Below are 115,343 nucleotides of genomic sequence, written 5' to 3'. Positions count from 1 at the left end.
GACTTTCTCGCCTGTGGCTGTATCCACTACACCACTGTCTACTCCTGTGGCTTCAACCCCCAGGCTGTACGCTGTGCTACCTGCACCATCTGCACCGTAGTTCACACTAAACGCACTGGCAAAGTTTTCGCTATCATCTGTGGTCAGGAACGTTTCATCTACTTCTAACGCTGTACCTACCGTATTGGTGGTTACCACTGGCGCATCATCACGGAAGCCAACTTTGTCGCCCAGGTTGATGAACGCACTATGCACGTCACCATCTTTATCCGTCGCTGTTGCTGTCAGGGTCACGGTGTCTGTGGTCAGCGTGATCAGCTCATTCGGTGATGTTGCACCACCTGTTGGGTGAACCAGAGAACGAATCTGATCCAGACCCACTTCTGCGGTTGCACTATCTACACGGATTTCAAACGCTTTCAAACCTGTTGAACTTGCAGATCCGCCTACACCTACACGACCTACAACGATGCCGCCCTCAAGGTATAAATAAACACGCTGACCTGTGGCTGTATCCACTACACCACTGTCTACTCCTGTGGCTTTAACCCCCAGGCTGTACACCAGGGCATTGGTTGTCGCTGCTCCATCTGCGCCATAATTAACCGTAAACGCACTGGCAAAGTTTGCGCTATCATCTGTGGTCAATACGGTTTCATCTACCTCTAACGCTGTACTTACCGTATTGGTGGTTACCACTGGCGCATCATCACGGAAGCCGACTTTGTCGCCCAGGTTGATGAACCCACTATGCACGTCACCATCTTTATCCGTCGCTGTTGCTGTCAGGGTCACGGTGTCTGTGGTCAGCGTGATCAGCTCATTCGGTGACGCTGTACCACCTGTTGGGTGAACCAGAGAACGAATCTGATCCAGACCCACTTCTGCGGTTGCACTATCTACACGGATTTCAAACGCTTTCAAACCTGTTGAACTTGCAGATCCGCCTACACCTACACGACCTACAACGATGCCGCCCTCAAGGTATAAATAAACACGCTGACCTGTGGCTGTATCCACTACACCACTGTCTACTCCTGTGGCTTTAACCCCCAGGCTGTACGCTGTGCTACCTGCACCATCTGCACCGTAGTTCACACTAAACGCACTGGCAAAGTTTTCGCTATCATCTGTGGTCAGGAACGTTTCATCTACTTCTAACGCTGTACCTACCGTATTGGTGGTTACCACTGGCGCATCATCACGGAAGCCAACTTTGTCGCCCAGGTTGATGAACGCACTATGCACGTCACCATCTTTATCCGTCGCTGTTGCTGTCAGGGTCACGGTGTCTGTGGTCAGCGTGATCAGCTCATTCGGTGAGGCTGTACCACCTGTTGGGTGAACCAGAGAACGAATCTGATCCAGACCCACTTCTGCGGTTGCACTATCTACACGGATTTCAAACGCTTTCGCACCTGATGCGTCCGCTGAACCTGCATTACCCACACGTCCAACCACTACACCACTTTCAAGATACAGATAGACTTTCTCGCCTGTGGCTGTATCAACTACACCACTGTCTACTCCTGTGGCTTTAACCCCCAGGCTGTACACCAGGGCATTGGTTGTCGCTGCTCCATCTGCGCCATAATTAACCGTAAACGCACTGGCAAAGTTTGCGCTATCATCTGTGGTCAATACGGTTTCATCTACCTCTAACGCTGTACTTACCGTATTGGTGGTTACCACTGGCGCATCATCACGGAAGCCAACTTTGTCGCCCAGGTTGATGAACGCACTATGCACGTCACCATCTTTATCCGTCGCTGTTGCTGTCAGGGTCACGGTGTCTGTGGTCAGCGTGATCAGCTCATTCGGTGACGCTGTACCACCTGTTGGGTGAACCAGAGAACGAATCTGATCCAGACCCACTTCTGCGGTCGCACTATCTACACGGATTTCAAACGCTTTCGCACCTGATGCGTCCGCTGAACCTGCATTACCCACACGTCCAACCACTACACCACTTTCAAGATACAGATAGACTTTCTCGCCTGTGGCTGTATCAACTACACCACTGTCTACTCCTGTGGCTTCAACCCCCAGGCTGTACGCTGTGCTACCTGCACCATCTGCACCGTAGTTCACACTAAACGCACTGGCAAAGTTTTCGCTATCATCTGTGGTCAGGAACGTTTCATCTACTTCTAACGCTGTAATTACCGTATTGGTGGTTACCACTGGCGCATCATCACGGAAGCCAACTTTGTCGCCCAGGTTGATGAACGCACTATGCACGTCACCATCTTTATCCGTCGCTGTTGCTGTCAGGGTCACGGTGTCTGTGGTCAGCGTGATCAGCTCATTCGGTGACGCTGTACCACCTGTTGGGTGAACCAGAGAACGAATCTGATCCAGACCCACTTCTGCGGTTGCACTATCTACACGGATTTCAAACGCTTTCAAACCTGTTGAACTTGCAGATCCGCCTACACCTACACGACCTACAACGATGCCGCCCTCAAGGTATAAATAAACACGCTGACCTGTGGCTGTATCCACTACACCACTGTCTACTCCTGTGGCTTTAACCCCCAGGCTGTACGCTGTGCTACCTGCACCATCTGCACCGTAGTTCACACTAAACGCACTGGCAAAGTTTTCGCTATCATCTGTGGTCAGGAACGTTTCATCTACTTCTAACGCTGTAATTACCGTATTGGTGGTTACCACTGGCGCATCATCACGGAAGCCAACTTTGTCGCCCAGGTTGATGAACGCACTATGCACGTCACCATCTTTATCCGTCGCTGTTGCTGTCAGGGTCACGGTGTCTGTGGTCAGCGTGATCAGCTCATTCGGTGACGCTGTACCACCTGTTGGGTGAACCAGAGAACGAATCTGATCCAGACCCACTTCTGCGGTTGCACTATCTACACGGATTTCAAACGCTTTCAAACCTGTTGAACTTGCAGATCCGCCTACACCTACACGACCTACAACGATGCCGCCCTCAAGGTATAAATAAACACGCTGACCTGTGGCTGTATCCACTACACCACTGTCTACTCCTGTGGCTTTAACCCCCAGGCTGTACGCTGTGCTACCTGCACCATCTGCACCGTAGTTCACACTAAACGCACTGGCAAAGTTTTCGCTATCATCTGTGGTCAGGAACGTTTCATCTACTTCTAACGCTGTACCTACCGTATTGGTGGTTACCACTGGCGCATCATCACGGAAGCCAACTTTGTCGCCCAGGTTGATGAACGCACTATGCACGTCACCATCTTTATCCGTCGCTGTTGCTGTCAGGGTCACGGTGTCTGTGGTCAGCGTGATCAGCTCATTCGGTGAGGCTGTACCACCTGTTGGGTGAACCAGAGAACGAATCTGATCCAGACCCACTTCTGCGGTTGCACTATCTACACGGATTTCAAACGCTTTCAAACCTGTTGAACTTGCAGATCCGCCTACACCTACACGACCTACAACGATGCCGCCCTCAAGGTATAAATAAACACGCTGACCTGTGGCTGTATCCACTACACCACTGTCTACTCCTGTGGCTTTAACCCCCAGGCTGTACGCTGTGCTACCTGCACCATCTGCACCGTAGTTCACACTAAACGCACTGGCAAAGTTTTCGCTATCATCTGTGGTCAGGAACGTTTCATCTACTTCTAACGCTGTAATTACCGTATTGGTGGTTACCACTGGCGCATCATCACGGAAGCCAACTTTGTCGCCCAGGTTGATGAACGCACTATGCACGTCACCATCTTTATCCGTCGCTGTTGCTGTCAGGGTCACGGTGTCTGTGGTCAGCGTGATCAGCTCATTCGGTGACGCTGTACCACCTGTTGGGTGAACCAGAGAACGAATCTGATCCAGACCCACTTCTGCGGTCGCACTATCTACACGGATTTCAAACGCTTTCGCACCTGATGCGTCCGCTGAACCTGCATTACCCACACGTCCAACCACTACACCACTTTCAAGATACAGATAGACTTTCTCGCCTGTGGCTGTATCAACTACACCACTGTCTACTCCTGTGGCTTTAACCCCCAGGCTGTACGCTGTGCTACCTGCACCATCTGCACCGTAGTTCACACTAAACGCACTGGCAAAGTTTTCGCTATCATCTGTGGTCAGGAACGTTTCATCTACTTCTAACGCTGTACCTACCGTATTGGTGGTTACCACTGGCGCATCATCACGGAAGCCAACTTTGTCGCCCAGGTTGATGAACGCACTATGCACGTCACCATCTTTATCCGTCGCTGTTGCTGTCAGGGTCACGGTGTCTGTGGTCAGCGTGATCAGCTCATTCGGTGAGGCTGTACCACCTGTTGGGTGAACCAGAGAACGAATCTGATCCAGACCCACTTCTGCGGTTGCACTATCTACACGGATTTCAAACGCTTTCAAACCTGTTGAACTTGCAGATCCGCCTACACCTACACGACCTACAACGATGCCGCCCTCAAGGTATAAATAAACACGCTGACCTGTGGCTGTATCCACTACACCACTGTCTACTCCTGTGGCTTTAACCCCCAGGCTGTACACCAGGGCATTGGTTGTCGCTGCTCCATCTGCGCCATAATTAACCGTAAACGCACTGGCAAAGTTTGCGCTATCATCTGTGGTCAATACGGTTTCATCTACCTCTAACGCTGTACTTACCGTATTGGTGGTTACCACTGGCGCATCATCACGGAAGCCGACTTTGTCGCCCAGGTTGATGAACGCACTATGCACGTCACCATCTTTATCCGTCGCTGTTGCTGTCAGGGTCACGGTGTCTGTGGTCAGCGTGATCAGCTCATTCGGTGACGCTGTACCACCTGTTGGGTGAACCAAAGAACGAATCTGATCCAGACCCACTTCTGCGGTCGCACTATCTACACGGATTTCAAACGCTTTCGCACCTGATGCGTCCGCTGAACCTGCATTACCCACACGTCCAACCACTACACCACTTTCAAGATACAGATAGACTTTCTCGCCTGTGGCTGTATCAACTACACCACTGTCTACTCCTGTGGCTTTAACCCCCAGGCTGTACGCTGTGCTACCTGCACCATCTGCACCGTAGTTCACACTAAACGCACTGGCAAAGTTTTCGCTATCATCTGTGGTCAGGAACGTTTCATCTACTTCTAACGCTGTAATTACCGTATTGGTGGTTACCACTGGCGCATCATCACGGAAGCCAACTTTGTCGCCCAGGTTGATGAACGCACTATGCACGTCACCATCTTTATCCGTCGCTGTTGCTGTCAGGGTCACGGTGTCTGTGGTCAGCGTGATCAGCTCATTCGGTGACGCTGTACCACCTGTTGGGTGAACCAGAGAACGAATCTGATCCAGACCCACTTCTGCGGTTGCACTATCTACACGGATTTCAAACGCTTTCAAACCTGTTGAACTTGCAGATCCGCCTACACCTACACGACCTACAACGATGCCGCCCTCAAGGTATAAATAAACACGCTGACCTGTGGCTGTATCCACTACACCACTGTCTACTCCTGTGGCTTTAACCCCCAGGCTGTACGCTGTGCTACCTGCACCATCTGCACCGTAGTTCACACTAAACGCACTGGCAAAGTTTTCGCTATCATCTGTGGTCAGGAACGTTTCATCTACTTCTAACGCTGTACCTACCGTATTGGTGGTTACCACTGGCGCATCATCACGGAAGCCAACTTTGTCGCCCAGGTTGATGAACGCACTATGCACGTCACCATCTTTATCCGTCGCTGTTGCTGTCAGGGTCACGGTGTCTGTGGTCAGCGTGATCAGCTCATTCGGTGATGTTGCACCACCTGTTGGGTGAACCAGAGAACGAATCTGATCCAGACCCACTTCTGCGGTTGCACTATCTACACGGATTTCAAACGCTTTCAAACCTGTTGAACTTGCAGATCCGCCTACACCTACACGACCTACAACGATGCCGCCCTCAAGGTATAAATAAACACGCTGACCTGTGGCTGTATCCACTACACCACTGTCTACTCCTGTGGCTTTAACCCCCAGGCTGTACGCTGTGCTACCTGCACCATCTGCACCGTAGTTCACACTAAACGCACTGGCAAAGTTTTCGCTATCATCTGTGGTCAGGAACGTTTCATCTACTTCTAACGCTGTAATTACCGTATTGGTGGTTACCACTGGCGCATCATCACGGAAGCCAACTTTGTCGCCCAGGTTGATGAACGCACTATGCACGTCACCATCTTTATCCGTCGCTGTTGCTGTCAGGGTCACGGTGTCTGTGGTCAGCGTGATCAGCTCATTCGGTGACGCTGTACCACCTGTTGGGTGAACCAGAGAACGAATCTGATCCAGACCCACTTCTGCGGTCGCACTATCTACACGGATTTCAAACGCTTTCGCACCTGATGCGTCCGCTGAACCTGCATTACCCACACGTCCAACCACTACACCACTTTCAAGATACAGATAGACTTTCTCGCCTGTGGCTGTATCAACTACACCACTGTCTACTCCTGTGGCTTTAACCCCCAGGCTGTACGCTGTGCTACCTGCACCATCTGCACCGTAGTTCACACTAAACGCACTGGCAAAGTTTTCGCTATCATCTGTGGTCAGGAACGTTTCATCTACTTCTAACGCTGTACCTACCGTATTGGTGGTTACCACTGGCGCATCATCACGGAAGCCAACTTTGTCGCCCAGGTTGATGAACGCACTATGCACGTCACCATCTTTATCCGTCGCTGTTGCTGTCAGGGTCACGGTGTCTGTGGTCAGCGTGATCAGCTCATTCGGTGACGCTGTACCACCTGTTGGGTGAACCAGAGAACGAATCTGATCCAGACCCACTTCTGCGGTCGCACTATCTACACGGATTTCAAACGCTTTCGCACCTGATGCGTCCGCTGAACCTGCATTACCCACACGTCCAACCACTACACCACTTTCAAGATACAGATAGACTTTCTCGCCTGTGGCTGTATCAACTACACCACTGTCTACTCCTGTGGCTTCAACCCCCAGGCTGTACGCTGTGCTACCTGCACCATCTGCACCGTAGTTCACACTAAACGCACTGGCAAAGTTTTCGCTATCATCTGTGGTCAGGAACGTTTCATCTACTTCTAACGCTGTAATTACCGTATTGGTGGTTACCACTGGCGCATCATCACGGAAGCCAACTTTGTCGCCCAGGTTGATGAACGCACTATGCACGTCACCATCTTTATCCGTCGCTGTTGCTGTCAGGGTCACGGTGTCTGTGGTCAGCGTGATCAGCTCATTCGGTGACGCTGTACCACCTGTTGGGTGAACCAGAGAACGAATCTGATCCAGACCCACTTCTGCGGTTGCACTATCTACACGGATTTCAAACGCTTTCAAACCTGTTGAACTTGCAGATCCGCCTACACCTACACGACCTACAACGATGCCGCCCTCAAGGTATAAATAAACACGCTGACCTGTGGCTGTATCCACTACACCACTGTCTACTCCTGTGGCTTTAACCCCCAGGCTGTACGCTGTGCTACCTGCACCATCTGCACCGTAGTTCACACTAAACGCACTGGCAAAGTTTTCGCTATCATCTGTGGTCAGGAACGTTTCATCTACTTCTAACGCTGTACCTACCGTATTGGTGGTTACCACTGGCGCATCATCACGGAAGCCAACTTTGTCGCCCAGGTTGATGAACGCACTATGCACGTCACCATCTTTATCCGTCGCTGTTGCTGTCAGGGTCACGGTGTCTGTGGTCAGCGTGATCAGCTCATTCGGTGAGGCTGTACCACCTGTTGGGTGAACCAGAGAACGAATCTGATCCAGACCCACTTCTGCGGTTGCACTATCTACACGGATTTCAAACGCTTTCAAACCTGTTGAACTTGCAGATCCGCCTACACCTACACGACCTACAACGATGCCGCCCTCAAGGTATAAATAAACACGCTGACCTGTGGCTGTATCCACTACACCACTGTCTACTCCTGTGGCTTTAACCCCCAGGCTGTACACCAGGGCATTGGTTGTCGCTGCTCCATCTGCGCCATAATTAACCGTAAACGCACTGGCAAAGTTTGCGCTATCATCTGTGGTCAATACGGTTTCATCTACCTCTAACGCTGTACTTACCGTATTGGTGGTTACCACTGGCGCATCATCACGGAAGCCGACTTTGTCGCCCAGGTTGATGAACCCACTATGCACGTCACCATCTTTATCCGTCGCTGTTGCTGTCAGGGTCACGGTGTCTGTGGTCAGCGTGATCAGCTCATTCGGTGAGGCTGTACCACCTGTTGGGTGAACCAGAGAACGAATCTGATCCAGACCCACTTCTGCGGTTGCACTATCTACACGGATTTCAAACGCTTTCAAACCTGTTGAACTTGCAGATCCGCCTACACCTACACGACCTACAACGATGCCGCCCTCAAGGTATAAATAAACACGCTGACCTGTGGCTGTATCCACTACACCACTGTCTACTCCTGTGGCTTTAACCCCCAGGCTGTACGCTGTGCTACCTGCACCATCTGCACCGTAGTTCACACTAAACGCACTGGCAAAGTTTTCGCTATCATCTGTGGTCAATACGGTTTCATCTACCTCTAACGCTGTACTTACCGTATTGGTGGTTACCACTGGCGCATCATCACGGAAGCCAACTTTGTCGCCCAGGTTGATGAACGCACTATGCACGTCACCATCTTTATCCGTCGCTGTTGCTGTCAGGGTCACGGTGTCTGTGGTCAGCGTGATCAGCTCATTCGGTGATGTTGCACCACCTGTTGGGTGAACCAGAGAACGAATCTGATCCAGACCCACTTCTGCGGTTGCACTATCTACACGGATTTCAAACGCTTTCAAACCTGTTGAACTTGCAGATCCGCCTACACCTACACGACCTACAACGATGCCGCCCTCAAGGTATAAATAAACACGCTGACCTGTGGCTGTATCCACTACACCACTGTCTACTCCTGTGGCTTTAACCCCCAGGCTGTACGCTGTGCTACCTGCACCATCTGCACCGTAGTTCACACTAAACGCACTGGCAAAGTTTTCGCTATCATCTGTGGTCAGGAACGTTTCATCTACTTCTAACGCTGTACCTACCGTATTGGTGGTTACCACTGGCGCATCATCACGGAAGCCAACTTTGTCGCCCAGGTTGATGAACGCACTATGCACGTCACCATCTTTATCCGTCGCTGTTGCTGTCAGGGTCACGGTGTCTGTGGTCAGCGTGATCAGCTCATTCGGTGAGGCTGTACCACCTGTTGGGTGAACCAGAGAACGAATCTGATCCAGACCCACTTCTGCGGTTGCACTATCTACACGGATTTCAAACGCTTTCAAACCTGTTGAACTTGCAGATCCGCCTACACCTACACGACCTACAACGATGCCGCCCTCAAGGTATAAATAAACACGCTGACCTGTGGCTGTATCCACTACACCACTGTCTACTCCTGTGGCTTTAACCCCCAGGCTGTACACCAGGGCATTGGTTGTCGCTGCTCCATCTGCGCCATAATTAACCGTAAACGCACTGGCAAAGTTTGCGCTATCATCTGTGGTCAATACGGTTTCATCTACCTCTAACGCTGTACTTACCGTATTGGTGGTTACCACTGGCGCATCATCACGGAAACCCACTTTATCACCCAAGCTAATACTTGCAGAAGCAGTATCACCATCTCTGTCGGTCACAGTAGCCGTCAATGTCACTGCATTCGTCGTTAAGTTAATGAGTTCATTCGGTGAGCCAGTACCGCCTGTTGGGTGGGTTAACGCAAGGACTTGATCTAGTGTCACTTCTCCTGTGCCTGCATTTACGCTGATACGGAATGCTTCCGCACCACCTGCGTCTGCCACACCACCACTACCAACACGTCCTACGACACTGCCTGATTCCAGGAACAGATAGACACCTTGACCAGTGGCAACATCAACTACACCACTCGGTACACCAGCACCTGATATGCCCAAGCTATACACCGTAGTTCCCGCACCATCTGCACCATAATTGATATTAAATGCAGTGGAGAAGTTTTGGGTGTGGTCAGTTGCCAAGGTTGTTTCATCAACCTCCACATTAATGACAGCACCTGTGGTCACAATCGTTGGCGCATCATCTCGGAAACCCACTTTATCACCCAAGCTAATACTTGCAGAAGCAGTATCACCATCTCTGTCGGTCACAGTAGCCGTCAATGTCACTGCATTCGTCGTTAAGTTAATGAGTTCATTCGGTGAGCCAGTACCGCCTGTTGGGTGGGTTAACGCAAGGACTTGATCTAGTGTCACTTCTCCTGTGCCTGCATTTACGCTGATACGGAATGCTTCCGCACCCAATGGATCCGCAAAGCCTCCTGCGCCCACTAAGCCGACCACTTCACCTGTTACCAAGGCGTACAGATAAACTGCCTGACCTGTAGCAACGTCAATCACACCACTCACTGCACCAACACTTGATATGCCGAGGCTATAAACTAGCGCGTTGCTTAATGCTTGTCCATCTGCACCGTAGGTGTTGACGGTGAAGGCACTAGCAAAGTTTTCGCTGTCATTCGTGGTCAACACTGTTTCGTCAACTTCTAATACTGTGAGTACCGCGTTGGTGGTGACGCTTGGGCCGTCATCCAAGAAGCTTAAGGTGCCTTCAATATCAAGATCCGCACTGGCCGTGTCGCCATCTTTATCCGTCGCAGTCGCTGTCAACGTGATCGCGCTGCTGATCAATGCCGAGGCATCGTTGTGATCCGCAGTGTCCGCATGCACGATGGCGCGGCTTTGGTTCAAGGTCACGTCGGCATTGGTCGCATCCACACTAACGCGGAACGCTTCTGCACCCGCTGGGTCAGCAACACCTGCTGCGCCAACCAGTCCAATGATGTCGCCATTCACGTCTTGGAACAGGTAGATGTTTTCACCAGTTACGGTGTCAACCAGACCACTGTCGCTGCCGACGGTGGTGCTTAAGCTGTAGACCAAGCTATTGGTCACTGCGGCAGTGTCTGCACCAAACGCATGCGTGAACGCATCGCTGTAACTGGCTGTCGCATCAACGCCGTAAGCGGTTTCATCCACGGTCAATGTCGCAGCGGTGCTGCCAACGCTGACGCTTGGGCCGTCATCTTCAACAATAACATTCAGCGTCGACGCTGCTGTCGCACCATGGTTGTCGGTAACGCTGGTCGGAATGGTGAAGTCAAGGATGTCTTCTACGCTGTTATCCGCATGATCCACCGCACTATCTAAGGTGACGGTGTAGTCGCCTGTTGCGCTGTCTAAGACCACCGTGATGATGGTGAGTGCACCTGCTGTACCGGTGACAGTGTTGGTCGCGGTGTCCAATGTCCACACCACGGCTACGCCATTGGAGGTCAATACGTCGCTTGGAACACCTGTAAACGCATAGGTTAACACCGCGTCGCTGTCCACATCCGCACCAACTAGACTGCCATTAAAGGTTCGACTGTTGGTGAGGTCATCACCATTGCTATCGGCAAGTCCGCCGACTAAGCCTTCTTCAGAGACCCGCGCACTACCTGAGGTCAGCTCTGGTGCAGTATTTGTTATCGTAATGGTTTCAATTGCTTGACTAGTACCGCCATGACCATCGCTGATGGTGTATGGGAAGCTAACTTGACCCACAAATCCTGTATTTGGAGTAAAGGTGATGGTGCCATCAGCAGCAACAGTCACAACGCCATTGGTTACAGGAATGCTCTGTGCTGTACCTGGTGTCAGGGTGACGCCGTTAATGCTGGTAATGCTTAAGGCGTCATTTTCTGGATCGGTATCACCTTGTAGTGGATTGAGAACCACTGGGGTGTTGTGCGGCGTGGTGTAGTTATCATTCACCGCAGCAGGTGCAGTATTTGTTATCGTAATGGTTTCAATTGCTTGACTAGTACCGCCATGACCATCGCTGATGGTGTATGGGAAGCTAACTTGACCCACAAATCCTGTATTTGGAGTAAAGGTGATGGTGCCATCAGCAGCAACAGTCACAACGCCATTGGTTACAGGAATGCTCTGTGCTGTACCTGGTGTCAGGGTGACGCCGTTAATGCTGCTAATGCTTAAGGCGTCATTTTCTGGATCGGTATCACCTTGTAGTGGATTGAGAACCACTGGGGTGTTGTGCGGCGTGGTGTAGTTGTCATTCACCGCAGCAGGTGCAGTATTTGTTATCGTAATGGTTTCAATTGCTTGACTAGTACCGCCATGACCATCGCTGATGGTGTATGGGAAGCTAACTTGACCCACAAATCCTGTATTTGGAGTAAAGGTGATGGTGCCATCAGCAGCAACAGTCACAACGCCATTGGTTACAGGAATGCTCTGTGCTGTACCTGGTGTCAGGGTGACGCCGTTAATGCTGGTAATGCTTAAGGCGTCATTTTCTGGATCGGTATCACCTTGTAGTGGATTGAGAACCACTGGGGTGTTGTGCGGCGTGGTGTAGCTATCATTCACTGCAACAGGGGGGGTATTTCCTGTTAGTGTAGATACAGACAATGGCATCCAACTTCCACCGCCCAAACCATGTTCAAAAGGCTTAATAACTGATAAGGATGCTGGATATTCAATCCCTAAAGGTGGAATATTATCGACCACCCTATTCAGCATCAAAGGGTTAATGCCATCAGCTATAGAAGTTTCACCCACTCTAGCAATCTGGACAAAACGGTGGCCGCCTTGTGTTGCCTCAGGATCACCCTCAAAAGACTCTCCTGCAATTTCAACGTAATCTTTACCCTCTTTTTTGAATACGCGACCGTCGTCTAAGCGAACAACATCATTTTGTTGTTCAGATTCATTCATTTGCTGAAATGATTTTGCAAAATTTACAATTTTGTCGATATCTGAATTTGACTCGACCAGTAAGGAATTAAGACTGAAATTACCATCGTTATTGATTAAATCTTTGCCGTGTATTTCGACTACACGACCATTTGAAAGCTGCAATACGACATTGCTTTCTTCAGAAAGATGCAATACATCCTTTGCCTGAAGTTTCGCCCCTTTTTTTAGAATTAATTTTTTATTTGTATTGGAAAAGCGCCAAACATCACCGTCAACCGAGATTACTTTTACTGTTGTATTCATTTATAACTTTACCTCAATTTAAATGTTTAGCCATATCAATTATTTATGCCTATATGGCTAAATTTATTTAGCGCGGACACGAAATCATCCTAGTTTAGTTAATTAATATACAATATTAGTGTTACAGCCCATATACATTTACCTTCTTAAGTTGGCATTTTTTTAACTAAAATTGTTACAAAGGCGCATTTATTTAACTTTATTTAAACTATTGGTATTGTCATTTTGATAAATCGTTTTACCTTGGGATTAGCTACTATGTTGAGTCGTTTCTTAATTATTTGCTTGAGTAATATCTGTATTTTTTCAACTTATGCAAACGCACGAGAACCGCACAGTCTACTTAGTATTTCAACTAATGATCAGAACAATTTGGCATTGTTAAATCAACCCAGCACATGGTCTTTAGATAATCTAAATAAAGCTGAATGGTCAGACAATCTTGAAAAAGGCTATCTTCCTGTTTACGCAAAGTTACAAGTCCTGTTGAGTCGCCACTATTCATCCTCAGGGGCGATTGATGGTTCATTGGGCTTAAATACTGTTAAAGCGATTTCAGCTTTTCAAATTATGAAGGGTCTAAGTGGTGATGGAATCTTAGACGCAAATACTTGGCATCTTTTAAATGAAGATACAACCCAACCAACATTTATTGAATACACGATTACTGCACAAGACTTGAAGGGGCCTTATGCTCAATCTATTCCTGTAGATTATGCTGAACAATCAAAGATGCGAGGTTTGTATTACACCCGTGTGACTGAGATGCTGGGTGAAAAGTTTCATATGGATGAATTGTTTTTACAAAAAATAAATTCAGGTGCAACTTTTAATAAAGTTGGTGAAAAGATTATTGTGGCAAATGTGAAAAACACGTTGCCAAAAAATATAAAAATGATTATCGCGCACAAAGGCTCAAAACAATTATATTTGCTTGATCAACAAAATAAGATGATTGCTTCTTTTCCTGCAACCATTGGTAGTGAAGATAATCCCTCACCATCTGGCACTCATGTGATTGGGAGCATTGTGCCAAATCCACACTACAGCTATAACCCTAAGAATTTTATTCAAGGCAAAAATCTTAAGCCTCTTAGTTTACCGCCCGGACCGAATAATCCAGTTGGAAATATTTGGATTGGTTTATCTCGACCTTCTTTTGGAATTCATGGGACACCCAACCCCGCTTTAATTTCTAAAACAGCTTCGCATGGGTGTATTCGATTGACCAATTGGGACGCAAATAATTTATCTAAAATTGTTCGCAAAGGCATGACTGTCAGATTTTTGGAGTAGAAGCGGCTTTGTTGCACAAAGATTTGAAATGCAAAGCGCCCCTAATTGAGCCAAATTTAAGGCGTAACTTGGGTAAGTGGTCGACCTAATTCCGTAAATCTGTTAAGGACTGCTACACGTGCATGGATCTCATTCACTTGGCTATCAAAACTCCTTGCACTGAGTTTATCTCCTAATAATTTGATGCAATGCATCTTAGTTTCAACCAAACTTCGACGATGATAGCCTGACCATTTTTTCCATAGTGTCCTGCCTAAACGTTTAATTGTTCGAAGTAATTCATTTCGCTCTAGCGAGCTACTCTTTGTATCTTTCCATGGTTTCGCATATTTTCTAGGTGGAATCACCGCATGCGCTTGCCGATCTGCAATGACCTGACGGCATTGCTTGGTGTCATAAGCTCCATCGGTATAAACACAGTTAATCTGCTCATCTTGTGGAATCTGATTAAGTAAATCACCAAGCACCTGTGAATCACTGACATTATTGGTTGTAAGTTGAACTGCTCGTATTTGTAGGGTTTTAGCATCTATACCAATATGAAGTTTACGCCATTGTCGACGATATTCAGGTCCATGTTTCTTGCGTTTCCATTCGCCCTCACCTAGAAACTTCATGCCTGTAGAGTCCATGAGTAGATGCAGCCCATCGCTACTTTTTTGGTAGCTGATTACAATATCAATATGCTTTTGTCTTCTACAAAGCGTGGTGTAATCTGGAGCTATCCAATTTAATCCGCAAAGTTTAATCAGACTTTGCACAAAGCCAGTGACCATACGTAAAGACAGACGGAATAAGGATTTAATCATTAAGCAGCATTGGATGGCTGCGTCGGAGTAGGTTTGATTTCGCCCTTGTTTGCCTTTTGATGGCGCATACCATTGCGTAGCAGGATCAAACCAAATGGCAATATTTCCGCGACTCATGAGTGCTCGGTTATATGCGGGCCAATTGGTTGTGCGGTAGATTTTGTGTGTAGGCTTCTTCATTTGAAAATTATATCGCTGAAAAAGCCTTTACAGATAGGTTTGTGCAACAAAGCCCTAAAAAGATTAAAAACACTATATATAGTGAAATTTACAATTTAATAACACAATATAGGGTGCACAACCCTTGACTCTCCTATAAAAAATACGTGAATATTATAGCTTATTTTTCAGCCACTTGGCATAAATATGGGGAGACATCAGCATATGTCTATAAAAAAAAAGCTATTGAAAGTCATCGTGTATCTTCAAAAAACTTACAATTAATGTGTTATCCAAAATGTATGCATGCCTACCAAATCTGGATTGCTCTATTTTTTCAGCTTAATGAGAAACAGCAAAACTATCATTTGGATTTTACTTTTCAACAAAAAGTCGACATTCCTGTTCTGACAACAGACAAACCTGATCACTATTTTTTTAGTAGTCATTTCAGCTGGATCTATGCCTATTCTTACAACAAGAATAAAAATGAATTTAAGTTCAGAGCTTATGAAAAAAATAATTCCTACGAATTCACCATCCAGGCTTTAAGCGAAGTAAAGGCCTTACTGTGTTCCGGATTACACCACTCCATTCATGGCTTAGACATCATTGCAAATTGGCTAAATGAAGAATACTTAGCTGCACATCTTCAGGAAGTTTTAACTATCAATTATCTACGAGAATTATCAGGACTGTCTAAATCCAAAAGTCCAGTGAGTTCTATTTCAAATTATGCCGACCCACTGTCATTAGAAAAAATTCTGGCGGGAATTTAATCATGAACGAATATCGTTATTTAGAAGATACTCAAGAATTAAAGCTTGAGCTATTTCGAGACTTCTATCAAGCACTGGCGGAAGCAAAACTGGAAAATGATCAGGACTTCTTTAAGCTCAATGATTTCATCCGACCAACTGAAGTCGTTAAACTAATTAAAATTATGAATCAGCATCCTACTGATCTATCGATTAGTAAGTATCCATTAGCTCATTATCTCCTGGCGCTGATCAACACTCCATCAGCATATCAATCAAATGCACTGAAATGGGCCATTTTCAATACTCAATGCATTGAATTACTTGATAGCAAAGAACATGCAGCTACTGTAGCTAATCTTTGTAGACGTTTTCGTTTAGCCAGCAAAAAACAGGAATACCATTGGCTTTATAACTTATTACCACCTCTCCCTATTGAGTTGGAGGATCTTCTTAAGTTTTTAAATAAAGCTGAAACAGAGAATAGAGAGTTACTGAACCGTACCGGGTTTGTCGAAGACTTTTTATTTAAGTTAGGCCTTATAAATTACTGTGGTATATCTGTTTATCTTTACCACCCAACCAAACTAAGTATTCATTTTCGATCGCCTGCTTATACGCCCAGTCGGCAACCCGATGCGAACGTTGTAGATCGGTTAAAAAACCTAATTGAGAAATTTCCCGAACAATAGATTGATCATGTAGATAGTTCCGCTCCTGCCACTGTTGCAGAAATTGTTCTGACGCCAAATAATTACTTTTTTGTGAGTTGCACTTTTCATCCGCCAGGACAAAATTATGTCCGGTATCGGCAGGATATAATGACCATGGAATAAAATGATCCACGGCATATTTTGAATTTTTGAGACTTTTTCCACAGTAAAAACACTGGTATTGCTGTAAATCTATTAAGTAGTCCGCGACCCGCCCTAGTTGATTGCGACTTGGTGCAAACATGAATTCATCCAGGTCAGGTAATCCATCTAATACTACCAGGTTATGCTTATTCAACCGGACAAAATCAATCCAGCGCTTCTGGCAAAGCTCTTCAACAATTTCACTAAACTGCCTCAAACAATACATCACTTTGGGTAAAAGCTTGAGGGACTGTTTGGAGTCTTCAAGGCAATAGAGAAATTCTACCGTTTGACCATTCAGATTCTGCAAATATACTACCGGCATTTGCTTTACCGTTGTTGCCACTGTTCGCTTTAGCCTGTTCCAGTAAAGTACATCTGTTCTCAGTGCGGCCAAGGTCTTGAATTGTTGCTGTGCCTTTTGGATTTCACTGATGATTTTTGCTTGCTGTCCAGTGGATTGTTTAAGGAAAAAAGGTTCATATTGGTTAAACTGAAACGGTAGTGACTGTTTCCAGTACAGGTCAATAAATTTTTCAGCGATATCCTGATATTCCAAATGCAACGCAGCACCAGTATCTTGACCCTGTTCAATCGCTAGACGTGTGATGCTTATCAGCAAGGCAAACTTATAGGTCGAAGTAAACGTCCCTGACTGTAAAATCTGCTGAATGTGCTTTAAGAATTTTAGCTGTTCATGATGTGTTGGTATTTCAGCTGTACTAAACAACACGTCTAAGCCTGCATTTTTCTAATCAGGATATTTAACCACTCTTCTGTACTGTCTGGACGTTTATCTACAGTAATCCATTGCTGTAACAGTAAAGCCTGATCTATTTGTTTGAGTAAGTCGTAAGCTTGCTGCTCATTCAAGTCAGTAAAGCTGCGCCCTTCTTTCTCACGGTCTGAATCGCCATATTTAAAAGACATGTAACACACACCATTTGGCTTTAATGCTTTAAATAAGCGCCCCAACACTTCAGTCAGGCGATCTCTTTCACAGTGTAAAAGAGAAGCACAGGCCCAAATCCCATCATACTTAGCTACTTCATTCAGCTCATAAAAACTTTGCTGACGTACCTCGATGCCTGTCAGCTCTCTCGCCTTTTCAACCAGCTCGATAGAATAATCAATTGCCTCAACTTGATAGCCTTTTTTCTTAAATGCCAAAGTGTCCCGCCCCGAGCCACAGCCCAAATCCAGGATCAATGCCTGTTCCGGCAAATATCTTAGAAATGGTGTGTAAAGACTTTCCATCTCAACCTGATAGGTATTTTCAAAAAATGCTTGAGCATGTTGATTGTAATAATTTGATGTTTGATTCATTGTCTAAAAGCCAATATCTTATGTTAAAGAACATACTGATATTTCACTAGCTAAGTCAAATGATCAGTCCTATGAGAGGTGGATCAGGAAATTTGAACAACACTTATAAGTGATATTTTGCTCCCCAAATGATGTTATAAACATCAATATATGGAGTATTTTATGGCACGTAGACCAAGAAGAAATCATTCAAATGATTTTAAAGCTAAGGTAGCACTTGCTGCGATTAAAGCAGAAAAAACACTTGCTGAATTGAGTGCTGAATTTGATGTTCATCAAAACCAAATTATCGACTGGAAAAATCAACTGATTTCAGCTTCCTCGCAAGCTTTCGATCAATCAAAAGCTCCAACAGAACCACCCATCGATCTAAAAAAACTACATGCAAAAATCGGTGAGCAGGCATTAGAAATTGATTTTTTAGAAGGTGTGTTGAAGAAACTGGGCCGCTTCAACCACAAAAGTTAATCGATGACTCACTTCAGATTTCAGTATCTAAGCAAGCTCAGCTGCTGAAAGTCTCCCGTGGTTGTTATTACTATCGCCCAAAACCTGTGAGTGCATCAGATCTGAAGCTAATGCGGTGTATGGATGAGTTACATATGCAATACCCTTTTGCAGGTAGCCGGATGATGCGTGATTTGTTGAATCGTCAAGGACATCATATAGGACGACGTCATACACGTACTTTAATGAAGAAAATGGGCATTAATGCGTTATATTGCAAACCAAATTTAAGCCAGGCTAATCAAGCTCACCGCAAATATCCATATCTGCTCAAAGGATTGGCTATTCAGCGCAGTAATCAAGTGTGGTCTACGGATATAACGTATATCCCTATGGCAAAAGGCTTTGTTTATTTATGTGCTGTGATTGATTGGCATAGCCGCAAGGTACTTGCGCATAGAGTATCGATTAGTATGGAGGTTACATTTTGCATAGAAACATTAAATGAAGCTATTGAAAAATATGGTCGACCTGAAATATTTAATACAGACCAAGGCAGTCAGTTTACCAGTGATGCATTTATTGATGTATTGAAATCAAATGGCATTCAAATCAGTATGGATGGTAAAGGTCGATGGGTTGATAATGTGATGGTTGAACGATTATGGCGGAGCGTTAAATATGAAGAGGTGTATCTCAAAGCCTACAGCAATGTTTTGGATGCGAAGAAGCAATTAAACGCATATTTTGAATTTTATAATTTGAAACGACCTCATTCGAGTCTGGACAAAATGACTCCAGATGAGTTTTACTATGACCAGCTACCACAACAAAATAAGGTAGCTTAACTAGAGCAGAGTATCACTTATAAATAAGCTTTTAGTTGTTCAAACATGTGGGACCACCTCTTATGAATGAATCAAACTTTTATTTCACTGTATCCCGACAACTGAGATAGAAACCAAACTGGTTCTTGTAAATGGAAAAAATATGGGCTTCAGATTTCGCAAGAGTATTAAAATATTACCTGGATTAAAAATCAATCTGACGCATAAAGGCATCAGCAGTGCAAGCATTGGCAAGCCTGGTGCTTCTTTAAATATTGGTAAAAAAGGCGCCCGAACCAGCGTTGGTATTCCAGGCACAGGCCTATCCTATTCCAAGCACCAGCCCTATAAGAAGAGAGTTGGCAACCAAAAAAATCCTACTCAGGAACAGCAATCGTTCTATAGATCACATACTGAGCAACCCAAATCGAATGTCTGGATTTGGGTAATTTTTGGATTATTTTGTTTTATTGTCGGGGCTATTATTTTTTAGAATTAGTCGACCTTTGTACCCATAACATTTATTCCGCTAGGCAAAATTAAATTCACTCATTACTATGGACGAATGTTAAATACAATAAAGGCTGCCGCTGATGTCTGATCATGACAGTACTCTGGATTATGATGAAAATGATTTAATCGATTCTCCCTTGTCTCAAATTTTACAAGAGGATAATGAGCAAATTGAAATTCTAATTTATCGATTACCTGATAGTGACTGGACACTGGAAGTGGTGAGCCAAAGTGGTACTTCTACTGTATGGGATGAAACATTCCCGTCAGATCAGGAAGCTCTATCTGTCGCTTTAGATGGAATTAAAGCCGCAGGCGGTATTCAAGCCTTTTCCGAAATCAGTGACCTCGAAGCAAAGAAAAATATTTTTCCTGAATCCCTTACTCGCCATTAAAAATGAAGTTGCTGGCGTGGATCTGAATCATTATTTTCTGGATTCTTAGAACCTGTCGCGATGATAGGTTCACTTCAACCCAAACCCATCTAGGGTTGAAGGGTCAAAGTTTTCATCAAACATAAACTCATCTGCTCGCTCTTTTCTTAATGTCGCTAAGGCATAAAAGAAACATTTCTCACATAACTGCAATTCATATCTTTCCCCGTCATGCTTGGAACCATAGCCCCAATGCGCCGATAAAGTGCCAAACTCCAGTTTCGTTGATTGGTTGCATATATCACATACAACATCTGTAACGACTTCTACCTGTTTCTATTGTTTAATTTCCATATACGGCTCCCGATATCAATCATGTTAAATTTGTCTACATACTTATCAAAAATTGACTCCTGTTTGGTTTTAATTACCATTAAAAAAGATCAAATTTGAGCATTGTTATTGTAATAATCAACTATACTCATCCCTACTGTATTCATTGTAATCTGCTATGTGAACATCATAATAGAAACATGATATTTTTTGCCAACTCACAAATATAGCTAACTAATAGTGAGTATCTAATCGAGGAGGAAAATTTGAAACTTTCAATAATAAATAAACTTTAAAAACAAGGAAAAAATGATACCTCCTGCCATATTCAAAAACTCTAAATATACGTAAGTATTGCTGTATTATTTTTATTCAATAGCACACATGGATCTGACATCTGAACTACTTTTGAAGTTTCCAGCAACACAGATAAGTACTCTAAAAAATTTCAAAAAAAGAAGAATCACCATTCATCCACAAGCGTATGGTTTCAACTTATGCTACTTAAATATGTTTAAAAATCTCACTGCAGATTTAGATATTTCTAATCGCATAAAAGAACTCCATGTGTGGAAAACTTCAGAATTTGATGACTACTCCATTTTCAATAATATTAACTTATATCTTAGCTATTTAAAGCAAGATATTAATGAAGTCACTTTAATTATTCATCATCAACAATCTTTTTCAGAGGATGAGTTAGCATTTCTGATGGAGTTATGCAGTCGTGAATTTATTCAATTCATCAAATCTACAAAATTTGATATTCGTTCGTTAAATCCACGAAAAACATTGCATTTAATTAACACACATCTTTCACGTCAAACACTATTGACCCTTAACAAAGAATCATCTTTAAAGCCACATCATCAAATGAGTCTGGAACTGCTAGCACAACTACTTTCATGTTCTCGAAATCAACTGAATCAGCGTACTAAAAATATCAAACAACAGCGTACACATATTTTTAATGAATTATCACTCAACAGCAGATGTGTAAAAGAACTCGTTGATCACTCTGATAGTTGTATAAGTACAGAAAAAATTTGGAGATCATAGTGTCGAACGATCTAAACGAGCATATTGATTTGACAGTTATTTCACTGCAAAAAACACTAGAAAAACTGTTTGGTGATGAGCAATTTGAACGTACGCAACATATCAACTTTGTGCTTAAACTATTGTCTTCTCAACAGACTGACAATTTTCTGGTTGGTCTCAATCTCGATTACTTTGATATCGATATAAAGTTTGATTCGCAGCTGCCGACACCTCCGGTAATCCCTTTCACGAAAAAAGTTAAGATTAGTGATTTATCCATTACGTCATACATCAATTCAATTGCGCAATTACCTGCATCACACACGCATGCAAAAAATTGGAATATTCTAGTTTTAAAAGCGGCAATTTATTTAATTGCTCTTCCTGAGCTTAAACCAGAGCTTTTTAAACAAGCACACACAGAACACTTCAATACCGTAAAGCGCTTATTCCAGCGCTTTAGGACTGCAAATAAAAATTTAGATACTGAAAAAAAATATCAAAATACACAAGAGTATCAACGTCTCTGGAGTACCTATCTTCAAGATCCAACACAGAGCTTAGAGCAATTTATTCAACATCTGATCACATTAGATACGGATGAATTGCCTGAGTTTGATCGCAATCTACTCAATGATATTCGCATTACTTTTAACTACATTTTAAAAAACAAAGCGAAGATTGCACGTGCAAGTATCGATACGCAGCTTCAACATCAGTTTCTTGATGAAGAACAATTCATTGAAGAAAGTATCGAAATCAAAAAAGGGGCTAAATCTAAAGCACTGAATATAGAAACCTTAATCGATGAGCCGATTAATCGGCAAATTGTTGTCAATCCAACTGACGTCACACCACTCGCAGCACATTCAGAAACGAGTCAAATCTATGTTCTACCGCTTGTTGCAAAACATATTCAACGCAAAGAACATTTACTCACGTCGAGTAGTTTTTTTCCGAATCCATCTAGCGTGAACCATCTCCTGAAAAGACTTCATGTGGACTACTCTGAACATCAAAATAAAAGTGCTTTGATCCTAATGCTCGCATTTTTGACCGGTAATAGTGTGAATGAGTGGCTATATATACAAAGCAAGCGAGCTAAAAAGTTAAATAACCGCCAAAAATTGATCTATAAAAATGATCAGGTCTTCTTAAACAGTCACTTTAATGTATTTGAGAACCGCAATTTTGAGTATTCAGACAACTTGCTCAATCAGACGATCTATTTAGACATTCCAATCCCGAATCTATTCATTGAGGATCTGCGCAAAATGGATTCGGTTAGTTTCGATGATATACAGCAATATTTACGCAAATTAAGACAAGAATTATTGATTCCAAAACTGTCTGTCGTAAAGGTGAGTTCTCTACTGCATCATACGGTTCTTGCAAAAACAGGGAATAAACAACTCGCAGATTTAATCACAGGGATTGATGCCAATCAGTCATCATCTGTTTCTTATTGTCATCAGAATATTCCACGATTACATGCACAATATATTGATATTCTAAAATCACTTTGTGCAGATGTAGCAAGCACATATGAAAGTTGTGTACCTTCGCTCCCTGATTCAATAACTCATTTTGGTAGTCGTAAAGCTCCAAAACCACAGGTCATTACAGAGATTTTTGCTGTATTGAAGTTTAATATTTTTTCACAAGCTGAAGACGATCTGATTGCTATATACAACCACTACAACATATGGATGTGGCATATCCTCCTTCTTTTTACAGCAGCACGCCCCGTTGCTGAATTCCCTGGATTTCTTAAAAACTTTAATTTAAAACGCCAAATTTTGATGGTTTCTGACAAAGAAGTAGGCGGCCGCAATGGATTCGGACGTCTAATCCCACTTTGTTCATTTTTAGTTGAAGAGATAAAAAAATTCCTTAAATTTTTAGAATATTTTTCGACTCAAATCATGATGAGTCATCCAGCTTTAAATGGTGTTATACAACAAATAGAAGCAAGTAAGCTGCCCTTTTTGGGAATCATCCAAGATGATGAGTGGAAACCACTAAGTCCTTCTACAGTCAAAAATTTCCATCCTGAATTAGGACTTGATCATGCAAATTGGCATCGCCATACAGCTCGTGCATTTTTGACTCATAAAATTACCGAACCTGAGATTTTAGCTCTCTTTGGACATGAGCTCATGCAACAAGAAGCAGCACATCCTTTTTCCAGTTTATCACTATCTCAATTTTCTAAAATTGCGAATGTTTTAGAGCAAATGAAAGATCAATTTAAAATTAGCGGGATTGAAGTTCATGTCATCATTCAATAAAAAATCCCAAAAAAACGCTATGCTGAAGATAGACGTCAACTTCAACGTAATGAATTAGAAAAGAACCTACGAGCTGATGCAGAACAAGAGCTCCGACAGTACTTTGATGAGCAAAAATTCTCAAATGAAGACTTAATTCAAGCTTATCCTGCAATTTATGAGTTTATTAAACGTAAAGCACCGAATCTTGCCTGGAAAAAATATGCTCATGAATTCTTCCGAACATATATCGAAGACCTCAATAAAAGTAATAACCTAGACCTCCCACTACCTTATCTCACCTTTGAGATGAAACGCGATGAACCAATTTTCACCCTAGATTGGATCCAAGCCGGTCATGAAATTGACATCATCCTCGAAAAACTGTGGGATTACTGGATTCTTGCTCAAGATAGTTCCGCTTTTTCTGATGATGAAATTATTGGGAATATTCTGCTTTGCTCAATGTTATACGGTGGATTAAATCAAATATCTTCATTAAATGCTTTGCTCGAACATTTAAAAAACCCTGCAAAAATCCAAAAAATTTGCGATTTTAATATCATCTTTTTAGAGCCACTTTCTCCAAGCTATGGCGATCTATTTGTTGATGAAAAAACAATTCGAAAATCACGTAATTTTATCCCAGATCAGCTGACAAGACTTTGGCTCATTCATTTTAATACAAGACAAATTCGTGACATCAGTCTAGATGTGAATGTGTATCTACACCTCATTTTTCAAAAAATAAAACATCCATACACCAACAAGACTTTTGAGTTTTTAAGTGACTACGCCAATTTTAATTGGCTACAACTACAGAATGCAGATATTGATCCTGCCCTCTCACAATGTTTGTTAGAAAACACTCTCACGTGTGGTTTATCAGAACATGAGTTTGAAAACTTTGCATTCCCAAAATTTAAAACTCAATTAAGTGCTGAAATCGAACGAAATGTCTCTTCTACAGCCAAAGTCCTACCAGATCTCAATACGTCTGAAGCAGTAGAAAATGTGATATTTATTCATAAAAACTTGCTGAAAATTATGCGCACATCAACGGACCAAGGCACTGCTAAACTCATTATTGATTTTTGCCTGCTTCACCAAGAGCAGTTTAATGAGTTTTCTAAGCGCATTATCTTATGGCTCATCAGTCTCTATCAACCAAATTCAGAGCAAATAAAAGAATTATCAGCCACCTTTGATTTTGATACAACTCAGTACACGAAGGCATTTCAAGACAATCAAAAACTCGCAGATAGTTCAATCTATACATATTACACCCGGATCGCAGAACCGTTTTTAACTCATGCCTTACAATACATCGATGCCGACGATGACATTAATGATCTGCTGAACAAAATCTATCAACAAATCATTAGCAATACACGACTTGCTGATGAAGTAGATCAATCTGAGTTTAAAAAATCTAAAGACCAAACAATCCACATGTTGAAACGCTTTCATACCTTTCAACAAATTGTTTTTCAAGCAGAAGATTTCGAACTTGAATTTATTGCATCGCAAAGTCGACCACGGGCACGCATCATAGGCCACACAGCCTTCCAGGTCATATTAAAGAAGTTAAATCAGCTCTTACATGACCAATCCATCTCAGACCATCACTATAAATTATTAAAAATCATTTATATTTTGGCTTACCGTACTGGTATGCGTATTAACGAAATACTCGGGTTACGTGTAAAAGATATCGAGGGTTTAAATCAATTTTCTATCTGGGTTCAACCTTATGGTTCAAAAAAACAAGGGAATCAACATCTTCTCAAAACGGATAGTGCGGAACGGATTGTGCCTGCATACGCTTTGCTAAAAGATGATGAGTACCAATTCTTTAGCGATTTTGTTGTTGAAAAACGCTTAGAAAATAAGAAAAGTTTATATTTATTCAGCAACTTGAATGAAAATAAAAAACTGAATAAACACACTATCACCGTACCCCTAAAACTGATATTAAATCAGGTCTTTAAAGGGCATCATTACTCCTTTCACTCTTTTCGTCACACTGCAGCGAATCATTTATCGCTTTTACTGAACTGTGAATATGCACCACTTGTGCAAAAGCTAACCGACTATAGCGAAAACGAATATCAAAAAATTCGAGCTGAGCTACTTCAAAATCAACATGGACAAAACCATTGGTTTGTTATTGCACATCTCTTAGGACATATAGAGCCAGTTGAAACATTCAAAAGCTATATTCATTTAAGTTATCTCATAGCTGGTCAAAAACTACTAAAACATCATCCAGATATGCCTAATGAATTGGCTAAAAAAATTATGGGCCACAATGCAACGTTTAAAAATTTGCAAATAACAAATGATGAAAAAGACTTTAATTTTGAAAAAAACCAGGCCGTTCTAGCAACTATATTATTAAACGATCAAACAAAATGGCTTCAAAGTAATGCTACTGACATTTTAGATGAACTGTCGTTACAAATAGATCAATCCCATGATTTTTTTGCTTTCTTTGTTGGAACAGAAGATTCTAAAATTTCACTTCAACGCTTCTATGAAACGCTCAATATATTGGAGACTACTCACGATCCTAAAAGTGCAGCTCAACGTATGTGCTTACCAGAAGAACTCGTCAATTATTGGTATGAAAATGCTCTAAATTTAGCAAACATTAAATCAAAAAAAGGGAATCCCCGTTTATTTGGTATTGATAGCTCAACCCACTTAAAACCAGCAATGCTTGATAGCGCTGAAGAGCTTCATGCGGTGACTTATTTTTTTGAACATCTACAGAAAATAGCTCGTAAAAATCCAATACAAATTGCATGCGTCCTGAATATATTTTTGAATCGAGTGACTGCTTCACATACCGGTATCCATTATCGCTGGAAGGATATCGATCAACTCGAACATTTTTACTCCCAAGTTAAGGCTTTATTTCCTGCCAAATTTTGGCACTTACTTGGACAAGATTTGCAAACAAAGTTAGATGCTAAACAACAGCCTCAACTTTTCAAATTAGCAAAAGCATCAACAGATAAACATCCACCAACTCAAGAGGAGTTTCCTCGTCTACAACTCTACTCAGTAAAAGATGGTCATGCTCTTGCTGCATTTAAATTTTGCTTACATCTAGCATGTATTGGGCGCCCACTATCTATTCCGCTTAATGGGTTGGATTACATGTCACCTGATACCGTACATAAACCTATGGCTGTATTACACCAACAGGAACTTCTTAAAACTGATTAAATCACTGATCTATTTATGATTTCCATTGTGTGTTTAACACCCCCATAATTCTATTTTAATAGTAAAATATAGTCAGTTTTCGCTATTATATAACTATTAAAATAGTATAATTCCCCTTATTTTCAATGGTCAGACTATCTACATTAAACAAAATCATAAATTGCTTTTCACAATAAAAGAAACTAATATGTTTCTTACATGACCTAAAAGCAATAAATGTATCTACAATGAATAAGTCTTTACTTCAGCAAATCAAAAAAAGACGAACCCAATTGGGCTTAAAGCAAGTTGATATGCAATCCCGTACAGGCATTTCAAGACAGCAATACCAAAAGCTGGAAAGTCAGGGCAACCCTCGATTAGAGACCTTAGAAATTATCGCGGCAGGATTAAATGCTCAACTGATGCTCATCCCTGATGATAAGGTTCATTTGATTAGACAATTATTGAATGATGAAATTAAAGTCACTATTGAAGATCAGGATGACTTAATGACTAACCCATGGAAGGGTCTTCTCGGAGGAGAGGAACCATGAATACTGTTGCCGTCCTGAAATTAACATTACATCACGCTGTCGTTGGATACTTGGCAGGATTTCAGAGCGGAAAAAATATTCTGGTTTTTACGGATTCTTTCCGCTCTGATCAGCAACGCCAGACCTTGAGCTTGCTGACTTCCCCCTTGTATCCTCAAGCAGATAAGATTTTAGAAAAGACCTATGTTACACATCAGCGCTTACACCCCTTGCTATCAAACTTGCTACCAGAAGGCGCATTACGCGAACTCATTGCACAAAGCCTTAAAGTACATATAGACAATGAATTTCAGTTATTGGCAGCTTTAGGTCATGACTTACCTGGAGCACTCATTGCGACCCCATTAGATCCAGAAGAAATTCCAGATGAAATAAAATTCAAACTGCAGATCTCGAATCCAGATCAGATTTTAAAGCAAGAGATTCGAACAGATAATAAGTTTTCCTTGGCTGGCGTCCAAATGAAGTTTTCCATGAAAGCCAAAGATGGGCGTTTTACATTAGCACAGGCAATAGAATCCAGTCTATTAGGGGATTGGATTATCAAAACTCCTTCTTCCAGACATGGTTTTGTTCCACTAAATGAATATTCTATGATGAGCCTTGCCAAAACAGTCGGCATAGATGTCCCTGAGATTCGCTTGGTGGATATGGCACTCTTACAAGACCTGCCACCATTAAATTTACCCCAAGAGCAATATGCTTTCGCAATCAAAAGATTTGATAGACAGAGTACTGCTGATACTATAGAGCTTATTCACATCGAAGACTTTGCTCAGATCTTCGGCGCATATCCACATCAGAAATACAGCACCACAAATTATGAGCAGATAGGAAAGATCATTTATCAATTTTCAGATAACAAAATTCTTGATATTCAGCAATTTGCCAGCCGCTTACTCGTCAATATTTTGCTCGCCAATGGAGATGCGCACTTAAAAAACTGGAGTATGATTTATCATGATAAAAGTGCACCCAGATTATCTCCCGCATACGATATATTAATGACCAGTGTATATATTGAAAATGAGCGTCATTTCGCATTAAATCTTGCCAAAAATAAAGATTGGTATTTAGCTGAGATGAAACACTTTGAACAATGGGCTGAAAAAGTCGGTGTTCCATGGCGTGTTATTGAAAAACAACTTCACGCGATCATGGACAAAGCACGGTCAGTATGGCCAGTGCTATTACTAGACTTACCTATGATTTCTGTTCATAAAGAAAAATTAAGAGAACATTGGAAAAAATTGCATCCAGACTTTCAGATACTTACAGATGATTAGGGTAATCTGAAACCAAACTAAAATTTCTCAAACAAGTTCATCACGTCATTTTCCGTCAGTTTCGCTTCGCCCTCATGATCGGTACTTAGAATAGACTGTGCCAGTTCTGCTTTATTTTGCTGTAAGGCAAGAATTTTTTCTTCTATGCTTTTATTGGTAATCAGCTTATACACAAATACTGGCTTGTCCTGTCCAATCCGCCATGCACGATCTGAAGCTTGATCTTCAGCAGCAGGGTTCCACCATGGATCATAGTGAATGACCGTATCTGCGGCAGTTAGATTCAGACCGACCCCTCCTGCTTTCAGACTGATTAAAAATACTGGCACTTGTCCAGACTGAAATGCTGTAATGACTTCATCTCGCTTTTTGGTCTTTCCAGTCAGCTTCACATAGCCAATTTCTGCGTGATGGAGGTGTTGCTCAATCAGTTCCAACATTGAGGTAAACTGAGAGAAGATAAGAATTTTTCGCCCCTCCTCCACCATTGGAACGACCATATCCATCAACTGTTCAAGTTTGGCAGAGTTTGCCTGCCCAATTTTCACTGAATCCAGCTTTAGTAAGCTAGGATGGCAGCACACCTGACGTAGCTTCAGTAAGGCATCTAAAATTTGAATTTGACTACGTTTAAAGCCTTTTTCTGCCACAATTTTCTGAATATTTTCCTGCATCGTGGCGCGAACAGCCTCATATAACTTGGATTGCTGGTCATTCATATCAATATTGACTTCAATCGTGGTTTTTTCTGGCAATTCTTTGGCTACGTCAGTTTTCAAGCGACGTAAAATGAAGGGCTTAATCCGGTTGACCAGCTTTTGCCTTAACTCCTGATCACCGCGTTTTTCAATCGGATGACGGTACTTTTTATTAAAAATTTCTTGTGAATATAAAAATCCTGGCATCAGGAAATAAAATAGTGCCCACAGTTCACCCAAATGATTTTCCATCGGGGTACCTGTTAGACACAAACGATGTCGTGCTTTTAATTGGCGTACTACCTGTGCAGCTTTGGCACGCGGATTTTTGATATTCTGCGCCTCATCCAAAATGAGTTGATGATATTCATATTGCTTTAGTTGTTCTTCATCTCTCGCTAGAAGCGGATAGGTGGTTAACACAATATCATAGTGCGGAATCTGCTCAAAATTCTGATGGCGGTCGGGCCCCTGTAGCAGCAATACCTTGAGCTCAGGGGTAAATTTCTCCGCTTCTTTGAACCAGTTATGCATCAGCGATGTGGGTGCAACAATTAAGGCGGGACTGTCCTGCAAATATCCAGCCTGCTTTTCCATGAGTAAATGGGCTAAAGTTTGTGCTGTTTTCCCCAAGCCCATATCATCTGCCAGAATCCCGCCATGCTGGGTTTCCCTTAAAAACTGTAACCAGCCTAAGCCCTGCTGCTGGTATGGACGCAACTCCCCCTGAAAACCTTGTGGTGTCGGCAGTTGTTGCTGATAGCCTTGTTTGAATTTCTGTACAAATTGCTGCAGGCGATCACTGACCTGCCATGTCATCCCAAGATTATGCTGCAATTCTAATAATTGACTCGCATCATAGCGATCAATACTGCGCTCTTCTTGCTGTAAAATGCTCTGCAGATGCAACAATATCGGCTTAATATCCCTAGCAGATAGAGCCAAATCAGGTTGATCAACTGCAGTTTTCACTGTGAAAATTTGACTGTCATGCAGATGAATAAAAGTCCGTGGATCAAGTAAATCAGGATTTACTCGCACCAAAGCTACGAGCGCATCAAGCAAATTATAAGAATTGCCTGCACTGTCTTGAACCGTCGCCCCGATATTGAACCAGTCCTGCTGACCTTCAGATTCAGTGATAGAAATATTTAAATTTTCGACATATTGCAGGTTAAAGGGGCTGTTTTCCAGATGCTCTATCTGCCAGCCCATCAACTCAATTTGATTGATGGGCATGAGCTGTTTGATCCAGTCTCCATAGAAAGCAAAAACCATAGAATCAAGACGTTGTTTATCCAGTTTTAATTGCTGGTCATAACTAAGATCTTTCACCCACTTCAGTGATTCGACCAATAGCTGTAAACGCTGGATTGACTGTTGTTCCTGAACTAAGTCCCGAAGCTGTCGCACCATTTTGCCATGCTGTTCACCAATAAAACTGTCACCTGATGTACCTGCTTTAATTCGCCCACCTGCATAGGAGAATTCAATTTCAGCACAAACAGACTCTTCCCATTTCCAATCAAATTTATCTAAAACACCGAAGCGTAAAATTGGCTGGGGACTACCCTCAAAGACATCAATATGCTGAATAAACTCGGGTTGAGGCAGATTTTGCACGTCTGAATATTGATGAGTCAGTTTCTCAAACTCTGGCAAGAGCATAGATGGAAGATCAGGCATCTGTAAAAAATGGTACAGAAGATTTGCCGTATATTCACCATATAACTGGCCCACCGTGTTCTGTTGAATATCCACATAACACGGTGGCTGGCTCGCGAGAATCTGGATATGTGGATTTGATTTTAAATCGAGTCGAATATCGCCATTGACCAATTCAATGTTTAAATGCTCTGTCTGTTTGTTTACACCTTGTTGCCAGATCAGTTCGATGTGATAGCCTTGTTCTGACCATTGAAGTGCAGCATAGCTCTTTTTTTGCCAGTACACATCGCCACTTTGAATAAAAGATTTAAAGTGCTCCAATGAAATTCCGGAGATATCAAGATTGCTTTGATAAAAACGCTCGTCGCTGTTTATTTTGGCGTAATAATAAATCTGGTTAAATAATTGTCGTTTTTGTTCAGGTAAAGTCAGATGCTTTCTGGTGATATTTTCATATTGGGTATAATAACTTTCCCCTGCAATTGAGCCGTTTTTATTGCGTCTGGCCTTCTGAACATCAACTGTCAATTTCTTTAAGCTGACCGACTGATCTAGCAGGTAAATTAAATAATTGTTTGTTTTGACAGATTGCTCTGGTTCAGTCTGTTGTAAATACCGTTTAAAATCATTCAACCAGCGCTGCGCCTGATCATCCCCCCATCGGCGTTTTGCGATTCCCTGCGGAGATTGAGATTCAGCATAACGCTGTTGAAATTCCTGACGATATTCTTGAAAGAATAACCGCGCTAAAGCAGCAGCATGTTTACAGTTATATCCAACTGGACAAGTGCAGTCATCATCGATTAAACGGTCTTTTTTAAGATTATAGGTAATCGCGGTATCGTAATAATCTGTCCCTTCAATTTGAGCATACATCGTGACATCTTCATTTTCCTCAAAGAACTCAATTGTTTCCCTATCAATGTGTTTAGCATAGCTCAGACTGCGCTGAAGAGTTGCAGTACTAAAGCGAGATAGAAAATTGATCAATGAGGACATAATTACCAGACACCAAAATGTTTATACAATTATAACGGACAAAGCTGTCATTTCAGAACAGTATTGCTCGCCAATGTATTAAAAGGAAATAAATCCATGCTCAAAAACTTAATGTTTACTACAATGGATGGGGTGAATATTGGCTTTGGGGTACATTGGTCTCCTCAACCGCAATCACAGGTCGGCCATTAATCGCCTTTGAATACAGTGCAGAAGCGATCAGTAAAGGTTTAGAACTTTCCTGCACATCAAATGGATATCATGGGTGAGGCATTGGATATTCCTCGACAAGCTCTTGTGAAACTTGGTACTCAGGAAGCGGAACTTTGCGTCCAAGAAGTCGATGAAATTATTGGCTCGATTTGTAAGGTTGCAATCCGATTCAGCAATATCGCTCATGACCTATTACCTGGACAAATTCAAGCAGAGACTCCAACTGATCCAAAATAGGATTGAGCATAATATTCATTTATTGCACTAAATAGCTTTCACAAAGCTCCTATGAAGGGCTTATTCTAACCGTTGTTTTATCACGGCATAAGCTACACCAGTCACCACACTTCCAATCGCAATCGCCAATAAATATTTTAATGGATAATTCATCGCATTCGGAATGATCAGTACCATTACACCGCCATGAGGAGTGACTAGTTCACATTTAAATAATGCAACCAAAGCCCCAGTTACAGCACCACCTGCGATCGCGCATGGAAGCACTCGAATCGGGTCTTTAGCAGCAAACGGAATAGCCCCTTCCGAAATGAAACATAGGCCCAGAACTACAGCAGCCTTCCCTGCATCTTGCTCAGGTTTGGCAAATTTATGCTTTGCCAGAAAAGTTGCAATTGCCATACCCAACGGTGGTACCATACCCGCAGCCATGGTAATCGCCATCGGTCCGTATGTTTGTGACGTAAGTAAGCCCACCGTAAAGGCATAAGCCGCTTTATTTATTGGTCCCCCAACATCAATACACATCATACTCCCAAGGATAACCCCCATGATCATGGCATTGGTCGTCCCCATATTGGCAAGGAAGTGTGTGAGTAATTCAAACAATTGTGCAACAGGCTGTCCAACCACATAAATCATGATTAAACCAACAGCTAAACTGGCCAATAGTGGAATAATCAAAATTGGTTTTAATGCTTCTAGGCTACTTGGGAGTTTAAGCTGTTTCGATAAAAATAACGCAATATAACCTGCAATAAAACCTGCAACTAATCCACCGAGAAAGCCTGCCTCTAATTGTGTTGCAAGTAAACCGCCAATCAAACCTGGAGTTAAACCCGGACGATCCGCAATAGAATAAGCAATATAACCTGCCAGCATAGGTACCATAAGAGTAAATGCTGCAGCACCTATTTGCTTTAAGGATGCGGCAAAGCTTCCTTCAACAGGATTGAGGCCAAACATAAACGAGATGGCAATAATCAAACCGCCCGCCACCACCATCGGCAGCATGAAAGACACCCCTGTTAAAAGGTGTTTATAAATTCCAGTTTTTTCTTTGTTTTCATTTTCTGTCTTAGTGGCTGTTTGCTTACCCGTTTCAAGCACTTTAGCCTCAGCAATTGCATTTGCAAAAGTCTTATCCGTTTGCTTAAGGGCAAATCCTGTACTGCAGCGATATACACGTTTGCCTACAAAGCGATCTGTATTGACCTCAATATCCGTTGCTAAGATCACCACATCTGCTTTGGCAATACTTTCTGCCGATAAAATATTTTTAGCCCCAACCGATCCTTGGGTTTCAACATCAATCTGATAACCGTGCTTTACTGCACCTTGTTGTAAGGCTTCGGCCGCCATAAACGTATGCGCAACGCCAGTTGGACATGCTGTAATGGCGACAAACCGTGTAACCCCTACATTGGCTGCAATAGTTTCATCTAAAGCATCTGAATGCTCAAGAACTTGTTGCAAAAGCATGATCGCATCGTGTTGTGCGTTATTCAAACCAATGACTTTCACAACCTTGTCACGCAGTTGATCCGCATCTGCCGACTTCTGTCCAACAAAAACAACAGTATCAATAACATTTGATAAATCGAGATGCTCGACTGATGTCGCCACATGATTGGAAATACCAAGTGCTGTTGCTGCTTTAGACAGTTTTTTGGCCAAAATCACTGCATTAATCGGCTGCTCGGGACTATGTGGCACAAATAAAATATGTTTAATCTCTTGCATCGTATTAACTCAATGATTGAACTGAGATTTGCGATTTCAAATCTTCAATAACAGCAAAGTCTGGAAGGGCAAACCCAATTTGGGTCACAGCATTGCTCGCAATTGCGGTTGCTGTTTTCAATGTTTCTTCTGGGGAAGTTGAACTCAACAAGCCATGAATCATACCTGCCAGCAAGGAATCTCCCGCACCCACCGTACTTTGGACGGTGACCTTCGGTGCAGTAGCATGCAGGGTTTGCGTGCGGTGAAGCCAGTTCACCCCGTTTTCACCCATCGAGACCACAATATGTTCGATCTGACTATTTAAACTGGCAAAAAGATGCTGCTGTTCTGCAAACGTTTCTGCTGGCAAATGGTAGGTTTCTGTCAACTCATCTGTATTAGGCTTAATCAACCAAGGATGGGCAGCAATTGCTGCTTTCAAGGCAACACCACTGGTATCTACTGCGACTTTTTTACCCGCAGACTGTAACCATAGAATCAGTGTCGAAAGCTCTTCTGCAGAAAAACCTTGTGGCAAACTGCCAGCAATCACAATCACATCAACCTCTAAAATCAGTTGAGATAGACGTTCACATAGTTGTTGTTTTGCTGAGGTATCTACAAAAAAGCCCTTGCCATTGATGTCAGTCATCTGACCAGAAGCTTCTGCAACTTTAATGTTTTGTCGTGTTTCACCTGCAACAAAAATAAATTGGTTATCAAATTGCTCTTGCTGGATATGATGGTCAAAAATTTGACGGTTTTCTTGCCCCAAAAAGCCACTCACAATCAGTTCATGACCCAAATCCTTAAGGACCTGAGCCACGTTTAAGCCTTTACCTGCTGCATGGCTTTGGGCCGTTAACTGACGATTTACCTCGCCAACTTTTAGTTGATCCAATTGCACGGTGAGGTCAATTGCAGGATTCAGAGTAATGCTTAATATCTTAGCCATTCGGTAATTACTCCACCAATGCACGTACGGCAGTCGCACTGTCACAACTTAAGGCTTGCTGTGCGACCTGTTGGCAATTTATATAGTTCAAACCACGAATTTGCGCCTTCACCAATGGAATACTGGTACTCGACATACTCAACTCATCCACACCCAAGCCCATCAATACAGGCACAGCTTTTGGATCAGCAGCCAATTCACCACAAATGCCCACCCATTTACCATGCTGATGTGCTGCCCGAACCGTTTGATCAATCAATAGCAAAATACTTGGATGTAAGCCATCAGCTTCAGCAGACAATAGTGGATGACCACGGTCAATCGCCAGAGTGTATTGAGTCAAGTCATTGGTTCCAATACTAAAAAAATCAACTTCTTGAGCAAGAATTGGAGCCAACAATGCTGCCGCAGGAACCTCAATCATAATACCGACTTGTAAGTTTTCACATGGATGCTGTATGCGAACCTCATCTAATATTGCTTTTGCTGCTCGCCATTCTTCAACCCGCCCAATCATCGGAAACATAATTCTTAATGGGCGATTATCCGCTGCTTTAAGTAAAGCAACCAATTGCTGACGTAACAACTCTGGCTTACGTAAAGTCAGACGAATACCACGTAAGCCCAAGAATGGATTTTCTTCCTTTTCAATAGGCAAATACGGCAAAGGTTTGTCCCCGCCCACATCAAGTGTACGTACCACCAATGGACGACCCGCTAAAGCATCTAACACCACCCGATAATCGGCTTCCTGTGTAGCCTCATCAGGCGCACTGCTGTGTGACATAAAGACCAATTCTGTGCGTAGCAAACCAATTGCTTCTGCCCCATCGGCCACAGCCTGTATCGTAGCGCCCACTTTGCCAATATTGGCTGCGATTTCAACTTGATGTTGATCCAGTGTGATGGCAGGTTCTAAACAATGCTGTTCCGCTTGTTCTCGCAACTCACGCTGGCATTGGCGCTCTGCAATGGCATGATCAATCTGATTTTGCTCGGGTGAGACCACATACTCACCACTATCCCCATTAATTAGCACTGTGGCATGGTTCTCAATATTTAAAACAGCTACACCCGCACCTACGACTGCTGGAATAGCCAGAGCACGTGCCACAATAGCACTATGGGCACTCGCTCCACCAACCGCGGTCAAAATGCCTGCAACACGATCTTTATTCAGACGCGCTACATCACTCGGACCAACATCATGCATAATTAAGATATAAGGTTGCTCGGGTTCTGTGACATCGGCCACACCACACAAAGCAGCCAAAACACGCTCACCAATATCCCTTAAATCAGCCGCACGCTCTGCCAGTAAACGATCGCTAAGTGCAGCCTGTGCGGTAGCAGCCACTTCAATATGATCATGCCAAGCTGCAGCAGCAGACAACCCCTGTTTTAAACCGCGTTGTACACTTTGGAGGAGGTCTGGATCATCCAGCATTTCCAAATGTGCCATGAAGATCTGCTTAATGGCAGTAGATTCAGTATGTGCAATGAATTGACGTAAGCTATTTTTCACCTGATGAAGCGCAATTTCAAGCTTTTCATTCTCAGCTTTAAAACTCTGTCCGCGACGTTCATAACTAAATTCGCGTGGCTTCACCACATGAGCAGGACCAAAAGCAAGGCCAGTTGATGCCGCAATACCGCAGCTACCCGTATCGCCATGTGATTCAAAAGGCATTAATTCCAAAGTATTTACGACTGGGTCACTACTGCTATGCTGATGAGATACAAGATCAACAGGTTCAACATCTTCTCCTAAGCCCTGTTGAACTGCATCAATAATCTGTTCTAAGCCTGCTACAGCATCGGTATCAGGTTGTGCAATAAAAGTCAGAGTTTGACCACAACGGCATCCCATGGCTAATAATTTGGTTAAACTTTTTGCCGAAACGTAAGCCCCCTCATCTACAGCAACGAGAATATCCCCTGCAAATTTCTTGGTCATATTGACCAAGTATGTCGCAGGACGCGCATGTAGACCATGAGCATTAGCTAAGACAATACGACGAGATGGCCAATCAGGAATCAGTTCAGCACCAATTAACTGCGCCAACTGGTGACTATCTTGCTCTTGGTTGAGGGTAAGAACTTGTTCAGTATCAAACAAAATATCCATTAACCGTTGAAACCGTTGCATATCCAGTTGCTCATTACTGGCAATACACACCAAAGTCTTGAGCATTTCCTGCTGATGGCTTAAAACCTGTTCCGCTTTTACCAAACTTACAGCTGGGCTCAAAACATGCTGGTTAGAAGTGATCGACCAGACCGCCTCCCCTAAATGAATCATGCTGTTTAGGTTTAAACCCGACAGAAAACCACACTCCACCATTTTTTGCTTTTTCAGCAGCTGTGTTGCCTGCCAAATTAAATCTTCTACATCAAGTGCGGGAACTTGGGTGGCGATTAAATTTTCATGCAATGCCAAAGATGCGGGTTGGGCTTGTAATAATGCAATAATTTGCTCTGCGGATTGAGCCTGTTTCACTTGATCAGCGACATCATTAATTAAAGCCCGCGTCAAAATTTGTAAGACTTGCAAATGCTCATCTGATTTCGCAGCAATCACTACTGCTAAATAAATTTTATTTTCACCGTCCCAAACAACTCCTTCAGGAAAGTGTGCCAGACGAATACCAGTTTTTAAAATACATTGGCGAGACTGAGGCGTCCCATGCGGAATGGCAATTCCTTGCCCTAAATACGTTGCACTTTGTTGTTCGCGCACGGTCAACCCATGAATATAATCAGGTGTAACCAATTGGTCTTCGACCAAGATATCGACTAGACATTGCAACGCTTGTGCCTTATCAGTGGCGTGTTGTTTCATTCGAACATGTTGTATATCTAGCGCGAGCATAAAACGTCCTTGCAAAGCAGCATAGTGAGAAGCCATGCCTTTTTTACTGGAGAAAAAATAAAAGTCGAATTCTACTCAGGATTTACACAAAAATCTGTATATTTTGATTTTATCTTGATAATCATCATTACGACGCAATTAAGAAACGACGAGATTCTCCAGAGCTCAGTGTTGCGATAGTTGGGTTTAGTTCTAATTGAACCGCTCTATCTGATTTCAGGGGGTATATTTTACTTTTTTCATCGGATCACTACGCTTCGCTACGTCTTGAGAAGCAATGCGTCTCATCTCAGAAAGTTTGGGCTCCGACAAACCCGGTACGGTTCAGTCAGCATACTTTTTAAAACACCACTAAATAATTTAATGAGCATTTAAGAATATCAAGCCCATTAAAAATGGGATTGATATTCTTAAAAATTAGGTAAATTTCACTCAACTATTCATCTCTGATTTCAATAGATGCAAACTCTTGTTCAGGCGTGCCTTCCACCAGATGATGTCTGCTATACAGCAGATAATACAGAATGAATAAACCATAAATTAGCGCTGCCAAACACCATACTTTTGGATTAACCATTAAACCAGCCACCACTGCAGCACAGGCCAAAACCAATGCTATACTTGAAGTAACGATGCCGCCGGGTGTTTTATATGGTCGTGCTAAATCTGGACGGGAAAAACGCAATTTAATATGCGACATCATCATCAACACATAAGAAATGGTGGCACCAAACACCGCAATCAAAATCAGCAAATCTCCTTCACCCGTTAATGACAATACAAAGCCAATTACCCCAGGAATCACAATCGCCCATTTCGGCGCTTGTTTATTATTGGTGAGCGATAATATTTTCGGTAAATAACCCGCACGCGATAGGGCAAACACTTGACGCGAATAAGCATAAATAATCGAGAAGAAGCTTGCTACTAAACCTGCTAATCCCACAAAATTCACAAAACTGGCAATCCATGAATGCTGTCCATAGACTGCAATTAATGCATCAACCAATGGTGCTCCTGAGTTTTTCACTTGCTCTGCACCCATCGCACCAGCACTTAAAAACAAAATCAGCAGGGCAAATGCAGCCAGAATCAACATTGAACCAATTAAACCACGTGGTAAAGATTTGACTGGATCTTTGGCTTCTTCAGCAGCCAAAGGCACGCCTTCAACTGCAAGGAAAAACCAGATTGCAAACGGGACAGCAGCCCAAATGCCCATGTAACCGAGAGGCAAAAATGAACTCGCCCCCGCAGTATTTGACATTACTGCAATATTAAATAAATTGGCAGCATTAAAGTGTGGAACCATTGCCATTATAAACACCAACAGCGCCACACAAGCAATTGCGGTAATGCCAAACATTATTTTCAGAGCCTCACCTGCACCTTTTAAATGAATTGCCATGAAAAACACATAGCAAAACAGATAAATCGGCCAGCCACCTATGCCAAATAAAGCTTCACAATAATTGCCAATAAAAACAGCAATTGCGGCAGGTGCGACTGCATATTCAATCAGAATTGCAGTCCCTGTAAGATAACCACCAAATTGCCCAAACGCCACTCGCGCAAAACTATAGCCCCCGCCTGCTGTTGGCAGCATGGTCGACATTTCTGACATCGACAAGCTCATGCATAGATACATAAATGCCACTACAATCGTAGCAACAAATAATCCGCCCCAACCACCTTGCGCAATACCAAAATTCCAACCTGCGAAGTCACCCGAAATCACATAAGACACCCCTAACCCCACCAACAGCAACCAACCGACGGCACCCTTTTTCAGTTGGCGCTGGGCAAAATATTCGGTGTTATCCGCGACACTCTCCGTCATTGTCATTTCATTTTTCATGATGCTCGATCACCTTTTTACCAAATTCGACCACTTTAATATCGGTGAAATATCGGCTTTAAACTTGACAATAAATCATGAGCATAGTCGCTTGAAGTCAAGTTGCTCTTTTTTTTCTTTTATAAGATCAGCTCAAAGTCTGGGACTCCGCACCCAAGATCAGCATGAAAAGGAGTACAACATGAGCGTCCAACAAAATGAATATTTAAGCATTCAACAACTCTACGAATTGGCAAAAAAAGCCATGCAAACCTATCCAGCATGCTATCAAGGCGAGATCAAATTACTCTGCCAATCTGAAAATGCCACCTTTGTTGTGAAAACCGCTCAACAACAATATGCACTACGCATTCATCGTCCCAATTATCATTCCAAACAACAAATCGAAAGTGAACTAGCATGGTTAGATGCGTTAAATGCGCATGGCATCGCGGTGCCGATTGCCATTGCCGACTGTCATGGAGATAAAGTCCAAACATTGGCACTCAGCCCAGATATTTCAAGGCATGCAGTGCTGTTTCATTGGGTAAAAGGTGTGATGCCTACAGCAGATAATGTCGATCCATGTGATTTTAAGCAGTTGGGTGAAATCACAGCACAACTGCACCTGCACAGTAAAACATGGGAGATGCCCGCCGACTTCCAACGTATTGTTTGGGATCATGAAAGTATGGTTTTTGCCGATGGACATTGGGGTGACTGGCGTCATGCCCCACAGTTAAAATCGGTAGATCATGCCGTGATTGATGAGGCAATTTGCCGTGTTGCCACCGAGCTAAATCAATTTGGGAAGTCCAAAGATCGCTATGGGCTGATCCATGCTGATCTCAGACTGACCAATCTGTTGTTGAATGAAAAAAAGGTTGGTGTGATTGACTTTGACGACTGCGGCATGGGCTGGTTTATGCATGACTTAGCGGCAGCAATTAGTTTTAATGAACACTATACTGCTGCACCCAAGTGGGTCGAACAATGGTTGAATGGTTATGAAAAAATTGGGCATGTGAGTGGAGAAGAGTATGCGTTGATTCCCACCTTTATTATGCAACGTAGAATCCAATTGATGGCTTGGTTCGGTTCACATGCCTATACCGACATGGCCAAAAGTTTGGGAGCGCAATGGTCGGATGAAACTGTGCGACTTTGCAAAAAATATCTTAACAACCAGATTCCAGCAGGTATATAAAAAAATACCTGTAGGCAGTATCAAACCGTAAAAACATTGAATGGCATAGCTCTTGCTTAATTTAGAACAATATCGGTTCTGTATTAAAAGAGGCTATGCATGATTCAATTTAATCCTCTATCCATCAACGCTCAAGACATCAGCAATCAAGGCATTTTATCAGCTGCCGCGACAGGCCTGAGTGACTTTATTCTGCATAAAGGTGCCGATGTCGATCGCATTTTTGGGATCAGTGGTATTAATCCTGAATTATTGCTCAGCCCGACCCTCAGTTTGCAACTCACCAATTATTGCGAAGTCTTGGAACAATCCGCAAAACTATCACATTGCGATAATTTCGGACTGCATTATGGGCAGCAATTTCATCCCAAAGCCTTAGGACTGATTGGCTATATTGGTTTATGTTCAGCATCGCTGGAAGATGCATTAAAGAACATGACCTCGCATTTTAATCTGCATCAAAAAGATACTTTATGCCGTATGGTTGAAGTCAATGATGCCTACCGTTTCGACTACCAAGTCCAGCATGGTGCAATTTTATCGCGACGACAAGATGCCGAACTCACAGTGGGCATGTTTATGAATGTAATTCGTGAAGTCTTGGGCACACACTATTCACCACGCGAAATTCATTTTGAACACCCACGTCCCGAGTTTTGGCAAGAACACAGTAAACTGTTTAATGCATCAGTGTTTTTTGATCAGCCATTCAATTCAATTTTGATTGCCAAATCAGACCTTAAAACCGCAATGCCACAGTCAGACCCGTTGCTGCTCACCATGATGCTCGACACTTTAAAAATTCTGAATACGCAATCGCAGTCACAAAGTTTAACCAATCAAGTCCGTGCGCACATTCAGCAAGATTTGATTCATGGTGAACCTAATTTGGAAAAAGTTGCACTAGATTTACATATGAGTCCATGTACCTTATCACGGCGCTTAAAATCACACGACATCACCTTTACTCAACTAATTGATCAAGTTCGTTATGAACTGGCCAAACACTATATTCAACAGAAGAATTTACCGATTTCTGAAGTAGCATTTTTATTAGGCTATTCCGAAGTCAGTGCCTTTTCCCGTGCATTCAAGCGTTGGTTTGGCTGTACGCCGCGCCAATTACGACATTAAGCGGTAAGACATCAATAAAAAAGAAACCCCGCTCAATGAGCGGGGTTAAATATGTATGACATTTAAGTTTATTTTTGCAGTTTACTTAAGGCTTGATCCAACGCCCCAACCAACCAATCAATATCCTTTTCTTGGAACACCAATGGTGGACGTAACTTCAAGACATTGCCATATGGTCCCGCAACAGAGGTCAGTACACGATGCGTATTACGCAATTCTTCAATCAAATCCAATGCCAGAGCTTTATCAGGCATTTTGGTGAAACGATCTTGTACCAATTCGAAACCAATAAATAAACCAGCACCACGCACATCACCAACACAGTCATACTTTTCCATCAGCTTACGCAATTCTGTCAAAAGCAGACCACCAAGGCGCTGACTATGGGCTTGTAACTCTTCTTCTTGAATAGTTTTCAGCACGGCCTGCGCCGCTGCCATCGCCACAGGATTCCCCCCAAAGGTATTGAAATAAGGGATTTTTTGACTAAAGGCAGACAACACATGATCTTTCGCGAGTAAACCTGATACTGGAATACCATTGCCCATCGGCTTGCCTGTGGTAATGATGTCGGGCACCACACCATGACGCCCAAAACCCCAGAAAGAATCGCCTGTACGAGCAAAACCCGGCTGTACTTCATCAGCAATGAAAATACCACCATTGGCATGCACCACATCCACTGCTTTTTTCAGGAAACCAATAGGATTTGGCATTACCCCATCTGATGAAAAAATGGAATCGGCTAAGAAGCCCGCAAACTTGATGCCATTGGCATTCATATCATCAATTTGTGCTTGAATTTGCGCGGCGAACCAGTCACCTAAATCTTCACCCTCAAAACGATATTGATCAGGTGCTGACACCAAACGAGTTGTAGCAGCTAAGGTCTGTCCTGTACCAAGCGCAGGCGAACAGCCCGAAGTAAGATCACTAGTACCATGATAGGCTTCTTGAGACACAATAATGCCCGTACCACCACTGTATTCACGGGCAATACGAATAGCCAAATCATTCGCCTCAGAACCCGTACACATATACATGGCTTTGTTAATTTCAGTCGGTGTGGTCGCTAAAAGCTCGTCGGTATAATCTAAAATGCGCTCATGTAAATAACGAGTATGTGTATTCAACATTTGCATTTGTTCATTGACAGCATTGATGACCGCAGGATGGCAATGTCCTATACTAGCGACATTGTTATAAGCATCCAAGTATTGATTGCCTGCAGCATCCCAAAGGTATTGTCCTTGCCCTTTTACAAGATGCACTGGGTTTCGATAAAACAAGCGGTAAGATTCACCTAAATTTTGGCTACGTCGATCGGTCAGTTTTCGGGTTTCAGAATCTAGTGCACTCGCATGCTCGGCACGGAAGCTATTGGTATCCATAATGGTAGATCGTGTATTCATCTACTATTCCTCTCTCACAAACTGTTTTTTAGTGCATTTGAATGATTTTTATATTGCACAGTGCTCATTTTAAAGACTTGACTTTAGAGCGCGATATGTAATTTTTGAAGTCAAATCTTATAAGATAATTTCTTCACAATACGAGCGATAGGATATCTATCTGAGCACTTTTATTATGAAAAGTGAATAAATAGCCTTTAAATGAATTCGCTAAAGAAGCCTGACAAAAAATAAAGTTGAATTCCATCATCCCTAATAAATGATAAAACTACTGAAATTTATTTACAGGCTCTCTATTAGGGTCTGTTGAGAATTACAGAGAGTTAATTAAACTCGCGCAAAATTGAATCATGGCTTCAAAACTCATATCTGTTTTACAACTACACATCGCTATACGTTTAAATTCTTTTAACTTACAGAAATAGTTTTCAATGAGATGACGCCATTTATACATAGTCGTATCAAAGGCTCTCATTACTTTTCGATTAGATTTGGGTGGGATCACCACTTTCACTTTACGTTCATTGAGTTCTTTGATGAGCCAATCTGCATCAAATGCTTTATCAGCCAGTAATGCTTGAAAATCAACATCTTCAATTAAAGGTTTGGTTTCTACTAAATCGTGATATTGACCAGGCTGAACCGTACCGGGTTTGTCGGAGAGTCAATATTCTGAGAGACTATTCCGATGACAAAATTAAAATATACCCCTGAAATCAGAGAAAGAGCGGTTCAATTATTGATTGAATCTGAAAAAGATTATCCATCGAATTGGGCTGCGATCACCGCTATTGCTCCCAAGATAGGTTGTACTCCTGAAACACTACGTATTTGGTATCAAAAATATTTAGATAAACAAAATCCAGTTAAAGTACAGCAGCTTTCAGACCAAGAACGTATCAAACAACTCGAACGCGAAAATAAAGAACTGCAACGCGCCAATGAGATTCTACGTAAAGCAGCCGCTTTTTTCGCCCAGGCGGAGCTCGACCGCCCACACAAATAATGGTGGATTTCATCCATAACAATAAAGACTTATATGGTGTTGATGCGATTTGTAGAATTTTACCGATAGCACCTTCAACCTATTACCGGACTCTAGATCTCTGCGAAAATCCAGAACATCGAGCAAAGCGAGATTTACATGACTTGCATCATGCTGAGGAGATTAAACGAATTTGGAAGGAAAGTTCAGGTCGGTATGGTGTACGTAAAGTCTGGCAAAAATTGAAACGTGAAGGCTATGTTATTGCTCGCTGTACAGTTGCTCGATTGATGCAAAAACTAGGTATACAAGGTGTTTGGCGTGGTAAGAATAAACAAACTACCCGTAGCCGAGAGGATCAAAAACGAGCAGATGACTTGGTGAAACGCAATTTTAGTGCTGATCATCCTGACCCTTGCGAAGCAATGCTTCTTGTATCTTGATTGATATAGTGATTAGCTACCACTATACGCAAATTGTAGAGTTTGGAGTGCTGCTAAAATCTTAAATTTGAACCTGAGATAAAACCTACAATTTGCCCTTATCCCTCATACAACTCTGAACGGCAACTAAGCACTTTGATGCTGTATTCACAAGGTAAGATGATGGTTAATGGGATAAAAATCATAGCTTAAACTCAAGGAATATCACCATGATTATGCTAGGTATTGATGTCAGTAAAACCAAAATAGATTGTTGCATTTTCCCTCAAGGTTTGACTGGAAAAAGAAAAAATAAAATATTTACTAATACAGAAAGTGGCTTTGGCAGTCTGCTCAAATGGCTCATCACTCTTAAAATTGAACCTGATCAAGTGACAGCAATCATGGAAGCGACTTCGGTTTATCACGAGAATTTGGGATATTATCTATATGATGCAGGTGTAAAGGTTTGTGTGGCTAATCCTTCACGAGTAAGAGCCTTTGCCAAAGGCATGTCCATGCTAAATAAAACGGATAAAGCTGATAGTGAAGCTCTTTCACGTTATGGTTACACCGCAAAGTTAATCATATGGCAGCCTGAACCTGAAAATGTCAGATTATTAAAAGCTTTACTAGGTAGACGAGATGTCTATCTAGGTAGTCTATTGCAGGAAAAGAATCGACTTGAAAAGGCGCAGTCCACTCATACCTCCGTTGTTGTGATTAAATTACTTGAAGAGAATATTGAGTATTTAAATCAGCAACTTGAACATATTGATAAGTTAATAAATAATCACATAGATCAAGATCCAACATTGAAACAGGATTTGAAATTACTGCAAACTATTCCTTCAATCGGTGAACGATCAGGCTTATTACTGTTGGGGTTATTTCATTCGCACAAGTTTGAAAAAGCAAGTCAAGCTGCTGCATATGTAGGTTTGGTTCCAGTACATCAGTTGTCTGGCAGTTCAGTCAACAAGCAAAGTCACTTATCAAAAGCAGGTGACAGTAAAATACGCTCAGTATTGTATATGTCGGCATTAACAGCGATTAAATATAATCCACACATTGAAGCTTTATATCAACGATTATTAAGCCAGGGTAAAAATAAAATGTGTGCTTTAGGTGCTGCAATGCGCAAGCTTATACATCTGTGTTATGGCGTTTTAAAACATCAGACTGCCTATCAAAGAGATTATTTAGTGGTCGAATAATCTCAAAACCTGATTGACTACCAAGACGGTATCTCAGGTCAGTGACTTTACCTATATTCAAACAAATTCAGGCTGGGTCTATACCGCCTTTATTATTGATGTGTTCTCACGAGCAATTGTTGGATGGAAAGTATCTACACGGATGAATACAGATATGGTACTCGATGCACTTGAGCAAGCATTGCACGATCGAGGCATGCCAAAGAATGTGATTCATCATTCCGACAGAGGTGTGCAATATCTTTCCATTCGCTATACCAATCGTTTAGAAGCAGCAAATTTACGAGCATCAGTCGGTACGACTGGTGATTCATACGATAATGCTTTGGCTGAAACGGTGAATGGCTTATACAAAACAGAGGTGATTGAATATCTAAAAGCAGATTGGCAAGGTTTAGCAGATGTACAACTTGCGACACTAAACTGGGTAGATTGGTTCAATAAAAAGCGTGTACACAGTGCACTGGGTTATGTATCGCCTTTTGAGTTTGAAGCAATGTACTATGATAAGATTAACCCGTTAGGTCAGGTGGCCTAACTTAAATAAAAAAGTCTCCGACAAACCCGGTACGGTTCAGTAATGACTTCTACCTGTTTCAGTTCTTTGATCTCTATATGCAATTCCTTGTAAATCCAACTTAAATATTCTAAATATTTACTAAAAACATAATTCAATAGGGTTTTAATTACCGCTAAAAAGATTAAAAACACTATATATAGTGAAATTTACAATTTAATAACACAATATAGGGTGCGCGACCATTGACTCTCCTATAAAAAATACGTGAATATTATAGCTTATTTTTCAGCCACTTGGCATAAATATGGGGAGACATCAGCATATGTCTATAAAAAAAAAGCTATTAAAAGTCATCGTGTATCTTCAAAAAACTTACAATTAATGTGTTATCCAAAATGTATGCATGCCTACCAAATCTGGATTGCTCTATTTTTTCAGCTTAATGAGAAACAGCAAAACTATCACTTGAATTTAACTTTTAAACAGAATATCGAAATTCCTCTTCTGACAACAGACAAAGCTGATCACTATTTTTTTAGTAGTCATTTCAGCTGGATCTATGCTTATTTTTACAATAAGTATAAAACTGAATTTACGTTTAGAGCTTATGAAAAAAATAATTCCTACGAATTCACCATCATGGCTTTAAGCGAAGTAAAGGCATTACTATGTTCCGGATTACATCACTCAATTCATGGCTTAGATATCATCGCACATTGGCTAAATGAACAATACTTAGCCGCACATCTTCAGGAAGTTTTCGGTCAGGAAGTTCTAACTATCAATCATCTACGAGAATTATCAGGGCTGTCTAAATCCAAAAGTCCAGTAAGTCCTATTTCAAATTATGCTGGTCCACTTTCATTAGAAAAAATTCTGGCTGGAATATCATCATGAACGGATATAGTTACTTAGAAGATACTCAAGAATTAAAGCTTGAGCCGTTTCGAGAATTCTATCAAACACTAGCAGAAGCAAAGCTAGAAAGTTTTCAAAATTCAATCAAACTCAATGAGTTCATTAAACCTACTAAAATTATTGAACTTAACAATATTATAAATCAAAAACTTGTAGAACAATCAATCAGTGAATATCCTCTCGTTCATTATCTTATTGCAGTCATTAATACGCCTTCAGCATATCAAGCTAATGCCCTGAAATGGGCCATTTTTAATACTCAATGTATTGAATTGCTTGATAGCAAAGAACATGCAGCCACTGTAGCTAACCTCTGTAGACGTTTTCGTTTAGCTAGTACAAAGCAAGAATACTATTGGCTTTACAATTTCTTAGCTCCTCTTCCTATAGAATTAAAGGATCTGCTTGAATTTCTAAACCAAGAAGAAACTAAGAATAGAGAGTTACTTAACCGCTCCACACCAAATTTAGATGAAAAACAAATTGGCCAGCTGGCAAATCTACGTGTCATCTATCAATATGTCTTTACTCAGTCTGAACGTTTAAAACGAAATCGCCAAAGCAGTTCAGGTGCCAAAGAAGCTCCTCAAACTGATGTTCAAAAGATATCAAGAATATCTCTCGATGATGAACAAACGTATCAGACTCATTTTGAACAAGGTACAGCTAAACAACCACGCGAAGATAAAACTATAGAAAAAGTTGAAGATCATAATTTTGAATTTAATCCTCTTGAGCAATACTCTATTACAGCTCAGGTCAATAATCTTAAGAACAAAGTTCTGCATCAAAACAAGAATCAGTTAATGAGCAAGTCAAATCCTCGTGTCTTGGATTTGCCTACCGCACAGCATATTATGCGAATTTTGTTTGAACAGGCAAAAACCTCTCCAATTCATGCCTTACTTTTATTTTCAGTACTCAGTTTGACACATTATAAAGAGCTATTAGTATTTCGGAAAAATTTCCGTCTGAGTTCAAAAAGAAAAGAAATTACTTTTAGCCCTGAAAACTTCTATTTTCGGCAAAGTTTTGATAACTCTAAATTTAAAGATGCTTTATTAAAAAAATATATGCTGAATAAAGGAAATTCTTTTACCATCCCCTTACCCAAAGTTTATTTTGATCAGATTTTTCAACTAAAAAAGTGGGATAAAGCTGATATTACTTCAGATGTACAAGAATACTTACGTAGAATCAGTGACGGCCTTACTTTTCATTTAACAGCTCGAAACCTTCCTCGTTTAATCAGCGATATCACGTTGAATGAACTCGGATATGAATTGGAAAGTAAATTACTTAGTGGAGAAAACGTTAATAGCTACACCCCAAGCCATTACTATTCAATGAAAATTGTTGATATCCTCGATATTTATAGCCAAACACTTTATCTGGTTTGCAAGCAGCTCGACACTAGTTATATCGAAGACTTTGAATCCCCTGTTACTTTCGGTAGTCAGCAAACGCCAGACCTGCCTCTGGTTAAATCCTTTTTTAAACAGCTTGACAAGCAAGTTCGGGGAAACCCTAACCCTTTCAAAACACTGAAATATTATTCAATTTGGCTATGGTACGTTTGCATGATTATGACATCTGCCCGACCAAATGAAGCCTTTCCCCCGAATCTCGATTATCTTGATCTCGACAACTGTTTGGTGGCTGTTGCAGATAAAGAACAACGTTATTCGGGTACCATTGGACGCTACCTACCATTTAATAATTTTCTTCGTGATGAAATACAGTCTTATCTGAATTATTTAAAACAATTTCAGCACCTTATGAAGGCTTGTGCTAACCAAGTAAAAACAGCATTAATTCAAGAAATCTTTGATGGTCAATGCCCCTTTCTTGTATATCCCAAGACTGAAGGATATATCCGAAATTTAGAGCTTGCTGATATTGAAAAGAACAGTCCAAATATAGTTTTGCAGCGCAATTGGACTCGCCATTTCGCTCGCTATTTTTTTGCACAGCACTGCGATGAAGATATGCTGAATGGCATCTTTGGTCACGATGGGCCCATGCAGGAACTTTTTGACCGCTATTCGGGTTTTCAGGCAACCGATTACGATCACATTCGAGCAGCGCAAGACAAGCTGGTCGGACTCTTAAAGCTTAAAAGTATGTCTACATTTAACGGGTTCCTGATTGAATGAGTAAACACCCACACTCCCTCAAAAGAATAAAAAAGCATAGAAAAAACAAAGCATTTCTTCTGAACTTGTTTAGTGAGAAATGTATAGAGCTGACGCCTGAGAACTATTCGGAAATTTGTCGTCAAGTTGATAATCAGCTTTTAGAACACTGTAAGTCAAACATCCGTAGCTATCAGATGGCCCGTATAGAATTTGCTAAATATATCAAGCGCTTTAATCTTTCATCGAATCAGTACTATCCAGTGCCTGCCGCTCCCGTAAGGTACGAAAGGTCTCTGCCACTACAAAATATTGAAACCTTAAAACATGGTAAAAAAGTTACTCAATTTGCCCAAAATATGATTGCTTACTGGACAAAACGAAATGACTTCAGTCCCACCCAATCTCTTGGCTTTTGTTTGATCAGTTCAATATTATTTAATGGCATTTATAACCATGCCGAATTGCAATTTTTTTTAAAAATCATTTTAAAAACAAAGAAATTTCGAAGTTTTTTAAACCTAAATCATATGGTAACACTCGAAATCCCGAACCGGAATTTCGGTAATCAGCGTATAAATGACCCTGATTTTTCAGTCAGCTATACAAAAACGTTTGTGCTACACGACATTGTGAAATGCTGGATCTACAGACTTAAACATCAAAAGTTTGATTTATTTTCGGATATTGAAGATGCAGAACATCTGATTAACGCTTGTATTATTGAATGCTTCCCTGAGGAAAAGGTACGTTGTAAAGACCTGTTAAAATACGGTTTTTACTATACACAGTTCCTGAAAAACAGCGGACTGGATCAAATGTCCATTTGTATCCTAAAAAATGAAATTTACAGTTCCAGTCCTCTCGAAAAACAATTAGAAGCTTATTTTGTTCAGTTTGAACAAAAGCACACCAATAACATTAAAGTTGAGAATACTTGTGAAAACCATCAGAACCACTCTAGAGTCAATATCGCATCAGATATAGCAGAAACTCTTGTAGAAATACGTCAAGCCATTCGTGCAAAAAACTATAAAGATCAACTCATAGGGTTATATTCCAGAGAACTGTCTCCTGCCTTAGAGCGTTTGTTGCTGTGGACCATCCTACGTTCCAAATTAACAGAGACTCAATTAAACTGCTTAAATCAAATTATCCAACAACAGAAACGATTTGAGCGCAAGCTTATACGTGCAGATTTTCAACCTATTAAGCAAAGCTCTCTAAATACCATGTTTTCACAGTTTGCCATCGATTGGCTGATGGCAACGCAAGACAAAGACATTTCATCATTTTCAAATGCCGATTTTGAAGATATGTATGGAGAAATGCTTTTATTAAAGAAAGAAACAACTAGAGAGACTTTACAAAAACGTCTACAGGAGTTTCATCACAAACAGACATTATTTTTTAACGCGCCCACTGTGGATCTGGATAGTTTAATCCAAGTAAAAATCTGCAGAACCGCATTGATCTCGCCCCATATTTTTTACCACATGCTAGAGCAGCTCGAAAATACTCAAGATATTTCGATTCAGGATAAAAATATATTTAAACTGATTTTTATTCTGGGGTTCAGAGTCGGACTACGGATCAATGAAACATTGAATATCTTCGTACGTGATCTATTTATTAGTGAAGATGCTGTGATACTCACCATTCGCAACAATCGCAATAAAAATCAAAAAAGCTACTCAGCTTACCGCAAGATTCCCCTGCATCATCTACTTAAAGCCGACGAATTACATGCATTTAAAACATATAGTCAGAATAGAAAACGTCTGCTAAAAGAACAAGGAAAATCAGTTGCACAACCGCTATTTTTAAAACAGTCCTTAGAAGAAACTCATGAAAATGAAGTGAATTCCCTATTGAAACAATTGATCCAGCCAGTTTTTGGAGAACACAATTTTACTTACCATAGTCTGCGCCATTCTGCATTTAATCATCTTTACCTGATTTTAAAAAACTCAACACTTGCAGATGCATTTACTGACTATAGCCCACATGAGCAATTACGTATCCGTTATGCATTGTTGCGAAACAGAAATACTCAGCAAACCTGGTATGCACTTTCTCATTTTGCCGGGCACCTAACGCCTGAAACCACTTGTTCAAGCTATCTGCATTTAATGCATCTAGCAATTAGCTACCAGCTGAATCAAATGCACAGCCCGCTTCCTAAAGAAGCCTATTTTAATATTCTGAAACATGATGATGCTATTAAATATCCTGTTCAGCAACGGGCGATCAAACAGTTTTTATTTGATCAACTCACTAAAGACCGTTACAGGCAACATGATCATCAATATCAACCAGAACAACAGAAATCGCCTGATTCACTGATGCTAGGAGCTCATGACTCAGAGATGACTTTTGAATTATTGCATCACATTCTTGCAGTAGAAAAAGAACAAGACCTTATGTTACCTAAAGCCATTCCTTTGCAAATCGCGCAAAAATTACGTGCTAGAGCCCAGCATTTGAAAACCTCCTGTGTAAACCAAAAAAAATCATCGAGGTTATTTACCACAGATTTTTTAAGGAAAACTCCGAATGCATTGGTCACCATGTTGCCAACCAATCAGGAGGAAAAAAAGGTCATTCAACATGTTCAGGAGCGTTATGCAAATGTACAAAGTAAATACAAAAAACAGCTTCATACGATCTACTCAATTTATCTTGAAAAAGTTCAGCCCAATTCAGCCCAGTTAATTTTTGAACTGAATGAAAAACGGCAACTGAAGAAACTTCTTTCTTTTATTCATAGCTTATTTCCCAAGAAATATCTTCATCTAGAACTCTCTCAGCAGAGCAAGATAGAGCTCAAAAAGACATTACAGGATTTAACATTACGGGCAGAAAATTTTAGCCTGAATGAGGAGGAAGAGCGAATCAAGTTCTCTTTCAAGTATAAAGATGCAAAAGCACTTGGGGTATTCAAACTACTGATGTATCTAATGATCGTTTCTCATCTTTAATGCAAATTATTGGATAAGTTTACCACGCATTCTTATTCGTGGTTTACCAGTCATTCCTGTAATGATTTAATATAGACTTCCAACCATGAGTGGTAAAATTAATCATCTTAAAGAGCAATAACTGTTTGTCCCACTAGCCAAATAATGTCTGTCCAAGTTAGCACAAAATTTAATGATCATTTAAACAAGAATTTGCAGTATTGGTTTACAATTCGAAGTGAATAAAAAAGTATAAATTGCCGCAGTAGGATGAAATTGAAGAAATATTTTCAGAATATGATGAATAAATTGTGAATCGGTACTGAATTAAGGTAACAGGCAAGGCAAAGCGCTGCCCATCGACCTCATTGCTCCAGACCACTTGTGTCAGATATTCCACATTGAACTGATAGCAAATCCAGGTTTCTCGCTACATCACGCGAAACTAATTGAACTTAAAGCAAGTTGTTAGACTCGTAAATGTCTAATTAGACTTCTTTAGTCTAATTAAATCTAATCAGGCCAATTAAGCACCTTCCTTACATCAAATGGTTTATTTATATAAATCCATTATTTTGTGGTTTAATATACATATATACACATAAGACCCAATATTATGGATTTAAACTTCAAAAAACCTGAAGAGATTGTTACTTTATTATGTGAAAGGCTTCGCAAAGAACGACTTTATCTGGAAATGACTCAGGCAGACGTCGCTACACGTGCTGGTATTAGCGTGAATACAGTATCTAATCTGGAAGCTGGTCGAAATGTTTCATTTGAAAATTTAGTACGCGTTGCCATGGTATTGGGCCGATTAAAAGAATTAGAGGAACTCTTCAAACCTCATTTAAACAGTGTAAATGACATTCTCCGCTATGAGAGCAATACGGCTCGCCAACGTATCAAAAGGAAATAAGTCCATGCTCAAAAAACTTAATGTTTACTACAATGGATGGGGTGAATATTGGCTTTGGGGTACACTGGTCTCCTCAACCGCAATCACAGGTCGGCCATTAATTGCCTTTGAATACAGTGCAGAAGCGATCAGTAAAGGTTTAGAACTTTCCTCTTACCTACTTCCATTAAAAGGTGACTCATTAAGAACGAACTTTCCTACACATCAAATGGGATTGCCAGGTCCTATATATGATGCCTTGCCCGATGGTTGGGGCATGCTTCTTATGGATCGCTTATTTAAAAAAAATGGACTCAATCCAGCACGGATTGGGCCATTAGAAAGACTCACGTATATTAATACACATGCAATGGGGGCATTATCCTTTGAACCTTCAGCACCTGAGTTAGCATTAACTGAAAATATTCCACTGATTAAACTCGCTCAAGAAGTTCAGGAAGTTCTCAAAGGAGAAGGTGCAGAATTTTTACAGCACTTATTAATTATGGGTGGATCTCCACAAGGTGCAAGGCCAAAAGCGCTCGTCTATCGTGATCCTGTCACCAACGAATTCTCAACAGTTAGCTCATATCAACATGAAGCCTGGCTGATCAAATTTCCAGCTCAGCAAGAGCATCCTGAAGTTTGTGCAATTGAAGCTGTTTATGCAGAATGTTTACGTCATTGTGATATTGACACCCCTGACACTCAATATTTTACTCTTCCGAATGGATTAACCGCATTTGCATCAAAAAGATTTGACCGCCATGATGGTATGCGTGTCCCTATGCAAAGTTTAGCTGCCTTCACCGGAGCTGATTTTAAATCACCGGGGAGTTTAGACTACAGTAATTTTCTTCGCGCTGCACACTTTTGCACCAATGATGTTCGCGAAAAAGCAATTGCATTCAAGCGAGCTGTTTTCAATGTAGTCTTCAATAATCGAGATGATCATTGCAAAAACTTTTCATTTCTGATGTCCCAAAATGGGCAATGGAAACTCTCCCCTGCCTATGATGTTACTTTCTGTGAAGGGCCAGGTGGATATCATCAAATGGATATCATGGGTGAGGCACTGGATATTCCTCGACAAGCTCTTGTAAAACTTGGTACTCAGGAAGCGGAACTTTGTGTCCAAGAAGTCGATGAAATTATTGGCTCGATTTGTAAGGTTGCAATCCGATTCAGCAATATCGCTCATAATCTATTACCTGGACAAATTCAAACAGAGACTCTCCAGATGATCCAAAATAGGATTGAGCATAATATTCATTTATTGAATTGAATATAAAAAATTTTCATGAGGATCAACAATCATTATATTAAATTATATAAAGTTGTTGTTTCTCATGAAAATTCGCACCAAAATACAGGTGACTTTTATAGACTAAAATTTCCAATATGAAGTGACCAAAATACCCTTAAATGATCTAAATTGCTAAAAATTTCACCCCACTAAAAACCACACACAATCAATTAAATCATATACTTATAGTTAACATCATTTAATGGCATAAATCTCGGTGACCTTGCCAAGGTTGGGGTTTCATCGGTGCAAAGAAAACGGTGATCAAGGCAATGATCGCATTGATGCAGAAAAACCCACACCAAACTTTGGTGACTTGACGGGTCCATTCTACCCCTTCTTCGGGCAAATTAGGCTCTGCCAAACGTGCAAAACGTTCAATCATCGAAGGCGGTCGAATCAAGGTGCTGGCAAAAATAAACAGCGCCCCGAGACTCATAAAGACAGGATAGAGTTTAAGCCACGCATGATCTTTTAAAATCAAACTCAGCCCGCCACATAAAATGGCAAAACCTGTCAATGGCCACAGCAGGGCATTGCCCCTACTGAATAGACGCAAGACGCCCAGTGCAATCAATACCGCACTGACCCAGACATACTGTCCATGTGCTAAAGCATAAGCTACAAAAAAAGGATAGAGGATCAATCCGACCCCTGCTATCCCTTTTAAAATATTGTTCATGCAGCCGACATATTCTGAATCACGGCCACCACATCTTGAACGGTACGCACATTTTTAAAGTCTTCAGGATTAACTTGTTTACCTGTCAGCTCTTTAATTTTTACGACCAAATCAATGGCATCAATACTGTCGACATCGAGGTCTGAAGCTAGGTTTGATTCTAACTGCACATCTTCAGGCGCAATTTCAAACAGCTCTTCCATCCACTCACGTAATTTTTCTAACACGGTTTCTTGTGCAAGCATAGCAACCTCTTATGCTGTTTTCTGTGCTTCAACCAAAGCCACTAAGCTTTGAATTGATTTAAAATGTTCTTTGGTTTCTGCAGACTCTGCATTTAGATGAATGCCATAGCGCTTTTTCAATGCCAAACCCAGTTCTAAAGCATCAATCGAGTCCAAACCCAGACCATCACCAAACAAAGGCACGTCTGTATCAATATCTTCAATACGGATGTCTTCAAGGGCGAGGACATCAATAATCATTTGCTTTAATTCATCAGCAAGATTGCTCATTTACGGATAACTCTTGGTTAAAAAACCACTGTAATTGTTGATTTAATTGACGCACATTTTTGGGATTGACCGTTACATCATCCAATACGTCTTCCACTCGGATCGCATCCAACACTTTCACATGGATATGAAAAGGCTGTTCTGGAATGTGATACCACTTTTCATTTTTAGTCAGGGTCGATGGCGTGCAGCTAATCAGCACAGGGCGAATCGGCACACCAGCACGCAAAGCAATATTGGCTGCACCACGCTGAAAGTCATTCAATTGCTCGCCTTTTGCTGTCCGTGTCCCTTCAGGAAAGATCAACAAGGACGCCGCATGATCCTGCTGTAATTTGTGTACACAGTCCTGAATAAACTGTTCAGAACCTGCATTTAAAATATAGCCTGCGCTTTGCACAGGGCCTTTGGTAAATGGATTTGACCACAGCGCCTGCTTGACGACGCAGTTTGCTTGTTCCATTAAACCAATTAAAACCACCACGTCAATCAGTGTCGGATGATTGGCAATGACCAACTCTTGTTGACTGTTTTGTAATTTCTCTAAACCTTCAACCGTATAGGTCATAATGCCCAGTTTCACCATCATTTCGGTGAAACCTTTAAAACTGTGTTTAATCACCTTTTGAGTACGTTGCTTGCGAAGCTCAAGGTCTGCTGAGCTCAGCTTGACCAGAGGTGCAATCAAACCACCAATCGCCACACCGCCTAAGCCAAAGCTGGCAAAGCTAAATCCTGTCGCCCCAACGCGCCAAACATAGTTGGCTTGTTGCTTGATCCGATTTAATTTCAGCATTTCGTCCACGCTTCTGATTCAGTTTGCTCAGGATTAGTCCAAAACGTATTAAATGCCAAAGCCTGCTGATAGGCTGGCGTTGCATCCGTATGCTTTGGCGTCAACATCAAGTTGGCAGGCGCTAATGAAATCATCGCTGCCATCGCAAAAGCAGCAAATGGCTGATGCTCGGCATAAATGTCTGGCAAGGCTTCATCATAATACACCAGCAAAACCTGACAAGCTTCTGGCCTTGTTTTTAACCACGCATAGGCTTCAATCAGACCATCATTCCACGAACCCGCCAAACTGGTCGCAGCTGTCGCATCCTGACATAAAATGGAATATAAGCCTGAAATTGCATTATGTACCGACGTTGAAAATTGAGTCGGTGAAGGGGTTTGCTCGCGTAACACATCTTCTAAAATATTTAGGGTTTTTGCTTCATCGCCATATTGCGACACCCAAACAATATAATCGACATTCTGGGTGGCTAAAGTCTGCATTGCGCTATTCAAAGCCAGCTTTGCCAGACGCGATAAGCGCCGGCGTTGCATCGCAGGAATGTACTCTATAGCTGATAATTCTTGATCAACCAAGCTCATATTCAAGCGGGATACGTGGAGTTGCATCATCATGATCAGTGTTTAAAAGTTGACAAATTATCAGGCGCGCAATTATAGCACTGAGCCACATTTTTCACAAAAAATAACAAGCGCTGATAGGTTCAAAAAAGGAGGATGCAACAACACTGATCCCCCTCCTTAAAACAAGAGCAACTAGATATAATATTGCGTTCTTTTCTTGGCAAATTTATCCAGTTGTTTTAAAAAGCCTTCGAAATAATCCTTCTCTTTTTCCTCAGTACGATAGCCTGCATAAAGAGTACGACGCAAACCTTCAGGCGCTACGCAGTCCAAACGACGCGAAGTCACCCAACCCTTTTGTTCATATTCGTTCACCACCCAATCGGGTAATGCCCCAATACCACGCCCACTTGCCACCAGTTGAATCAACATTTGGGTGAGGTCGGTGGTGCGGATCTGTTTCGGCAGGATATTGGCCGGAATAAACAGACGCGACATAATATCTAAACGGTGCTTATCCACTGGATAGGTCACCAAGGTTTCTTCTGCAAGTTCTTGCACGGTAATGTCTTTGGCACGAACCAAAGGATGGGTATTGGATAAAACCAAACGCGATTCATACTCAAAAATCGGAAAATACTCCACCCCTTTTAACGCAATCGGGTCGGCTGTAATCAATAAATCAAACTCACCCGTCTGCAATAACTCATGCGGATTGGCCTCAAAACCTGAAGCGAAGTCCAGATCAACATCTGGATATTGTTGGCGATATTGATTTAATAACGGCATTAACCAATCGAAACAGCTATGACACTCTGAGGAAAAAGTAATACGTCCAGTTTGACCATGCACAATACGGGTGATGTCGCTTTGTGCAATTTGCACCTGCGGCAACACTTCATCAGCCAGTTTTAACAAACGCTGTCCCACATTAGAAAAGCTAACGGGACGGCTACGACGGTTCACCACTTCAACCCCAAACCACTGGTCTAACTCACGCAACTGGTGCGACAAAGCTGAAGGCGTTAAGCATAGGTCTCCCGCAGCAGCCACCAATGAGCCATGCTCTCTTAAAGCGGTTAAGGTTTTTAAATGGCGGAGTTCTAACATCTGGCGCGGCCCAATTTTTTAATCTTGATGAATACGGTATAGCTTAACCTATAAAAGCCACATTTGATTACTTTTTCTCACCTTAATTTATACTTAATTAGTTTATTTCATTTTAATATCTATGATCTGCAACAAAAACACTCGCCCCATTTACAGAGAATGAAAAAATTTAAGCATTCAAATTCACAATCTTCATGATCCGTACATGTGCGCCAATCGAGAAGTAAGGCTTTCTTTTATAACTGTGGATGACTTTTAAGCCCATCTCTTAATCATGCCTAGGTTGAAGCGTGATTCCTTCAGTTTTTTGAGAGGTACAACGACCGAATCCAGCCCACCAACTGTCCTATTTAACTCGTGGCTATGCATCGAACTCTTGTGATATCTCTACTTTGATACAACGAAATCATGTGAGAGCAAGCAGCATGCTCTTGTACCTGAGTTAAATTCAGCTCAAATATTGAGAACTGATGATTCTGATCTTTCATCGAAATTGAGGGGCTAAGCGCTGAAAAAGCATACCGTGCTGACAGCAGAACTTCTCACCACCCTAGTCTTCGGGCTTTTTTATGTTCCACGTGAAGCATTATGTAAATATCGAATCAAAGTCGCTTGTCTCTCAAACTGGTGAGAAGCCAAACAGAACATGTAAAAACAAAAAAGCTTCCAAAATAGGAAGCTTTTTTAAATCTTAGATTTAGCCATCAATCGTGAGCTTTAAAATCTCAGCTTTGGTATAACCCCGTTCTTTTAAAAGATGTTGAATGGCTTTTTTCTCATCTTGATCTTCAAGGAATTTACAGCGTTGGATCAAACGCATATCGGTCTCATACTGAAAGTTATGACGACACTCCAATTCCTTATTGGAAGGCGTAGTAAAAAAATGAAGCACAGCTAGATACTCTCTTTCTTGCTGTTGAAGTGGCCCGCCTTCAACGAATACCTATCTAACACAACTGTTAAACACCCTTTGGGTAAATGATGACGAATCTCGCTCCATTATGCAAGTTTGGGCCTCTCAAATGTTCTCTCTCTACTCATCTACAGCGCTCAATACAGGTCTTCATCATCTACCAAAGTCGATTTTAATCATGAAAATTCATCAGCTCATCCTGAGAATTCTTCATCCAATCGCCGTTGATCCGCTCGTTAGACGTTTTAAACTGTCTGGTTTAAATAGCTAAAAATCATTCAATATGTCGAAGCTCGAACGTCAGAAACTTAGCCTCCCCACAGGTCATGACAAACTGCTCTTGCATTCCTGCTGTGCGCCTTGCTCAGGTGAAGTCATGGAAACCCTGATTGAATCGGGTATCGATTTTTCTATCTTTTTCTATAACCCCAATATTCATCCTGTAAAGGAGTACTTGATTCGTAAAGAAGAAAATATTCGCTTTGCAGAAAAACATCATATTCCATTTATTGACTGTGATTACGACACAGATAACTGGTTTGCACGTGCCAAAGGTATGGAAAATGAACCAGAGAAAGGCATCCGTTGTACCATGTGTTTTGATATGCGTTTTGAACGGACGGCGTTATATGCAGCAGAACATGGCTTTAGCCTAATCAGCAGCTCTCTCGGCATTTCCCGCTGGAAGAATATGCAACAGATCAATGAGTGCGGTCACCGTTCTGCTTCACATTATGCAGGCATTCACTACTGGGACTACAACTGGCGCAAGCATGGCGGTGCGGTACGCATGCTGGACATCAGCAAACGTGAAGAGTTTTATCAACAAGAGTACTGCGGCTGTGTGTATTCACTGCGGGATAGCAACCGCTGGCGCATGAGCCAAGGCCGTGAACGGATCAAACTCGGACAAAAGTTCTATTCCAATGCCATGGATCAGGACTGCTGATTTTAGCCAGCAGCCTCCACATACCAATTTTTCCAAGAGCTGGTTCCTCGCACCGCAATCGACACGGTCGGAATCAGTTTTTCTTTTAATATCTTGGTTTGTCCAACGGCTTTGGCTAAGCGTGCTTTGATGGAGTGAATACATTCACGGTCACCAAATTCACAGCGGTCTAAGCTGGTTCCACCACAGGGCCCATTGGCCAAGCCTTTGGGGCAAGTTTCAGGGCAAATATACAAGGTCTCGCCTAAACGGCATTGACCACAACTCTCACAGCCCACCACCGCATGCTTACTCAAATGTTCTGTTTTCAGTAATGCTTGTTTGGCACGCGAGCGATCCCATACATTGAAATTAAAAATAAACCGCCCCACCCCTTTGGCCAGTTTAGATTCAAATAAAGCATCATGCATCAAATGCAGATGTTGGTACTTAATAATCTGACTCGATGTCGCAGGCCGTGAATAATAAGCCAGCTTTGGATGAAACTCTGTACCAGTTTGCACCTGCCAAAGCGTATTCCAAAGTTGTTCACACTCAGCAAAACTCAAGTGCCGATATTCTTCAATATAGCTTTCCAACAACAGTTGCTCTCCAGGCTGATGGCAAGCCGATAAATGCACCCCCGCAAAACCCAAATGTCGACACATTAGAATCTGTAATGCGCAGCGCACATAAACACGATCACTTAAACCTTGTTCTTTTTCCTGTTGCAACACCTGCAACATATGCGGGGTGATCACAATGCCGGCCACTTCATGTTTCAGCATAAACTTAGCCCGTGCCAAGGTCAGTGGCATGACACAGGCTAAAATTTTCTGAGCATACTGATGCCGCGCTAAAAATGCATGCGCATCCTGTAAAGCAGCCATGTCATAGCCCAATTGGGTAATCACATAATCGGCCCCTGCTTTCATTTTTTTATGCAGTTTTAAATATTGCGCCTCTTTTTCCGCTTCCGCATATTTAAATGGATTAAACGCTACACCGATATGAAAACCGCCTTGGCGTTTGGCTTCCATGACAGCATTCACCGACTCCAAATAACGTGTTCGGGGTTCTAGGTCATGGCTATAGCAGTGCTGTTTTAATTTATCACCCGTTAAGAGCAACAAGTTCTTTTGACCCTGTGTTTTTGCATCTTGCAAAAACTGCTCAAAGTCTTGTATATCGCGAGCCTTCCCCGAAAAGTGAATGACTTTTTCAATCTCTTGTGGATACTGTTTGGCGACTTGCAAAGGCGCTTCATCGTCATCCGCATGTACCCGATCGGCCAGCGTCATAGCCGCAGGAAAGCCTGCAAATTCAGTTTTGACAGACCACTGGGCTTGGTGTGCGCTTAAGTATTCAACCAATACGCAAAATTGTTGCTGTGCAAAATATTGAGCAAGTAAGGACATCACAGGAGAAATAATCCAGAGGATTAAAAAAAAGAATTATAGTACAAATCAAAAATAGATGACGAATCGTCTGATTATTCACTACGGCATATTCAATATTTTTTGACTCATCCTCCACCCGATGAGTGAACGCAAATATCCACCCCGGTCTGATTCATTAGTTGCAGTACCCTGCTAAAACTGAACCTGATGGTCAAATTCAAAAAAGAAGGTACTCCAACGCTCAACCACACGCCGCCCATAGCACAACATTTGTCTAGACCACCTATTCACTAAGCCGATTGATCTATTTTCGATAAGATTGTTCTTTTTCATGCTTTTCAATCGCTTAAAGACTAAGCACATTTCAGCTTTTTAAAATAAAGGCATCTTTTCAAGCTGGGGCTGACTGTGTATAACAATGGACGACTCAAGGAAATGATTCGCACATAGGCAAAAGCCTGAAAAAAGCTTAAACTATGTGCCAATGAAAACAAATGATATGTCGTCCATGGCGACAACGATGAAGGTGAAGGTTGATGCCGCTCAATACCGTTGAAGAGCTAGTTGCAGATATCCGTGCAGGTAAAATGGTCATCCTGATGGATGACGAAGATCGTGAAAATGAAGGTGATTTAGTTATCGCAGCGACCCATGTTCGCGCAGAAGACATCAACTTTATGATCACCCACGCACGTGGTTTGGTGTGTTTAACGCTCAGCCGTGATCGCTGTAAACAATTGAATCTTCCATTGATGGTCGATGCCAATGGCGCACAACATGGCACCAACTTCACGCTCTCCATTGAAGCGGCAGAAGGGATTTCTACAGGGATTTCACCTGCAGAACGTGCGCATACCATTCAAACGGCAGTAGCGGCACATGCCAAACCATCAGATATCGTTCAACCCGGACATATTTTCCCATTGATGGCACAGCCTGGCGGCGTTCTACACCGCGCAGGTCATACCGAAGCAGGTTGTGATTTATCTCGCCTAGCGGGTCTAGAGCCTGCATCGGTCATCTGTGAAATCATCAATGAAGATGGCACGATGGCGCGCCGTGCCGATCTTGAAATTTTTGCTGAAAAGCATGGTTTAAAAATTGGCACTATCGCGGATCTGATTCACTATCGTATGACCAATGAACAAACCGTTGAACGGATTGATCAGCAAAGCATTGATACCGAATATGGGACATTTGACTTATATCGTTACCGCGAATTAGGCAATCCAGATATTCACTTGGCTTTGGTGAAAGGCGAACCAAAAGAAGGTGTAACCACCGTTCGTGTCCATGGTTTCAACCCTGTTCGCGACCTGCTCAAGCTCAACAAAAAAGACGGTGAGCCAGCATGGAATCTCGACAAGGCCCTGCAAGAGATCGCAGGCAGCGATCGTGGTGTTTTAGTCTGGATTGGTCAGCGCCATTTACAAGACTTAGGCCCAGCCTTAGACAGCCTTACAGCACCAAAACCAACCAAATCCAATGCTGCTTTATCTCAGCAGTACCAAACCATTGGGGTGGGCGCACAAATTTTACGTGATTTAGGCGTAGAAAAGATGAAGCTTTTGAGCTCGCCTTTACGCTTTAATGCACTTTCTGGGTTTAATTTAGAAGTGGTGGAATATATCACCGCACATCAAACAACTTAAAAAATCATCGAGGTTGCTATGGCAATTCGCCGTATTGAAGGTATGTTACATCTCGCTAGCGAAGGCCGTTATGCGATTTTAGTGGGTCGTTTTAATAGTTTTGTTGTCGAACATCTATTAGAAGGTGCAATTGATACATTGAAACGTCATGGTGTATCAGAGGATAATATCACTGTTGTTCATGCACCAGGCGCGTGGGAACTTCCTGTCGTGGCTAAAAAATTAGTGGCGTCTGAACGCTTCGATGCCATCATTGCACTGGGTGCTGTGATTCGTGGTAGCACACCGCACTTCGACTTTGTTGCAGGTGAATGTGCCAAAGGTTTAGGCGTGGTTGGCCTAGAATCTGGTCTTCCAGTGATTAATGGTGTATTGACTACGGATAGTATTGAACAAGCGATTGAACGCTCGGGTACAAAAGCAGGTAATAAAGGCGGCGAAGCTGCTCTTACTGCAATTGAAATGGTTAACTTGTTAAAGGCTATTTAACGCTATGTCGCAAACATTGCAAGCAACTTATGCAGCAAAACGTAAAGCACGTCGCTTTGCTGTACAAGGAATTTACGAATGGCAAATGAGCCACAATCCAGTCCATGAGATTGAAGCACGTACGCGTGTGGAAAATGCCATGCACAAAGTGGATCTGAGCTATTATCATGAATTGTTAACCCAAGTGGTTGCCAATCATGAAGCATTGGATGCGCTCTTAATCCCTGTGCTTGATCGCGAAGTTTCTGCGCTTGACGGCGTTGAACTTGCGACCCTTCGTTTAGGCGCATATGAACTCAAGGAACACCTTGAAATTCCATATCGCGTGGTTTTAGACGAAGCGATCGAGCTTGCTAAACATTTTGGCGGTGCAGACAGCCATAAATACATCAATGGTGTATTAGATCGTTTAGCAACAACTTTACGTGCAGCAGAAAAGCAACAAGCGAACTCACAGTAGTAGATTTGTTGTATGGCTGAGTTTTCGATCATTGATACCTATTTTAATCGTAAGAGTCCTCATTCTGTCGATTTAGGCGTCGGTGACGACTCAGCCTTGCTCACCCCACCACCACAGCAACAATTGGTCATTTGTGCCGATACCTTGGTTGCTGGACGTCACTTTCCGCTTGATACCAGCCCCCATGCGATTGGCTGGAAATCTGTCGCAGTCAATTTATCTGATATCGCCGCAATGGGCGCGAAACCTCAGAGTATTTTATTAGCCTTGAGCTTACCCCAAATTGATCATGACTGGCTCAAAGGCTTTAGTCAGGGTTTATATGATTGCTGTGATCAATTTGGCGTGAGTTTAATTGGTGGAGACACCACCCAAAGCCCACATCTCACTATTTCCGTGACTGCACTGGGCTGGGTCGATATCGGCCAAGCCGTCACCCGCTCCGCCGCTCAAGTGGGTGATTTAATTTGTGTTAGTGGTACGGTTGGTGATGCCGCCTTCGCACTGCAACACTTGGGCCACCCTCTGCAACAACGTTTGGACTACCCTACCCCACGCTGTGAACTGGGCCAAGCACTCAAAGGCCTGGCACATAGTATGATTGACGTGTCCGATGGCTTAGCACAAGACTTAGGTCATATCTTAAAGGCCTCAAATGTCGGTGCAACCCTACAACTTGATCAATTGCCAATCAACACCGCTCTACAAGATTTAACACGAGAACAACAATGGCAATATGCTTTGGCAGGTGGCGATGACTATGAATTATGCTTTACAATAAGCCCGCAGAATTATGAAAAACTTTTGCAACAACAAAACCATACTAAGATCAACGTGATTGGAAAAGTTGACGCTCAAAGCGGTCTACGTTTTCAACAAAATGGCTTAGACCATTCATTGCAATTTACTGGATATCAACACTTTGCATAAGCCTCCTATCCTCTTTCGTCAGATGTCTTGGTATGACCGTTGCATCGTGTTTTGCGGTGTAGGCTTTGGCTCAGGGCTAGCACCCAAAGCACCAGGAACGTTTGGTTCAGCCTTTGCACTGCTGTTCGTCCCGATTTGGCTTGCAATTGGCTTATCCAACACCATTATTGCCATCACCCTCATGTCTCTCATTGGCATTTATATTTGCGGCCATACCGCCAAAGTCATGGGAGTACATGATGATGGACGTATCGTATGGGATGAATTTGCAGGCCAGTCCATTACGTTGTTGCCTGTACTATATTTAGGGCAAATGAATTGGCTGTGGCTGTTGCTTGGTTTTGCCTTATTCCGCTTATTTGACGTATGGAAACCATGGCCAATTCGTGTCATTGACCAAAAAGTCGATGGTGGTTTCGGCATCATGCTTGATGACATTATTGCTGGTCTTTGGGCTGCACTTTGTATTGGGCTTTATTTTTATTTCACCGTGGCTTAGGCCATTTTTAGGATTAGAACATGTCAACGACTGTTATTATTCTTGCTGCAGGTAAAGGAACACGTATGCGTTCGACATTACCCAAAGTGCTACAACCACTTGCAGGGCGTCCTTTACTCGGTCATGTGATTGAAACAGCAAAAAAAATCCACGCTGAAAACATCATTACGATCTATGGTCACGGTGGCGATCGGGTTCAAACAGCTTTTGCAGATCAAGACATTAAATGGGTTGAACAAGCAGAACAACTCGGTACTGGGCATGCGGTACAAATGACCCTATCCGTTTTACCTCAAGATGGTATTTCCCTCATTCTCTCTGGTGATGTGCCTTGCATTACCCAGAATACGCTACAAAAACTATTAGATGCATCGAGCCAAACGGGTATCGGCCTAGTCACACTTACTGTGAATGATGCAACAGGCTATGGTCGTATCGTCCGTGAGAATGGTCAGATTCAGGCGATTGTTGAACATAAAGATGCAACAGAGCAACAGCGCCAAATCAAAGAGTTCAATACAGGTATTTACTGTGTCAGCAATGCCAAATTGCACGAATGGTTACCCAAACTCAGCAATAACAATGCGCAAGGTGAATATTACCTGACTGATATTGTAGCAATGGCATTGGCTGATGGTTTGACCGTTGCCTCAGTTGAGCCCGAACAGGCATTCGAAGTTGAAGGGGTCAATGACCGTATTCAACTGGCAGCGTTAGAACGCCAATTCCAAGCGGATCTAGCCAAAAAGCTCATGCAACAAGGTGTGCATTTAATTGATCCTAGTCGCTTTGATCTTCGTGGTAACTTAGTCGTTGGACAAGATGTACGTATTGATATCAATGTCATCATTGAAGGCGAATGTGAGTTCGGTGACCATGTAGAAATTGGCGCAGGCTGCATCATTAAAAATACCAAGATCGCGGCAGGTACCAAAGTTCAACCGTATAGTATTTTTGATCAAGCTATGGTCGGTGAAGATGCACAGATTGGACCTTTTGCCCGTTTACGCCCAGGTGCCAAACTCGCGGCTGAGGTACATATTGGCAACTTTGTGGAAGTCAAAAACTCAACGGTCGGTGTCGGGTCTAAAGCCAACCACTTTACTTATTTGGGTGATGCTGAAGTGGGCAGTGGCTCTAACATTGGTGCAGGGACCATTACCTGTAACTATGATGGTGCAAACAAATTTAAAACCATCATTGGCGATCATGCCTTCATTGGTTCAAATAGTGCTTTGGTTGCTCCAGTCACCATTGGCAACGGCGCAACTGTCGGGGCTGGCTCAACCATCACCCGCGATGTCGAAGAAAATAGTTTAGCGGTAGAACGTTCTAAGCAGTTTACGAAAGAAAACTACCAACGTCCGCAAAAGATCAAGAAATAAGAGGAATTTGTTATGTGTGGTATCGTCGGTGGCGTTGCAGAACGTAATATTAGTAATATCCTCATCGAAGGTTTAAAGCGTCTAGAATATCGTGGTTACGACTCTGCGGGCTTAGCTCTCATTAACCAAGGCCATGTTCTACGTGAACGTCGCGTCGGCAAAGTAGCCAATCTGGGTGGGGCGGTTGAAGAATCACAGATTATCGGTTCATTAGGGATTGCACATACTCGCTGGGCAACCCATGGCAAACCAACTGAAAACAATGCACACCCGCATATTTCAGGCAATGTTGCTATCGTACATAATGGCATTATTGAAAACTATCAAGAACTCAAAGATGATCTAGAAGCGCGAGGCTATGTATTTACTTCACAGACTGATACCGAAGTGGTTGCACACTTGATTCATGATGCATTGAAGTCAACGCCAAGTTTACTTGAAGCAGTCAAACAAGTCGTGCCACAGCTTAAAGGGGCTTATGCTCTCGGTATCGTACATACGGATTATCCAGATGAACTGATTACCGTGCGTGAAGGTTCACCTTTGGTCATTGGTGTGGGTATTGGTGAAAACTTTATCAGCTCAGACCAATTGGCACTGCTTCCGATTACCAACCGATTTATTTATCTTGAAGAAGGTGATATTGCACGCCTCACTCGCAATAGCATTGAAATCTTTGTTGATGGTCAATTGGTTCATCGTCCAGTAAAAGAGTTAGATGCGACCGTTAGCAATGCATCAAAAGGCGAATATAAGCACTACATGCTCAAAGAAATTTATGAGCAACCTGAAGCGATTCAACAAACCATTTCACAAGCCTTAAATGGCAACGCCCTACGTGAAGATTTCCTTGCAAATGCTGTTGCAGATTTATCTCAGATTCAGCAAATCCAAATCATTGCCTGTGGTACCAGTTACCATGCGGGTATGATTGCAAAATATTGGTTTGAACAACTAATTGATTTACCTTGCCAAGTGGAAATCGCGAGTGAATTTCGCTATCGCACGCCAGTGATTGTCAACAATACCCTATACGTCTGTATTTCTCAGTCTGGTGAAACGGCAGATACCTTGGCTGCACTACGTGATACTCAAAAGCGTGCTACAGCAAAAAGCTTAGACATCATTACGATGACCATTTGCAATGTCGCAACATCGTCCATGGTACGTGAAACCAACCATAGCTTATTAACTCTGGCAGGTCCTGAAATTGGTGTTGCATCCACCAAAGCATTTACCACACAGCTTGCAGCGCTCATGTTATTGGTCCTAAAAATTGGTACGATTAAAAATCGTATCTCCACCCAACAAGTGGCTGAGATTACCGCTGGGCTTTGGCACTTACCTAAAGTCATTTTAGATACTTTGCGAAATGATGCTGAGATTCTCCGCCTCTCTGAACTGTTTGTAGAGAAACAACATTGCTTGTTCCTTGGTCGTGGAACTCACTTCCCAATCGCACTTGAGGGCGCATTGAAACTGAAAGAAATTTCTTATATTCATGCAGAAGGCTATGCCGCTGGCGAACTTAAACATGGTCCACTTGCTTTAGTTGATAATGAGATGCCTGTGGTCATTCTCGCACCGCAAGATGACATGCTCGATAAGCTCAAATCCAATATGGAAGAAGTCCAAGCGCGTGGCGGCGAGCTCTTTGTCTTTGCCGATGAAAATAGCGGCATTAAAGCCAAAGACCGCCAGCATGTGGTCTATGTGCCAAGCATCAGCCCTGTATTGGCTCCGATTGTTTATAGCGTTCCCGTACAGCTCTTGTCCTATCATGTTGCTGTACTTCGAGGAACCGATGTCGATCAGCCTCGAAACTTAGCTAAATCTGTAACTGTTGAATAATAACTTTTAAAGGGCTGACTTCTGTTGTGTTCGTATAATTAAGTTTGTATCAAATAATTAAGTTTAGATTTAATTATTTAAGTTTGGATATTAATGAAGTAAACGAACGAAACCCTACCCTGTAGACCCAGTGATTCTTCACCAAGTCTACAGGGTTTTTAATATAAAAAAATTCAAATTAGAATCACACCAGAAATATAAAATTATTACTAATATATTCAACAATATAGATATATAAAAATCTCAACCTAGATTCAAAAAGCATCCCTTTTTGACCTCATCTTGAAAACATTTCATTTTTATTTAAAGTATGCTTCACCTTTCTGAGCAAGAATTCGTATTTTAAAGTGGAAGAACCCGATACTTAATACAAACTTAATTTCATCTAAAATTAAGGATACCAAATTCTAATACAAACTTAATTTTAAAATTGAAAAATAATGAATAATATATATCAACAACTTATGATCAAAAATAAAACAAACTTAATTAAATTACCATAATTAGACGCAGTATTTGGTCATAAAGCAAAATAAGGGATAAGGAACTATGTGCAAACTCTGAATAAGTCTATTAGCTATTCCTGTTACTAGCTAGCAGCCCACCTTATTTAAAATGAGGTATTTCATTCACTGGATATATTAATGTTAATGGATTGGATGTTAATGAGATAAAGCCAAACCGCTGATAAAACTCCATAGCTTTTTGGTCCTTAGCATGTATTACAACAAAATTTACACCAATAATTTGAGCAACTTTTGAAACTTGTTTAAGAGCATGTGCTAAAAGTACTTTTCCAACTCCTTGCCCCTGTGCTGCTTGATCAACGGCAAAGCGACCCACAACCACACAAGGTAAGGGATAACGAGGTAATCGTTTAGTGAGAACAGCATCAACCCCATCAAATCCTATAGAGGTACTTGATAGACAATAAAACCCCCTCACCTGTGCATCATCATCAATAGCAACATAGGTTTTACTTGTTCCTGATTTCTGATGTTGGGATGCGTATTGTTTTATGAACTTATTTAAATCATCTTGCCCACAATTAAATGATTTTTTCTGATGATGGGCTTGTAAAACCTCAATTTTCATCCAATAAACTCATTAAATTTTTCATCTCATCATTTGCAGGGCGCGGATTTTCAAGCAAATTCATTAACATATCACGATCAGCATTATTTACTTTTAACTCGTGATTAGATTTAAGTAATTCTTTTGCTCGTTCAAATGAGGATTGGATCATAAAGGAACTCACACTAAGACCCAATAAATTCGCAGCTTGCTCAATTACAATCTTTGCATCTACGGTTGAACGAACATTGATTCGTTCTGTTGCTAAGTTAGCCATATTTTCCACCAATTTGTACATCATAATGATGTACAAATTATAGCAGATTAAGGTAGTACTTTAAGATCCAAATTTACATATTTTGTTCTAAAATATTTGGAATAGAAAATAAACATTTTACTATGAACCAGAATGAATGGTCGGGTTTGAATATGAATATGCAGTTGGTTTACATAAGAATATGCAACGATGTTTACTAAGATGTAATTTGAATACTTTTGCCTATCATTAACGTTTTTTAAACTCATTAATTGAGTACTAAAATACCAGATTAATTATTAAGTTAATGAATTAAAAGAATAATTAAATAAAAAATTATAAAATTTTGTTTGTATATAAATATATTTAAGTTTGTATGTTTTTGCCAAATACAAAATTACCCCCATTCAGATATGATTAATTATCCACCAAAATCTACAGGTCTTCTGTATGGCAAAAATTATAAAAAACTATGAAGAACTAGTAACAGAAGGGTATGAACCGTACCGGGTTTGTCGGAGACTTTTTTATTTAAGTTAGGCCACCTGACCTAACGGGTTAATCTTATCATAGTACATTGCTTCAAACTCAAAAGGCGATACATAACCCAGTGCACTGTGTACACGCTTTTTATTGAACCAATATACCCAGTTTAGTGTCGCAAGTTGTACATCTGCTAAACCTTGCCAATCTGCTTTTAAATATTCAATCACCTCTGTTTTGTATAAGCCATTCACCGTTTCAGCCAGAGCATTATCGTATGAATCACCAGTTGTACCGACTGATGCTCGTAAATTTGCTGCTTCTAAACGATTGGTATAGCGAATAGAAAGATATTGAACACCTCTATCTGAATGATGAATCACATTCTTAGGCATACCTCGATCGTGCAATGCTTGCTCCAATGCATCGAGCACCATATCTGTATTCATCCGTGTAGATACTTTCCATCCAACAATTGCTCGTGAGAACACATCAATAACAAATGCGGTATATACCCAGCCTGAATGAGTTTGAATATACGTAAAGTCACCCACCCATAGTTGGTTTGGATGATCAGCATTAAAATTACGTTTCACTAAATCATCTGCCCGTTTTTGGTCATCTCGGTTACGAGTAGTTTGTTTATTCTTACCACGCCAAACACCTTGTATACTTAGCTTTTGCATCAATCGAGCAACTGTACAACGTGCAATAACATAACCCTCACGTTTCAATTTTTGCCAAACTTTACGTACACCATATCGACCTGAACTTTCTTTCCAAATACGTTTGATTTGCTCTGCATGATGTAAATCATGCAGAGCACGTTTCGCTCGATGTTCTGGGTTATCAACGAGATCTAAAGCCCGATAATAGGTCGAAGCTGCAATCGGTAAAATTCTACAAATCGCTTCAACACCATATCGATCTTTATTGTTATGGATAAAATCCACCATTATTTGTGTGGGCGGTCGAGCTCCGCCTGGGCGAAAAAAGCGGCTGCTTTGCGTAGAATTTCATTGGCACGTTTTAATTCTTTAATTTCACGTTCCATTTGCTTCATTTTTTCTTGGTCAGATATCTGTTGTACTTTGGCAGGATTTAGTTGATCCAGATGCTTTAAATACCAAACACGCAATGTTTCAGGAGTACAACCGATTTTAGGAGCAATAGCTGTGATTGCTGCCCAAGTAGAAGGATAATCTTTTTCAGATTCAATTAGTAATTGAACCGCTCTTTCTCTAATTTCGGGGGTATAGTTTGGTTTTTTCATCGGCATAGTCTCTCAGAATATTGACTCTCCGACAAACCCGGTACGGTTCAGTATGGCCAGGGCCATGGACGCGATTATAAACCTTGTAAAACTGTTCAAAACTTCAGTTCAATTGGTCGCTCTCACAGAGTACAAGGCCGTGTGAGTCAACGTCTTCATCACTTATTTTCTGATCTAGAGCTATCTACCTTTTTACTGCTTGACTGGAATCAGAACGTTACAGATATTCGCGAACATTATCCTTTGGATATCTATGATCTCAACTCCATCTGTTCTCGTTTCCGAATGAAAAAAGTATCGGTTGACTATATACCTTTTACCCTATCTTCAGATTTTTTAGTTGATTTTGGTAAGTTTTCTATAGCCCTTGACACTCTTTACAGCAAGGATCTGAATAAAGCTCATGTTATTGAGTCATTAGAAATTAAACGTCGTTACTGGGAAGAAGAGCACAATACGCCGTTCAAACTGATTACTGAAAAAGACATTCCTGCTACGGTACTAGAGAACATTAAATGGCTGTATGTAGAAAAAAATGACCTTGAAATAACAAATCACATGATTGATCAAGCAGTTTATTTTATGGAAGAAATTAGCCAGTACCCTCAAAGCTCATTAATCCAATTTTGTAAGCATTCTGACCAAACTCAAAAAATGGGTATCGGAGCGACGCTCGCATTGTTTAGAAAATTATTTGCACTGCGAATACTTCAATTTAATCTAGAAATTTCGTACTTGGAGCTTAAACTCTCTGATATTCATGCAAGTAATTTGCTCCAGAATGAGAATACAGTCCATGCAACTAATTAATTCAGTTTACATCTTGAATTCAACACAATACCGAATACTCAAATTCTTACCGCAGTATACGGTATGGATTGCGATTGATAATAAAAATGCTTTTCCTGAACTCATTTTGTCTAAGGAACTTCAAACTCTCTCAGATGATCAAAGCCTGATACCAGCGCAAGATCCTTATGAATACTTAAAACGATTAAACTTGAGTGAAGATTCTATTCAACTCAAAAAAAGAGATGAAAACTTTTTAATTATTCAAGATTTAATTAATGATGAACAAGTTCTTATCAATACAAAAATCAGGACTGCAAAAATTAAAACTATACATCTAGAAAAAGAAGTATCAATTAATAAAATTCTACGACTCCTAAGACGCTACTGGCAGCGTGGTCAAACTATAAATGCTTTGGTACCGGACTATGAAAACTCAGGTGGAAAAGGTCAAAAAAGAGCTATAGGTGATAAAAAAATTGGCAGACCACGCATCTATGAATCGAATGGAGGTAAGAATGTCACTGAACAGGTTGAATTATATTTTAAGAAAGCCATCGAAGAGTATTTAGTTCCTGTCAAAAAACAATCCATTAACGAAACTTATCTTCGGTTTAAAAGTGTATTTTCTAAGCACTTTCATCAAGTGCAAACCTCAGATATTCCAACCTATGCTCAATTCTATTATTTTTATAATACGCGATATAGAAATAAGAACAATTCCAAGGAAATTCTGACGAATCAGAAAACTCTGAAAGATCACAAACCTCTAACTTCAACAGCAACCAAGCAAGCAAATGGCCCTGGCGCACGTTATGAGATAGATTCAACAATCGCTGACATCTACCTTGTATCATCACGGGATCCATCACAGATTATTGGCCGACCTACCGTATATATTGTTATCGATGTATTCAGCCGGATGATTACTGGGCTTTATGTCGGTATGGAAAACAGTTCATTTAATACAGCCATACAATGCCTCAGCGTTGCAATCCAAGATAAAGTGACATTCTGTCAGAGTTACGGCTTACAAATACAACCAGAGGACTGGCCGATTTATGGTTTACCTAGTGCCATACTTGCAGACCGTGGTGAACTCATTGGCTATCAAATTGAACTTCTTGAAAAAAACTTTTCTGTTCGTATTGAAAATGCGCCACCGTATCGAAGCGATGCCAAAGGTATTGTAGAGAGGGCTTTCGGAATTATTCAGTCACGTTTTAAATCCTACGATAATATTGGTGTTGTCTCTGGATTCAAGGAAAAAAAGAAAGGCGGACATGATTATCGACTAGAAGCTTGTCTAACTTTGGAAGAGTTCAGAAAAATCATATTAAGCTGCGTCTTGTTACGCAATAATTTTGATATTTTGACGAAATATGATCGTAGTGCCGATATGCCGACTGACCTGCCTTCTATCCCCCTTAAGCTCTGGCAGTGGGGTCTACAGCACCGTACTGGGATGTTAAGACAAGTGGATAACAAATCACTATATGTTGGCTTGTTACCTAGGACCGACGCCTCCTTAAGTGACAAGGGACTTAAAGTCAAAGGCTTACTCTATCAATGTTTGGAAATGCATCAACAAGGCTGGTTTATTCGTAACACGACCAAATCCCGCCCGAAAAAGTTGCGGATTGGTTTTGACCCATACTCAGTAAATACCATTTATGTTTTCTTTGATGAAAATAAGTTGGAATACTGGGAAGCGCACTTAAGTGATGCCTCACGTCAATATCAGCATCTGACCTGGTGGGAAGCTGAACAAATTCAAAAAGCAATCAAAACTGTTGAAAAACAGCATTCACAACTAAAGTCTGTAGCCATCAGTGAATTACAGGATTTTACTGACAAAATCATCCACACAGCACAGAGCCGGCAGGCTCAAGCAGGAGTTCACCAACTTTCTAAAGCACAACGTACTCGGGATATCCGTCAAAACAAACAAGAAGCAATTCAAGTAGAACGTGAGGAACATCTCCAAAATAGGTCCGTCAATTCTATCCGGACTATCCATCCCAACCAAGACAACCCTCCAACACCCCCATCTCACAGCAGCAATCTGGATTTGACCAGTCAACCAGACTTAATGAGACAATTATTTGAAGAGGACGATGAAGAATGAATAATAATGAAGTCGCGGTCAACACATCGATAGAAGATATCTATGGGGATAATCCTCTCATTACTCAATTACCGCCTATCCTTGATACGAAGTCGGTAATTAAACACCTACGAGGGAAACTGAAATTTCTTCCAAAACAGCGCTTTTATGCGCAACAAGAAAGAATCCATTTAATCGCTCAATTACCTCATGATTTTTTCCAGCCATTGACTAAACATTTATCCCTTGAGCAAAAAATTTCTATTATGATTCGGCAAGGTTATGTGAGTAGAAACATCACTAATGGGGATAGAAATCGACATTTACACGCTGCTTTTCAGCAACTAGAACCATCAAATGAAAGCTCTTATCGCTACGCACCTCCAGAGTCGACTGCAACTAGCATGTCAATTATAGGATGTTCGGGAAGCGGTAAAACAACGACAATGAACAAAATTTTGCGTTATTACCCGCAAGTGATTGAACATAGAGAGCTGGGATTAAAACAAATTGTTTACCTTAAAATTGATTGTCCGCATGACAGCTCTTTAAAAAACTTATGCTCAAACTTTTTTAGAGCAGTAGATTTAGCATTAGGAGATACAAACTTCGAGCATCGTTTCACCAGAAGTCGCTTAAATGTGAATGCTATGCTGCAGCAGATGAAAATTATCGCAAATAATTATTCTATTGGACTTTTAATCATTGATGAAATCCAGCATTTGAATACAAAAAAATCTGGCGGGGCTGAAATCATTCTTAATTTCTTTGTTACCCTTGTGAATGTGGCATCCATTCCAATTGTGATGATTGGGACACCCAAAGCCAATGAAATTCTGCAAGAAGATTTAAGATCAGCTAGACGCAGTGCAGGATTAGGCTCTTTAATCTGGGAACCTATGCGCAATGAAGCACCCACTCCCGATCTTAGCACCCCTGATCAAATGATCATTTCTGAATGGTATGCTTTCACCAACACGCTGTGGCAATATCAATGGGTTCAACAACCAGCTGAACTGACCGATGAATTAAGAAACACTTGGTATTATTATACGCAGGGCATTCCAGATTTAGTGGTTAAACTGTTCTGCTTGATGCAGATTCATGCCATCACCATTGGTCTGGAAAAAATTACATCTGAACTTTTTAAAAAAGTCTACGAAGAACAATTACAGCCAGTCCACGATATTTTGGATGCACTCCGCTCAGGCAACCCCACACGTATTGCACGATATTCTGACTTAACGATCCCTCAAGTTCAAATTGAGGAATATGTTGAACAACAACGTTTCAAAGCTGCATTAAAAACGGAAATACAGCGTAAAGATCTAGGACCGCATTATTCTACCCTCATTGGTATGCTGACAGCCTTTGATTACCCGGCTGCTACAATAGAACAGTATGTTACTTCTACATTAAAACGATATCCAAACGAAAAATTAAAGACACTCTTCCAGCATATTCTGGATGTATTAGACAGCCCTGTAGCAGAAGATAAGTTTAAACAGCATCAAACCACGACTCTGGCAAGGAAGCCACGTACATCTCGTAAAGTCATGAAGCCGGAGGAATGGAAAAGTACTGAAGCCAATGACTTAAGAAATTTTTTCAGTCAAGCACAAGAAAAGGAAGTCGATGTTTATGAGCTATTAAAATCATCTCACTATTTGTTTGATCCCACCTCTCCTGTGTTGCATTAAACAAAAATAGAGAGTAAGTGTATTATGATTTCAAATTTTCCAATACCATATCCAGATGAGTTAATTTACAGTGTGATTGCACGTTATGCTATTCACAATGGAATTTTAAGTCCCAAATACCTTACTGAAGAATTATTCAATAATAGAAATTTGACGCCAACTTACGATTTACCGTCTTACATAGACAAATTGGCCAGTTATCTACCCGATTGCTATGATGCAATCCATTTAATCAACCAGCACACCTTATTACCAATTTATCAACCGTTTCAACCTGATACAGTGATGCGTTATGCTGTACATGTATTGCAGGGTGAACAGTATCAATCATTACATACCAAGTTGGGAAAAAATGCGTCGCGAATTAAATCTGTGAATTTTTTTCGGTTCTGTCCGCATTGTTGGCAAGAACAGATGGAACAATATGGTGAAGTGTATTGGAAACGTAGCTGGCAGATTACAGGATATGAATATTGTACAAAGCATGAATCTGCCCTTTTTGTCAGCGATGTTCCTTGCAATGGGCTAGACCGAAGATTTTATAATGCTCATTTAAATGTCCTTATTGACTCCTCACAACTTTTTATTAATTCACAAGACTTTAAGCGCCATCTAGAGTTAGCAAAAATAATCAAGGATCTACTTATTCAATCGAGCCATCTTGCAGTACAAGATGTATCGATTTTATCAAATGCCTACTTCAATCTATTGAAAGACAGAGACTTACTGTCAGGTCAAAAAAATATCAACTACGAAAAAATTCGTCACCTTGTGTTAGATTACTGGGGCGAAAGCTTTCTTCAATACTATCATTTAGATGATCTGCTTTCTGAGAACTGCTGGCTCAAAAATATGTGCAGGAAACATCGTAAAGCATTTTCTTATCTTGAGCATTGCATTGTATTAAAATCGCTGGTTCCAGAGCAAAAACCAATTGAAACATATAAGCAATATGTTAGCTTAGCATCAATAGAAAAAACAAACTTAGATCGGCAGCACGAAGCTCCCCCTGTATGTGTTAATAATAAAATAGATAGGATATTATCTGAAGATCAAAAACAATGGACAAAACTAATTCAGAAAAATTCTGTTAAGCAGGCACGTCAATGTGATCCTGCACTTTACGCTCGGTTATATCGTAATCATAAGAACTGGCTATTACTGACAAATAAATCTGCTGTGATATTACCTTCAGCCATTCCCAAGCCACGTGTAGATTGGAAAAAGCGAGATCAACAATTGATTAAACAACTCATCAAAATCCGGGATCAATTATTAGAAGATCTCGACTCTCCACAATGGACAAAAAAGTTTTTTATTAAGCAACTTGGCTCGGTAAGTATGATTGAAAAAAACTGGAGTTTTTTACCACTCACCACCGCCTTTCTAGAGCGTTACGCAGAGTCTGTAGATTGTTATCAAATACGCCGCCTTACACGAACATTTATTCGTCAACACACTGAAAGCCAGTTTTACCCATCGAGTGTATTTCTTCGACTATCAGGATTAAGCTCTGAACGCTTAACGCCAGAAGCTCGTAGATTTTTTAATAATATTGAGAGAGAAATAAAATAATGAGCGATTGCCCAATCGAAGAGTTACCGAAGAATTTGATTTATTATACTTCAACAGAAATTAGTCGCCGCGGCCAAACTCGGTTCGATATTAATACTCACTTTTTTAATCCGACTATTAAACGTTCTATTCAGCTTAAATTACCAATTGAGAGTATTATTCTTTATGACTATCTCACCCCAATTGTAGGTTCTGAGCTAAAGGAATTATTTTTCCATACACTTGAAAATGTTAATTTCACAGTATTCAGAACAATCACTCTATTGGGGGATGAGCATAAAAAAAGAGATCAAGGCCGGATCTGTTTTGAGTTTGATTACTACTCAAAAGTATTAAATAAAAATCTTATTATTCAAATACCGAAACTCATTCTTGCTCGGGATCTATTCTTTTCACATCCTTATCTTTTACGTGCAGCACTCTTTGCGGAAAACTATTCAACAGATATTCTAGTGGATACGAATGATGAAAAAGCTATTCATATTACTATTGCGCAAAACAAAAAAATTCTGAGAGCAGATATCTCTGATCCTCATTTTTTGAAAAAATTGGCCTTAATTCTTTTACAACCTGATTTAAATAAAGCCTTCCTTAGTATTTATCAAAAAACAATTATTGATCAAAACAATGCTAAAAATTTTAATTTCGATATGAATATTCCTGAGATTAAAAATATTGATCTAACAGTAGATGGAATTTATGATAAAGAAACTGGTATTTACAGAATTGAACGCATCACATCTTTCAAAAATTTGGAGACTGGAATTGATAGACCTGTACAATTTCATTTCACTACAAGAAAAATGATACAACAAATCAAAAATCCTCAAGTTCAACGTTCAAATAAACCAAAACTAACAAATTCCTCTAAAGAGAAATTGAATCAAAATGCTGATGCAGATATCGATCAGCGATTGATCAAGCTAAGAAACCTTCCTGCAGAAATTTATACAATAGAAGACTTAAAAATTTCTTTAGAAACGCCGCCTACTAAAACTACAGTACGGAATAAAATACTAAAGAAAATGGATGAAAATAAAAATCAAGATGAAGGATTTGCAGGAGGAGAAGGAGATATCGAGGGCACAATACCTGGATTTACACATGAATCAGACACTCAAATAGAGCGAATTACGCATGAAGACTTAATTAAAGTATTGAACCAAATTGAAGAAGTAGGATATGACATCAAAGAAATCTACAACTCTCCATTTAAAAAACATAACCCTTTTAGAGGGCATAATTTTTCTAATGGTAAGCAACTACGATACTTTTATGTCTATAAAATTATAAACAAACAAAATCATGAAAAATTTTATCTATGTGAAATTGATACCTCTGATGGCAAAAAGAACATCTCCACATTATTACTCCGATATGAAGAAAGAACACAATTATTAATTGAGACCGATTTGGAAAAATTAAACAATTCTATACTTTCTCAATCGCTCAGTTGGCCTAAAAAGTTTCTATCTGAGATAAGAGGTATTACTGCCTTTACTACGATTAATCATCCGTCTAAACAGAAACAACTAGACGATGAAAATTATTACGCTGACTGGGCTCAACGGATCATAGTAAAGGTACAGTTGATATAAAAGTTAAACTGTAACTTGGCATATAGGAACTACTTTCCTTCTATAATCATACCTTCCTTACTTTGCAGGAATTATTTCGAGAATTTAGATGACACAACTTACTTGTTTTAAAGCCTATGATATCCGCGGCAAACTCGGTACAGAACTCAATGAAGAGATTGCTTATAAAATCGGTCGTGCCTATGGGCAAATTTATCAACCAAAAAAAATTGTGGTGGGCTGCGATATCCGCCTCAGCAGTGAAGATTTAAAACAAGCCATCATCAAAGGCTTAAATGATGCTGGTGTTGATGTTTTAGATTTAGGCATGACGGGAACAGAAGAAGTCTATTTCGGCGCTTTTCATCTTGATGTACAAGGTGGTATCGAAATCACGGCAAGCCACAACCCGATGGACTATAACGGCATGAAATTGGTGCGTGAAAATGCACGTCCCATTGGAGCAGATTCAGGTTTAAAAGAAATTCGCTTATTGGCTGAATCAGGCAACTTTAATGAAGTTACAGCCAAAGGCAAAACTGAAAAATACCATATTCTGCCTGAATATATCGATCATTTAATGTCATATATTGATCCTGCCAAAATTCGCCCACTTAAATTGGTTATGAATGCGGGCAATGGCGCGGCTGGTCATGTGGTTGATGCCATTGAAGCAAAATTTAAACAGCTCAATATGCCTGTTGAATTTGTCAAAATTCACAATGATGCCGATGGTACTTTCCCTAATGGTATTCCCAACCCAATTTTAGTTGAAAATCGTGACAGCACTCAAAATGCAGTGCTTGAACATGCTGCGGATATGGGCATTGCTTGGGATGGTGACTTTGACCGCTGTTTCCTGTTTGATGAGAAAGGCCAATTTATTGAAGGCTATTATATTGTCGGTCTATTGGCACAAGCGTTCTTACTGAAACAATCTGGTGAGAAAATTGTGCATGATCCTCGCCTGGTTTGGAATACCTTTGATGTGATTGAACAATACCAAGGTGAAGCGATTCAGTCTAAATCAGGGCATTCATACATTAAAGAAAAAATGCGTGAGCACAATGCAGTGTATGGCGGTGAAATGTCAGCACATCATTACTTCCGTGATTTCTCTTATTGTGATAGCGGTATGATTCCTTGGTTATTGGCAATTTCTGTACTCTCAGAAACCCAGCAAACATTGTCTTCACTGGTTGAAGATATGATTGAAAAGTTCCCTTGTTCGGGTGAAATCAATTTTAAAGTTACGGATACTCAAGCCACCATTCAAAAGATTTTTGATCACTTTGCCGATCAAAATCCTGCAATTGATGAAACGGATGGCATCAGCCTGAATTTTGGTGCATGGCGTCTAAATGTACGTGCTTCCAATACTGAACCTTTATTACGTCTCAACATTGAAAGCCGTAAAGACCAAAATCCACAACCAATACAAGACTATGTGGATGAATTAACGCAGTTGATTCAAGGTTAAATTGTTCTGCATGCTAATAAAAAACCATTCAACTTATCATATAGGTTGAATGGTTTTTATTTTTAGCTGAATTCCCGATGGGTTCTCTAAAAACGGACAGCTTATTAAAATAATGAGCGATCCAATGGAATTTCAATCCCTAAAGACACGCCGCTATCTCCACTATACACGTCAGAGTCACTGACCCAACCACTTAATTTCAACGGCGTATTCGGACGAAGATAATGTGTCCACGTTAAATCCAGAGCTTTGATTTCATCTTTTTGTGGAAAAGCATGATTGATTTCAAGTCCTGACTGATTCACTTTTGCCAACAAGATGCGACCATTTAAACGATTCATTTTATCGAAACGAATATCCCCACCTAAACTATACATCTGACCATCACCACCCATAGCGTGACCTAAAGGGAATCCATGTTGGTAGTAACCATCTGTATATACATAGTGATTATAAGAATAACCTAGAACATCGCCATTGGTTCGAGTATCTGCCCATTCAGTATAAAGCTGGAACGGCATATTCTTCACTTGTGAGGAATAATCGAGTCCTGCCAAATACATTTTCCGAGATGGCAGTAATCCTGATTCATCCTCACCGACAAACTGTCCATATAAACTTACAGGGACTTTAAACCATTGTTGTAGATTTAAACGGGCATCCAAGCCTGCAATTTGGTTGGACTTATCAACCTCACCTTCTTCAACGTTATCATTACCTTTAATCGCCTCCCATAAAGTATTCCAACTTTCTGAGCGTCCTTCCCCCCCCCACTGGAATGTGCGCGATGCACCCAATTCAAGATAAGGTAAAGGCTGGGCTGTCAAACGCAGACCTAATAATTTTGTATCTGGAATCGCTTTATAATCATCCAATTGTCCAGCAAAAACTTGGTATTGCCAAGGACCAATCCAAGACAGCCATTTCGTTTCAAATGCCTTTTGCTCAGCGCGTTGCATTGTAAAACCGTATACTGGACGACTTGCATCCCCTCGAATTAGACTACCATCATGCCCAGGTCCCCAATAGGTTGGAATTTGTCCTGCAATCAACCATTGATTCCACAACTTTCCAGCTAAATATGACCCTTCAACATTCACATCATGCCCATTATCAATAATAGGGTCTTTTTCAGCATTAATACGCAGTCTTGCATCCCATTGCGCCCCACCAGCATTGAACTCAACAGCCGCTTGATATTGTGATTTTTGTTCATCTGCAAAATGTTGCGGTACATTTTGGGGATCAGATTCAGCATATAAACTGGCTTTGGCCGTTGTATTTTCCGCACTTAAAGCAGCTTGCACGGAGTCCAAGACTTGCTGCTGAACTTGATTATCAATCTTTGCATTAGATAAAGCACGTTGTATTTCATCACCACTTAAAGGCCATGTAGACGTGCTAATTTGAATCACACCTTGTTGATTTAACCAATTTAAATCAGTTCGTAAGTCTTCATTATTTAAAACAATTCCTTGTGCAATTGCTGGCAAAGAAAGTGCAGATAAAACCGCAAGTGACAAAAATCTAATACTTTGATATCTCATAAATATTCTTCATCTAAGTTCATTTTTAAAAAACATCATAGCGATGTTTTTTAAAATAAGGGAATAAATACATGATTGTTTGCATAATCAATACATGACTTATTCAGACTTTAAAATGTTGTATCAGTCCGGCATGAAACCATTTGGGTTTTGCTTTTGCCAGTTCCAACTATCAACCAGCATATCTTCTAACCCAAATTTTGGCTGCCAACCTAATTCAGCAACCGCCCGAGCATTATCAGCAAACGTTGTTGCAACATCCCCTGCCCGACGTGGCGCATACTCAAAAGGAATATGCACATTATTGACTCTCTCAAAGGTATCCTTGATTTGCTGTACAGAAATCCCATTGCCAGTGCCAATATTCCAAACACGACAACCTGTATCATTCAGCCTGTTCTGAATCGCCAAGACATGCGCACAAGCCAAATCAACAACATGAATATAATCCCGCACCCCTGTACCATCTGGGGTATCGTAATCATGACCAAATATTGACAACTTCTCACGTCGCCCTACGGCAACCTGAGTCACAAATGGCATTAAATTATTTGGAATTCCATGTGGATCCTCTCCAATTTGGCCACTTTTGTGGGCGCCAACAGGATTAAAATAACGCAGCAAGGCAATGGACCAAATAGCGTTTGACTTGGCAAGCTTTTGTAACATTTGCTCAACGATCAACTTGGTATAGCCATAATTATTGCTTGGCATTCCTGTTGGCATATCTTCACTTAACGGTGATATATTTTTTTCATCATAAACTGTTGCTGATGAACTGAAGACCAATTTAAACACTTTGGCACGAATCATCGCTTGAACAAGATTAATCGAACCTGCAACATTATGATCAAAGTAAGCATGTGGAATGACCTGACTTTCGCCAACTGCTTTTAAACCAGCAAAATGGATGACCGCATCAATCGGATGCTGTGCAAAGATCTGATCTAAAATCTGCGCATCGCGAATATCACCTTGGATAAAAGTTAAACTTTTATTTGCTAAAGCTTGAACTCTCGATAATGACACTTCAGAGCTGTTTGATAAATTATCCAATACAACAACTTCATGTTGAGCATTCAATAATTCCAAACAAGTATGTGAACCAATATAACCAGCCCCACCGGTGACTAATATTTTTGCCATTTTATTTTCCAAGTAAAATATCTAATAGACCACGGGTAGAGCTATCAAAATCAACATAATCTTTTTCTGTACCAGTCAAAATTGGAAGTACTTGATTCGCAATTTGTTTACCTTTCTCAACTCCCCATTGGTCAAAAGCATTGATATTCCAAAGTACAGACTGCACAAATACTTTATGTTCATACAACGCAACCAACATACCTAGGGTATAAGGATTAAGCTCTTTGAGCAAAATGGTTGTACTAGGCTGATTACCTTCATATTTTTGATAATTCTCTAGACCCGCCACTTCTTCAGCATCAAGTGCCTGATTACCAAAGGCCAATAGTCGAGACTGAGCCAAACAGTTTGATAGCGCTAAATGATGTTGATCAATCAATGCATTGGCATTTTTTACATAGGTAAATTGGTTCGCAGCATAACGATTAACGGGTGCAATAAACTCACAGCTCACTTTATGCGCACCTTGGTGTAACAATTGATAAAAAGCATGCTGTGCATTTGGACCCACTTCACCCCAAACGATAGGACACGTCTCTAATTCAACTTTTTGACCATTACGCTGAATCGACTTACCATTTGACTCCATCTCAAGCTGTTGTAGATATGTCGAAAAATACTTTAAACGACCATCATAAGGTAAAATAGCCTGCGTCTGAATGCCTAAGAAGTTATGATTCCATATCCCTAAAATCCCCATAAGAACAGGAATATTCTGGCGTAAAGGGGCATTTTGGAAATGCTCATCAATTGCATGAGCACCTGCAAGTAAGCGCTTAAAACCATGTACACCGATATTTAATGCAATCGGCAAACCAATACACGACCATAAAGAGTAACGACCGCCGACCCAATCCCAGAGCAAAAACTGATTATGGCTTGCTATACCCCATTCTGTCATTTTCTCAGGCTTAGTCGATACCCCAATAAAATGATGCTGATCTACCGCTTCTGATTGGCCCAACTGCTTTTCAAGCCATTGACGTGCAGTTTGTGCATTATATAGTGTATCAATTGTTCCAAAAGACTTAGATGAAATAATAAATAATGTCGTTTCTGGACGTAACTGATGCAGTAAATCTGAAAGTTGGCTACCATCCATGGTAGATACGAAGTGCACTTTTAGTGGTTTGACTGTATTGACTTTAAAATCAGACAGAGCGTGACTCACCATTAATGGCCCTAGATCAGACCCACCCACACCAATATTGACTACATCTTGAATGACTTCACCCGTTGCACCACGGTACTGACCCGCATGAATTTTCTCAACCAATGCATACATTCGCTCTAATTGCTCATGTACTTTGCCTGCTAATTTAGGATGCTGTTCATCATGGTTCGGTAAACGAAGCGCCCAATGCATAGCTGCACGCTGTTCTGTATAGTTAATTTCTTCTTCTGAAAATAAACGTTTCGTCCAAGTGGGAAGATCCCGAACTTGTACAAAATCAATCAATGCACTGATTACAGACTCATCAACACGATGCTTACTAAAATCAAAAGTGATCTCATCATATTGAACAGAAAAATGCTTAAATCTTTGGTCATCTTCGGCAAAAAAAGTATTTAAGTGCTTCTGGCCAATGGTTTTACTTAAGTGTTGTAAATGTTCAAGTGTTGTTGCTAGCGTTTTTTTAGGAAAAATAGTTAAATTTATCATTATCTTCCTACTCCTATATATGCAAAACCCTGACTTTTAACATAATCAGGTTGATAAATATTACGTCCATCCAAAATCAAAGGATGGGCTAATTTAAGTTTTAATTGCGTATAATCAAGTGACCAATATTGCTTCCATGCAGTTAGAACACATAAACCGTGTGCCTGATTCACCGTGTCATACTGATCTTCACATAAAATTAAATTATCACGTTCACCATAAATTGTGTGTATTTCTTCTAAGGCCTGTGGATCATGCAAACGAACCGTCACACCTTGTGCCCACAATGCGGCAAGCATCGGATGAATAGATGAAAAACTGGTACTTGAGGTATGTTGCTTAAAAGCAGCCCCCCAAATTGCAATGGTTTTTCCAGCTAAATTTCCATGATAATAATTCCACAGCTTACGGAAAAGAAACTCCTTTTGCTGCTCATTAATATCCCAAACTTGTCCCAGAAGTTGACTTTTTGTTCCTGTATTACTGATGGTATTTGATAGAGTCAAAATATCATGTGAAAAATTTTCTCCACCAAACCCCGCTCCAGAATACAAATATGATTCCCCTATACGGCTATCCGCAGCCATCCCATCACGAACATGGGCAATATCAATACCTAATTTCTCGGCAACCGCAGCTAGATCATTGACATAACTAATGCGCGTTGCCAACATGCCTGAAATACTGAGTTTGGTAAATTCAGCATCTAAAACTGGCATAAACAAATATTGCTGAGGTCGGGGAAAAATTGGGCGTAACATTTCTTCTAAATGACTTTGTGCTTGTTGATCGGCACAGCCAATAATCACCTTAGAAGCACTCGTCACACTTTTAAAAGCCTGACCTTCTTGAATAATATCGGGAAAATAGACCCAATGATCGTCTGTTAATACGGCTTTTAATTTTTCAGTACCGTTAAGACCAAACGTAGAGGCATTAATCATCAATTTCGGATGAATAATCGTACGCATTTTTAGTTGCTTAGCAACACCAAGTGCCTCCCCCTCTTGAGCTGGATTAAAACTAAAAAAATAAGCATCTATGTCTAAAGGTAGGGCTGCAAAATCACAATAGCTTAGAAAGCCACTTTTGTGCTGTTTCTCCAAAGAACGTACTACATCTTGGTCTCTAAGGTTGAATAGCGCTGTATGATCTTGTAAATCATTACAAATAAAGACTTGGTGCCCACTTTCAGCAAGTAATGACGAAATCACACCTGCATACAATGTTGTACCAAACATTGCTATTTTCATACTTCCCCCTTGTATTTCTTATAAGTTTAACTCTTGGATCAATATTTTAAATTCATCGCCTAATTTTGGATGATCAACACCATAGTGCAAAACGGCTTTTAAATAACCAATTTTACTTCCACAGTCAAAAGTACGCCCTTTCATACGATAGGCTTCAACAGGTTCAGACTGCTGCAACATTGCAATCGCATCTGTCAGTTGAATTTCATTCCCTGCACCTTTCGGTGTTTGTTCTAGTAAAGTCATGATTTTGGCAGGCAATACATAACGCCCAACAACAGATAAATTTGACGGTGCAGTCCCAATAGCTGGTTTTTCTACAATTCCCTGCATAATGATGCTTTCGCCCTCTGCAGGAGTTTCAGCAACATCGACTATACCATATTGATCCACCATGCTATCTGGAACGGATTCAACCATAATCTGTGCCGCTTTTGAAACATTGTAGCGCTCAATCATTATGTTCAAATCATTACGCTCATCAGTCTCTTTAACCAGAACATCAGGCAAGAGCACAGCAAAGTCATCATCACCAACAATAGACTTCGCACATAAAACAGCATGACCAAGCCCTAAAGGTTGTGGTTGGCGCACACTAACAACACTGATATTTTCAGGTAAAATCTCAGTAATTTCTTTAAGTAAATCAAACTTATTCTTTTGTTCTAATACTGTTTCCAACTCAAAGTTACGATCAAAATAATTTTCGATGGAAGCCTTTGATGAATGTGTGACTAAAATAATTTGCTCAACCCCAGCGGCTACAGCTTCTTTGACTACATACTCAATTGCTGGACGGTCTACCACTGTCACCATTTCTTTTGGTATTGCCTTACTTGCAGGTAAAAAACGGGTACCTAGTCCAGCAACAGGAAGAATTGCTTTTTTAATCATTCTCTTATTCACTACCTTCATTACAATAAATTCATAAAACAGGAATTACAATTATGTATATAGTTTACCTGTAAAAAATCATGAATGGTAAGCTATCACGTGAGTTTGAAAAGAAAATGACACCTTTGTTCATTATCTGTTAACCGAAAATAACTTAGAGAAACTAGGCGCTACAAAGGTAGAATTTTTTTATAAAATTGAATAAAATTCTAAAATTAAATTCAACCTGTAACATTTCTTCCATTCAAGTGTATTAACATTAAACTATACTTGATCTGCAGATAGATATTTAACAAAAAGATGTATTTATGAATGATCATTTCCCAGAAAAAATAATTGATATTAGCAAAACAGAAAACCTAAATATTAATAAATTTCAACATCCATCTAAGAGGGCTTTTGATTTATTATTCTCTATTTTGCTATTCATCTTATTATCACCATTTTTTTTATTTTTTTATTTAATCGTAAAACTTGATGGTGGAAGTGCTTTTTATGGGCATGAACGTGTTGGAAAGAATGGTAAGACATTCAAATGCCTAAAGTTTCGTTCAATGGCGAGCAACTCTCAAGAATTATTACAAGAATTACTCGCCTCAGATGCTCAGGCTCGCGAAGAATGGAATAGTACTTATAAATTAAAAAATGACCCTAGAATTACAAAAATTGGGTACTTTTTAAGAAAGTCTAGTTTGGACGAAATGCCCCAATTGATTAATATTATGAAGGGTGAAATGAGTTTTGTTGGACCACGCCCTGTAACAGCAGCAGAATTACCTCAATATAAAGATAATGTTATTTATTATTTACACGTCACTCCGGGGCTCACAGGCTTATGGCAAGTCAGTGGTCGAAACGATGTCGACTATAATACTCGCGTTCTTTTAGACAAAAAATATGTGCAAAACTGGTCTTTTTTCCAGGACTTAAAAATTTTAGCCAAAACTGTTCTCGTTGTTCTATTTAGAAAAGGCGCTTATTAATGGCAACTGATACTCCAAACCAAACAACGACTTCAAGCATCAATGTCATTGCCTCTATTGTAATATATAACCATAGTTATCAAGAGCTTAAGCCAACATTAGACTCTTTAATCAATGCTCCATCTATTCATAAAGTCATTTTAGTAGACAATTCAGCGAGTGACTGGGCAAACACTTTCGTTCATGAAAAAGTTGTTTATTTAAAGTCAGAAGGTAATTTTGGTTTTGGCTATGGTCACAATTTAGCTATCAAACAATATGCAAAAGACAGTGACTATTTTTTAATTTGTAATCCCGATATCGCATTTGAAAATATTCAATTTGAAAAATTATTAAATTTTGCATCTGAAAATAAAGCTGGTCTATATTTACCTCGAATTTTTAAAGGGGACGGGACAGATCAGCATGGTGCGCGTTTATTACCAACACCAATGAACCTATTTGCTCGACGTTTTTCTCCAGCATTAGGTGAAAAACTTGACCAAGAGTATCTCCTTAAAAAGTTTTCTATAGAAAGACCAATATTTGCTCCAAATTTGATTGGATGTTTCATGCTATTTTCAAGTCATGCGCTACTTGAACTTGGTGGTTTTGATGAACGCTTCTTTATGTATATGGAAGATGTGGATTTATCAAGACGTTGTGCCGAGAAATATGGTGCCATTTACTACCCTCAGGCCCATGTCACTCACTTACATGAGCAAGGCTCGTATAAAAATAAGACGCTTTTGAAAGCTCACCTAAAAAGTGCTTATCAATATTTTAATAAGTGGGGCTGGTTTTTTGATAGCGGGCGACAAAAAATTAATAAAGATTGTTTAGACCAACTCCAATAATATCAGAAGAAGATTATCGACTTACACTCGGTAATCTTTACTTTGTTTTACTCCATCCTTTATTGCCTTCAAATAAAATTTAATATAATCCAGTTTTTTATCTTTCAACAAAAATAATATTACTTGGATCAGAAAATTAGTAACCATTAACTTTGCAACTAATATTTTTGGTATATAAGGCATCTTCCACATAAAGAAGAGATTCCTAATACGATAATAGCGCCTAAAACCCGAATGCACAGGAATATTAAAGTTATAAATCTTCAAAGTATCATCACCGATACTGTGCTTCATTACAGCCCGCTCAGACATATATAATTTATAGCCCATGCTTATAGCTCTAAAACACCATTCTGTATCCACAAAATCAATAAAAAACTCCTCTTTCATAAATCCTATAGATTTTAATGAATTAACCGAAACTAAAGTACCTGAGGAAATTAGAAAACTAACTTCAGTTGGAACTTTAATATCTTCAACAGAAATCTTATCTATGAGCCCATATTTATTAAATCTTAGGGCAGGGAAATAGAAACCTTTATTCTCATCTATAAACCTTGGACCAATAGCGGCAATTTTTGTATTTTCTACCGATATTTTTTCATAATCACTAATTAAATCATCTACAAAATTATTACTAATTTTGCTATCCTGATCAAAAAACAAGATGTGGGTTGCACCTAATTCAATAGCTTTTTTTATACCCATATTTTGTGCAAATGCAATACCAAAGTTATCTGATAATCTTAATACTATACATTTACTCAATTGCAATAAACTTTGGGAAAAATCTTGCTCTGAGTTATTATCTACAATAATTACTTCTTCACAACTTTTATTCAGCTGCTCGGCTAGATTAGAAATACCACTATAACTAGGGTTATAAGAAACAATGATAGAAATAACTTTCATATTTTTCCTTTAAATAAATAAGAAAAGCTTTAATTAACTAAAACTTCAATATTAAAATCACTCTTTATTTTGGTTAATATATGATTCCCATCATAAACTTTCTTACCATCACCTTGATCCACCCAAACAGAATGGCCTGATCCACCATCCGCATGTAAAAAAAGATTTACCTTTGCTTCAGGTGTAGCAGCAAGGTCATCAAAACTATAACCTTCCTGATTTATTAGATTAAACCAATAAGCTGCTATATCTCCATGATTATCATATCCACCGAAGAGTACACTATATTTATCTTCAATATGTTTAACAACATCAACGTTTAGGATACAACACCATTCATTAATTCTACATGGCCAACGATGTCCGTCCATTTCTGGTTCGATATCAGGCCAATATTTAGATGGTCTATAGCCTTGTACTATTTTTTGCGGATTGCAGTTTTTTTTGTGATAGTTACACCGCCAACACTGACCTAAATCCCCAACAATTGCTAAATTTTGGTCTGAACCGAATTTATCTAAACTACTACTTATTACATCCTGATAAAAAACAATATCATCATGAATAATCAGTAAATATTTTTTATCCGTGTTATCAATTGCCCACTGATATCTAGAGTTTTCTCTTTTTAAAGAAAAACCAGTACCACGATATTTCGCTCTTAGTGAAAAAAGTAATCTTTTCAATGGCGATAAATACGTTGGATATAACCCTTTTACTGGAGTAAACCACCACCCACCACGCTGTGAGTTCTTCTTGACATGAATATTCCAAGGAAACAATGCCTCCTTAAAACTCCCAGATTCATAAAATTTAATTGTACGATCATCATCACTATCATCTTGAATCCATACATTATCAATTAAATCTTGTGAGGTTTTCTTTAAAGTAAGCAAGGTATATAAAAGTAATTCTGGCTTTTTAAAAGACTGAATTGCTATATCAACTTTCTGAGTAATCAATTTAAGCTTCCATCTACTATACAAATCTAAAATTACCAAATCTAAATTTAGTAAAAATAGCAACCGCTATTGGGAACAAGATTTGAGTTTGCTGATACAACATATTTGAGTATGTAATCAAATATGTTGTAGCACAAAGCCCTGCTAATGAAATAAAAAAACCCCTGACAGGCATAAATATAATAAATATTATCATCACAAAACTGAAATATAAAAAATATAGGATTAATCCATATACACCATAAATAACATAGATCTCTGCATAACCTGTGACAACATTAAAAGCTTCCGAAATCAACATAGGCTTTGCATCATTTTCATCATATTCACTTACAAATCTTTTAGAAAGAAAATCTGGGAAAATTTCTAAACGAACAGCTTTACTAAAATCAGAATATCCATATTCATTTTTTGACATATATTTATAATTATATTGCAAATTTCCATAGGGTGTAACTATATAAGCATATGGCCATGATAAAAAATCAGGCATATACTTAGTATTCACATCCAAAAGCCCTGAAATTAAACTAGAGCTACCATCAACAGTCCCTTGGCTATCCGAAACAGTTCGATAATTTCCTACTGCAGAAAAAAATATTGACACTAACAAAAATATAGAAAAAAACTTAAAAATACGTGTAAAATTTATTTTTTTTGTATATGTAAAGTATAAAATTATTAATCCTATAACTTCATAAATAAAAACCTGTCTATTTATAAAACATATTGGCAAAAAAAGTGCAAAAAGCATCACAAACAAATACCTTTTACTAGAAAACTTCAAGTATCTAATAAAATATGCAAAGCAAATCATACAGGTATATATAATCAGAAAAGCATGCAATAATGGAACACCAAAATCCATATATCTGTATGTATTACCTTTTAAAACCTCAATAATAGGTATAACACCAACACTAATGCAATCCAGCAAAAATAAAGTAAATAAAATAGCAACTATGGAAATACAATTAAATACACCAACCTCTTTTAGAATATTAAAAGATCGTTGTATTTTTATTGATATGTAAAATCTTAAAATATAGCCCATAAAAAAGGATAGAATAATTGTAAAAAGCACAAATATTAATAGTGAATTATACTCAAGATAGTATAAATTAGAGATACCAAATGAGAGTAAAATTAGTATCAATGAAAAACTCAAACCATAGATAAAAAAAGGATTACATGAATATTTAAGCATAAACCACCTCTTATTCCACCATAAAAGTTTCAAGGTAATTTAAACTATACTGCTCTTTATTATACTGAAGATATACATTAAATAACCTCTCCGAAATAAAACCATATATTCTACTCTGGTACGCATTATAATTACTTATATCAAACCTTTCCTTAAGCTCAAATAATATAGAGAACAACCATTCACAATAACTATTGACCCAATCACGATGTGCTATAAACATATTATAAAAGGAAATCTTGTTGCTCTGCTCCACTTTTCTCAGTGCTGGCAAATATTCTGGAAATTTTCTTTCAATAATATTTTCGACCTCAGCCCAATCTTTTTTATAATGATTTAATTCATACTGTTTTTTCATAGAGACACTGAATTTAATTTTATACTTCTGGTAAAAAAGCTTTTCCTTATTAGGGAGAAAAACCGTATTGGTTTTCGTTTTAAAAACTTTATCAACATAATCTATGCATAATACTTCATATTGATTATTTAAAATATTACCTCCACGAATATTTTCTTTTAAATATCTTCTATAGTGAACTAGCCCTAATATATCAGCATCGCTATTCTTCCACATCCAATAAAGTGCTGTAAGCTCACAGAAATTTGGATTTAATCCAGAAATATGATCACCAGTATTATCACCAATAATTCCTAAGTCTAAATCTGTTAATGCCTTACCAACATGAATTGGAATATACCCATCAATCTTAGGATAGTTATAAGCTTTATGAGTGGCTATATATATTTCTACTTTCATACAATTATCTACATTGTCTCAATATGATAAAAGCTTTTGATGGCTTTATGTTCGTCCAAATCACTAAGAATAGAATCACTTAAATTTAATGCTTCTTTTATAGTCACATCCATATCCATGTACCGGTAAGTACCCAAACGCCCAGCAAAAGTCACTTTCGTTTCTTTTTCTGCTAGAGCAATATATTTATCTAGCAACACCTTATCATTCACTAAACGAATCGGATAATATGGAATATCATTCTTAGTACATGCTCGACTAAACTCTTTGAAGTAAATTGTTTTTTCATGTCTTTCCCAAGGCGTAAAGTGCTTATGCTCAGAAATACGAGTGTATGGAATATTTTCATCGCCATAATTCATCACTGCTGTACCCTGAAAATCACCATTTGCAGTATGTTTTTCAAAATCAAGTGTTCGATATCCTAATCGCCCTTCTGCATAGTCAAACCATTGATCTAACTGTCCCGTCCATATAATATGATCAAATCTTTTTATTAAGGCTTTATCAAACTTAGTATTTAATTGAACATGTATATTCTCATGATTGAGAATCGACTCTACAATAGTCGTATATCCTTCCTTAGGAATACCTTGATATTTATGCGAAAAATAATTATCATCATAATTAAAGCGAACTGGTAGCCGTTTCAATATGCTCGCTGGCAATTCAGCTGGATCACATCCCCATTGTTTTTTAGTATATCCTTTAAAGAAAGCCTCATAAAAATCTTTACCCACAAATTTTAATGCTTGCTGTTCAAAGTTTTGTGGCTCATCAATAGATTGATCTGCAATATTTTGGATCCAATCTTTAGCTTGTTTAGGATTAAACGATTTTTGATAAAACTGATTGATTGTATGTAAATTGATAGGTAGAGAATATACTTGCCCCTGATAAGTTGTTTTTACTCGATTAATGTAAGGCAAAAACTCTCCATGTATATTGACATATTCCCATACATGCTCATCACTGGTATGAAAAATATGTGGACCATATACGTGTTCCATCACCTGTGATTCTTCATCTCGCTTTGTATAGCAGTTTCCTGCAATATGTGGGCGCTGATCAATAATTGTTATTTTATGACCAACTTCAGCAAGTTTACGCCCAATAACAGCACCGGTAAAACCTGCACCAACAATCAAGAAATTCATATTTAATCCTAATGTATTTTAATTGCCTTTACTGCATCTAGAAATGCTTTTTTGGTAAGCATGTCTAAATTAAAAAGCTGGTAACCCTTTGATTTAAGACAATAGTATTGATACGCAGTAATCATTATTTCACTAGCAACCAATATGATAGCAGATGTCATCCCCGCACCGTATGGTAAAACTAAAATTGTAAGTAAAATACTAAAAATAGCCACATATAATTGATTTTTAAAAAATAAGTGATCCATCCCTAAATTTACCATCAGTAAAATACCAAATACAGTACTGTAAAGTATTAGCACTAAAGTAAAACTCAGTACCCATAAAATAGGAATTGCATCTAAAAATTCTGCTCCAAAAAGTAAATAAAGTATAAAAGGCCCAACTATAATTGCTCCAAGAAATAATAACACTGCCATTAAGTTAAAAATAGGCATAAGCTTCTTTACAAAAAGAACGCCCTCTTCAACATTATCAGAAATCTTTTGTGTAACAATTGGGTAAATTAATTGTGTAATTGGCATAATTGCAAATACTTTTGCAATATCAACCAATTTACTTGCAGCAGTGTACAATCCAACATCCCGATTATTACAATACAACCCTAGCAAAAGTGTACTGGTGGAAGTATAAAGACTTATTACAACGGAAGAGAAGAACAACATTTTACCTTCTTCCAAAAACTCAAACACTTGCTGAATTTTAATTTTTACAACCTTTATCTCATATTTTCTTATACATATTAAAAACAATGATAGATTAGTTAATAAGGTAGCACCATATAAAATAACAGCATAAACCAGATAATCTTTTTGCTCTTTTATAAATAATATTATCAATAAAACACTTAAAAACTTAAGTACCACATTGATAATTGCAACCAAACTTAAATCTTGCTTATATTGGTATACCCAGTTTTTATCAAAAAAAGCCCCTATTACTGCAATATAAGAAATACAAGTTAAAAGCATATTCTGCTTAATATCTGGAACAAACAACAAAGCTAAAATTAAAAATGGTATTGTCAAAATAAGTAAAAATATTTGACTCTTAAAAACCAAACTAAAAACATGATTTAAATCATCTATTTTATTCTGTTTTCTTATAGCTGTTAATGAAAAAGAATAATTTATAAATAAAATGAGATATATTATATATGAATAAATATAACTTATTAATCCTATTTTTTCGACTCCCAAAGCTCTAGATACTAGGGGTATCGTAATAACAGGCAAGGCATAGTTCAAAGTTTGAACTATGCCTAAATAAGAAAAATTTTTAAGTATTTTATTTGCTTTCATCGATATATTAAAACAATACTGCGTATCTAATACCAGGAGCTTCTTTATCTTTATCGGTTAACTTTAATTCCAGACCACTTTCAATAGGCCATTCGATCGAAATATCGGCATCATCCCAAACAATGCTTCTTTCACATTCTTTAGAGTAATAGTTCGTCGTTTTATATAAGAACTGCGTATTATCCTCAAGAGCCACAAAACCGTGTGCAAAACCTGCTGGAATCCAGAACTGCTTATGGTTTTCACCAGTAAGCTCTACACCAACCCATTGACCAAATGTAGGAGAATCTTGGCGAATATCGACAGCCACATCCCAAGCACGGCCTTGTACTACACGTACCAATTTGCCCTGAGCATGTGGATTCAGTTGATAATGCAACCCTCTCAGTACACCTTTTTGAGAGTACGAATGATTATCCTGAACAAAATTTGGAACCTCAAGACCGCGCTCTGTTAAAGCTTGTTCAAAGTTTTTTTGGTTAAAGCTTTCCATAAACCAACCACGGTCATCTCCAAACACGCGTGGTTCAAGTATGAGTAGGCCATTAATTTTTGTTTCAATAATATTCATTCGTATCACTCAGTTTTATCTAGTCTTTTTTTTCTAGCAATGCTTATGCTTGGTGCTCTTTAAGCAATTTAAGCAAATACTGACCATAGCCAGTCTTTTTAAAGAACTCGCCACGCGCTTTGAGCTGATCGGCATTGATCCATCCATTGTTGAAAGAAATTTCTTCCAAACTCGCCACTTTCAAACCCTGACGGTGTTCAATTGTTTGTACAAACTGACTTGCTTCGAGCAATGAGTCATGCGTACCTGTATCTAGCCACGCAAAACCACGGCCAAGCACTTCAACATTCAACTCGTTTTGCTGTAAATAAACATTATTCACATCAGTAATTTCCAGCTCACCACGGTGTGACGGCTGAATATTTTTAGCAATTTCTATAACTTTGTTGTCATAGAAATATAAACCCGTTACCGCGTAGTTTGATTTTGGTTGTTCAGGCTTTTCTTCAATACTGAGAGCCTTTCCTTCTGCGTCAAAGTCAACCACACCAAAACGTTCAGGATCATTTACATAATAACCAAAGACTGTTGCACCACTAACTTGTGACGCTGCACGTTTGAGTTGCTCACTAAAGTGTTGACCATAGAAAATGTTATCGCCCAAAATCAGACAAACATTATCCTCACCAATAAACTCTTCCCCTAAAATAAAGGCTTGAGCAAGACCATCTGGTGATGGTTGGACTTTATAAGAAAGTTTAATTCCGAGCTCTTCACCTGTACCTAAAAGTTTTTCAAAATTAGGTAAATCTTCTGGTGTCGAAATAATCAAAATTTCATTAATCCCTGCCAGCATCAGAACTGACAAAGGATAATAAATCATAGGCTTATCATAAATTGGGAGTAACTGTTTTGACGTTCCCATAGTAATTGGATACAAACGTGTACCCGACCCACCCGCAAGAATAATGCCTTTGCGTTTTATTTGACTCATGGAAGAAGTTCCTCTAATACTTGTGCTACACCTTGCTGCCAATGTGGCAGGTGTAATTTAAAATTTTGTTGTAACTTATCTGTATTTAAACGTGAATTTAAAGGGCGCTTTGCTGGTGTTGGGTAAGCTTGTGTTTCTATTGGATTCACTTGTTTTAAAATCAGTGGTTGATTATGTTCACGTGCCTGTGCAAACACAAATTGCGCATAATCATACCATGTTGTTTCACCTGTAGGCGCTAAATGGTAATGACCGTGCAACAGTATTTTTTGTTCATCCGACTGTAAAGTATAATAGCGAATAGCTTGAGCCGTGACATCTGCAATCAGTGCTGCCCCAGTAGGTACACCAACTTGATCTTGGATGATATTCAGCTCTTCTTTCATTTGCGCCAATTTAAGCATGGTCTTAATGAAATTATTTCCTCGCGCCGCATAGACCCAACAGGTACGGAAATTTAGAAATGAAACTCCGCTTTGCTCTAAAGCAAGCTCACCATCTCGTTTAGTTTGACCATACAAATTAACTGGGGCTGTTTGGTCATCCTCTTTCCATGCCAAAACACCTGTGCCATCAAACACATAGTCTGTTGAATAATGAATCAACAATGCACTATGCTTTTGACATTCCTCAGCCAAGTGCTTAACCGCTAAAGCATTGATAAGATGTGTCTGTTCAGCATCAGATTCAGCCTTATCTACAGCGGTATAAGCGCTTGCATTCACAACAATATCTGGGCGAATTTGTTCAAAGGCTTTTGAGATTTCTGCAAAGTTTGCAACATCACCACACCAACCCTCAGGGTTTGTTTGACGATCTAAAGCAATCACCTCTCCAAGTGGTTGGAGTGCGCGCTGTAACTCCCACCCCACTTGGCCATTTTTTCCTAACAACAGTATTTTCATAGTATTACGCAACTTAATTTGTTTCTTCTGCAACCTGATACTGTTGATTGATCCAATTTTGATATTCACCACTTTGAATATGTTGAACCCACGCTTGGTTATTCAAATACCACTCAACGGTTTTTCTTAAACCCGTTTCAAAACTTTCTTCAGGCACCCAACCAAGGTCTTTTTGAATTTTGCTTGCATCAATTGCATAGCGTAAATCGTGACCAGGGCGATCTGTCACATAAGTAATCAAGTCTTCATAACGAGCCACACCATTTGGTTTATTTGGTGCAAGCTCTTCTAACAATGTGCAAATGGCTTTAACAACATCAATATTCTTTTGTTCGTTATGACCGCCAATATTATAAGTTTCACCAACAGCAGCCTCAGTAACCACTTTATATAAAGCACGTGCATGATCTTCTACAAATAGCCAATCACGAATTTGATTCCCATTACCATATACAGGTAATGCTTTGCCATTGAGGGCATTCAAAATAATTAATGGAATCAGCTTTTCTGGGAAATGATAAGGGCCATAGTTGTTTGAGCAATTGGTTAAAACGACAGGTAAACCATAGGTTCGGTGCCATGCACGAACCAAATGATCTGAACTAGCCTTACTTGCTGAATATGGTGAACTTGGAGCATACGGTGTTGTCTCAAGGAACAAGTCATCTGTACCTTCTAAGTCACCATAAACCTCATCCGTTGAAATGTGGTGGAAACGAAATGCTTGCTTTTTATCTTCGCTTAAACCGTTCCAATAATGACGAGCAGCCTCCAACAACTGGTATGTTCCAATAATATTGGTTTCAACAAATGCAGCAGGGCCTGTAATTGAACGGTCAACATGCGATTCAGCAGCCAAATGCATCACAGCATCTGGTTGAAAACTTTCAAATAATTGATCTAATGCAATGCGATCACAAATATCAGTTTGGGAAAATTGATAACGTTCATTATTTTCAACCAATGCCAACGATTCTAAATTACCAGCATAAGTGAGTTTATCGACATTGAGTACCTGATGGGGTGTATTTTGAATAATATGGCGAACGACTGCTGAACCAATAAAACCAGCAGCGCCTGTTACCAATAATTTCATATTTTCCTGCTCTTAATTTAAATTGATTGATAGCAAAATAATTTTAGGTTATCTATAGATAAGATGTTTCTTTATTCTAAAACTATTTCAGTATTTTATTCAAAATATGTAAATAAATTGTATAAATAGTTTAATTGAACACGTTAAGCTTTATCAAATGAACATTAATAAAATATATCAATTCTTGTGCAAATCTTTGGTTTTGTAACCCTCTACATAGGTTTGTAAGATATTTTTAATTTTTGTCTGATTATCTCCTTGTTCAGATAAATCAGATAACTGCATAAATACGCTGTTAATTTGATCAAAAAAATAAAAATGCTCATACGATTTTAAAATTCGTTCATGGTCAGTTTTGCTAACATTTTCAGATTCGATGAGTAGCTCTTCATATAGTTTTTCACCTGGACGCAATCCTGTAAACTGAAGTGCAATATCCCCTAAGCCTTTTTCATCTATAGGTTTAAACCCACTTAGACGAATCATCTGTTTAGCCAAATCAACAATTTTAACGGGTTCACCCATATCCAGCAGAAAAACATCTCCGCCTGTTCCCATTGCCCCCGCCTGAATCACTAACTGCGCAGCTTCAGGAATGGTCATAAAATAACGCGTTACTTCTGGGTGCGTTACTGCAACAGGCCCGCCTTTAGCAATCTGCTTTTTAAACAAAGGGACGACAGAACCTGACGAACCAAGTACATTGCCAAAGCGTACAATACTAATTTGAGTTTTTGGATTCGTCGACGCTAGACCCTGACAATACAATTCTGCCATACGTTTAGACGCCCCCATCACACTGGTTGGACGTACCGCTTTATCTGTTGAAATTAAAACAAAATTTTCAACATTTTGGTTTACCGCTGCATCTACACTACGCTGTGTGCCAATGGAAGTATTATAAATACCTTCAAATGGATTTGCTTCAACAAGTGGTACATGTTTATATGCTGCGGCGTGATAAACCGTTTGCACTTTGTACTCTTGAATAATACGTTCTAATTTTTGCTGATGGGTGACAGAACCTAGCACTGGAATAATTTGTATATCAGAAGCCTGCAATTCACGGTCGATTGAATACAAAGCAAATTCAGACATTTCAAACAGCACTAGCATTTTCGGCTGATGCTTCACAATCTGACGACAAAGCTCAGAACCAATTGAACCGCCCGCCCCTGTCACCATGACCACTTTATTTTTAATATTTTTTTCTAACAGTTCAGGTTTCGGCGGTACAGGATCACGCCCCAATAGGTCAATAATATCCACTTCACGGATATCTGAAACTTGGACTTGACCATCCACAAGTTGGGTTACCCCTGGCAGTTCCATAATTTTGACATCTGCCGTATCAAAAGACTCAATAATATCTTTTTTACGCGCACGTCCCACAGAAGGCATGGCAAGTAATACTTCTTCAATACCAAATTTTCCAAGTTTCGCTTGCACTTTTCTTGGTGAATAAATTTTTAAACCACTCAGCGACTGTCCATGTAAAGACCGTTTATCGTCAATAAAACAGACGGGCAAATAATCATCTGAACGGTTTAAAGCTGCTGCAATTTGCTGACCTGCCAGCCCAGCGCCATAAATCGCCACACGTTTACGGCTTTGCTTTTTGGCAAAAGTTTTAAGAGTAGCGTAGCGAATGACGGCACGGCTCCACCACATGTATGAAAACAGCATAAAGCCATACATCAGTGGAATACTCATCGGAATAAATGCAACATTGAGTTTTTTTATCGTGTATAAGGCCACGATTTGAATAAATGTCCCGATTAAAATTCGCAGCAAATAATCTTCATTAAATGAACGCACAATTGCACGGTAAATACCAAGCAAGGCAAAAATCAGAATGCCAACTACACCGACATAAATATACCAAGCATCCAGTCCTTGCATGACCTGAACATTGGGACGTGCCAAACGGATAGCATAAGCCAACCACATCATCAATGGTAAAATACAGATATCCATCAGCACCAAAACGATTTGTTTTTGGCGACGCGGTAATGATGCTATAGAACGGATAAATTCTTTCACAACGTGCTCGAATCAGGTAAAGAGGAATATTCGCGCGTATATTATACGTGCTTTTCTGGTTTAGATTTTTGCGATCACCGCTTGGATCGCATCCACGGTTTTCTGCAAGCTGTGCTCAGACAAGGTTGGGTGTACAAGGAACATTAAACTTGTTGTACCGAGCTGTTTAGCTTGCGGTAAAGACTGCGCAGGACGCCAAGGCGTACCATCAAATGCTTTTTCTAAATACACTTCTGAACACGAGCCGCTAAAACAAGGCACATTCAATGCATTGATTTCTGCCATGATTCGATCACGCGACCAATCTTCAGGCAAGGCTGAAGTATTCACTTGCACATAGCATTTATAGGCTGCATGCACATATTCAACAGACGGTTTTACTACAGTAAAATACGGACTATTTTCAAACGCCGCTTGGATACGCGCCATATTGGCATTACGTTTTGCAGTCCATTCAGGCATTTGTTTGAGTTGCAAACGACCAATCACCGCCTGCATTTCCATCATGCGCCAGTTGGTGCCAAATGAGTCATGCAGCCAGCGGAATCCCGGCGGATGTTGCTTGTTATACACGCTATCAAAGTTTTTGCCGTGATCTTTATACGACCACATTTTTTTCCACAGACTTTCATCATTGGTAGTGACCATGCCGCCTTCACCACCTGTAGTCATAATTTTGTCTTGGCAGAATGACCATGCGCCAATATGACCGATTGAACCTGCTGATTTGCCTTTGTACTTTGCACCATGCGCTTGAGCACAATCTTCAATCACGAAGATGCCTTTTTCCTCAGCCAACTGCATGATCGGATCCATATCACACATCCAACCTGCCAAATGCACACAAATAATCGCTTTGGTATTCGACGTAATCACTGCTTCAATAGTACGTCGAGAAATATTCTGTGAATCCAGCTCTACATCAGCGAAAATAGGATTAGCACCGGCAGTGACAATCGAGCTTGCTGAAGCTAAAAAAGTACGTGAAGTGACAATCACATCATCACCTGCACCAATACCTAAAGCTTTGAGTGCTAAATCGAGTGCGACTGTACCATTGGCTACAGCGACGGCATACTGCGTCTGCGCAAATGCTGCAAATTCTTTTTCAAACTCACGGCACTCTTGTCCTGTCCAATAATTGACTTTATTGGATAAAAGGACCTTTGACACCGCATCTGCTTCAGCTGAGGTGAAACTTGGCCACGGTTCAAATGCAGTGTTTAACATGAGTTTTTCCTAAATTTATCATTTACTGGTCAGTATACGGGCAGGATTTCCCACCACTGTTACGCCCGCAGGCACGCTTTTGGTCACCACAGCGCCCATACCCACCACAGCACCACGACCAATCACCAAAGGTTGCGCAGGTGTGCCTTGTTTAATCACGGCACCTGCACCAATATAAACATGGTCTTCTATATGAATATTACCGTTGCATTTTACGCCCGGTGCAAACGTGACGAAATCACCAATCACACAATCATGCTCCACATAACTATATAGATTGGCGTGGAAGCATTTGCCAATTTTAATATTGGATGTAATCGTGACAAAAGGACTCAACGCAGCACCTGCGCCAAGTTCTACCGCATCCATCAGCAGCGTATTATCTGCCTGCACTGACCACAATGGAAGACCATCTTGCTCCAGTTTCAGTGCAATTTTTTCACGTGCTTGGCTGTTAGCAATTGCAATCAGTACCGCTTTGAAAGATACAGGCTGTGCTTTAAATTGTGGGTAGTTCATGGCACGATGACCATTCACTATCGTAATTTCAGTCAAGGCATCATCAATAAACACAATTTCAGCAGGCTCTTGCTGACGTGCTAATTGTTGACGCGCTACAGGCATCAGACTACGTCCACACCCCGAAGCCCCATATACAGCATAAAGTTTAGTCATGTTTGCTGCCTGTGAATTTATGCATCGTGACGTCACCTTCGGCACTAATATCATCTTTCGCGAGCACTTTTTTTACCGTTTTCAGCATGATTTTAAAGTCGAGCCACAGGGACTGATTGTTGACATACCATGTGTCGAGTTCAAACTTCTTTTCCCATGAAATAGCATTACGTCCATTCACCTGCGCATAGCCCGTAATACCGGGGCGCACATCATGGCGTTTGGCTTGCTCGCTATTATATAAAGGTAAATATTCCATCAACAAAGGGCGTGGCCCCACGATACTCATATCGCCTTTAATCACATTCCATAACTCTGGCATTTCATCCAAACTGGTGGCGCGTAGCATTTTACCAAAAGGCGTTAAACGCTCACTATCGGGTAATGGATTGCCCTCAGCATCAAGCGCATCCTTCATGGTGCGAAACTTAATCATTTCAAAAGGCTTGCCATGCAGACCCGGACGTACCTGACGGAATAAGACAGGCGAGCCTAGATTTTTTTTCACCTTATAAGCCACCAAAGCATAAATAGGAGACAGCAGCACCAGCGCAGATGATGCAATAACAATATCCAATAACCGCTTTAACATGGTTCACTCTTAAGATTAGATGAAGATGGGGAAATGGTATCCATTTCTAGCAATCATTATACCCTGTCCAAAGCCATCAGATTTGTAAAATATTTCAACGGTCAAAGGGACTCAAGTATTCCCCATTCTAAAAGCTGTCACACCATATATCCGTTTAGAAATCTGTCCAACGACGATTGACTGCCTGACCCGGATTATTCATGCTGATCACCTTCGCATAGTTTCCCACCGCAGTTGCATTTTCAGGAATATCTTTGGTCACAACGCTTCCTGCACCTATAGTGGCATTATTGCCAATTTTGACATGCTCAATGATGCAGACATTGGGCCCAATATAAACATTATCGCCAATTTCTGCGGCTTGACGGCCGCCATTTGCACCAATGGTGGTAAATTGCGATAAATTCACATTATTGCCAATCACAGTTGTCGGATTAACGACCAACGGCCCGCCATGCCCAATAAACAAGCCGTAGCCAATTTGAGTCGTGGTATGAATATCAATGCCGTACTGCTTTTTTTTATAATAATAAATAGGATAAGCCAACTTTGCCCATACAGTTTTTGAACTGGCTAAACGCAGCCAAAATGAAAAATTAAAACCACGATTAAATAAATAAGTTTTCAAAAATGTTTTAAAACTGACATGACCGGTATAACGGTATAAATCACTTTTTATATATTTTAAGGTCATCTGGATCGCCTCTTAAATTGGGTGAATCGCCTTTAATGAATATCCATTTCAGCCATCATGTGCTTATTTACTTGAAGCACATCATATTTATTCAGCGTAATTTCTCGCGAACGCTGTCCCATATACTCAATCAGTTTTGGATCTTCAATAAAGTATTGCATGCTTTGCACCAGCTCATCGCCTGATTTCACTGCAACCAAATAACCATTCACACCGTGCGATACCGTTTCACGGCAGCCCGGTGCATCGGTGGTAATAATCGCCCGTCCCATAGCCATCGCCTCTAATACCGTACGTGGCGTGCCTTCACGATAAGATGGCAACACATACACTGAGCATTCTGCAATTGCAGGACGGACATCACTGAGTTTGCCCCAATATTTAAGGCGACCATCGGCAATCCATGTATCGAGTTCAGATTGCGAGATAGCAGATGGATTATCATCAATCCAACCGACCAAATGAAATTCCGATTCAGGATATTGTGCTTTGATGATGCGTGCCGATTCAGCATATTCACGTACGCCTTTATCACCTAAAAGGCGTGCAATCAGTAAGAATGAGGCTTTGACCTGCCCTTGTTCATTTTTGGGTAAAGGCATGACATCAAAGTCTTGCACATTTACCCCTGAACCATTCACTACTACAGTGGGTTTATCAGCATCAAGCAAGTGCATATCTTGAAATAATTTGAGGTCATCAGGATTTTGAAAAAAGACTTTGTCGCTACGTTTGAGCGCTTGCGCATATAAGCCATGCACCAGCTTTTGAAACAGACTGCGCTTACCCGCTTCTACATTTTGAAAGGCATAGCCAAGACCTGTAATTAAGGCAAAACGATGCGGTACTTTCGCAAGCCAAGCCGCCAAGGTACCGTAAATGACCGGTTTAATGGTATAGGACAGCAAGTAGTCAGGCTGAATTTGACGAATTTGCCGATAGATATGTTTTAACAGTTTTAAATCAGCCAGTGGATTGGTGCCGGTACGCTGCATGGGAATCTCATGCAGATGATAGCCAAGGGCTTGCAGTTTTTGCTGCTCTTCAGGAAATGACACAAACTCAGGCGCCATAATATGAATTTCATAGCCTTGCGCATGAATGGCTTCCAACAGTTTCCCGCGGAAATTTAAAACAGAAGGCAGAAAACTGCTGATCATTAAAAACTTCATGCCTGTTGGCTCCACACCTGCATATATTGACCACTGACAGTTTCAATACTGAAGTTCTGCTCTACCCATTCACGCGTTGCTTGTTTTAAGCTTTGTTTTTCTGCTTCTGATTTTTGTGTATAAGCTAAAATGGCATCTGCCAAAGCTTTGGCATTGCGTGGTGGAACGATGCTTCCCAAATCCTGCACAATATATTTGGCATCGCCAACATCGGTGCTGATACACGGCAGTCCCGATGCCATCGCTTCGACCAAGACATTCGGAAAACCTTCGGTAATCGAAGTCATGAGTAATGCATCAATGGATTGATAAAAGGCAGGCATGTCCGAGATTTGATCAAGCAAATGCACCTTTTGAGCATCTAACTTATACTGCTCGAATAAAGCTTTCACTTCAGCATTTTCTAGGCTTGCACCACCACCTGCAATTTTAAAAATGATGTTTTCATTTTTCAGCAAGCCCATGGTTTCAAACAAATAGGGATAGCCTTTGGCCGTGTGATAACGCCCTGCAAAACCAATCACGGTTGGTTCATGCAATTGAGGATTGGGCTGAAATTTATCTAAAAACACGCCATTGGCAATCACTTGACTATTGGCATTTTTAAAGCCAAAGGCATGATGATGCTGCATAGACGAATGCGCACAATAAATAATGGCACTGGCTTGCTGTGACAATATTTTACTTAAGGCCAAGGCAATTTTGGTACTGATCGATTCATCTTTGGGAGAAGCAAGCGAATGATGAATGCCCCACACCACATTCGGTTTTTGAGCTAAACCAATGACACTGAGACTGGTCAACACATTGGCATGGTACATCCAGCATTGCACCGTTGCAGGCTGTAGTTTTTTAAGCAATGTACGCAGTTTGCTTACCGTACCCAATGTGTTTATACCATTCCAATCCAGTGCATAATGCGCCTGACAACGATCTAAAGTACTTTGATACACCTCTGATGTTTTCATTAAAGCAATGATCACATGTTCGTATTGGTGTTCAGTGTGTTGAATCAAACGTGCCAGCATCATCTCTGCACCGCCCACGCCCGCAAAGTTGGTAATCACATGCACCATTAATGGTTTGCTCATGCTGCAGACTCCATCATACGCAAATACTGCTTAAGTACGGTTTGCTTATGAAACTGCTGAATATGCACTTCAAAATCAGCTTCTTGATATTGCACATAATCTGCAAAAATCGCCTGTTGCATAGCTTGAGTTAACCCTGCCTGATCATTGCATTCGACCAATAAACCAAACTCGGAGTTTTCTAGAATTTCCATCGGACCGCTTGGGCAGTTGGTACTGACCACTTTTACTTTTGAAGCCAACGCCTGAATGAGTACTCCAGGCAAACCTTCCCAATTGGAACTTAAAACAAACAGCGATGCATATTTAAAATAAGCGTATGGATTAGCATCAAAGCCCGGTAAATCCACCACATCGTTTAAACCCAACTCGGCTACTAGAGCCTCAAACTCAGCACGTAATTCGCCTTCACCTAAAATCAGTAATCGGGTTTCAGGATGCTGATTATGCAAGGCTTTAAAGGAACGAATCAGAAAACCAAAGTTCTTTGCTTCAGTGAGACGCCCCACTGCCAAAATCACTTTGTGATCATTATTAAAAAAGCGATGTGTGACTGGCGCTTTGAGTTTTTCAAAATAGGCATCGTCCAATACTGGGTTATAAATGGTACTCAGATTATTATTTTTATAGGCATAATATTCACGAAAATCGGCTTCACTCCCTTTAGAAACACAGACCACTTGCTGTGCCATGGGATAGGTCCAATTCACCAAAATTTTCAGCACAAATTTAGCCACACCTTGCAACTTCATATTTTTTGACGGTGTCGATACTTCACGGAAGATTAATCGCGTTTTAACACCTGCGAGTTTTTTCGCAATCCCTGCCACAATATTGGTATGGGTTTGTGTTGCCACTAAGCAATCATATTGCTCAGCTTTCATTTTTATTTTTAAAGGCGTGATGCTATTCATCACCCGACCGCAATTAAAATTGACCAATTCAATTTTAGAACTCACTTCGGATAAGAGCTTGGCTTTATCGCCATTCAGGTCACATACGCCTAAATGAATTTTAAGCCCTTGTTCAGCAAAACTGTTCGCCAGTTGAATGACCGTACGTTCTGCACCGCCACCGCCCAAGCTTGGCAAAAAGAACATGACTTTATTCAACATATGCAGACCTAAATTTTATGAAATGATAGAAAATTAAAATTGGTTTTTTGAGGCTTGAGTCGCCATGGCACGTTCCACGCGCGCACGATAATCCGTAATACCAGCTAAGTCAGTATCACTGGCACAGGTGCTTTGAATTTTGGCTTGGAAGTCATCAAAACTGCTCACCACTTTGGCAGGTACACCAATCGCCACGCTATGGTCAGGAATATCTTTGGTCACCACCGAACCTGCACCAATCACGACATTTGAGCCAATGCTCACGCCCGGCATAATAATGCTATTCACACCTATAAAGACATGCGAACCCACTTGAATCGGGGCAAAGCGTTGATAGCGTTTGCCTTGCTCATCATGAACCAAACATGTACTGCCGTCATGGGTAATAAATTTCACCCCTGAGGTCACGGTCACATGGTCACCAAGGCTGACCAAAAATGGTTCTGAGCCCCAGCTTTTAATATAAATTCGGCAATTTTCACCGACTTTTACACCTTTTTTACGTGCATAAGCCACACTGCCCTTCGCCATAAAATAAGCCAGATCAAACAGCTGTCGAAAAGCAGAAACCATAAATGCCATACGCATGACCTATGTCAGGATCAGAAAATCAAAAGAGAGGAAATTAAGCTGAATATTTTACGCTGAAAATCCACTTTACGATATGGAAACCGCAGTCACGATGCAGGATGAAAAATAAGATCAGAGCGATTTGATTTTTTTGGCAGGACTGCCGACATACACACCCGATTCATCCAAAGGTTTCGACACGAGGCTACATGCCCCAATCACCGAATCATTTGGAATTTTCACGCCATCGAGTACCGTCACCCGCGCACCAAGCCAAATATTTTCACCTAAACTCACGCCTTGTTTGGTAATCGCATCTTTCACTAACAAATCCGGCTCACCAAATTTATGATTACTGGCAATGATGATGCTTTGCGTACCAATACGGGTGTTATCGCCAATCGTGATACCACCACAGCCATTGATAAAAGACTTAGAATTAATGCTAACGTCTTGGCCAATCGACACCTTGCCACCAAAGCATTTGATATAACAGCTTTCACCAATAAAACTGTTATCTGCAATTTCTAAAAATGCACCTTGCTCAACAATTAAACTGACATGATCGCCAATATAGACATTCTTGCCGATCTTGACTTGGCCATTAATCTCTAGGGTACACGCTTTGCCGAAGTAACGAAATTGTGTACCAAATGCCATGTTGTACATCACTTTACGGCACTGTGAAGCAAACCAATTCATGTATTTTAAGAATTTAAAAAACATCAGTTTTTGTTTCTCCACACCACATATAAAATGGCAAAGTTATAAAAAATTAATGCCACAGGCACCGCAAGTAACATATACAATTTATCGGCAAAGACTGCATAGAAGCCTGCAAATAATGCGAACTTAATCATGAGTTCTACGATTTGCAACTTAAACAATACTTGGCTGTTGCGCTGAGCAATCAGAAAAGCGGAGCTTGGTGGATTACAGAAAATCGCCCAATAACCTAAAGCTAAAATTTGGAAATAGCTCGAAATACCCACCCATTCACTGCCAAAAACCCATAAATATAAAGATTCAGGCAATACAAATACTAAAGCAAATAAGGGCAGTGAAACTAAACTCAGTAGCACACTGGCTTTTAATGCATTCTTGCCTGAGTGCGCATCTTTAAATTTGCGAATAAAAAACTGACGCAAAGTTTGCGAAATCAAATTAATCGGAACACGCAAAGTCCGTTCGACAATGGCATAGAAGCCCATCGCCTGCACACCAACAAAATGCGACACCACATAGTAAGGCAAATTATGTGAAAAACTATTCAGCAAGGCATGTGATGTATTGGCATAAATAAAATCTTTGTAATGTTTAAATGCCTGCCAACTGACTTGATAGAGCTGATGTTTCAGCAGATAAAGTAATACTGCCACAATCATAATGATCGAGCTGACGTTATAACTGTTCACCAAGCTAATTTGCATAACAAACGGTAAGGACAGTTGAACCGCCACCACGATGGCACTACGGAAAATATTTAAACCTGCACAAAAATATTCTTTATGTGCAGAAAATTGATAATTATACAGACTCTGAATCAATGTATTGGCAAGCACACCTGTGGCAACTGCAGCTGCCATTTCAACATTTAAAATAAAGCTAATGACGATGCCACTAAGAATCGCAATGCCCGTTGAGAACACTGCCCCTTCAAAAATCAGACTCTTTTTATCTTGCTCGTCCGCGACCAATAAGGCTTGATCAAGACGTAAATTGGCAACCGTCGATAAAACACTAACGAGGGCTAAAGCAATCCCATACGCACCAAAGTCTGCAACAGAATACAGGCGTGTTAAAACAGGAAGTGCGATAAATGTCATTATCGCACCTGCCAGTAAACTTAAGGTAATCAGTCCAATGGACTGATATTTTGCGAAAAATTTCGCAATCATCTGTTCAATATCATTTTAAGTTGTTTACGTACCAACGCATGGCCAGTTGAATGCCTTTGGCAATTTTGAACTGCGGTGCATAACCCAAATGTTGCTGAATTTTGGCAATGCTCGCTTGTGAATGACGTACATCACCTGCACGGAACTCACGGTAAACAGGATCACGCTCAAAGTTCACATCATTTGTCGCAAGCGCTGCCTGAATAGCAAGATATAACTCATTCAGCGTCGTGCGGTCACCTAGTGCCACATTATAGACCTGATTTTTTGCTTCATCGCTTTGCGTTGTCGCAGCTAAAATATTCGCTTGCACCACATTTTGAATAAAACAGAAATCTCGACTGGTTTCACCATCACCGTTAATAAACACATCTTCACCAGCAATCATTGATGATGTCCATTTCGGGATCACTGCTGCGTAAGCACCTTTCGGATCTTGGCGTTGACCAAACACGTTAAAGTAACGTAAGCCAATTGTTTTAAACCCATAAGTTTTCTCAAATACATCTGCGTATAACTCATTGACGTACTTCGTCACTGCATAGGGTGAAAGTGGTTTACCAATATTTTCTTCGACTTTTGGCAATGCGGGATGATCACCATAAGTCGAACTGCTGGCTGCATAAGTAAAGCTAGCAACACCCGCATCACGCGCAGCAGTGAGCATATTTAAGAAACCACTGATATTGGTTTCATTGGTCGTGATTGGATCGGCAATTGAACGTGGTACTGAGCCTAAAGCGGCTTCATGCAAGACATAATCCACACCTGCACATGCTTTTTGGCAATCTGCAAACTGACGGATATCACCTTCAATAAAGCTGAATTTTGCCCATTGCTCCGCAGTCACTAAGCTTTTTACTTCGTCCAAATTATGCCGATGCCCTGTGGCGAAGTTATCTAAACCCACCACAGTTTGATTGAGCTTGAGTAAAGTTTCTAAAAGATTCGAGCCAATAAAACCTGCTACACCTGTCACCAACCAAGTTTTAGGTGCAGTTTTGAGCTTGTCACATACCTGTTGATATTGATTCATGATGGTATGCTCCTTACAAACGTAGATCAGATTCGGCTTGAGATAAGACGTATTTCAAGTCATACAGCACATGATCAGCTTTACCCAAAGCACGAATTGCATCAGCGCCCATCACCTTAAATTGCTGATGGGCAACCGCAAGAATCACAGCATCATATTTGCCATTTTCTAAGTTTGAAATTGGGCTAATACCATATTCATGCTCAGCCTCAGCAGCATCTACCCAAGGGTCATAGACATCAATTTGAGTGTGATATTCCTTGAGTTCATTGACGATATCAATGATGCGTGTATTACGAATATCTGGGCAGTTTTCTTTAAAGCTTAAGCCTAAAATCAGTACCTTGGCATCTTCAACTTGAATACGTTTTTTCAACATTGCTTTAACCAGTTGAGTCACCACATAAGCACCCATACCATCATTTAAACGGCGACCCGCTAAAATAATTTCTGGGTTGTAGCCAATCGCTTGGGCTTTATGAGTCAAGTAGTATGGGTCGACACCAATACAGTGACCACCGACTAAACCCGGACGGAATGGAAGGAAATTCCATTTAGTTCCAGCAGCCTCTAATACCGCTTCCGTATCAATGCCCATTTTATTGAAAATCAACGCCAATTCATTAATTAAAGCTATATTCACATCGCGCTGAGTGTTTTCAATCACCTTCGCAGCTTCTGCAACTTTAATACTTGCTGCTTTATGTGTGCCTGCTTCAATAACCAAATTATAGACTTGATCGACATAATCAGCGACTGCGGGTGTTGAACCCGAAGTGATTTTTAAAATATTAGTAACGCGGTGCAATTTATCACCCGGATTAATACGCTCAGGGCTATAACCTGCATAAAAATCCTGATTGAATTTTAATCCTGAATTTTTTTCTAAAACAGGAATACAAACTTCTTCAGTTGCACCTGGATAAACCGTTGATTCATAGACAACCACATCACCCTTTTTCAGTACTCTAGCAATACTTTCGGATGCTTTAACCAAGGGAGTCAGATCGGGTTGCTTAAATTCATCGATCGGGGTTGGAACTGTAACAATAAAGAAATTACAGTCTGCTAACTGCTGTAGGTTCGTGGTGTAGCTTAAATGCGTTGCTTGCTTTAATTCTTTTGGTGAAACTTCTAAAGTATGATCTTGTCCGCTCTGTAGCTCATCAATACGCTTCTGGTGAATATCAAAGCCCATCACGGGAACTTTTTTTCCAAACTCAACAGCTAGCGGTAAACCGACATAACCTAATCCGATGATGGCAATTTTTAATTCGGAGAGTTGTAACATACTGAAGCCTATGTCATCGATGAATCATCAATCATCGTTATGTTGTAAATAGCGTTAAATTATATCAGAAAATCAAATTTCGATTGTGTAATGATGTTCTAAACATACATAAAAAGTCATACTTCCCGATTCAAATAGATCAAATCTATTGTCCTTTTTATCTAGTATGCTATTTTGTTAAGATCAAAGTCTCAGGTACATTTTTTATATTTTATAAAAAACCTAATCGAATTACGTTTTAAAACATCAATAACTATATTAAATAGCGCGAATAGTATAGAATTTTGCAGTCTGAAACGTACAATTAGGGTTCATTGGCCCGTTCAAAAACATTCAAATTTATAAATAGGATTTATATTCGAGTGAATTACTATCGTTATAGCGTTATGCTGGTTTTGAGTTTAGGAATTACAGGATGTGCAATGACCCCTGGACTTCAGACATATGATTTACCACAACAAGGTTCCTATAAAACAGATCAAGGTGCTGAATTAAGTGTTGTACCTTTGACACAAAATAATATTCCTGCTATTTCTCAAGCGAATTCGCAAAATTTAGCTCAAATTCAAACGTTATTTCAGCATCAGCAATCCATATATAAATTAAGTGCAGGTGATGTTCTATCGATCCAACTTTGGGCTTATCCTGAAATTACACCACCAATTCAAGATGCAACTAATGTAAAAGCTGTTGGTTATCCCATTGATCCTAACGGTAATGTACAGCTTCCTTTAGTCGGGTCAGTTAAAATTGCTGGGAAAACGCTTGCTCAAGCGAATACATATTTGCGTAGTCAATTTAGTAAATATTTAAAACACCCTGATGTTGTCGTTAGAGTGTTATCTTACGAAGGCAAAAGATACTTCGTAAATGGTCAAGTACTTAAAAGTGGCCAATACACTTTAAATGATCAACCCATCAGCCTCTATACCGCACTAGGTCAAGCCGGTGGTATTGATACCAAAACTGGCGACACCACTAATATTCAACTCATTCGTAATGGCGCTACGTATAATTTAAATACCATTCAACTCGAAAAAAATGGTTTATCACTACATAATTTATTAATTCGCCCGAATGACACAATTTTTGTAAATACAAAACAAGATCAAAAACTTTATGTCATGGGTGAATCAAGTAAAAGCCAAGCGATTAACTTACGCGATCAAGGCATGTCTTTAAGTGATGTATTGGGTGAAAGTGAAGGGATTAACCCTTACTCAGCTAGTGCAGCTAGAATTTATGTCATGCGTACAGATTTAGATCAGAAGCAGTCAACTATCTATCACTTAAATTTGAGTAGTATTGGTAATCTAGCATTAGCCAATCAATTTTCCATGAAAAAGAATGACATTGTATACATTGATGCAACTGGTTTGACTCGTTGGCAGCGTGTAGTCAATCAGATCATTCCATTCTCGAGCGCACTTTATAGTTTTGATCAGCTTGGGAAATAATTATGGCGTTTAAAAATATACTCGTTGTCTGTGTCGGAAATATTTGCCGTAGCCCGATGGCAGAATATTTCCTAAAGACGAATTGCCCAAACCAACACATTGAATCTGCAGGATTGTCCGCAATGGTAGGACATCATGCAGATGAAAAAGCAATTCATTGTATGGACCAATTTAATATTGATATGCGTCCACATATTGCAAAACAGATCAATGCATCTTTAATTAAGCAAGCAGACTTAATTCTAGTAATGAGTACGAATCAGGCTCAGCATATAGAAAAACAATGGCCGTTTGCAAAAGGTAAGGTCTTTAGATTAGGCCACTGGCAAGGAAAAAATGTCCCTGACCCTTATCAACACGATCAAGACTTTTTTGATATAACCTGTCGCAATATTCAACGCTTT

General features: G+C 40.3%; 86 protein-coding genes, 6 pseudogenes and 2 other annotated features (2 of these 94 only partly in view). Of the genes and pseudogenes, 40 read left to right on the top strand and 52 right to left on the bottom strand.

Annotation, left to right across the window (positions count from 1 at the left end; all coding sequences use genetic code 11):
* Positions 1-13,077 carry the beginning of a DUF5801 repeats-in-toxin domain-containing protein gene (locus AC4CUX_RS07730; RefSeq protein WP_490792297.1) on the bottom strand. 16,989 nt of this gene lie to the left of the window's left edge, so only the first 13,077 of its 30,066 coding nucleotides appear in the window; its start codon is at positions 13,075-13,077; the stop codon falls past the left edge of the window.
* Between the two features lie 258 nt (positions 13,078-13,335).
* On the opposite strand from AC4CUX_RS07730, the gene AC4CUX_RS07725 reads away from it, so the two are divergent.
* Positions 13,336-14,373: a L,D-transpeptidase family protein gene (locus AC4CUX_RS07725; protein WP_004647595.1), complete on the top strand. Its 1,038-nt coding sequence runs from the start codon at positions 13,336-13,338 to the stop codon at positions 14,371-14,373.
* 56 nt (positions 14,374-14,429) lie between these two features.
* Here AC4CUX_RS07725 and AC4CUX_RS07720 read toward each other — a convergent pair whose 3' ends face one another.
* Positions 14,430-15,362: an IS5-like element ISAba12 family transposase gene (locus tag AC4CUX_RS07720; RefSeq protein WP_490792296.1), complete on the bottom strand. Its 933-nt coding sequence runs from the start codon at positions 15,360-15,362 to the stop codon at positions 14,430-14,432.
* 146 nt (positions 15,363-15,508) lie between these two features.
* On the opposite strand from AC4CUX_RS07720, the gene AC4CUX_RS07715 reads away from it, so the two are divergent.
* On the top strand, positions 15,509-16,120 hold the full coding sequence (locus AC4CUX_RS07715) for a hypothetical protein (protein WP_490792295.1): 612 nt from the start codon (positions 15,509-15,511) through the stop codon (positions 16,118-16,120).
* A 2-nt stretch (positions 16,121-16,122) separates the two neighbouring features.
* Positions 16,123-16,605, top strand: a pseudogene (locus AC4CUX_RS07710) (hypothetical protein); the annotation flags it as partial.
* Between the two features lie 34 nt (positions 16,606-16,639).
* Here the strand turns inward: AC4CUX_RS07710 and AC4CUX_RS07705 are convergent.
* A complete protein-coding gene (locus AC4CUX_RS07705) occupies positions 16,640-17,689 on the bottom strand; it encodes an HNH endonuclease (RefSeq protein ID WP_005401670.1) in 1,050 nt (349 codons plus the stop codon).
* 2 nt (positions 17,690-17,691) lie between these two features.
* Positions 17,692-18,282, bottom strand: a complete 591-nt coding sequence (locus AC4CUX_RS07700; RefSeq protein WP_005401669.1) for a class I SAM-dependent methyltransferase — start codon at positions 18,280-18,282, stop codon at positions 17,692-17,694.
* 162 nt (positions 18,283-18,444) lie between these two features.
* Between AC4CUX_RS07700 and AC4CUX_RS07695 the strand changes: the two genes are divergently transcribed.
* From AC4CUX_RS07695 to AC4CUX_RS07685, 3 genes are all read left to right on the top strand, one after another.
* A protein-coding gene (locus AC4CUX_RS07695; protein ID WP_223235881.1) for an IS3 family transposase occupies positions 18,445-19,577 on the top strand; the annotation gives its coding sequence in 2 pieces (ribosomal slippage) (positions 18,445-18,697 and positions 18,697-19,577; 1,134 coding nt in all).
* A 142-nt stretch (positions 19,578-19,719) separates the two neighbouring features.
* A complete protein-coding gene (locus AC4CUX_RS07690) occupies positions 19,720-20,049 on the top strand; it encodes a DUF4236 domain-containing protein (protein ID WP_017725328.1) in 330 nt (109 codons plus the stop codon).
* A 100-nt stretch (positions 20,050-20,149) separates the two neighbouring features.
* A complete protein-coding gene (locus AC4CUX_RS07685) occupies positions 20,150-20,464 on the top strand; it encodes a hypothetical protein (protein ID WP_490792294.1) in 315 nt (104 codons plus the stop codon).
* 69 nt (positions 20,465-20,533) lie between these two features.
* Here the strand turns inward: AC4CUX_RS07685 and AC4CUX_RS07680 are convergent, their stop codons facing one another.
* Positions 20,534-20,743, bottom strand: coding sequence for a hypothetical protein (locus AC4CUX_RS07680; RefSeq protein WP_306179411.1), 210 nt, complete (start codon positions 20,741-20,743; stop codon positions 20,534-20,536).
* Positions 20,744-21,160: 417 nt separating this feature from the next.
* Between AC4CUX_RS07680 and AC4CUX_RS07675 the strand changes: the two genes are divergently transcribed.
* The 5 genes from AC4CUX_RS07675 to AC4CUX_RS07655 all read left to right on the top strand — a co-directional run bounded on the left by AC4CUX_RS07675 (position 21,161) and on the right by AC4CUX_RS07655 (position 29,143).
* Positions 21,161-21,835, top strand: a complete 675-nt coding sequence (locus AC4CUX_RS07675) for a hypothetical protein (protein ID WP_016653305.1) — start codon at positions 21,161-21,163, stop codon at positions 21,833-21,835.
* Positions 21,835-24,108, top strand: a complete 2,274-nt coding sequence (locus AC4CUX_RS07670) for a hypothetical protein (protein WP_005403922.1) — start codon at positions 21,835-21,837, stop codon at positions 24,106-24,108. The genes AC4CUX_RS07675 and AC4CUX_RS07670 overlap by 1 nt, the downstream gene beginning before the upstream one ends.
* Positions 24,109-24,396: 288 nt before the next feature.
* Positions 24,397-27,321, top strand: coding sequence for a site-specific integrase (locus AC4CUX_RS07665; protein ID WP_490792293.1), 2,925 nt, complete (start codon positions 24,397-24,399; stop codon positions 27,319-27,321).
* 227 nt (positions 27,322-27,548) lie between these two features.
* Positions 27,549-27,857 carry a helix-turn-helix transcriptional regulator gene (locus AC4CUX_RS07660; RefSeq protein ID WP_004282130.1) on the top strand — a complete coding sequence of 103 codons (309 nt, stop codon included), beginning with the start codon at positions 27,549-27,551 and terminating at the stop codon, positions 27,855-27,857.
* Positions 27,854-29,143 carry a type II toxin-antitoxin system HipA family toxin gene (locus AC4CUX_RS07655; protein WP_490792292.1) on the top strand — a complete coding sequence of 430 codons (1,290 nt, stop codon included), beginning with the start codon at positions 27,854-27,856 and terminating at the stop codon, positions 29,141-29,143. Before AC4CUX_RS07660 ends, AC4CUX_RS07655 begins: the two co-directional genes overlap by 4 nt.
* Before the next feature lie 17 nt (positions 29,144-29,160).
* Here AC4CUX_RS07655 and AC4CUX_RS07650 read toward each other — a convergent pair whose 3' ends face one another.
* Positions 29,161-32,508, bottom strand: a complete 3,348-nt coding sequence (locus tag AC4CUX_RS07650; RefSeq protein ID WP_490792291.1) for a DEAD/DEAH box helicase — start codon at positions 32,506-32,508, stop codon at positions 29,161-29,163.
* 118 nt (positions 32,509-32,626) lie between these two features.
* On the bottom strand, positions 32,627-32,755 hold the full coding sequence (locus tag AC4CUX_RS07645; protein WP_264756144.1) for a hypothetical protein: 129 nt from the start codon (positions 32,753-32,755) through the stop codon (positions 32,627-32,629).
* Between AC4CUX_RS07645 and AC4CUX_RS07640 the strand changes: the two are divergent.
* Positions 32,755-32,989 (top strand): annotated as a pseudogene (locus AC4CUX_RS07640) (hypothetical protein); the annotation flags it as partial. The gene AC4CUX_RS07645 and the pseudogene AC4CUX_RS07640 sit on opposite strands and share 1 nt — an antisense overlap.
* A gap of 29 nt (positions 32,990-33,018) precedes the next feature.
* Here AC4CUX_RS07640 and AC4CUX_RS07635 read toward each other — a convergent pair.
* The 4 genes from AC4CUX_RS07635 to eat all read right to left on the bottom strand — a co-directional run bounded on the left by AC4CUX_RS07635 (position 33,019) and on the right by eat (position 40,368).
* Positions 33,019-34,701, bottom strand: coding sequence for a fructose-specific PTS transporter subunit EIIC (locus tag AC4CUX_RS07635; RefSeq protein WP_096911427.1), 1,683 nt, complete (start codon positions 34,699-34,701; stop codon positions 33,019-33,021).
* Between the two features lie 4 nt (positions 34,702-34,705).
* Complete coding sequence (gene pfkB / locus AC4CUX_RS07630) at positions 34,706-35,638, bottom strand: 1-phosphofructokinase (protein ID WP_096911426.1); 933 nt, start codon at positions 35,636-35,638, stop codon at positions 34,706-34,708.
* A 7-nt stretch (positions 35,639-35,645) separates the two neighbouring features.
* Positions 35,646-38,510, bottom strand: coding sequence for a phosphoenolpyruvate--protein phosphotransferase (gene ptsP, locus AC4CUX_RS07625; protein WP_490792623.1), 2,865 nt, complete (start codon positions 38,508-38,510; stop codon positions 35,646-35,648).
* Positions 38,511-38,946: 436 nt separating this feature from the next.
* Positions 38,947-40,368, bottom strand: coding sequence for an ethanolamine permease (gene eat, locus AC4CUX_RS07620; protein ID WP_168926857.1), 1,422 nt, complete (start codon positions 40,366-40,368; stop codon positions 38,947-38,949).
* A gap of 181 nt (positions 40,369-40,549) precedes the next feature.
* Between eat and AC4CUX_RS07615 the strand changes: the two genes are divergently transcribed.
* Complete coding sequence (locus tag AC4CUX_RS07615) at positions 40,550-41,554, top strand: phosphotransferase enzyme family protein (protein ID WP_096911424.1); 1,005 nt, start codon at positions 40,550-40,552, stop codon at positions 41,552-41,554.
* Between the two features lie 99 nt (positions 41,555-41,653).
* A complete protein-coding gene (gene qhpR / locus AC4CUX_RS07610; RefSeq protein WP_004681105.1) occupies positions 41,654-42,688 on the top strand; it encodes an AraC-like transcriptional regulator QhpR in 1,035 nt (344 codons plus the stop codon).
* Positions 42,689-42,756: 68 nt separating this feature from the next.
* Here qhpR and AC4CUX_RS07605 read toward each other — a convergent pair whose 3' ends face one another.
* Positions 42,757-44,100, bottom strand: coding sequence for an aspartate aminotransferase family protein (locus AC4CUX_RS07605; protein WP_096911423.1), 1,344 nt, complete (start codon positions 44,098-44,100; stop codon positions 42,757-42,759).
* 313 nt (positions 44,101-44,413) lie between these two features.
* Positions 44,414-44,743, bottom strand: a pseudogene (locus tag AC4CUX_RS07600) (transposase); the annotation flags it as partial.
* 45 nt (positions 44,744-44,788) lie between these two features.
* Between AC4CUX_RS07600 and AC4CUX_RS07595 the strand changes: the two are divergent.
* The 8 genes and pseudogenes from AC4CUX_RS07595 to AC4CUX_RS07560 form a co-directional block, all read left to right on the top strand.
* A pseudogene (locus AC4CUX_RS07595) lies at positions 44,789-45,498 on the top strand (IS3 family transposase); the annotation flags it as partial.
* Positions 45,064-45,180 (top strand) — a sequence feature (AL1L pseudoknot). It overlaps the preceding pseudogene by 117 nt.
* 239 nt (positions 45,499-45,737) lie before the next feature.
* The gene (locus AC4CUX_RS07590; RefSeq protein WP_096911503.1) at positions 45,738-46,724 is read left to right on the top strand and encodes an IS110 family RNA-guided transposase; all 987 of its coding nucleotides are present in this window, start codon (positions 45,738-45,740) and stop codon (positions 46,722-46,724) included.
* Positions 46,725-46,761: 37 nt separating this feature from the next.
* Positions 46,762-47,262 (top strand): annotated as a pseudogene (locus AC4CUX_RS07585) (IS3-like element ISAba18 family transposase); the annotation flags it as partial.
* A 246-nt stretch (positions 47,263-47,508) separates the two neighbouring features.
* Positions 47,509-48,141, top strand: a complete 633-nt coding sequence (locus AC4CUX_RS07580; RefSeq protein WP_227518639.1) for a hypothetical protein — start codon at positions 47,509-47,511, stop codon at positions 48,139-48,141.
* Entirely contained in the window at positions 48,138-50,318 is a 2,181-nt protein-coding gene (locus AC4CUX_RS07575) for a hypothetical protein (RefSeq protein WP_096911473.1), read from the top strand. Before AC4CUX_RS07580 ends, AC4CUX_RS07575 begins: the two co-directional genes overlap by 4 nt.
* Positions 50,315-53,278, top strand: a complete 2,964-nt coding sequence (locus AC4CUX_RS07570) for a tyrosine-type recombinase/integrase (RefSeq protein ID WP_096911474.1) — start codon at positions 50,315-50,317, stop codon at positions 53,276-53,278. Before AC4CUX_RS07575 ends, AC4CUX_RS07570 begins: the two co-directional genes overlap by 4 nt.
* A 595-nt stretch (positions 53,279-53,873) precedes the next feature.
* Positions 53,874-54,176, top strand: a complete 303-nt coding sequence (locus AC4CUX_RS07565; RefSeq protein WP_044431308.1) for a helix-turn-helix transcriptional regulator — start codon at positions 53,874-53,876, stop codon at positions 54,174-54,176.
* A gap of 4 nt (positions 54,177-54,180) precedes the next feature.
* Positions 54,181-55,440, top strand: coding sequence for a type II toxin-antitoxin system HipA family toxin (locus AC4CUX_RS07560; RefSeq protein WP_125274152.1), 1,260 nt, complete (start codon positions 54,181-54,183; stop codon positions 55,438-55,440).
* Positions 55,441-55,699: 259 nt separating this feature from the next.
* On the opposite strand, the pseudogene AC4CUX_RS07555 reads toward AC4CUX_RS07560, so the two are convergent.
* The 7 genes and pseudogenes from AC4CUX_RS07555 to AC4CUX_RS07525 all read right to left on the bottom strand — a co-directional run.
* Positions 55,700-56,143: pseudogene (locus AC4CUX_RS07555) on the bottom strand (COG4648 family protein); the annotation flags it as partial.
* On the bottom strand, positions 56,140-56,388 hold the full coding sequence (locus tag AC4CUX_RS07550; protein ID WP_234965112.1) for an acyl carrier protein: 249 nt from the start codon (positions 56,386-56,388) through the stop codon (positions 56,140-56,142). The pseudogene AC4CUX_RS07555 and the gene AC4CUX_RS07550, both read right to left, overlap by 4 nt.
* A 9-nt stretch (positions 56,389-56,397) precedes the next feature.
* Positions 56,398-56,658: a phosphopantetheine-binding protein gene (locus tag AC4CUX_RS07545; RefSeq protein WP_286406794.1), complete on the bottom strand. Its 261-nt coding sequence runs from the start codon at positions 56,656-56,658 to the stop codon at positions 56,398-56,400.
* Positions 56,642-57,454: a lysophospholipid acyltransferase family protein gene (locus AC4CUX_RS07540; protein WP_490792290.1), complete on the bottom strand. Its 813-nt coding sequence runs from the start codon at positions 57,452-57,454 to the stop codon at positions 56,642-56,644. The genes AC4CUX_RS07545 and AC4CUX_RS07540 overlap by 17 nt, the downstream gene beginning before the upstream one ends.
* Positions 57,448-58,068, bottom strand: a complete 621-nt coding sequence (locus AC4CUX_RS07535) for a beta-ketoacyl synthase chain length factor (RefSeq protein WP_490792622.1) — start codon at positions 58,066-58,068, stop codon at positions 57,448-57,450. Before AC4CUX_RS07535 ends, AC4CUX_RS07540 begins: the two co-directional genes overlap by 7 nt.
* Positions 58,069-58,212: 144 nt before the next feature.
* On the bottom strand, positions 58,213-59,130 hold the full coding sequence (locus AC4CUX_RS07530; RefSeq protein WP_004684302.1) for a LysR family transcriptional regulator: 918 nt from the start codon (positions 59,128-59,130) through the stop codon (positions 58,213-58,215).
* Positions 59,131-59,827: 697 nt separating this feature from the next.
* Positions 59,828-59,950: a hypothetical protein gene (locus tag AC4CUX_RS07525; RefSeq protein ID WP_004684300.1), complete on the bottom strand. Its 123-nt coding sequence runs from the start codon at positions 59,948-59,950 to the stop codon at positions 59,828-59,830.
* A gap of 376 nt (positions 59,951-60,326) precedes the next feature.
* Here AC4CUX_RS07525 and AC4CUX_RS07520 point away from each other — a divergent pair, with 376 nt between their 5' ends.
* On the top strand, positions 60,327-60,992 hold the full coding sequence (locus AC4CUX_RS07520) for an epoxyqueuosine reductase QueH (protein ID WP_058868643.1): 666 nt from the start codon (positions 60,327-60,329) through the stop codon (positions 60,990-60,992).
* A 2-nt stretch (positions 60,993-60,994) separates the two neighbouring features.
* Here the strand turns inward: AC4CUX_RS07520 and AC4CUX_RS07515 are convergent, their stop codons facing one another.
* Entirely contained in the window at positions 60,995-62,389 is a 1,395-nt protein-coding gene (locus tag AC4CUX_RS07515; RefSeq protein ID WP_125274153.1) for a methylenetetrahydrofolate reductase C-terminal domain-containing protein, read from the bottom strand.
* A gap of 518 nt (positions 62,390-62,907) precedes the next feature.
* Between AC4CUX_RS07515 and ribBA the strand changes: the two genes are divergently transcribed.
* From ribBA to glmS, 7 genes are read left to right on the top strand one after another with little or no spacing between them, the layout of a single operon-like run.
* Positions 62,908-64,023, top strand: a complete 1,116-nt coding sequence (gene ribBA, locus AC4CUX_RS07510) for a bifunctional 3,4-dihydroxy-2-butanone-4-phosphate synthase/GTP cyclohydrolase II (RefSeq protein WP_125274154.1) — start codon at positions 62,908-62,910, stop codon at positions 64,021-64,023.
* 18 nt (positions 64,024-64,041) lie between these two features.
* Positions 64,042-64,512, top strand: coding sequence for a 6,7-dimethyl-8-ribityllumazine synthase (gene ribH, locus AC4CUX_RS07505; RefSeq protein ID WP_004684294.1), 471 nt, complete (start codon positions 64,042-64,044; stop codon positions 64,510-64,512).
* A 4-nt stretch (positions 64,513-64,516) separates the two neighbouring features.
* On the top strand, positions 64,517-64,972 hold the full coding sequence (nusB, locus tag AC4CUX_RS07500) for a transcription antitermination factor NusB (RefSeq protein WP_004983920.1): 456 nt from the start codon (positions 64,517-64,519) through the stop codon (positions 64,970-64,972).
* Positions 64,973-64,984: 12 nt separating this feature from the next.
* A complete protein-coding gene (thiL, locus tag AC4CUX_RS07495; RefSeq protein WP_178928356.1) occupies positions 64,985-65,902 on the top strand; it encodes a thiamine-phosphate kinase in 918 nt (305 codons plus the stop codon).
* Positions 65,880-66,401 carry a phosphatidylglycerophosphatase A family protein gene (locus AC4CUX_RS07490; RefSeq protein ID WP_178928361.1) on the top strand — a complete coding sequence of 174 codons (522 nt, stop codon included), beginning with the start codon at positions 65,880-65,882 and terminating at the stop codon, positions 66,399-66,401. The genes thiL and AC4CUX_RS07490 overlap by 23 nt, the downstream gene beginning before the upstream one ends.
* A gap of 20 nt (positions 66,402-66,421) precedes the next feature.
* Positions 66,422-67,786 carry a bifunctional UDP-N-acetylglucosamine diphosphorylase/glucosamine-1-phosphate N-acetyltransferase GlmU gene (glmU, locus tag AC4CUX_RS07485; RefSeq protein ID WP_490792289.1) on the top strand — a complete coding sequence of 455 codons (1,365 nt, stop codon included), beginning with the start codon at positions 66,422-66,424 and terminating at the stop codon, positions 67,784-67,786.
* 12 nt (positions 67,787-67,798) lie between these two features.
* Positions 67,799-69,637 (top strand): glutamine--fructose-6-phosphate transaminase (isomerizing), encoded by a 1,839-nt coding sequence (gene glmS, locus AC4CUX_RS07480; RefSeq protein WP_490792288.1) that lies wholly within the window; start codon positions 67,799-67,801, stop codon positions 69,635-69,637.
* 606 nt (positions 69,638-70,243) lie between these two features.
* Here the strand turns inward: glmS and AC4CUX_RS07475 are convergent.
* From AC4CUX_RS07475 to AC4CUX_RS07465, 3 genes are all read right to left on the bottom strand, one after another.
* Positions 70,244-70,732 carry a GNAT family N-acetyltransferase gene (locus AC4CUX_RS07475; RefSeq protein ID WP_104426883.1) on the bottom strand — a complete coding sequence of 163 codons (489 nt, stop codon included), beginning with the start codon at positions 70,730-70,732 and terminating at the stop codon, positions 70,244-70,246.
* Positions 70,722-70,988 (bottom strand): type II toxin-antitoxin system TacA family antitoxin, encoded by a 267-nt coding sequence (locus tag AC4CUX_RS07470; protein ID WP_017396924.1) that lies wholly within the window; start codon positions 70,986-70,988, stop codon positions 70,722-70,724. The genes AC4CUX_RS07475 and AC4CUX_RS07470 overlap by 11 nt, the downstream gene beginning before the upstream one ends.
* Positions 70,989-71,503: 515 nt before the next feature.
* A protein-coding gene (locus AC4CUX_RS07465; RefSeq protein ID WP_342049223.1) for an IS3 family transposase occupies positions 71,504-72,723 on the bottom strand; the annotation gives its coding sequence in 2 pieces (ribosomal slippage) (positions 71,504-72,447 and positions 72,447-72,723; 1,221 coding nt in all).
* Positions 72,332-72,448 (bottom strand) — a sequence feature (AL1L pseudoknot). It overlaps the preceding gene by 117 nt.
* A 141-nt stretch (positions 72,724-72,864) precedes the next feature.
* On the opposite strand from AC4CUX_RS07465, the gene AC4CUX_RS07460 reads away from it, so the two are divergent.
* The 6 genes from AC4CUX_RS07460 to AC4CUX_RS07435 all read left to right on the top strand — a co-directional run bounded on the left by AC4CUX_RS07460 (position 72,865) and on the right by AC4CUX_RS07435 (position 81,951).
* Positions 72,865-73,533, top strand: coding sequence for a TnsA endonuclease C-terminal domain-containing protein (locus AC4CUX_RS07460; protein ID WP_490792287.1), 669 nt, complete (start codon positions 72,865-72,867; stop codon positions 73,531-73,533).
* The gene (locus AC4CUX_RS07455; RefSeq protein ID WP_279682728.1) at positions 73,520-75,640 is read left to right on the top strand and encodes a TnsB C-terminal domain-containing protein; all 2,121 of its coding nucleotides are present in this window, start codon (positions 73,520-73,522) and stop codon (positions 75,638-75,640) included. Before AC4CUX_RS07460 ends, AC4CUX_RS07455 begins: the two co-directional genes overlap by 14 nt.
* Entirely contained in the window at positions 75,637-77,319 is a 1,683-nt protein-coding gene (locus tag AC4CUX_RS07450) for an AAA family ATPase (RefSeq protein WP_125274161.1), read from the top strand. The genes AC4CUX_RS07455 and AC4CUX_RS07450 overlap by 4 nt, the downstream gene beginning before the upstream one ends.
* 24 nt (positions 77,320-77,343) lie before the next feature.
* Positions 77,344-78,894 carry a TnsD family Tn7-like transposition protein gene (locus tag AC4CUX_RS07445; RefSeq protein ID WP_278344880.1) on the top strand — a complete coding sequence of 517 codons (1,551 nt, stop codon included), beginning with the start codon at positions 77,344-77,346 and terminating at the stop codon, positions 78,892-78,894.
* Positions 78,894-80,492: a Tn7-like element transposition protein TnsE gene (locus AC4CUX_RS07440; protein ID WP_278344879.1), complete on the top strand. Its 1,599-nt coding sequence runs from the start codon at positions 78,894-78,896 to the stop codon at positions 80,490-80,492. The genes AC4CUX_RS07445 and AC4CUX_RS07440 overlap by 1 nt, the downstream gene beginning before the upstream one ends.
* Positions 80,493-80,580: 88 nt before the next feature.
* Positions 80,581-81,951 (top strand): phosphohexomutase domain-containing protein, encoded by a 1,371-nt coding sequence (locus tag AC4CUX_RS07435; protein ID WP_279698147.1) that lies wholly within the window; start codon positions 80,581-80,583, stop codon positions 81,949-81,951.
* 104 nt (positions 81,952-82,055) lie between these two features.
* Here AC4CUX_RS07435 and AC4CUX_RS07430 read toward each other — a convergent pair whose 3' ends face one another.
* From AC4CUX_RS07430 to galU, 5 genes are all read right to left on the bottom strand, one after another.
* Positions 82,056-83,504 (bottom strand): capsule assembly Wzi family protein, encoded by a 1,449-nt coding sequence (locus AC4CUX_RS07430; RefSeq protein ID WP_279698209.1) that lies wholly within the window; start codon positions 83,502-83,504, stop codon positions 82,056-82,058.
* Between the two features lie 117 nt (positions 83,505-83,621).
* Complete coding sequence (galE, locus tag AC4CUX_RS07425) at positions 83,622-84,644, bottom strand: UDP-glucose 4-epimerase GalE (protein WP_279698149.1); 1,023 nt, start codon at positions 84,642-84,644, stop codon at positions 83,622-83,624.
* A 1-nt stretch (position 84,645) separates the two neighbouring features.
* Entirely contained in the window at positions 84,646-86,307 is a 1,662-nt protein-coding gene (pgi, locus tag AC4CUX_RS07420) for a glucose-6-phosphate isomerase (RefSeq protein ID WP_490792286.1), read from the bottom strand.
* Positions 86,307-87,560 (bottom strand): UDP binding domain-containing protein, encoded by a 1,254-nt coding sequence (locus AC4CUX_RS07415; protein ID WP_153566310.1) that lies wholly within the window; start codon positions 87,558-87,560, stop codon positions 86,307-86,309. Before AC4CUX_RS07415 ends, pgi begins: the two co-directional genes overlap by 1 nt.
* 18 nt (positions 87,561-87,578) lie before the next feature.
* Positions 87,579-88,454, bottom strand: a complete 876-nt coding sequence (gene galU / locus AC4CUX_RS07410) for a UTP--glucose-1-phosphate uridylyltransferase GalU (RefSeq protein ID WP_279744251.1) — start codon at positions 88,452-88,454, stop codon at positions 87,579-87,581.
* A 308-nt stretch (positions 88,455-88,762) separates the two neighbouring features.
* On the opposite strand from galU, the gene AC4CUX_RS07405 reads away from it, so the two are divergent.
* Positions 88,763-89,437 carry a sugar transferase gene (locus tag AC4CUX_RS07405; RefSeq protein ID WP_153566308.1) on the top strand — a complete coding sequence of 225 codons (675 nt, stop codon included), beginning with the start codon at positions 88,763-88,765 and terminating at the stop codon, positions 89,435-89,437.
* The gene (locus AC4CUX_RS07400) at positions 89,437-90,273 is read left to right on the top strand and encodes a glycosyltransferase family 2 protein (RefSeq protein ID WP_490792285.1); all 837 of its coding nucleotides are present in this window, start codon (positions 89,437-89,439) and stop codon (positions 90,271-90,273) included. Before AC4CUX_RS07405 ends, AC4CUX_RS07400 begins: the two co-directional genes overlap by 1 nt.
* A 21-nt stretch (positions 90,274-90,294) precedes the next feature.
* Here AC4CUX_RS07400 and AC4CUX_RS07395 read toward each other — a convergent pair whose 3' ends face one another.
* From AC4CUX_RS07395 to tviB, 23 genes are all read right to left on the bottom strand, one after another.
* Positions 90,295-91,185 (bottom strand): glycosyltransferase family 2 protein, encoded by an 891-nt coding sequence (locus AC4CUX_RS07395; protein ID WP_490792284.1) that lies wholly within the window; start codon positions 91,183-91,185, stop codon positions 90,295-90,297.
* A gap of 29 nt (positions 91,186-91,214) precedes the next feature.
* Positions 91,215-92,147: a hypothetical protein gene (locus tag AC4CUX_RS07390; protein WP_490792283.1), complete on the bottom strand. Its 933-nt coding sequence runs from the start codon at positions 92,145-92,147 to the stop codon at positions 91,215-91,217.
* 16 nt (positions 92,148-92,163) lie between these two features.
* Positions 92,164-93,354 (bottom strand): O-antigen polymerase, encoded by a 1,191-nt coding sequence (locus AC4CUX_RS07385; RefSeq protein ID WP_490792282.1) that lies wholly within the window; start codon positions 93,352-93,354, stop codon positions 92,164-92,166.
* Positions 93,355-93,364: 10 nt separating this feature from the next.
* Positions 93,365-94,111, bottom strand: a complete 747-nt coding sequence (locus AC4CUX_RS07380; RefSeq protein WP_490792281.1) for a DUF4422 domain-containing protein — start codon at positions 94,109-94,111, stop codon at positions 93,365-93,367.
* An 8-nt stretch (positions 94,112-94,119) separates the two neighbouring features.
* Entirely contained in the window at positions 94,120-95,268 is a 1,149-nt protein-coding gene (glf, locus tag AC4CUX_RS07375) for a UDP-galactopyranose mutase (RefSeq protein ID WP_153566302.1), read from the bottom strand.
* An 8-nt stretch (positions 95,269-95,276) separates the two neighbouring features.
* Positions 95,277-96,569 carry an oligosaccharide flippase family protein gene (locus AC4CUX_RS07370; RefSeq protein WP_490792280.1) on the bottom strand — a complete coding sequence of 431 codons (1,293 nt, stop codon included), beginning with the start codon at positions 96,567-96,569 and terminating at the stop codon, positions 95,277-95,279.
* 7 nt (positions 96,570-96,576) lie between these two features.
* Positions 96,577-97,140 carry a dTDP-4-dehydrorhamnose 3,5-epimerase gene (rfbC, locus tag AC4CUX_RS07365; RefSeq protein WP_490792279.1) on the bottom strand — a complete coding sequence of 188 codons (564 nt, stop codon included), beginning with the start codon at positions 97,138-97,140 and terminating at the stop codon, positions 96,577-96,579.
* A gap of 43 nt (positions 97,141-97,183) precedes the next feature.
* Positions 97,184-98,074, bottom strand: coding sequence for a glucose-1-phosphate thymidylyltransferase RfbA (rfbA, locus tag AC4CUX_RS07360; RefSeq protein ID WP_490792278.1), 891 nt, complete (start codon positions 98,072-98,074; stop codon positions 97,184-97,186).
* On the bottom strand, positions 98,071-98,979 hold the full coding sequence (gene rfbD, locus AC4CUX_RS07355) for a dTDP-4-dehydrorhamnose reductase (protein ID WP_419380923.1): 909 nt from the start codon (positions 98,977-98,979) through the stop codon (positions 98,071-98,073). The genes rfbA and rfbD overlap by 4 nt, the downstream gene beginning before the upstream one ends.
* A gap of 13 nt (positions 98,980-98,992) precedes the next feature.
* Positions 98,993-100,075 carry a dTDP-glucose 4,6-dehydratase gene (gene rfbB, locus AC4CUX_RS07350; RefSeq protein WP_153566297.1) on the bottom strand — a complete coding sequence of 361 codons (1,083 nt, stop codon included), beginning with the start codon at positions 100,073-100,075 and terminating at the stop codon, positions 98,993-98,995.
* Between the two features lie 177 nt (positions 100,076-100,252).
* Positions 100,253-102,118 (bottom strand): polysaccharide biosynthesis protein, encoded by a 1,866-nt coding sequence (locus AC4CUX_RS07345; RefSeq protein WP_490792277.1) that lies wholly within the window; start codon positions 102,116-102,118, stop codon positions 100,253-100,255.
* 60 nt (positions 102,119-102,178) lie between these two features.
* Positions 102,179-103,348, bottom strand: coding sequence for a DegT/DnrJ/EryC1/StrS family aminotransferase (locus AC4CUX_RS07340; protein WP_490792276.1), 1,170 nt, complete (start codon positions 103,346-103,348; stop codon positions 102,179-102,181).
* Positions 103,349-103,366: 18 nt separating this feature from the next.
* Positions 103,367-104,023 (bottom strand): NeuD/PglB/VioB family sugar acetyltransferase, encoded by a 657-nt coding sequence (locus AC4CUX_RS07335; RefSeq protein WP_490792275.1) that lies wholly within the window; start codon positions 104,021-104,023, stop codon positions 103,367-103,369.
* A complete protein-coding gene (locus AC4CUX_RS07330; protein WP_490792274.1) occupies positions 104,016-104,615 on the bottom strand; it encodes a sugar transferase in 600 nt (199 codons plus the stop codon). The genes AC4CUX_RS07335 and AC4CUX_RS07330 overlap by 8 nt, the downstream gene beginning before the upstream one ends.
* A 154-nt stretch (positions 104,616-104,769) precedes the next feature.
* Positions 104,770-105,309 carry a serine O-acetyltransferase gene (locus tag AC4CUX_RS07325; RefSeq protein ID WP_279732319.1) on the bottom strand — a complete coding sequence of 180 codons (540 nt, stop codon included), beginning with the start codon at positions 105,307-105,309 and terminating at the stop codon, positions 104,770-104,772.
* A 32-nt stretch (positions 105,310-105,341) separates the two neighbouring features.
* Positions 105,342-106,481, bottom strand: coding sequence for a glycosyltransferase family 4 protein (locus AC4CUX_RS07320; RefSeq protein WP_490792273.1), 1,140 nt, complete (start codon positions 106,479-106,481; stop codon positions 105,342-105,344).
* Positions 106,478-107,572, bottom strand: coding sequence for a glycosyltransferase (locus AC4CUX_RS07315; RefSeq protein WP_094148641.1), 1,095 nt, complete (start codon positions 107,570-107,572; stop codon positions 106,478-106,480). Before AC4CUX_RS07315 ends, AC4CUX_RS07320 begins: the two co-directional genes overlap by 4 nt.
* Complete coding sequence (locus AC4CUX_RS07310; RefSeq protein WP_490792272.1) at positions 107,569-108,687, bottom strand: glycosyltransferase; 1,119 nt, start codon at positions 108,685-108,687, stop codon at positions 107,569-107,571. Before AC4CUX_RS07310 ends, AC4CUX_RS07315 begins: the two co-directional genes overlap by 4 nt.
* Before the next feature lie 33 nt (positions 108,688-108,720).
* Entirely contained in the window at positions 108,721-109,269 is a 549-nt protein-coding gene (locus AC4CUX_RS07305) for an acyltransferase (RefSeq protein ID WP_490792271.1), read from the bottom strand.
* 120 nt (positions 109,270-109,389) lie between these two features.
* Positions 109,390-109,959 (bottom strand): acyltransferase, encoded by a 570-nt coding sequence (locus AC4CUX_RS07300; protein WP_490792270.1) that lies wholly within the window; start codon positions 109,957-109,959, stop codon positions 109,390-109,392.
* 23 nt (positions 109,960-109,982) lie between these two features.
* Entirely contained in the window at positions 109,983-111,155 is a 1,173-nt protein-coding gene (locus tag AC4CUX_RS07295) for an oligosaccharide flippase family protein (RefSeq protein WP_490792269.1), read from the bottom strand.
* 10 nt (positions 111,156-111,165) lie between these two features.
* A complete protein-coding gene (locus AC4CUX_RS07290) occupies positions 111,166-112,191 on the bottom strand; it encodes an NAD-dependent epimerase/dehydratase family protein (RefSeq protein WP_490792268.1) in 1,026 nt (341 codons plus the stop codon).
* A 13-nt stretch (positions 112,192-112,204) separates the two neighbouring features.
* A complete protein-coding gene (gene tviB / locus AC4CUX_RS07285; protein WP_125274494.1) occupies positions 112,205-113,482 on the bottom strand; it encodes a Vi polysaccharide biosynthesis UDP-N-acetylglucosamine C-6 dehydrogenase TviB in 1,278 nt (425 codons plus the stop codon).
* 386 nt (positions 113,483-113,868) lie between these two features.
* Here tviB and AC4CUX_RS07280 point away from each other — a divergent pair, with 386 nt between their 5' ends.
* Positions 113,869-114,939, top strand: a complete 1,071-nt coding sequence (locus AC4CUX_RS07280; RefSeq protein ID WP_201704305.1) for a polysaccharide biosynthesis/export family protein — start codon at positions 113,869-113,871, stop codon at positions 114,937-114,939.
* 2 nt (positions 114,940-114,941) lie between these two features.
* Positions 114,942-115,343, top strand: the 5' portion of a protein-coding gene (locus AC4CUX_RS07275; RefSeq protein WP_490792267.1) for a low molecular weight protein-tyrosine-phosphatase. Its footprint extends 27 nt past the window's final position; 402 of the gene's 429 nt are visible here — the first part of the coding sequence; its start codon is at positions 114,942-114,944; the stop codon falls past the right edge of the window.

The organism is Acinetobacter sp. 231_lipA (genome assembly GCF_058243005.1).
Note: the sequence above shows the minus strand (reverse complement) of the source record. Positions and strands in the feature narration are given on the sequence as shown.

What these genes read in the sequence shown, in the direction of transcription:
- AC4CUX_RS07335 (WP_490792275.1), bottom strand. Translation starts at nt 104,023, where the DNA reads ATGACTAAACTTTATGCTGTATATGGGGCTTCGGGGTGTGGACGTAGT.
- AC4CUX_RS07470 (WP_017396924.1), bottom strand. Translation starts at nt 70,988, where the DNA reads ATGGCTAACTTAGCAACAGAACGAATCAATGTTCGTTCAACCGTAGAT.
- AC4CUX_RS07540 (WP_490792290.1), bottom strand. Translation starts at nt 57,454, where the DNA reads ATGCTGAAATTAAATCGGATCAAGCAACAAGCCAACTATGTTTGGCGC.
- AC4CUX_RS07445 (WP_278344880.1), top strand. Translation starts at nt 77,344, where the DNA reads ATGATTTCAAATTTTCCAATACCATATCCAGATGAGTTAATTTACAGT.
- AC4CUX_RS07305 (WP_490792271.1), bottom strand. Translation starts at nt 109,269, where the DNA reads ATGGCATTTATGGTTTCTGCTTTTCGACAGCTGTTTGATCTGGCTTAT.
- ptsP (WP_490792623.1), bottom strand. Translation starts at nt 38,510, where the DNA reads ATGCTCGCGCTAGATATACAACATGTTCGAATGAAACAACACGCCACT.
- eat (WP_168926857.1), bottom strand. Translation starts at nt 40,368, where the DNA reads ATGAAAAATGAAATGACAATGACGGAGAGTGTCGCGGATAACACCGAA.
- AC4CUX_RS07310 (WP_490792272.1), bottom strand. Translation starts at nt 108,687, where the DNA reads ATGTTGAATAAAGTCATGTTCTTTTTGCCAAGCTTGGGCGGTGGCGGT.
- AC4CUX_RS07435 (WP_279698147.1), top strand. Translation starts at nt 80,581, where the DNA reads ATGACACAACTTACTTGTTTTAAAGCCTATGATATCCGCGGCAAACTC.
- glmS (WP_490792288.1), top strand. Translation starts at nt 67,799, where the DNA reads ATGTGTGGTATCGTCGGTGGCGTTGCAGAACGTAATATTAGTAATATC.
- ribH (WP_004684294.1), top strand. Translation starts at nt 64,042, where the DNA reads ATGGCAATTCGCCGTATTGAAGGTATGTTACATCTCGCTAGCGAAGGC.
- AC4CUX_RS07545 (WP_286406794.1), bottom strand. Translation starts at nt 56,658, where the DNA reads ATGAGCAATCTTGCTGATGAATTAAAGCAAATGATTATTGATGTCCTC.
- glf (WP_153566302.1), bottom strand. Translation starts at nt 95,268, where the DNA reads ATGAATTTCTTGATTGTTGGTGCAGGTTTTACCGGTGCTGTTATTGGG.
- AC4CUX_RS07455 (WP_279682728.1), top strand. Translation starts at nt 73,520, where the DNA reads ATGCAACTAATTAATTCAGTTTACATCTTGAATTCAACACAATACCGA.
- AC4CUX_RS07515 (WP_125274153.1), bottom strand. Translation starts at nt 62,389, where the DNA reads ATGTCCTTACTTGCTCAATATTTTGCACAGCAACAATTTTGCGTATTG.
- galE (WP_279698149.1), bottom strand. Translation starts at nt 84,644, where the DNA reads ATGGCAAAAATATTAGTCACCGGTGGGGCTGGTTATATTGGTTCACAT.
- AC4CUX_RS07300 (WP_490792270.1), bottom strand. Translation starts at nt 109,959, where the DNA reads ATGAATTGGTTTGCTTCACAGTGCCGTAAAGTGATGTACAACATGGCA.
- AC4CUX_RS07385 (WP_490792282.1), bottom strand. Translation starts at nt 93,354, where the DNA reads ATGCTTAAATATTCATGTAATCCTTTTTTTATCTATGGTTTGAGTTTT.
- rfbD (WP_419380923.1), bottom strand. Translation starts at nt 98,979, where the DNA reads ATGAAAATACTGTTGTTAGGAAAAAATGGCCAAGTGGGGTGGGAGTTA.
- AC4CUX_RS07415 (WP_153566310.1), bottom strand. Translation starts at nt 87,560, where the DNA reads ATGAAAATAGCAATGTTTGGTACAACATTGTATGCAGGTGTGATTTCG.
- AC4CUX_RS07325 (WP_279732319.1), bottom strand. Translation starts at nt 105,309, where the DNA reads ATGACCTTAAAATATATAAAAAGTGATTTATACCGTTATACCGGTCAT.
- AC4CUX_RS07535 (WP_490792622.1), bottom strand. Translation starts at nt 58,068, where the DNA reads ATGATGCAACTCCACGTATCCCGCTTGAATATGAGCTTGGTTGATCAA.
- AC4CUX_RS07685 (WP_490792294.1), top strand. Translation starts at nt 20,150, where the DNA reads ATGTCTGATCATGACAGTACTCTGGATTATGATGAAAATGATTTAATC.
- AC4CUX_RS07590 (WP_096911503.1), top strand. Translation starts at nt 45,738, where the DNA reads ATGATTATGCTAGGTATTGATGTCAGTAAAACCAAAATAGATTGTTGC.
- AC4CUX_RS07395 (WP_490792284.1), bottom strand. Translation starts at nt 91,185, where the DNA reads ATGAAAGTTATTTCTATCATTGTTTCTTATAACCCTAGTTATAGTGGT.
- AC4CUX_RS07530 (WP_004684302.1), bottom strand. Translation starts at nt 59,130, where the DNA reads ATGTTAGAACTCCGCCATTTAAAAACCTTAACCGCTTTAAGAGAGCAT.
- AC4CUX_RS07690 (WP_017725328.1), top strand. Translation starts at nt 19,720, where the DNA reads ATGGGCTTCAGATTTCGCAAGAGTATTAAAATATTACCTGGATTAAAA.
- AC4CUX_RS07525 (WP_004684300.1), bottom strand. Translation starts at nt 59,950, where the DNA reads ATGCGTTTGATCCAACGCTGTAAATTCCTTGAAGATCAAGATGAGAAA.
- AC4CUX_RS07700 (WP_005401669.1), bottom strand. Translation starts at nt 18,282, where the DNA reads ATGAATCAAACATCAAATTATTACAATCAACATGCTCAAGCATTTTTT.
- nusB (WP_004983920.1), top strand. Translation starts at nt 64,517, where the DNA reads ATGTCGCAAACATTGCAAGCAACTTATGCAGCAAAACGTAAAGCACGT.
- tviB (WP_125274494.1), bottom strand. Translation starts at nt 113,482, where the DNA reads ATGTTACAACTCTCCGAATTAAAAATTGCCATCATCGGATTAGGTTAT.
- glmU (WP_490792289.1), top strand. Translation starts at nt 66,422, where the DNA reads ATGTCAACGACTGTTATTATTCTTGCTGCAGGTAAAGGAACACGTATG.
- rfbB (WP_153566297.1), bottom strand. Translation starts at nt 100,075, where the DNA reads ATGAAATTATTGGTAACAGGCGCTGCTGGTTTTATTGGTTCAGCAGTC.
- qhpR (WP_004681105.1), top strand. Translation starts at nt 41,654, where the DNA reads ATGATTCAATTTAATCCTCTATCCATCAACGCTCAAGACATCAGCAAT.
- AC4CUX_RS07380 (WP_490792281.1), bottom strand. Translation starts at nt 94,111, where the DNA reads ATGAAAGTAGAAATATATATAGCCACTCATAAAGCTTATAACTATCCT.
- AC4CUX_RS07340 (WP_490792276.1), bottom strand. Translation starts at nt 103,348, where the DNA reads ATGTTAAACACTGCATTTGAACCGTGGCCAAGTTTCACCTCAGCTGAA.
- AC4CUX_RS07675 (WP_016653305.1), top strand. Translation starts at nt 21,161, where the DNA reads ATGGATCTGACATCTGAACTACTTTTGAAGTTTCCAGCAACACAGATA.
- AC4CUX_RS07295 (WP_490792269.1), bottom strand. Translation starts at nt 111,155, where the DNA reads ATGATTGCGAAATTTTTCGCAAAATATCAGTCCATTGGACTGATTACC.
- AC4CUX_RS07565 (WP_044431308.1), top strand. Translation starts at nt 53,874, where the DNA reads ATGGATTTAAACTTCAAAAAACCTGAAGAGATTGTTACTTTATTATGT.
- AC4CUX_RS07550 (WP_234965112.1), bottom strand. Translation starts at nt 56,388, where the DNA reads ATGCTTGCACAAGAAACCGTGTTAGAAAAATTACGTGAGTGGATGGAA.
- AC4CUX_RS07280 (WP_201704305.1), top strand. Translation starts at nt 113,869, where the DNA reads ATGCTGGTTTTGAGTTTAGGAATTACAGGATGTGCAATGACCCCTGGA.
- AC4CUX_RS07370 (WP_490792280.1), bottom strand. Translation starts at nt 96,569, where the DNA reads ATGAAAGCAAATAAAATACTTAAAAATTTTTCTTATTTAGGCATAGTT.
- AC4CUX_RS07655 (WP_490792292.1), top strand. Translation starts at nt 27,854, where the DNA reads ATGAATACTGTTGCCGTCCTGAAATTAACATTACATCACGCTGTCGTT.
- rfbA (WP_490792278.1), bottom strand. Translation starts at nt 98,074, where the DNA reads ATGAGTCAAATAAAACGCAAAGGCATTATTCTTGCGGGTGGGTCGGGT.
- thiL (WP_178928356.1), top strand. Translation starts at nt 64,985, where the DNA reads ATGGCTGAGTTTTCGATCATTGATACCTATTTTAATCGTAAGAGTCCT.
- AC4CUX_RS07660 (WP_004282130.1), top strand. Translation starts at nt 27,549, where the DNA reads ATGAATAAGTCTTTACTTCAGCAAATCAAAAAAAGACGAACCCAATTG.
- AC4CUX_RS07635 (WP_096911427.1), bottom strand. Translation starts at nt 34,701, where the DNA reads ATGCAAGAGATTAAACATATTTTATTTGTGCCACATAGTCCCGAGCAG.
- AC4CUX_RS07575 (WP_096911473.1), top strand. Translation starts at nt 48,138, where the DNA reads ATGAACGGATATAGTTACTTAGAAGATACTCAAGAATTAAAGCTTGAG.
- AC4CUX_RS07400 (WP_490792285.1), top strand. Translation starts at nt 89,437, where the DNA reads ATGGCAACTGATACTCCAAACCAAACAACGACTTCAAGCATCAATGTC.
- AC4CUX_RS07665 (WP_490792293.1), top strand. Translation starts at nt 24,397, where the DNA reads ATGAAACGCGATGAACCAATTTTCACCCTAGATTGGATCCAAGCCGGT.
- AC4CUX_RS07290 (WP_490792268.1), bottom strand. Translation starts at nt 112,191, where the DNA reads ATGAATCAATATCAACAGGTATGTGACAAGCTCAAAACTGCACCTAAA.
- AC4CUX_RS07605 (WP_096911423.1), bottom strand. Translation starts at nt 44,100, where the DNA reads ATGAATACACGATCTACCATTATGGATACCAATAGCTTCCGTGCCGAG.
- AC4CUX_RS07615 (WP_096911424.1), top strand. Translation starts at nt 40,550, where the DNA reads ATGAGCGTCCAACAAAATGAATATTTAAGCATTCAACAACTCTACGAA.
- AC4CUX_RS07725 (WP_004647595.1), top strand. Translation starts at nt 13,336, where the DNA reads ATGTTGAGTCGTTTCTTAATTATTTGCTTGAGTAATATCTGTATTTTT.
- AC4CUX_RS07440 (WP_278344879.1), top strand. Translation starts at nt 78,894, where the DNA reads ATGAGCGATTGCCCAATCGAAGAGTTACCGAAGAATTTGATTTATTAT.
- galU (WP_279744251.1), bottom strand. Translation starts at nt 88,454, where the DNA reads ATGATTAAAAAAGCAATTCTTCCTGTTGCTGGACTAGGTACCCGTTTT.
- rfbC (WP_490792279.1), bottom strand. Translation starts at nt 97,140, where the DNA reads ATGAATATTATTGAAACAAAAATTAATGGCCTACTCATACTTGAACCA.
- AC4CUX_RS07560 (WP_125274152.1), top strand. Translation starts at nt 54,181, where the DNA reads ATGCTCAAAAAACTTAATGTTTACTACAATGGATGGGGTGAATATTGG.
- AC4CUX_RS07315 (WP_094148641.1), bottom strand. Translation starts at nt 107,572, where the DNA reads ATGAGCAAACCATTAATGGTGCATGTGATTACCAACTTTGCGGGCGTG.
- pfkB (WP_096911426.1), bottom strand. Translation starts at nt 35,638, where the DNA reads ATGGCTAAGATATTAAGCATTACTCTGAATCCTGCAATTGACCTCACC.
- AC4CUX_RS07475 (WP_104426883.1), bottom strand. Translation starts at nt 70,732, where the DNA reads ATGAAAATTGAGGTTTTACAAGCCCATCATCAGAAAAAATCATTTAAT.
- AC4CUX_RS07720 (WP_490792296.1), bottom strand. Translation starts at nt 15,362, where the DNA reads ATGAAGAAGCCTACACACAAAATCTACCGCACAACCAATTGGCCCGCA.
- AC4CUX_RS07520 (WP_058868643.1), top strand. Translation starts at nt 60,327, where the DNA reads ATGTCGAAGCTCGAACGTCAGAAACTTAGCCTCCCCACAGGTCATGAC.
- AC4CUX_RS07650 (WP_490792291.1), bottom strand. Translation starts at nt 32,508, where the DNA reads ATGTCCTCATTGATCAATTTTCTATCTCGCTTTAGTACTGCAACTCTT.
- AC4CUX_RS07570 (WP_096911474.1), top strand. Translation starts at nt 50,315, where the DNA reads ATGAGTAAACACCCACACTCCCTCAAAAGAATAAAAAAGCATAGAAAA.
- AC4CUX_RS07450 (WP_125274161.1), top strand. Translation starts at nt 75,637, where the DNA reads ATGAATAATAATGAAGTCGCGGTCAACACATCGATAGAAGATATCTAT.
- pgi (WP_490792286.1), bottom strand. Translation starts at nt 86,307, where the DNA reads ATGATAAATTTAACTATTTTTCCTAAAAAAACGCTAGCAACAACACTT.
- AC4CUX_RS07405 (WP_153566308.1), top strand. Translation starts at nt 88,763, where the DNA reads ATGAATGATCATTTCCCAGAAAAAATAATTGATATTAGCAAAACAGAA.
- AC4CUX_RS07320 (WP_490792273.1), bottom strand. Translation starts at nt 106,481, where the DNA reads ATGAAGTTTTTAATGATCAGCAGTTTTCTGCCTTCTGTTTTAAATTTC.
- AC4CUX_RS07330 (WP_490792274.1), bottom strand. Translation starts at nt 104,615, where the DNA reads ATGTTAAAGCGGTTATTGGATATTGTTATTGCATCATCTGCGCTGGTG.
- ribBA (WP_125274154.1), top strand. Translation starts at nt 62,908, where the DNA reads ATGCCGCTCAATACCGTTGAAGAGCTAGTTGCAGATATCCGTGCAGGT.